Source organism: Curtobacterium flaccumfaciens (genome assembly GCF_013359815.1).
Lineage (GTDB): Bacteria > Actinomycetota > Actinomycetes > Actinomycetales > Microbacteriaceae > Curtobacterium > Curtobacterium flaccumfaciens.
In genome coordinates this window covers 1-113,034 of the sequence record NZ_JABMCF010000035.1, presented here as the reverse complement: position 1 = coordinate 113,034, position 113,034 = coordinate 1, and the positions used below count along the sequence as shown (strand labels likewise).

Sequence of the window (113,034 nt, the reverse complement as noted above, 5' to 3'; positions counted from 1 at the left end):
ACTTCTTGTCACGGAGCTCGCGACCGACCGGACCGAAGATGCGCGTACCGCGCGGGTCGCCGTCGGCCTTGAGGATCACTGCCGCGTTCTCGTCGAACTTGATGTAGGAGCCGTCCTGACGACGGGTCTCCTTCTTGGTGCGAACGATGACTGCCTTGACGACGTCACCCTTCTTCACGTTGCCGCCGGGGATGGCGTCCTTCACCGTGGCGACGATGACGTCACCGAGGCCGGCGTAGCGACGACCCGAGCCACCGAGCACGCGGATGGTCAAGATCTCCTTGGCACCCGTGTTGTCGGCGACCTTCAGGCGGGATTCCTGCTGAATCACTGCTGTCTCCTATTCCGAAGCAGGCCGAGGCCTACTTGGCCTTCTCGAGGATCTCGACCAGGCGCCAGCGCTTGGAGGCGCTGAGGGGACGGGTCTCGCTGATCACGACGAGGTCGCCGACACCAGCGGTGCCGAGCTCGTCGTGGGCCTTCACCTTGGACGTGCGACGGATGATCTTGCCGTAGAGCGCGTGCTTCACGCGGTCCTCGACCTCGACCACGATGGTCTTGTCCATCTTGTCGCTCGTCACGTACCCGCGACGCGTCTTGCGGTAGCCGCGAGTGAGGGCGGCGGAGTTCTTCTCTTCGTTCGCCATTACTTCTCCTCGGCGGTCTCGGCCTCGGTCGACTCGGCCGGCTTGTCAGCCTTCTTCGTCGTCTTCTTGGCCTTGGGGGCGGTCTCGACGGGCGCGGGAGTGGCACGGATGCCGAGCTCGCGCTCGCGGAGGACGGTGTAGATGCGGGCGATGTCGCGCTTGACGGCACGGAGACGACCGTGGCTCTCCAGCTGGCCGGTGGCCGACTGGAAGCGGAGGTTGAAGAGTTCCTCCTTGGCCTTCTTCAGCTCGTCAGCGAGACGCTCGTTCTCGAACGTGTCGAGCTCCGTCGGACGGAGCTCCTTGGAACCGATCGCCATTATGCGTCGCCCTCCTCGCGCTTGATGATGCGTGCCTTGAGGGGCAGCTTGTGGATTGCACGAGTCAACGCCTCACGGGCGATCTCCTCGCTGACGCCGGAGAGCTCGAAGAGCACCCGGCCCGGCTTCACGTTCGCGACCCACCACTCGGGCGAACCCTTACCGGAACCCATGCGGGTCTCAGCGGGCTTCTTGGTCAGCGGACGGTCCGGGTAGATGTTGATCCAGACCTTGCCACCACGCTTGATGTGACGCGTCATGGCGATACGAGCGGACTCGATCTGACGGTTGGTCACGTACGCCGGGGTGAGGGCCTGGATGCCGTAGTCGCCGAAGCTGACCTTGGTACCACCGGTGGCCTGACCCGAACGCTTCGGGTGGTGCTGCTTGCGGTGCTTGACTCGACGGGGAATAAGCATGGTTACGCCTCAACTCCTGCGCCGGCCGGCGCGTCCTGCGGGGCCTGCTGCGGACGACGGTCACCGCGGTCGCCGCCACGACGGTCGCCGCCACGGTCGCCACGCTCACCGCGCGGGCCGCCACGACGCTCCGGGCGCGACGAACGCTGGTTCGCCTGCTCGCGAGCGAGCTCCTTGTTCGTGATGTCGCCCTTGTAGATCCAGACCTTCACGCCGATGCGGCCGAACGTGGTCCGGGCCTCGTAGAAGCCGTAGTCGATGTTCGCGCGGAGGGTGTGCAGCGGCACACGGCCTTCGCGGTAGAACTCCGAACGCGACATCTCGGCGCCGCCGAGACGACCCGACACCTGGATGCGGACACCCTTGGCGCCGGCGCGCTGTGCACCCTGCAGGCCCTTGCGCATGGCGCGACGGAACGCGACACGAGCGGAGAGCTGCTCGGCGATGCCCTGCGCGACGAGCTGGGCCTCGGTCTCGGGGTTCTTGACCTCGAGGATGTTCAGCTGGATCTGCTTCTTGGTGAGCTTCTCGAGCTCACCGCGAACGCGCTCCGCTTCGGCGCCGCGGCGGCCGATGACGATGCCCGGACGAGCCGTGTGGATGTCCACGCGGACACGGTCACGGGTGCGCTCGAGCTCGATGCGTGCGACGCCGGCGCGGTCGAGGGTCTTCTTCAGGTACTCGCGCACCTTGATGTCCTCGGCCACGTAGTCGGCGTAGCGCTGACCGGCCTTCTTGCTGTCGGTGAACCAGTGCGAGACGTGGTCCGTCGTGATCCCGAGACGGAAGCCGTACGGGTTGACCTTCTGGCCCATTACTTGCTCGCCTTCTTGCTCGTCGCGGCAACCTCGGCCTCGTCGGGCGTCGCGAGGACGACCGTGATGTGGCTGGTGCGCTTGTTGATGCGGAAGGCGCGGCCCTGGGCGCGCGGCTGGAACCGCTTCAGGGTCGTGCCCTCGTCGACGAAGACGCGGCTCACGTAGAGGTCGCGCTCGTCGAGGAAGCTGTTCGTCGAGTCCGCCTTGACCCGTGCGTTCGCGATCGCCGAGGCGACCAGCTTGTACACGGGCTCCGAAGCGCCCTGGGGGGCGAACTTCAGGATGGCGAGGGCCTCGTGGGCCTGCTTGCCGCGGATCAGCTCGATGACGCGACGGGCCTTCTGAGGCGTGACGCGGATGTGTCGCACGCGTGCGATCGACTCCACCATTTCGTTCCTCCTCTGCGTCGCCGCCTCAGCGGCGACGGCCCTTCTTGTCGTCCTTCACGTGACCACGGAAGGTGCGGGTCGGCGCGAACTCGCCGAGCTTGTGACCGACCATCGACTCGGTGACGAACACCGGGATGTGCTTGCGGCCGTCGTGGACGGCGATCGTGTGCCCGAGCATGTTCGGGACGATCATCGACCGACGCGACCACGTACGGATCACGTTCTTGGTGTTGGCCTCGTTCTGCGTGACGACCTTGCGGAGCAGGTGCTCGTCGACGAAGGGGCCCTTCTTCAGACTGCGTGGCATCTTCTGAACTCCTACTTGCGCTTCTTGCCGGCGTTACGGCGACGGACGATGAGCTTGTCGCTCGGCTTGTTCGGCTTGCGCGTACGGCCCTCGGACTGGCCCCAGGGGCTGACCGGGTGACGACCACCGGACGTCTTGCCCTCACCACCACCGTGCGGGTGGTCGACCGGGTTCATGGCGACACCACGGACGGTCGGGCGGACGCCCTTCCAGCGCATGCGGCCGGCCTTGCCCCAGTTGATGTTCGACTGCTCGGCGTTGCCGACCTCGCCGATCGTGGCGCGGCAGCGTGCGTCGACGTTGCGGACCTCGCCCGACGGCAGACGGAGCTGCGCGTAGGGGCCGTCCTTGGCGACGAGACGCACCGAGGCGCCGGCGGAGCGGGCCATCTTGGCGCCGCCACCGGGGCGGAGCTCGATGGCGTGCACGACGGTACCCACGGGGATGTTGCGCAGCGGCAGGTTGTTGCCGGGCTTGATGTCGGCGCCGGGGCCCTGCTCGATGACGTCGCCCTGCTTCAGCTTGTTCGGCGCGATGATGTACCGCTTCGTGCCGTCCACGTAGTGCAGGAGCGCGATGCGCGCAGTGCGGTTGGGGTCGTACTCGATGTGAGCGACCTTGGCGTCGACGCCGTCCTTGTCGGAGCGACGGAAGTCGATCACGCGGTACTGGCGTTTGTGGCCACCACCGATGTGACGCGTGGTGATACGGCCGGAGCTGTTGCGACCACCGGTCTTCGGCAGCGGACGAAGCAGTGACTTCTCCGGAGTCGAACGGGTGATCTCAGCGAAGTCGGCGACCGACGAGCCGCGACGACCGGGGGTCGTCGGCTTGTAGTTACGAATAGCCATGATTTATCCCTCTGGTCCTCAGCCGACAGCCGTGAAGATGTCGATCGAACCGGACTTGAGCGTCACGATGGCGCGCTTGGTGTCCTTGCGCTTGCCGAGACCGAACTTGGTGCGACGGGTCTTGCCCGGGCGGTTCAGCGTGTTGATGCTCGCGACCTTGACGTCGAAGATCTTCTCGATGGCGAGCTTGATCTCGGTCTTGTTCGAGCGGGGGTCCACGATGAACGTGTACTTGCCCTGGTCGATGAGCGCGTAGCTCTTCTCCGAGACGACCGGCGAGATGATGACGTCGCGCGGGTCCTTGTTGAAGCCGCTCATGCGGTGATCTCCTTCGCGGTCTTCGACGCGATGAAGGCGTCGAGGGCGCTCTTGCTGAAGACGACGGCGTCCGAACGCAGCACGTCGTAGGCGTTGAGCTGGCCGTACGAGAGCGCGTGGACGTTCGACAGGTTGCGGATCGACTTGAGCGTCAGCTCGTCGTCCGTCTCGAGCACGACGAGCACGTTCTTGACGGGCGCGACCTTCTCGAGGAGCGTGCGGGCGGTCTTGGTCGACGGCAGTTCAGCCGCGACGAAGCCCTCCACAGCGGAGATGCGGCCACCGCGGGCGCGGTCCGAGAGCGAGCCGAGCAGAGCAGCGGCGATCATCTTCTTCGGGGTGCGCTGCGAGTAGTCGCGCGGGGTCGGTCCGTGGACGACGCCACCGCCGGTGTGCTCCGGAGCACGGACGGAACCCTGACGGGCGCGGCCGGTGCCCTTCTGCTTGAACGGCTTGCGACCGGCACCGCGGACTTCGCCACGGTTCTTGGTCTTGTGGGTGCCCTGACGCGCGGCTGCGAGCTGCGCGGTGACGACCTGGTGGATCAGCGGGACGTTGGTCTCGACGTCGAAGAGAGCTGCGGGGAGCTCGACGGTGCCGGACTTGGCACCCGATGCGTCGAGGACGTCGATCGTGGTTGCGGTCGTGGTGGCCATGATCACTTACCCTTCACGGCGGTGCGGACGAAGACGGAGCGGCCACGAGCACCGGGGACGGCGCCCTTGACGAGCAGCAGACCCTTCTCGGCGTCGACGGCGTGCACCGTGAGGTTGAGGACGGTCACGCGGTCGCCACCCATACGACCAGCCATGCGCATGCCCTTGAAGACGCGCGACGGGGTCGAGGAAGCACCGATCGAGCCGGGCTTGCGGTGGTTGCGGTGCGCACCGTGCGAGGCGCCGACGCCGTGGAAGCCGTGGCGCTTCATGACACCGGCGAAGCCCTTGCCCTTGGAGGTACCGACGACGTCGACCTTCTGGCCCGCCGTGAACGTGCCGTCCACGGTGAGCTCCTGGCCGAGCGTGTACTCAGCGGAGTCGTTGGTACGGATCTCGGTGAGGGTGCGACGCGGGGTCACGCCAGCGGCCTCGAAGTGGCCAGCGGCCGGCTTGTTGACCTTGCGCGGGTCGATGGCACCGGCGGCGATCTGGATCGCCTCGTAGCCGTCGCGCTCAGCGTTGCGGATCTGGGTGACCACGTTCGGGCCGACCTCGATCACGGTGACGGGGATGAACTTGTTGTTCTCGTCCCACACCTGGGTCATCCCGAGCTTCTTGCCGAGGAGGCCCTTGACGGTCTTGGTTGAGTTCGCCATTGGTCAGCCCCCTTACAGCTTGATCTCGATGTTGACGTCGGCCGGCAGGTCGAGTCGCATGAGCGAGTCCACGGCCTTCGGCGTCGGGTCGACGATGTCGATGACCCGCTTGTGCGTGCGCTTCTCGAAGTGCTCGCGCGAGTCCTTGTACTTGTGAGGGGAACGGATCACTGCGATCACGTTCTTCTCGGTGGGGAGCGGCACCGGGCCGACCACGGTTGCACCGGCACGGGTCACCGTGTCGACGATCTTCCGGGCCGACGTGTCGATGACCTCGTGGTCATACGACTTGAGCCGGATGCGGATCTTCTGTCCCGCCATGTGTCTCTTGTCCTCTCTGCGCCGCGCACCCTCTGGCCGCCTGACGCCGCTCGGTTCCGCATTCCTGCGGACCGTGCTGTTTTCCTGAACCAACCGGCCGCATCCACTGGGGATGACCGCTGTTCACCTGTCAATCTCGCGGGCGACCGTGGCCGTCCAGCGTGGGCAATCGACTGCCTCGCGCTCCGGGCGCAGCAGTGGTACACCGCGTCCGTCGCCTCCGGGGAGTCGTGTTCTGCTGCCTGCGGCCCAACCCAGCCCTGCTGAACAAGGGGGTTGTGCACTGCCAGAGCAGTGATCCTGTGGGCGTACACCCACGGGGAATTCGGAACCGGACAAGTCTCGCATAGCCCTGGCCCACGTGCAACCCGGGCGTGTCGCGAATTGCCGGGCGTGTCCCGCTGGCTCGCTTGCCCGGATCCACGCGGATCGGACGGCCTGGAGGCCCGGCTCGGCCCCGCAACGCGACGCACCCTCCGGACGGGGTCCGGAGGGTGCGTCGACGCGGGTCAGGAGACCGTCACTCGGCGGTCACCGGGGGCACGAACCACGGCGGGAACACGGCCACTCGTGGAGCGTGTCCACCGTGGTCGGCGAGCACGGCGCGGACGGTCTGCCGGGCCTTGTCGTTCGGCACGCCGATGACCGCGACCGACGTGAACGGCACGCTCGGTCCGGCGAGCAGCTCGAGGCCGTGCATCTCCGGGTCGGTGAAGTCGGTGCGACGGATCAGGTTCGTGCCGGCGTCGGGACCGACGGCGAACCGGACGTCGTCGGCGTCGGCGTCCTGGTCGGCGACGATCACCGAGGCTCCGAACGCGGAGACCGGCACGACGAGCACGACGTAGTCGATGGCGCGGGTTCGGCGGGCGGCGTCCGACCAGCGCTCTCCCTCGGCGCCCGTGCGGAGCTCGTCCCAGCGGGTGGCGTCGGGCGACAGCGTGAACGGCACGTGGCCGGCGATCGAGGAGCCGTCGGGCGCCTCGGCCTCGGCGCGGGCGGCGCGGGTGTCGGCGGAACTGACGTCCACGACCGGTTCGGCCTGGTCGGACGCCAGGATGGCGCCGGCACCGACGATGCCGTCGAGGTTGTCGATGTGGGTGACGTGGTGGGCGCGGAGCGCTGCGAACTCACGTGCTTCGGGCAGGTCGGCGGACGACGAACGGAGCGACGTCGGCGACCGGAGCGACGTCCCGGGCCCGGAGGCCGGCGGGTCGACGCGCAGGTTGGTGGTGATGCGGGTCCGGCGGGGTGCCGGGGTGGCTGGGATCTCCGACGCCTCGCGCTGCCGGGGTGCGCAGATGTCGCAGAGCTCGGTGGGGAATCCGTGGATGCACTCGTCGGTCACGACTGTTGTGGGTCCTTCCGTGCCGTGTGGGGGTGGTCCGGCACGTCGACCAACGCTACGTCATCCGGACGGCCCCCGGGTCATTGTCGGTAGAGCAGCGCCCGGACCTCGGCCTCGGCGGACGCCAGGCGGTTCTGATCGATGGTCTCGCCGTGGTCGTACGCGTCAAGCAACCGGGGGTCGATGTAGCTCTGTCGGCACACCGTCGGGGTGTTGCCGAGCTCGTCGCTGGCGGCCTTCACGGCGTGCGAGACGGCCTTCTTCCGCTTGGCCTGGGACGACTGCGGTCCGGTCTTCGCCAGGTCGACCGCGGCCGCGACCGTGCCGTGCAGCGTCCGGAAGTCCTTCGCGGTGAATTCGTCGCCCGCGCGTTCCTTCACGTACGCGTTGATGTCCTCGGCGGAGAGCGGCTCCCACTCCGCACCGCGACGCTCGCGGAACGAGAGCAACCGCGCGTTGGGCCCGCGACGCTTCATGCCGGCGATGACCCGCGCCAGGTCGTGGTCGTGGATCGACGACGACCACTCCTGCCCGCTCTTGCCGGGGAAGTCGAGCTCGATGTCGTCGCCCGACACGTGGGCGTGCGCGCAGAGCAGCGTGGACAGCCCCCGACTGCCGTGCTCCGTGGCGTACCGCTCGGACCCGACCCGGAGGGACCCCTGGTCGAGCATGCGGAACGCTGCGGCCAGCGCACGGCGGCGGTCCGGCTCGGGGCGACGGAGGTCCTGCGTGACACCGCGGCGGGCGACCGGCAGGGACTCCGCCAGTGCAAGCGCACGGTCGTACTTGATCCGGTCCATCCGTTCACGCCAGGACGGGTGGTACATGTACTGGCGGCGCCCCGCACCGTCCGTACCCGTGGCCAGGATGTGGCCGTTCGCGTACGGGGAGATCCAGACGTCGTCCCACGCCGGCGGGATCACGAACTCCTCGAGTCGACGGCGCTCGTCCGGATCGGTCACGGTGTTGCCGTCGGGGTCGCGGAACGAGAAACCGCGTCCGGAACGGACGCGGTGGTAGCCGCGACCGGAGGTCGCGGATCTTCGGAGGCGGGTCACGCGGTCGAGCCAACTCCGTGACGCCTGTGACGGGTCACGGGGCGGACAGGAGGCCCGTGTCGGGCGCCGCCCCGGGCCTCCTGTCCGGCGCCCTGTACGGCCCGTCAGTGGCCGCACACGACGAAGCGGGGCCGGGCCCGAAGGCCCGACCCCGCTGTCGCAAGGAACCGGAGTTACTTGATGATCTTCTCGACCGTACCGGCACCGACCGTACGACCACCCTCACGGATGGCGAAACGGAGGCCCTCTTCCATGGCGATCGGCTGGATCAGCTCGACCGTCATGGCGACGGTGTCACCGGGCATGACCATCTCGGTGCCCTCGGGCAGCGTGATGACGCCGGTGACGTCCGTGGTGCGGAAGTAGAACTGCGGGCGGTAGTTCGCGTAGAACGGGTTGTGACGCCCACCCTCGTCCTTGGTCAGGATGTACGCGTTCGCCTGGAACTCGGTGTGCGGCGTGACCGAACCCGGCTTCACGACGACCTGGCCGCGCTCCACGTCCTCGCGCTTGAGGCCACGGATGAGCAGACCGGTGTTGTCACCGGCGACCGCCTGGTCGAGCAGCTTGCGGAACATCTCGATGCCCGTGACCGTGGTCTTCTGCGTCGCGCGGATGCCGACGATCTCGACCTCGGCGTTCAGGTTGAGCGTGCCACGCTCGACGCGACCGGTGACGACCGTGCCACGACCGGTGATCGTGAAGACGTCCTCGATCGGCATCAGGAACGGCTGGTCGGTGGCGCGCACCGGGTCCGGCACGTGCTCGTCGACCTGGGCCATGAGGTCCTGGACCGACTTGACCCACTTCTCGTCGCCCTCGAGCGCCTTGAGCGCCGAGACCTGCACGACGGGGGCGTCCTCGTCGAACTGCTGCGAGCCGAGGAGCTCGCGGACCTCGAGCTCGACGAGCTCCAGGATCTCCTCGTCGTCCACCATGTCGGACTTGTTCAGTGCGACGACGATGTAGGGGACGCCGACCTGGCGGGCGAGCAGGACGTGCTCACGCGTCTGGGGCATCGGGCCGTCGGTAGCGGCGACCACGAGGATCGCGCCGTCCATCTGTGCCGCACCCGTGATCATGTTCTTCACGTAGTCGGCGTGACCGGGGGCGTCGACGTGCGCGTAGTGACGCTTCTCGGTCTGGTACTCGACGTGCGAGATGTTGATCGTGATGCCGCGCTGGCGCTCCTCGGGAGCGTTGTCGATCTGCGCGAAGTCGCGGGCCTCGTTGAGGTCCGGGTACTGGTCGTGCAGAACCTTGGTGATCGCCGCCGTGAGCGTGGTCTTGCCGTGGTCGACGTGACCGATGGTTCCGATGTTGACGTGCGGCTTGGTGCGCTCGAACTTGGCCTTGGCCACTGTGGGTCCTCCTCAGGACTCGGAAGCGTCACCCCCGGCCGGCCCTGGATGGGCTCGGGACCGTTGGTGCGCGGTGTGTGTCTGTACTTTACTTGGTGGCGAGGGGCCCGTCGCCGGGCGCCCCCGCCTGTGGAGAAGCGCTGAGCGCTACTCCCCCGCGTTCTTCGCGATGATCTCCTCGGCGACCTTGGCCGGGACCTGGCTGTAGGTCTCGAAGGTCATCGAGTAGACCGCACGACCAGAGGTCTTCGACCGCAGGTCGCCGACGTAGCCGAACATCTCGGACAGCGGCACGCTCGCGCGGACCACCTTGACGCCCGAGGCGTCCTCCATCGAGGCGATCTGGCCACGACGGGAGTTCAGGTCACCGATGACGTCGCCCATGTACTCCTCAGGAGTACGGACCTCGACGGCCATGATCGGCTCGAGGATCGCCGGACCGGCCTTGCGAGCCGCTTCCTTGTAGGCGATCGAGCCGGCGATCTTGAACGCCATCTCGGACGAGTCGACGTCGTGCGCCGCGCCGTCCTTGAGGATGGCCTTCACGCCGACCGTCGGGTAGCCCGCGAGGATGCCGACCTGCATGGCGTCCTGGATACCGGCGTCGACCGACGGGATGTACTCGCGCGGGACACGGCCACCGGAGGTCGCGTTGACGAACTCGTAGACCTTCTCGCTCGTGACCTCCATCGGCTCGAGCGCGATCTGCACCTTCGCGAACTGGCCGGAACCACCGGTCTGCTTCTTGTGGGTGTAGTCGTAGCGCTCGACGATCTTGGTGAGCGTCTCGCGGTAGGCCACCTGGGGCTTGCCGACGCTCGCCTCGACGTGGAACTCACGCTTCATGCGGTCGACGAGGATGTCGAGGTGGAGCTCGCCCATGCCCTTGATCGTCGTCTGACCGGTCTCGGCGTTGAGCTCGACGCGGAACGTCGGGTCCTCTTCGGCGAGCTTCTGGATGGCCGTGGAGAGCTTCTCCTGGTCGGCCTTCGTGTTCGGCTCGATGGCGACCTCGATGACCGGCTCCGGGAACGTCATCGACTCGAGGACGACCTGGTTGGTCGGGTCGCACAGGGTGTCACCGGTGGTGGTGTCCTTGAGGCCGATGACCGCGTAGATGTGGCCAGCGGTCACGTTGGCGACCGGGTTCTCCTTGTTGGAGTGCATCTGGAAGATCTTGCCGATGCGCTCCTTCTTGCCCTTGGTCGAGTTGATGACCTGGGCACCGGACTCGATCGAGCCGGAGTAGACGCGCACGTAGGTCAGACGACCGAAGAACGGGTGCACCGCGACCTTGAACGCGAGGGCCGAGAACGGCTCCGACGCGTCGGGCTTGCGGATGATCTCCTTCTCCTCGTCCTTGACGTCGTGGCCGATCATCGGCGGCACGTCGAGCGGGGACGGGAGGTAGTCGATGACGGCGTCGAGCATCGGCTGGACACCACGGTTCTTGAACGCGGAACCGCAGAGGACCGGGTAGAGCGTGCTGCTCACCGTGAGGGCACGGATGGCTGCCTTGATCTCGGCGACCGAGAAGTCGGTGTCGCCCTCGAGGTAGCGCTCCATGAGGACGTCGTCCGCCTCGGCCACGCGCTCGATGAGCTTCTCGCGGTACTCGGCGGCACGGTCCTGCAGGTCGGCCGGGATCTCTTCGATCTCGTACTTCGCGCCCATCGCGACGTCACCCTTGGCGTCGCCGCGCCAGGTGAGTGCACGCATCTGGACGAGGTCGACGACGCCTTCGAACGAGCTCTCGGAACCGATCGGCAGCTGGAGCACGAGCGGCTCCGCACCGAGGCGGTTCACGATGGTGTCGACGGTGTAGTAGAAGTCGGCGCCCAGCTTGTCCATCTTGTTGACGAAGCAGATGCGCGGGACGTCGTACTTGTCGGCCTGACGCCAGACGGTCTCGGACTGGGGCTCGACGCCCTCCTTGCCGTCGAAGACGGCGACCGCACCGTCGAGGACGCGGAGCGAGCGCTCCACCTCGACCGTGAAGTCCACGTGACCGGGGGTGTCGATGATGTTGATCTGGTTGTTGTCCCAGAAGCAGGTCGTCGCGGCCGACGTGATCGTGATGCCGCGCTCCTGCTCCTGCGCCATCCAGTCCATCGTGGCAGCGCCGTCGTGGACCTCACCGATCTTGTGCGTGATGCCCGTGTAGAACAGGATGCGCTCGGTCGTCGTGGTCTTGCCGGCATCGATGTGCGCCATGATGCCGATGTTGCGGACCTTGTTCAGGTCGGTGAGCACGTCCTGTGCCACAGGGTTCCTCCGGAAGAGTTGTAGGAGAGGTTGGCGGCCGTCCGGGCGCCGGGGTTCTTGACCACCGGCACCCGGACGGTGCCGGGACTACCAGCGGTAGTGGGCGAAGGCCTTGTTCGACTCGGCCATCTTGTGCGTGTCCTCGCGGCGCTTGACCGCGGCACCGAGACCGTTCGACGCGTCGAGGATCTCGTTCATGAGACGCTCGGTCATCGTCTTCTCGCGACGGGCCTTGGCGTACGAGGTGAGCCAACGGAGCGCGAGGGTGTTCGCGCGGTGCGGCTTGACCTCGACCGGGACCTGGTAGGTCGAGCCACCGACACGGCGGCTACGGACCTCGAGGGTCGGACGGACGTTGTCGAGCGCCTTCTTCAGCGTCACGACGGCGTCCTGCTGGTTCTTGGCGGAAACGCCCTCGAGTGCACCGTAGACGATGCGCTCGGCGAGGCCCTTCTTGCCGTCGAGCAGGATCTTGTTGACGAGCTGGCTGACGATCGGCGCACCGTAGACCGGGTCGGCGACGACGGGACGCTTGGGGGCGGGACCCTTGCGAGGCATCTAACTCAACCCTTCTTCGCGCCGTAGCGGCTACGAGCCTGCTTACGGTTCTTGACTGCCTGGGTGTCCAGGGCGCCACGGATGATCTTGTACCGCACACCCGGGAGGTCCTTCACACGACCGCCGCGGACGAGCACCATCGAGTGCTCCTGGAGGTTGTGGCCCTCACCGGGGATGTAGGCCGTGACCTCGGTGCCGTTCGAGAGCTTGACACGAGCGACCTTGCGCAGTGCCGAGTTCGGCTTCTTGGGGGTGGTGGTGTAGACGCGGGTGCACACACCACGCTGCTGGGGGTTCGCCTTCAGGGCGGGCGCCTTGGTCTTGGTGACCTTCGGCGTACGACCCTTGCGAACCAGCTGCTGAATAGTAGGCAACTGTTCTCCTGGTTCTTCGCTCGTGCTCTCTGGCCGGCGCGTTCCGCCGGCTTCCTCGTCCCACGCTGAGCACCGCCGGACGGCGGGTGTTCGAGTGGGGGACGGAGTGGTCCGGCTGGGCGATCCCGCTCGCCGGACTTTTCGGGCGCGCCCGAGGGCGCACACCCGGTAGAGACTACCCGCGTAACGGGACGAAATCAATCCGGGTCACCCCGGGAACCGACACCGTCATGAGCCGGTGTCGGACGACCCGTTGCCCACCGCCGAACGGAACGTGGCGCCGTCGCTCGAGAAGCCCGTGACGTACCCGCTCGCGTTCACGTTGAGCGGCCCCGCAGAGGCCGTCCCGGTGCCGGCGGCACCCGAGATGTCGGCCGTGTACTTCGCCCGGCCTGGCACCGTCGTCGTGATCAACCAGCCGTTCGTCGTCCAGCTGCCGACCCGGACCGTCGGCCGCGTCTCGAGCGTCCACTTCTGGTTCGAGTACGTGTACGCGGGGTTCTGCCCGTACGCGTAGAAACTGCAACCGGCGGGTGCGGCGTCGGTGGAGGCGATGCAGCCGTCCACCCAGTCGTCCACCGCCCGCTTGGCGGCCTGCTGCCCGGCGGTGGTCAGGGTCGTGGTCATCTGCACCGGGGTCGAGGTCGACCGCCCGAACCCACTGACGCTCGCCGATCCCCCACGGGCCGTGGTCCACTTGCCGCCGTCGAAGGCGACGTCGTACGTGCCGGGCAGCGCACGGAGGCTCACCGTGCCGTCCTTCGCGGTCTTCACGTTCCGGCCGGCGACGGTGACCGCCGCACCGGACGGCCCACGCACGGCGACGGCGACCGATCCGAGCTCGGGGGCCTGCAGCTCCCAGATCGGGAACACACCCCAGTCCGTCCCGGTCTTGTCCAGCGTGAAGGTCGCAGCGACGTCCTGACCGCCCTGGCGCAGGTACGCGCGGACCGTCGCGGTGTCGCCGTCCGTGCGCGTCGCGGCGACGCGGTAGCCCGTGACCTTGTCCGATGCCTTCGCGTAGGCGGCTTCGCCGAGCAGCACGTCGGTCTTCTCGCGTTCGATGCCCGCGTCGTCGAGGGCATCGGCCACGCGTCCGGCCGTCAGGTCGTCGAGGAACGCCCGCACCGGGCGGTCCGCCGAGTGCGAGGAGGAACCGACCGAGTACCCGACGACACCGGCCACGAGCAGCAGGACGACCGCCGTGCCGCCCGAGATGATGCCGATGAGCTGACCGCGGCGGAGCTTCCGGCGACGACGCTGCGGCACCGGTCCGGGCACCCCGGGCACCCCGGGCATCCCGGGCATCCCGGGGAATCCGGGGGCTCCTGCGCCGGGACCCGGACCGAACCCCTGGGCCGCTGCCCCGGACGTTCCGTCGGTTCCACGGATCGAGGCCACCGGCGGGACGGCACCCCAGCCGCCCTGCTGGTCCGGATCCTGCGCGTGCTGGTCGCTCATCGTTCCCCCGTTGCGTGTGCGTCGTGCCCTGCGAACACTACCGTCCGGCGGGTTCCTCGCCCGCGTTCGTCCGGTCGTGCCCGGAGCGCTCGTCGGGCTGGTCCAGACGCGCCGTCCCGGTCGCGCCCGAGCCTTCGCCGGTCCGTACCTGGTGGCGAGCCATCGTGATCCCACCGAGCACCGACAGGAGCGCCACCACGACGGACCCGACCACGAACGGCCCGAGGGCGTAGCCCGCGGGGAAGACGAGGAGCTCCGTCGCGTCCGAGCGGACGAGCGCGTAGCCCACGGCTCCGACGCCGAGCATGACCAGGTAGACCGTCGCTGCGGCCACCAGCGCGGTGACCCCGGGGTTGCCGTCGCGCACGCCGGCCGCGGTCGCGAGGAAGACCACCACCGCGCCACCGACCACCATCGCGGGCCCGAGGTACGGGGTGGCGTCGGGCTGCGAGATGACCTCGACGTCGGCGAGCAGGGCTTCGAAGCCCGTGACGGCGATCACGAGCGCGATGAAGAGGACCGACGTCATCGTCGCGATCAACCACCGGGACATGCGCCGATCGTATCGCCGACCGGCTGGTCAGCAAGCGGGTTCGGCGTGGTCCGTGTCGTCCGCGTGCTCGCGACGGTCCGCCCGGTCGGACTGCTCCTGCGCTGCGGCGACCAGGGCGAGCGCGATCGTCGCCGTGATGATCGGGACGGTCTCCGTCATGGGGGCGGGCGCGGAATCCGGCATCGTCGCGGCCGTCTCGTCCGTCGCGTCGGTCGTGTCCGTCGGGACGTCGGACTGGAGGCCCGTGGTGGCGTCCGCATCGGCGGTGCTCTCCGGCTCGTGGTCGCGCAGCGCCGGGCCGATGACCGGCAGGACCCCGGTGGTCGCGGCCGGCTCGGCGTGCAGGACCGGCGGCTCGCTGGACACGGATCCGTCGCGCTTCGCCGCGCGGCGCGCTCGGCCCATCTTCACCAGGACGACGACGGCGACGATCGCCCAGATCCCGTTGACGATGGTCGAGGGGACGGCGTGGTGCGCGGCGACGTTGATGGCCACCGCGAGGCCGCCGACGAGGTTGAACAGCTGGTAGAGCGGGCCGTTCGGGATCTTGCCGGTGGAGAACAAGATGTAACCAGCTAGAACGGTTACTGCGCCGAACCAACCCAGGAATTCCACGATTCCGACCAACACGCGCGACTCCGGGCACGACGAGGAACGGCCGGTTCGAGCCGACCGTTCGAGAGGGGATGAGCGGCCGCGATCACGGCGCCTGGTGCATCGTAATCACAACGACGGGTGTCGCGGAAGTGGGGTCGGCGTGGCGCGGCCGACCCCAGTCCGTGGGGGTCGGGTCAGCCCTTCGCAGCGGTGTCCGAGTCGGCGGTCAGGACGTACACGTAGCCACCGAACGTCCACGTCGTCGCAGCCGCCGCGGCCGGGTCGGTCGAGTCCTGCGAGATGGAGGACGACACCGTGGTGACCAGGAAGAGTCGAGCGCCGTCCTGCATGCCCCCGACGAAGGACAGGGCCTGGTCGAACGACCCGTCGACCGACACGGAGACGGGGATGGCCGAGAAGTTCGCGGCCGAGATCGCCGGGTCGGTCCCGGGCACCGTCGCGTCGCCGGTGGATGCCGCGGTCGGCTCGGGCGTCGCCTCGTCCGTCGCCTCGTCCGTCGCGGAGGCCGACGAGTCCTCGGTGCCCGCGGCAGTCGAGGCCGCGACGGGGGCGGTGTACGCCACAGCGTCGGACGTCGTGATCGCGGACACCTTCACGCCCGCCCGGGCTGCCACGCCGTCGACTGCGCCGTAGAAGGAGGACATGTTCGCACTCGACGGCACCGAGGTGGTGAGCTCCGCGAGTTCCGCCTTCATCGCCGGCAGGGACTTCGCGCGGTCCTTGAGCCGGGCGAGTTCCGCCGCCGTCGTCCGGTTCGTCGCGTCAACCGACACCTGGTCGGTACGGTCACTCGCGGCCTGTGCGAGATGTGGCTGCACGCCGAGGAAGAACCCGGCGAGTGCCACCACGACCATCGCCACGACGGCGAGGAGCATGTTGAGTCGGTTGCGGGTCATCTCACTCGCCCTTGTCCTGGTACTTGCCGTCGAAGGCGGCCTGGTCGACGTGGATCGTCATGTTCACCGTGTACGTGGCCGTCGTCGGGTCGAGCGTGACCGAGTTCGCGGTCGCGTCGACGAAGCCCTTGAGCCCCTTGACGGCATCGAGCCACGACGGAACGGACGGCAGCGTCGGGCTCTGCGCGTCGATGGTCAGGGTCGCGACACGCTGGCCCTGGAGCGGGGTGTCGGCCTGCGCGTAGGTCTCCAGCGGCGTGGCCGAGTCGATCGCGACGCCGGTGATCTCGACTCCCGCCGGGAGCGATGCCTTCAGCGAAGCGAGGTACGGCTGCCAGGCGATTTCCGTGGCCCCGCCGACCGACTGCGCGGCTTCACGCAGCGCGGTACCGGCCTCCGTGTCCCGGACCTCGCGGTAGTTCGCCTGCTGCTGCAGGAGTGACAGGGTCTCGTCCTGCGCGTGGGTCAGGTCGTCGTGGGCCTGGCTGGACAGGAGGCTGGCTCCGGCGGTCGCGATCCCGACCACGATCGCCACGAGGACCACGCCCGCCCACATCCGACGGACGACACGGCTGCTGCGTCGGTCGGCGAGGACCTCGGTGGGCAGCAGGTCGACACTGGGGCGGCCCCCGACGACGATCTCGCTGGGCGTGGTCCGACGCTGGCGCTTGACGCGCTCCGCGGTCTCGGCGGCGACTCGCAGGGCGGGGTCGGGCGCCGCTCCTCGGCGGCGACTCCGTCCAGAGCGCGAGGGCTTCGACTTGGTCGACTGGCTCATGCTGCCTTCCCTCCCGCGGCGAGTCCCCATGCCACGGCGATCGATGCGCCGTGCGCGTGCAGGTCCTCGACCCGGATGGACTTCGCGAGCGCGACGTTGGCGAACGGCGCCCCGAACCGGACGGGCGTCCGGGTGAACTCCGAGAGCGCTGCGGCGAAACCGGGGAGCGCAGCTGCAGCACCGCAGAGCAGGATCTCACCGACGGGCTCGGCAGGGTGGGTGTTGACGAAGTAGTTGACGGTGTTGCGGAGACTCGAGAGCAGTTCGCCCATCGTCTCGCGGACCGCCGCGACCGCGAGCGCGTCGTCGCCGGTCCGCGCCCGCTCCGGATCCATGCCCAGGTGGCGCTTGACGGCTTCGGCCGCTCCCTCGTCGATCGTCAGCCGACCGGCGAGGAGCCGCGTGATGTCGTCGCCACCGGTCGGCACGATGCGGACGAACTTCGGGACGCCGTCGGTGACGATGACGACGGTCGTCGTGTTGCCGCCGCACTCGACGATGGCCACGGTGCCCGACCGGTTCAACGGCGCGAGGACACGTGCCAGGGCGAACGGGATGAGGTCGACACCGACCGGCTTGAGCCCGGCGTTCTGGACCGCGCGGACGTTGGCGAGCACGGCGTCCTTCACCGCGGCGACGAGGAGACCGCTCACGGTGGGGCCGTTCTCCCCCGTCTCCTCGCTGGTCGGGTAGAAGTCGAGGATGGCGTCGCCCACGGGCACCGGGAGCATGTCCTGCACCTGGAAGGGCAACGATTCACGGATCTGCGCGATGGGGGCCTTCGGGACCGTCAGGTCGCGCGACAGCACGCGCTGGTTGCCCATGCCGAGCACGACGTCCTTCGAGCGGAAGCGCCCGAGCGACCAGAGCTGTCGAAGCGCACCCGCGACCGTGTTGGGCTCGAGCACCTCCCCCTGCTTCGTCGCGCCCGGGGGCACGGGCACCTCGGCGAACCGCAGGATCGTCGGTCTCGGCTTGTCGGCGTCCTGGACCTCGACAGCACGGATCGCGGCGGCGCCGATGTCGACGCCCACGATGCTCTTCGACATGGGTGGTCCTTCCGTGACCGTCTTCGGGTCGGTCTGGTGGGTCAGCGCGCGACGAGGCGTCAGGCGAGTCCGAGGAGGCGCAGGTAGCCGTCCCATGCGGGGGCACCGACGGCGATGCCGAGCCAGGCACCCGCGAGCATCCAGGGGCCGAACGGGATCCCGCTGCGACGGCCCGCCCGGCGCACGACCAAGAGGACGACTGCGAAGGTACCTCCGAGCAGGAACGCCGCGAAAGAACCCACTGCGAGGGGTCCCCATCCGAGGTACGCCAGCACGAGGCCGAGCACGCCGGCGAGCTTCACGTCGCCGAGCCCCATCCCGCCGGGCACCGCCAGCGCGAGCACGAGGTAGACGCCGCCGAGGACGACCAGGCCGATGAGGCCCCGGAGCGCGGCGCCCCAGTCCCCGGACGCCGCCGACGCCGCCAGCAGGAGCACGGGCAGCACGACGTAGGCCGGCAGCACGATCCGGTTCGGCAACGTGTGGGTGTCGAGGTCGATGAGCGTCAACGAGATGCTGATCGCCATCAGGTACAGGAGTGCGACGAGCAGGATCGCAGCGTGGATCGTTCCGGGGACGCCGTCCGGCGCCGCCAGCGGCGACCACGGTGCGAGGACCGAGAGCAGCGTCACCGCGACGAACAGGAGGCCCGTGGTGGCTTCGACGAGCGGGTACCGGGCCGAGATGGGCGCGCCGCAGTCGCGGCACCGGGCGCGCAGGACGAGCCAGGAGATCACGGGCACGTTGTCGCGACCTCGGATCGCGTGACCGCATCGGGGGCAGGAGCTGGCCGGCGCGACGACGGACATGCCCGCGGGCACGCGGTACACGACGACGTTCAGGAACGACCCGATCGCGAGACCGAGCACACCGACCAGCGCGGCGACGAGGGGCGCCACCGAGGCGAAGGAAGCCACGGTCACTTCCCCGTCGGGGTGCCGTCGGCGCGGAAGGCCGTGGCCGACTCGGTCTCGGTCGTCACGCCGTACGTGGTCGAGACCGGCTGCAGGAACTTGGGCGGGGCGGAGGACTTGAGTCTGCTGTCGTACGAGTACGCCTTCGCGTACCCCGTCAGCAGGCCGTTGCCGTACGAGGTGCGGACCGAGCCGCGGAACTGCTGGGCGATCGATCCGTAGATCGTGAGGATGCCGAGGTTCGACCCGTACTGGCTGTTCTGGACGTTGAACGTGCCGAGGTTGCTGGCGATGGCCGCGTCGATCTCGATGTTCTTGGTCGGCGCCGTGTTCGTCGAGTAGGAGCTGCTGCCCGTGTTGCACACCGTGTTCGACCAGCCGGAGTAGCTCGAGCAGGACACGGGGTTGTAGACGGAGACCGCCTTCTGCCCGACGAGCCCGAGCATGTCGTCGGAGGTCCGGCCGTTCTGGTAGACGATGTTTCCGGTCACGTACAGGAAGTTCTCCGCGGCGAGGGTCATCTGTCCGCCGAAGGATCCGGACACGAAGGCATCACCGCTGCGGCACCCGTAGTACCCGGCATCCCCGCGCGTTCCGGTGAACTCGCCGTTGAGCGGGTACCCCAGGCCGTTGCCGTAGTCCGAACTCGTCGAGGTCCCCGACTTGACCGTCTGCTGGCAGTAGACCGGCGAACCCGCGTTCACGGTCCCGTTGACCGTGCCGGACGGTGTGGCGCTGGACGCCCAGTAGTTCGGGTCACCGACCGTCGACGGCACGCTCTGCACGTAGACCAGGTTCGCGGGCAGCGTGGGGACGACGGCACCGGTTCCCCGGAGAGCAGCGACCGAGCCGCACAGGGCGTCGTTCCCCGGGCCCGGTGCGATGGCGCTGCCGTTGGCGTTGCCCTTGACCTGTGTGGAGATGGTCCACGGTGAGACCACGCGCATCTTGCCCCCGGCGAGGAACGTGATGGACGTCGGACCGGTGTACAGGCACCCGGGCTTCGCCACCTTCTCGGGGATGTCGGTCCGTGCCTCCTGCTTCATGTTCGCGTTGGTGCTCGGCATGGGGAGCGTCCCGACGTTCTTGATCCTCCCGCTGATGAACTTCGTGGACGAGCGGCAGGCGGAGTCGATGGTCGTCGCCTTGCTCGTGTAGAAGAAGTCGGCGGGCCCCGTGTCCTGCACGCTCGAGTTGAACGTCGCTCCGCAGGCGGTGATGACGTCGTTCGACCGGACCGGCCCGTCGAGGACGTCACCGCTGGCGAACGTGACGGCTTCACAGCTGCTGCTGGAGCTCCAGTCGTCGTCGTTGCGGTGGTTCGAGACGCAGCCGGCGTTCGTCAGGCTCGGGTCTTGGGACTCGTAGTTCGTGAAGTACAGGTAGTTGACGAAGCCGTCGCCGCGGAGGTCCACGACGATGGTCCTCGTCGTGGCACCGGCCTTCCCCGTCACGCGCAGGCGGACCTTGCCGGTCGTCGAGTAGTCGGAGTTGTCGACCTCGTACCGGTAGGACTGGTCGGTGCTCCCGACCACGTTCGCCCACGAGCCGTCCTTCGCGGTGCCGAAGGCCTTGTTCGCCGGATCTGCCGTGTACGTGCTCGTCGACGAGAACGCGGTGCGCACGCCGTACTTGACGTAGGCGTTGTCGGCTGCCAGGCGGCCCTGGTAGTCGGAGAGACCCGCGTACGCGGCCGCGATCGCCTTGTTGTAGTTCGTGTCGGTCGTCGCTTTCGTCGCACCGCTCGTCGCGGTGGCGACGACGAGGGACAGCACGATCATGAGCACCGCACCGATCCCGATGACGGCCGCGAGGGCGACCCCGCGTTCGTCGTCTCGGGCACGCAGGCCTCGGAGGATCCGGATGAGCATCATGACTCCGTGGCTGCGCCGTAGTCGAGGTTGCGCAGGTTGATGGTGGCCTGGAACGTGCTGTCGTTGACGGTCACGCCGCCCGTCGACCCCACGGTCAGCGCCACGCGGACGGACCGGATCGTGTCGTAGGTGGCATTCGCCGGCGCGGACACGGGACCGTCGTCCGCGTTGACGTACGAGAAGAGCGTGCCTGCCCGGACCACGTCGGCGAGCCACAGCGTCCGGGTGGCACCGGTGAACGTGCAGTACCCGCCGGCCGGGCAGTCGCCCCGCTGCAGCTGCATGCGCAGCCGGTTCGACACGACGTCGACCGTCACCTTGGTGAGCCCGGCCCGTGCACTCGACAGGTCGACACCCGAGTAGAACTGCACGCTCCTGCCAGTGGCGCTCACGAACGCCGGCGCACTGACCATCTTGCTCACCTGCCACCGCGAGGCCTCACGCAGGTACCGGCTGAGCTGCGTCATCGACGTGGTGCCCTGTCGGGTGCTGTCGTTGACCGAGGACACCGTGCGCTGCGCCTTCGAGATCGACACGAAGAAGCTCCCGACCAGGGTGAGCAGCAGCGACGTCACGAGCATGGCGACGAGGAGCTCCACGAGCGTGATCCCGCGTTGATCGACTCGCAGACGACGGAGGAGCGCGCGCATCAGCTGGCCGGCCTCGGGTCGACGAGGACGACGCCACCGGTGACGGCACCGTTGCTGACCATCGCGGTGTTGGTGGCGGTGAGCGCGAGCGGCGTCGTCGCCGCGCCCGCAGTGCCGCCCGTGAACAGCTTCCAGGTTCCCCACGGCAGGGCGATCGTCATGCTGTCGGACGTCGGCTTCGGGAAGCTCAGGGTCATCCCCTTCGCGCAGCCGGGATCGCCGTTCACGGCTGTGGTGGTCTTCGCGGTGATGAAGAGCGCCTTGTCCGGCTTGGCGAGCGTGATCGCGCCCATGCTGATCGGGATCGGCCCGGTCGCGTCCTTGAACTCCGTCGCCGTCCCCTTCTTGCCTGCCTTGTTGGCGGTCGTCCAGGCGCCTGGTTCCGGGCCGAGGCAGGTCGCTGCAGCGTCGGACGACACGTCAGCGGAGTACAACCCGGCCACCGCCTGGTACCCCGAGGGGAACGGGAACAGGGCCGCGCTCGTCGGGGCGGGGTCCAACACGGTCGTGCCCGACGTCCCGTTGGTGATCGACAAGGGCAGGTTCGTCGGCAGGATCGCGGACGAGGCCGGCGAGGTCACGTACTTGAACGAGTAGGTCGTCACCTTGTCGAAGGTGAAGGCGGCGGCACCGGAGCTCCCGACCGACACCGTCACCGACTGCGACGACGGACTCGGCTGTTGGGTCGAGTCGATGTACCCGGTGCGGGCGACCGACACCTTGTAGGTCCCCGGCGCGACGCCGGCCACGTAGGTGCAGCCCTCCGCGTCCGTCGCCGGGAACGTGACCCCGGCGGGGCCACCGCTCACGGTCGGCACGATCCCGGAGACGCCGATCCCGTTCGCGTTCGTCACGCCGACGAGGATCGAGCCCGTGGTGTCCGAGTTGATGTTCGTGAGTGGAGCGATGGCGCTCGACATCTCGACCTGATGGGTCCCGGACGCTGCAGCGCTGGTCTTCCACCGCACCGTGACCGTCACGGCCTTGTACGACAAGCTGCCGTCGCCCGTGCCGCAGGCGGTGGCCGCGCCGGACGACCGGGTCCACGACACCTTCCGGGTCAGGTCGAAGACCTGATTGCCGACCTGCTTGGTGGCGGTGCCGCTCTTCACGTTGAAGATGCTCGGGGTGTCCCGGAGGTCGTCGATGTCCTCCATCGCGATCGTCGATGCGACCTCGCGCGCACGGGTGTCCTTCGACAGCACCAGTGAGGCAGCGATGCCGGCGGCGATCCCGGCGGCGATCAGGGCGAAGATCGTCATCGCGACCATCACCTCGATGATCGTGAAGCCGTCCTCGTTGTCCCGTGCGGAACGCAGTCGCTCGGCGATGCGCGAGATCATGGCGTCCCTTCTGGCCGGAGTGGAAGTACATCAGGGCGGACGGTGACCCACAGGTCAACGTCCACCCTGACGGTGGTGTTACGGGGTCTTCTTCGTGAAGACGCCCGCAGCGCAGGTGCCCTCAGCCACACCCGCCGAGTCCGTGGCAGCGAACGTCTTCGAGGTGGCCTTGCTCGTGCCCTGGATGCAGAAGGCGGTCTTGTCCGCGTTGGCCGTGTAGACGAGGGTCGTGTCGCCGCCCACGGTCGTGCCCGCCTTCTTGTAGTCAGCGGTCGTGATGTCCGTCTTGTCGGCGGGGAACGTTCCGTCGCCGTTCGTCGCGATGCTCACCACGGCGGTCTTCGCGTTGGTGACGTCGGACTTGACTGCCGAGTCCTTCGCGTTGTTCTGCACGCCGATGTACACCGGGATGGCGATCGCGGCGAGGATGCCGATGATGATGACGACGACGAGGAGCTCGATGAGCGTGAAGCCCTTCTCGCCGTCCTTCAGGAGACCCTTGCGGCGAGCGTCGAGCTTGCCCATGAGAGCGAAGTACATGGTTGTTTCCATTCTGCGGGGAATGTCGGGGAAATGATTTCGGGGCTTGCTCGGCCGCCGCAGATCAGCGTATTGGGGACACATCGAGCGGCCAATCCCGAGAACGGGGGCCATGCTGGGCACAAAACACCCCCAGTGCGGGGGAGGGTCGATATCGACAATGCCCCCGCATGGGGGTGGAATGGCTAGGAAGCGTTCTGCACGACGTTGGTGATCTGGAAGATCGGCATGTAGAGCGCGATGATCATCCCGCCCACCACCACCCCCAGGAACGCGATGAGCAGCGGCTCGATCAGCGAGGTGAGGGCGTCGGTGGTCGCCTCGACTTCGGCGTCGTAGAACACCGCGATCTTCTCGAGCATGATCTCGAGGGAACCGGCGTCTTCACCGACCGCGACCATCTGTGTCACCATTGCCGGGAAAACCGATTGCGCGGCGAGCGGCACCGCGATTGATTCACCTTTCCGCACCGCCTCTGCGACATTGTCGAGCGCGCGCTTCACGACGAAGTTGTTCGACACTTCCCCGACGATCCGCAATGCCTGCAGAATGGGAACACCGGCGCCGATCATGTTCGAGAAGTTGCGAGCGAACCGAGCAATGACGATCTTCTTCTGCAGCGGGCCGAAGACCGGCAGTTTCAGGGTGATCGGATCGATGAACGCTCGGACGCGTTCGGTGTTCTTGTTCGCTCGCCACCACAGCCACGCCAGCACGACGACGATCGCGAGTGGGATCGCGACGTACCGCATGGCGTGTGACAGCGTCACGAGGATCTGCGTCGGCAGCGGGAGCGTGCCGCCGAGCGACGAGAACATGTCCTGGAAGATCGGGACGATGAAGATGAGCATGATGGCGACCGCCACCAGCGACATCACGAGCACGACCACCGGGTAGGTCATCGCCGACTTGATCGTCGAGCGGAGCTTGTGCTCCTTCTCGAAGTTCGTGGCGATGGAGTCCATGGCCTGGTCGAGGAACCCGCCGGTCTCCCCTGCACGGATCATGTTGATCATGATCGGCGGGAAGTCGACCGGGTACTTCGCGACGGCGTCGGAGAACGAGACGCCGCGCTCGACGTCGTCGCGGACCTTGCCGAGGATGTCCTTGAGCTTCTTGTTCTCGGTCTGGTCGGACAGGATCGTCAGGGTCCGCAGGAGCGAGAGCCCCGAGGTGAGCATCGTCGAGGCCTGTCGCGACATGATCGCGAGGTCCTTGAGGCCGACGCCCTTCTCGAACCCGGGGATCTTGATCTCGGTCTGGAGCCCGGTGCCGGCCTTGGCCTCGGTGATGGCGATCGGTGAGACGCCCATCCCCCGGAGGCGCTGGACGACGGCTCCCTCGGACGCGGCGTCGAGGCGGCCCTTGACGAGCTTGCCGGCGCCGTCACGCCCGCGGTAGTCGAACGCGAGTGACATCAGTAGCCTCCGGAGAACTTGTCGCCGAAGTCGATGCCGCTGGCGGCGATCGCGGCGGCCGAGGAGTCGGACGGGGACTCGACGCGCTGGACGAGCCGGTCGAAGCCCTCTTCGTCGTGCACCTTCTCCATCGCGGCCTTGCGCGAGATGGTGCCGACGTTGACCAGTTCGGCGAGGTCCTGGTCCATGGTGTGCATGCCGAGGTCACGGCCGGCCTGCATGGCGGAGGTGATCTGGTAGGTCTTGCCCTCGCGGATGAGGTTGCCGATGGCCGGGGTGATCGTCATGATCTCGGTGGCGACGACCCGGCCGACGCCGTTGGCCTTCGGGACGAGGGTCTGGCAGACGACACCCTGCAGGGTGGCGGCGAGCTGGGTGCGGATCTGCCCCTGCTGGTGCGGCGGGAAGACGTCGATGACGCGGTCGATCGTGCCGGGGGCGCTCTGCGTGTGCAGGGTGGCGAACACCAGGTGGCCGGTCTCGGCGGCGGTCAGCGCGACGGAGATGGTCTCGAGGTCCCGGAGCTCACCGATCAGGATGACGTCGGGGTCCTGCCGCAGCACGTGCTTGAGCGCCGAGGCGAAGGAGTGGGTGTCGGCGCCGACCTCGCGCTGGTTGATGATCGACCGCTTGTGGTCGTGCATGAACTCGATCGGGTCCTCGACCGTGACGATGTGGTCGGCACGGCTCTCGTTGACCAGGTCGATGAGCGCCGCGAGGGTGGTCGACTTGCCCGACCCGGTCGGGCCGGTGACGAGGACTAGTCCACGGGGCAGGCCGGCGAAGTCACCGACGTGCGCGGGGATGCCGAGCTGCTTGAGCGTCTTGATCCTGGTGGGGATGATGCGGAACGCGGCGCCCCAGTTGCCGCGCTGCTGGTAGTAGTTCACGCGGAAGCGGTACTCCGGCGACAGCGAGTACGCGAAGTCGAGTTCCTGGTCGTGGTCGAACTGCCCGGCCTGTTCGACGGACAGCAGCGTCTTGAGTGCCGCGATGACCTTGCCACGCGACCACGCGCCTCCGGGCACGGCCGGCCGGAGCGAGCCGTCGACGCGGACGGTGGGCGGGGCGTCGGCCGTGATGTGCAGGTCGGAGGCCCCCTGGTAGACGACCTGTGCGAGTGCGGTGATGAGGTCGGGGTCGGCGACCTCACGTGCGTGCCGGGCGAAGTCGATGTCACCTGCCGATGCCGCGGCGGGGGCGGGAACCGGAGTGGGTGCCGCCGGTGCGGCGTGGTGGGCGCCGCTGTAGGCGATGGCCGGCAGCTGCTGGGTCGCGGGCTCGGCGTACCCGTAGGTGGCCGTCGACGACGGCACCGCGGCAGGCGGCGTCGCCGGAGCGGTGGCGGACTGCGCCACGGGCGCAGCGACCGGACCACCCACGGGCCCGGCAACCGGGCTCGCCACGGCCGTGCCGGTGGGCGCGGGCCACACCGCCGAGTCGTCCGTCAGGTCGTAGACCTGCTCGGGCGAGGCGGCCTTGGCTGCGGCCAGACGCGCGGCACGGCGCGAGCCGACCTCGGCGCCCGGGGTGCCGGGGTGCCATCCGGCGACGGGCTCGTCGCCGGGCATGGTGATGTCGTACACGGAGTCGGTCATCTGCTCGTCCTGTTCCCCGGTCACGCGACGACGCGCAGGATCTCGTCGACGCTCGTCATGCCGAGCTTGACCTTCTCGAAGCCGTCCTGGCGGAGCGTGAGCATGCCCTGCTGCTGGGCGACGCGGCTGATCTCCGCGCTCGAGGCACGACCGACGGCGAGCCGCTCGATCTCCTCGGTCACGGTCATGACCTCGTGCAGGGCGATGCGGCCGCGGTACCCGGTGTTCGAGCAGACGGCGCAGCCGACCGGGGCGAAGAACGCCGGCATCTCGTCGCCGGGGGCCAGGAACCCGAGCGCCCGGAGCTGCTCGATCTCGTACACGGCGGGCGCCTTGCACCGGTCGCACAGCCGTCGTGCGAGGCGCTGGGCGACGACGGAGTCGAGGGCGGACCCGACCAGGAACGGCTCGATGTCCATCTCGGTCAGGCGGGTCACGGCCGACGGGGCGTCGTTGGTGTGCAGGGTCGAGAGCACGAGGTGCCCGGTCAGCGACGCCTCGATCGCGATCTGGGCGGTCTCGTGGTCGCGGATCTCACCGAGCAGCACGACGTCGGGGTCGGACCGGAGGATCGAGCGGAGCGCGGAGGCGAACGTCAGGCCGGCCTTCGGGTTGACCTGCACCTGGTTGATGCCGGCCATCCGGTACTCGACCGGGTCCTCCACCGTGATGACGTTGATCTCGGGCTTCGCCACGGCGTTGAGGGTCGTGTACAGCGTCGTCGACTTGCCCGAACCGGTGGGGCCGGTGACCAGGATCATGCCGTAGGGCTTCGAGTACGACCGCTGGTACGCCTGGAAGTTCTGCTCGAGGAGGTTGAGGTCCTTGAGGGTCAGCGAGGTGTTCGTGTTGTCGAGGATCCGCATGACGACCTTCTCGCCCCACACGGTGGGCAGCGTCGCGACGCGGAGGTCGATCTGCCGGCCGCCGTGCCGCACGGACATGCGGCCGTCCTGCGGCTTGCGACGCTCGGCGATGTCGATGTCGCTCATGATCTTCAGGCGGCTGATCACGCCGTTCTGGATGTTCTTCGGCGCCGGCGCCATCTCGTGCAGCACGCCGTCGATGCGGTACCGGATCCGGACCTCGTGCTCGCCGGGCTCGATGTGGATGTCCGACGCGTGGTCCTGGATGGCCTGCGACACGAGCAGGTTCACGAAGCGGACGATCGGGACGTCGTCGAGGGCGCCGTCGGCGATGTCGACCTGCGCCTTCGAGGTCGTCGACGCTTCTTCCTCGAGCGACGACGTCAGGTCGTTCAGCTCGTCGTCGGCGCGCAGGTACCGGTCGAGGGCAGCGACGAGGTCACGCTCCTCGACCTGCAGCGGCTTGATCGCGCGACCGGATGCCGTCCGGGCGTCGTCGATGGCGAGCACGTTCGTGGGGTTCACCATCGCGAGGATGAGCAGGTCGCCCTCGAACCCGACGCCGAGCACGCCGTGGCGCCGGCACAGGGCCGCCGGCAGGATCGACACCGCGGTGCCGTCGACGGGGTAGTCGCTCAGCGGGACGGTGCGTGAGTTGTTCGACGCGGCCCGGGCGGTGATGAACTGGGCCTCGCTCACGACGCCCTGGTCGACCAGGCCGCGGATGGCGCGCTCGTCGAGGTCCTCGTCACCCGTCATCGCATCGAGGTGCTCGATGGGCAGGGCGCCGTTCAGGATGAGGATCTCGGACAGGGTCGCCATGAGTCCCGTGCCTCCTTGGACTCGCGCACGGCGAGACGTCGTCGGGTGATGCGCCACCAGGGATGTGGCGCCCGACCACGCTACTTCTGGGGCCCTCGCCGACCGCAGTCCCAGAAAGAGGGGGCGGAGGGGGTCCGGCTGCACCCAAAACTGGGGTCCACGACCGGTTCGGCCCCGGTCCGGGGGACGCTTCGGCCGGTTCGCGGTGGTCGTCGGAGGGTGCATGTTCGCCAGCCTCCCGGACCCCGCAAAGACCGCGGAGTCCTGGCGCGCAGTCCGTGGAGAACGTCGGCGTCTCACGGGGGTGTGGAGGAACGGGGCCGCCGTCCGACGCGGGCCGGACAGCGCGGCACCGCGGAATCCCTCTCGACGTGCGCCCCCACCCGGGCACATGATGAGTCATGGACATCACGAGCGTGACCGTGGGGTTGCCCGTCAGCGACATCGAGGCGTCCTGCCTCTGGTACGGCGCGGTCTTCGAGCGCACCGAGCCGGACCTCGAGCCCGAGGACGGCGTCGCCGAGTACGAGGTCGGCGGCATCTGGATCCAGCTCTACGTCGACGAACAGGCCGAGGAGAACCCGGTCAGCGTCCGCTTCGGCGTCGACGACGTCGCCGCGCAGCACGCACGCATCGGCGCGCTCGGCATCGACATCGGCCCCGTCGAGTGCGTCGACGGGGCCGTCGACTGGTTCGACGTCCGCGACCCCGACGGCAACGTGCTGAGCCTGTTCTCGCTGGTCGACGAGACCGGACGCGGTTCCGGCCGCGACAACGGCGCGGGCCGCGCGCTCTAGCCGCGACCCCACGGCGGACGGGAGGCCCGTGGCGGCCCCGCACCGCGCCTCCAGGCCGTCACGCGGTGACGACACGACGAAGGCCCCGCCTCCTTGCGGAGACGGGGCCTTCGTGGGATCACATCAGGCTCAGTTGTACGTGCCCGGCGTGAAGTCGTCCGACGAGAAGCTGTCGAAGTCGACGAAGCTCAGGTCGGCGTCCGAGAACGACGAGTCGTCAGCGAAGATGCGGTTGGGGTACCGCTCCGCCTTCGCCTCTTCGGTCGCGTTCACGTCCACGTCACGGTACCGGCTGAGGCCCGTCCCGGCGGGGATGAGCTTACCGATGATGACGTTCTCCTTGAGGCCGACGAGGTGGTCCTGCTTGCCCTCCATGGCCGCCTGCGTGAGCACGCGGGTGGTCTCCTGGAAGGAAGCGGCGGACAGCCACGACTCGGTCGCGAGGGACGCCTTCGTGATGCCCATGACCTCCTGGCGAGCCGAGGCGGTCTTGCGACCCTCCTGCAGCGCCGCACGGTTCAGCGCGTTGTAGCGCGACCGGTCGACGAGCTCACCCGGCAGCAGGTCGGTGTCGCCGTGGTCGACGACGGTGACCTTGCGGAGCATCTGGCGGACGATGACCTCGATGTGCTTGTCGTGGATCGGCACACCCTGCGAGCCGTAGACGTCCTGCACACCGTTGACCAGGTGCTTCTGGACCTCTCGGACACCCTTGACCCGGAGGACTTCCTTCGGGTCGACGGTGCCGGCGATGAACTGCTCGCCGAGCTCGACGTGCTGGTTGTCCTCGATGAGGAGCGTCGCACGCTTGAGCACCGGGTAGATGAACGGCTCGTCGCCGTTGTCCGGCGTGAGGATGATCCGACGACCCTTGTCCGTGTCCTCGACCACGACGCGGCCGGGGGCCTCGGCGATCGGGGACGCGCCCTTGGGGGTACGCGCCTCGAAGAGCTCCGTGACACGCGGCAGACCCTGGGTGATGTCGTCGGCCGAAGCCGAACCACCCGTGTGGAAGGTACGCATCGTCAGCTGGGTACCGGGCTCACCGATGGACTGCGCGGCGATGATGCCGACTGCCTCACCGATGTCGACCAGGTTGCCGGTGGCGAGCGAACGGCCGTAGCACTTCGCGCAGACACCGACGGCCGACTCGCAGGTCAGGACCGAGCGCACCTTGATGCTCTCGACACCGGCTGCCAGCAGCTTCTCGAGGAGCACGTCACCGACGTCCTCGCGAGCCTCTGCCACGACCGTGCCCTGTGCGTCCACGGCCTCGGTGGCCAGGGTGCGGGAGTACACGGTGTTCTCGACGCGCGGGTCGCGGACGAGCTTGCCGTCGGCGTCCACGGTCGCGATCGGCAGCTCGAGGCCACGCGTCGTGCCGCAGTCGTCCTCGCGGATGATGACGTCCTGCGAGACGTCCACGAGACGACGGGTGAGGTACCCGGAGTCCGCGGTACGGAGCGCGGTGTCGGCAAGACCCTTGCGAGCACCGTGGGTGGCGATGAAGTACTCCGCCACGGTCAGGCCCTCGCGGTACGAGTTGATGATCGGGCGGGCGATGATCTCGCCCTTCGGGTTGTTCACCAGACCACGCATACCGGCGATGTTGCGGACCTGGAGCCAGTTACCACGAGCACCGGACGACACCATGCGGTTGATGGTGTTGTCGACCGGGAAGTTGTCGCGCATCTCCTGCGCGATCTCGTTCGTGGCCTCGGTCCAGATCTTGATCAGGTCGGCGCGACGCTCGGAGTCGGTGATCAGACCCTTGTCGAACTCGCCCTGCACCTTGGCGGCCTGGATCTCGTAGCCCGCGATGATCTCCTTCTTGCGAGGAGGCGTCACGACGTCCGACAGGGCGACGGTCACACCGGAGCGGGTGCCCCAGTAGAAGCCGGCGTCCTTGATCCGGTCCAGCGCAGCGGCCGTCTCGGTCTTGGAGTAGCGCTCGGCGAGGTCGTTGACGATCGCGGACAGCACACCCTTGTCGGTGACCTTCTGGACGAACGGGTAGTTCGCCGGCAGGGTCTCGTTGAAGAGCGCACGGCCCAGGGTCGTCTCGAGCAGCACGGTGTCGCCCTGCTCGTAGCCCTCGGGAGCTTCACCCTCGGCGAAGTGGACACCCGTCATGCGGATCTTCGCCATCGCGTTGAGGTGCAGCGTGTGCTGGTCGTTGGCCAGGATCGCCTCGGCGACCGAGGAGAACGCACGGCCTTCACCGACGGCGCCCTCGCGGACGGTCGTCAGGTGGTGCAGACCGATGATCATGTCCTGTGCGGGCAGGGTCACCGGACGGCCGTCGGACGGCTTCAGGATGTTGTTCGAGGCGAGCATCAGGATGCGGGCCTCGGCCTGGGCCTCGACCGACAGCGGCAGGTGCACGGCCATCTGGTCACCGTCGAAGTCCGCGTTGAACGCAGCACACACGAGCGGGTGGAGCTGGATGGCCTTGCCCTCGACGAGCTGCGGCTCGAACGCCTGGATGCCCAGACGGTGCAGCGTCGGCGCACGGTTCAGCAGCACGGGGCGCTCGCGGATGATCTCCTCGAGCACGTCCCACACCTGCGGACGCGAACGCTCGACCATGCGCTTGGCCGACTTGATGTTCTGCGCGTGCGACAGGTCGATGAGGCGCTTGATCACGAACGGCTTGAAGAGCTCGAGCGCCATCTGCTTGGGCAGACCGCACTGGTGCAGCTTCAGCTGCGGGCCGACGATGATGACCGAACGGCCCGAGTAGTCGACGCGCTTGCCGAGCAGGTTCTGGCGGAAACGACCCTGCTTGCCCTTGAGCATGTCGCTCAGGGACTTCAGGGCACGGTTGCCGGTACCCGTGACCGGACGTCCACGACGACCGTTGTCGAACAGCGCGTCAACGGCTTCCTGCAGCATGCGCTTCTCGTTGTTCACGATGATCTCGGGGGCACCGAGGTCGAGCAGGCGGCGGAGACGGTTGTTGCGGTTGATCACACGACGGTAGAGGTCGTTGAGGTCCGACGTGGCGAAACGGCCACCGTCGAGCTGCACCATCGGGCGCAGCTCCGGCGGGATGACCGGCACGACGCCGAGCACCATCGCGGCCGGCGAGTTGCCGGTGGCGAGGAAGGAGCTGACGACGCGCAGACGCTTGATCGCGCGGATCTTCTTCTGGCCCTTGCCCTCGGCGATCTGCAGACGCAGCGCCTCGGCCTCGGCGGCCAGGTCGAACGCCTCGAGCCGGAGCTTGATCGCCTCGGCGCCCATGTAGGCGTCGAAGTAGATCCCGAACCGGTCCTGGAGCTCGTGGAAGACGGCGTCCTCGGGCTTGAGGTCGCCCACCTTGAGGTTGCGGAAGTCCTCCCACACACGCTCGAGACGGGTGATGTCCTCGTCGAACGACTTGCGGACCTGGGACATCTCCTTCTCGGCGGTGTCCTTGGTGCGGCGCTTGACGTCGGCCTTCGCACCCTCTTCCTCAAGGGCTGCGAGGTCGTCCTCGAGCTTCTTGAGGCGGTCAGCGATGATCGAGTCGCGCTGGCCCTCGAGGGTCTTGATCTCGAGACGCATCTCGTTCTCGAGACCCGGCATGTCCGCGTGACGGCCCTCTTCATCGATGTCGATGATCATGTACGCCGCGAAGTAGATGACCTTCTCGAGGTCCTTCGGCGCCATGTCGAGGAGGTACCCGAGGCGCGACGGGACGCCCTTGAAGTACCAGATGTGCGTGACGGGGGCAGCGAGCTCGATGTGGCCCATGCGCTCACGACGGACCGAGGACTTGGTGACCTCGACGCCGCAGCGCTCGCAGACGATGCCCTTGAACCGGACACGCTTGTACTTGCCGCAGGCGCACTCCCAGTCGCGGGAAGGACCGAAGATCTGCTCGCCGAACAGACCGTCCTTCTCGGGCTTCAGGGTGCGGTAGTTGATGGTCTCCGGCTTCTTGACCTCGCCGTACGACCACTGACGGATGTCCTCGGCGGTCGCGAGGCCGATCCGAATGGCGTCAAAGGAAGTTGCTTCGAGCAATGTTCTTCTCTCTTGCTGATTCAGGCTTCGATGTACGGGCGGGATCAGATGTCGTCGACAGAGGACGACTCGAACCGCGAGGAGATGTTGATGCCCAGCTCCTCCGCAGCGCGGAAGACCTCGTCATCGTTGTCGCGCAGGCTGACCGCCTGGCCGTCGGCCGAGAGGACCTCGACGTTCAGGCAGAGCGACTGCATCTCCTTCATGAGGACCTTGAAGGACTCGGGGATGCCGGGTTCCTGGATGTTCTCGCCCTTGACGATCGCCTCGTAGACCTTCACGCGGCCGAGGATGTCGTCGGACTTGATCGTCAGGAGCTCCTGGAGGGCGTAGGCGGCGCCGTACGCTTCGAGCGCCCACACCTCCATCTCACCGAATCGCTGTCCACCGAACTGCGCCTTACCACCCAGCGGCTGCTGCGTGATCATCGAGTACGGACCGGTCGAACGCGCGTGGATCTTGTCGTCGACCAGGTGGTGCAGCTTGAGGATGTACATGTAGCCGACCGAGACGGGCTCCGGGAACGGCTCGCCGGAGCGGCCGTCGAAGAGCTGCGCCTTGCCGGACGAGCCGATCAGGCGCTCGCCGTCGCGGTTCGGGAGGGTCGAGTCGAGGAGGCCCTCGATCTCGCGCTCGTACGCACCGTCGAACACCGGGGTGGCGACCTTGGTGCCGGGCTCGGCGCTGTGCGCTGCCTCCGGCAGGTTCTCGGCCCAGTCCTGGATGCCCTCGACGTTCCAGCCCTGCTTGGCGAGCCACCCGAGGTGGATCTCGAGCACCTGGCCGAAGTTCATGCGGCCGGGGACGCCGAGCGGGTTGAGGACGATGTCGACGGGGGTGCCGTCGGCGAGGAACGGCATGTCCTCGACCGGGAGGATGGTCGAGATGACGCCCTTGTTGCCGTGACGACCGGCGAGCTTGTCACCCGCGGTGATCTTGCGCTTCTGGGCGATGTAGACGACCACGCGCTGGTTGACACCAGAGCCGAGTTCGTCGTCACCGTCCTGCGAGTCGAACACCTTGACGCCGATGATCGTGCCCTCTTCACCGTGGGGCACCTTGAGCGAGGTGTCGCGGACTTCGCGCGACTTCTCGTTGAAGATGGCACGGAGCAGACGCTCCTCGGCGCTCAGCTCGGTCTCGCCCTTCGGCGTGACCTTGCCGACGAGGATGTCGCCGGGGCGGACCTCGGCACCGATGCGGATGATGCCGCGCTCGTCGAGGTCGGCCAGCAGGTCCGGGCTGACGTTGGGGAGGTCACGGGTGATCTCCTCCTTGCCGAGCTTGGTGTCGCGGGCGTCGACCTCGTACTCCTCGATGTGGATCGAGGAGAGGGTGTCGTCCTTGATGAGGTTCTGCGACAGGATCATCGCGTCCTCGTAGTTGTAGCCCTCCCACGGCATGAACGCGACGAGGAGGTTCTTGCCGAGCGCGAGCTCGCCGTTCTCCGTCGCGGGACCGTCGGCGATGACCTCGCCCTGCTCCACGCGCTCGCCTGCGGAGACGATGACGCGGTGGTTGTAGCTCGTGCCCTGGTTGGAGCGGTCGAACTTGCGCAGGTAGTAGGTCTGCGTGCCGCCCTCGTCGAGCTGCAGGGTGACGGCGTCGGCCGAGACCTCGGAGACGACACCGGCCTTGTCGGCGGTGACGACGTCGCCGGCGTCGATGGCCGTGTAGCCCTCCATACCGGTACCGACGAGCGGCGACTCGGAACGGAGCAGCGGGACAGCCTGACGCTGCATGTTCGCACCCATGAGGGCGCGGTTCGCGTCGTCGTGCTCGAGGAACGGGATGAGCGACGTCGCGACCGACACCATCTGGCGCGGGGAGACGTCCATGTAGTCGACCTCGTCCTTGGCGACGAGTTCGACCTCGCCACCCTTCTTGCGGACGAGCACCTTGTCGTCGGCGAAGTGGAAGTCGTTCGTCAGCGGGGCGTTGGCCTGCGCGACGACGAAGTCGTCCTCTTCCGAAGCGGTGAGGTAGTCGATGGTCTTCGTGACCTCGCCGTTGACGACGCGACGGTACGGGGTCTCGATGAAGCCGAAGGAGTTGATCCGACCGAACGACGCGAGCGAACCGATCAGGCCGATGTTCGGGCCTTCCGGGGTCTCGATCGGGCACATGCGGCCGTAGTGCGACGGGTGGACGTCACGGACCTCGACGCCGGCACGCTCACGGGACAGACCACCCGGGCCGAGGGCCGAGAGACGACGCTTGTGCGTCAGGCCCGCGAGCGGGTTGTTCTGGTCCATGAACTGCGACAGCTGGGACGTTCCGAAGAACTCCTTGATCGCGGCGACGACCGGACGCACGTTGATGAGCGTCTGGGGGGTGATCGCCTCGATGTCCTGCGTGGTCATGCGCTCGCGGACGACGCGCTCCATGCGGGACAGACCCGTGCGGACCTGGTTCTGGATGAGCTCGCCGACGGCGCGGATGCGACGGTTGCCGAAGTGGTCGATGTCGTCCACGTCGAGGCGCAGCTGCACCGGCTCGCCGTCACGGACGCCGTCGATCGTGGTGCGCTCAGCGTGCAGCGACACCAGGTACTTGATCGTCGCGACGATGTCCTTGACGGTGAGCACCGAGTCGGACAGCGGGGCGTCCATGCCGAGCTTGCGGTTGACCTTGTAGCGGCCGACCTTCGCCAGGTCGTAGCGCTTCGGGTTGAAGTAGAAGTTGTCGAGGAGCGCACGCGCGGCCTCGGCAGCGACCTGCTCGCCGGGACGGAGCTTGCGGTAGATGTCCTTGAGCGCCTCTTCCTTCGTGAGGACGGCGTCCTTCTCGAGGGTCGACTCGATCGACGCGAAGCCCTGGAACTCGTCCATGATCTCTTCGCTCGTCAGGCCGAGGGCCTTGAGGAAGACGGTCACGGACTGCTTGCGCTTCCGGTCGATGCGCACGCCCACCTGGTCGCGCTTGTCGATCTCGAACTCGAGCCAGGCACCACGCGACGGGATGATCCGCGCCGAGTAGATGTCCTTGTCGGAGGTCTTCTCCTGCTGGCGCTCGAAGTACACGCCGGGCGAACGGACGAGCTGTGACACGACGACGCGCTCGGTGCCGTTGATGATGAACGTGCCGCGTTCGGTCATGAGCGGGAAGTCGCCCATGAAGACCGTCTGCGTCTTGATCTCACCCGTCATGTGGTTCATGAACTCGGCGTTGACGTACAGCGGAGCGGCGTAGGTCTTGCCGCGCTCCTTGCAGTCGTCGATCGAGTACTTCGGGTCTTCGAGCTCCGGCGCGGTGAACGAGAGCTGCATGGTCTCGCCGAGGTCCTCGATCGGGGAGATCTCCTCGAAGATCTCCTCGAGCCCCGAGTGCAGCGCGAGGTCGGTGCGACCCTGCTCCTGCCCTTCGGCGAGGCGGGCCTTCCAGACGTCGTTGCCGACGAGCCAGTCGAAGCTCTCCGTCTGGAGTGCGAGCAGATCAGGAACCGTGAGGGTGTCCGTGATCTTGGCGAACGAGAGTCGCGAGTGGTTGCGACCGTTCTTGGGGTTGGTGGATGCGTTGGGCGCAGCAGCCAAGGGTGTGACCTCCGGTAGGCCCCGTCGGGCCGACACTGACGAGCAGTGTGTAGGTGAGTGGATTGATCGCTCGGCGAACCCTGAGATGCAAGCCCTGCGACCACGCCGACGCGTGCCTTGACGCGGAACGTCGGTGCACGTGTGGGATGATCTCCGTGAGCGGTACCCGCCGCCATATACGGGTCCGGCTGCACCAGGGCGAGATGAGTTTCTGTCTCAGAACTCTGCGTCGACCGCAATATGACGACACGGATGCCAGGGAGCGCGAACTGTCATCATAGTTCGCTCCGTGGCGCGCTGTCCAGTCCCGGCTTGACCGGATTCGGCAGTGGCGTGTATAAGCCGCCACACGCCGCTTCCATTCCCGGGCTCAGCCGGGCCCCTGCTCAGCAGGGCCCCTGCTCAACCGAGACGCTCGCGCTCGACGCGATCCGCGCCTCCCGGCAGTCCGGCCAGCGCACGGAACGCGTCCTCCGGGCGACGTGTGCGGACGAACGTGACCCGGCCCCGGTCGTCCGTGAGCTCGATCCCGAGCCCCGGCGTGAGGATGAGCGCACGCTCGCCACGACGGATCCGCAGGCCGACACCGCCGTAGGTGGCAGCGTCCGCCTCGACCAGGCGGACGTCGGTGATCCGCCGGCGCGGGATGCGCCGCGGCGGGAGCGGACGGAAGTGCAGGGTCACGTGCCGCTCGGTGACGGTGAACCCGGCCCGGGCGAGCAGGAGCAGCGACCCGAGGGCGACGGCGAGCAGGGCCGGCACCAGCAGGGCGACCTCCGGTGCGTCCCCGGGCCAGCCGAGCACGGCGGCGGACAGCCCGCCGCCGCCGAGGAGCAGCGCCGTACCGACGACCCGCATCCAGGCGGGTGCGGTCTCGCGGTCGGCGTGGAACGGCAGGGCGGCGCGGGACGGATGGGCTGCACGGGACGGCCGGGAGGCCCGGATCACCCGGGTGGGTCGGGTCCCGGACCGGTGGGTGTCCGGGGTGGTGAGGCGTGCGGTGGGCACGCTCATGGTGTCGGCGGTCATGACGGAGGTCTCCTGCGGCGGATCAGCAGTGGTGCACTCCTCATCGGGTGCGGTGCGTTCGACGGCCAGCGCGCGCGGGTGGCCGGAGGGGTGGCGCGCAGCAGCACGCCGACGGCGCGCACGCTCGAGCGGTGGGGGCGCTCGCGGGCACGTCGTGGTCACGGTGTCCGGGCGGACGCGTGGAGTGTGGGGCACACACGCATCGACGCTCTGGCGTCGTGACGACAGGCATCAACGGTACGCAACGAGTCTTGGCGTCCGCTGGTCGTCCATGTGTACGCATTCACGTGTCCGCAGTGCGTCGCCCGGGGATGACGGGGTGCTGCGGACGGTCAGCGCAGGACGCGGGCGACGGCCTCGGCGCGGGTCCGGACCCCGAGCTTCGCGAACACCTGGTTCACGTACGACTTCACGGTGGGCACCGTCAGGAACAGCTCGGCAGCGATCTGCGGGTTCGTCCGGCCGTCCGCGATCCGCTCGAGGACGTCCACTTCGCGCGGGGTGAGGTCCGGGAACCGAGCACCGAGCGACGGACCGGGATCGGGTGACGCAGGCGCCTCGGAACCAGCAGCGACACCGGCACCTGCACCGGCACCACCGGCGAGGCGCGCCACCAGCCGCGCCCCCACGGTCGCGTCGAAGGTCGACTGCCCGGCGGCCACCGCACGCACCGCGGTCGCGATCTCCGCCCGTCCGGCGTCCTTCGTCAGGTAGCCGCGGGCTCCCGCCCGCAGCGCGGTGGTGATGGAGTCGTCGTCGGCGTAGGTCGTCAGCACCAGGACCGCGACCCCGGGGTGCTCGGCGACGATCCGCGCCGTGGCGGTCGGTCCGTCCACGCCCGGCATCCGCAGGTCCATCAGGACGACGTCGGGCACGTGCCGGTCGACGGCGTCGATCGCCTCGGCGCCGTCGGCCGCCTGCCCGACGACCTGCAGGTCGGGCACGAGCGACAGCACCGTCACCAGGCCGTCGCGGACGATGGCCTGGTCGTCGACCACGAGCACCCGGATCGTCACGAGCGGTCGTCCTCGGCGACCGGAGCCCGGACGTCGACGGGCAGGTGCATGGCGACGACGAACTCGTCGTCGGAACGCTCGGCCTCCACCGTGGCCTCGCTGCCGAGTTCCGCGAACCGCTCGCGCATCCCGAGCACCCCCTGCCCGCCGCTCGGCAACGGGTTGGCCACGACGACGTCCACGGCGTCGCCGTCCCGGATCACGGACAGGGACACGGGGCGGCCGGGAGCGTGCCTGCGGGCGTTGCTGAGGGCCTCCCGGACGACCTGGACCACGGCGGCACGGTGGGCGTCGTCGAGGACCGCGAGGGTCGCGTCTCCCTGCACGACGACCTCGCCGCCGAACGAGCGGTGCGCGTCGAGCAGGGCCGTCAGGCCCGACGCGTGGTCGGCGGACGGACTGGAGGCACGGGTCGGCTCCGGCTGGCCGGGCTGCGGTTCGTCGCGGAGCGCGTGCACCGCACGCCGTGCCTCGGCCAGGCCGTCCGCGGCCAGCGCGCGAGCCTCGCCGGCTCGGCGGGTGGCCTCGTCGACGCGGCCGGCCTCGAGCAGGGCCTCGACCGCGTCGAGCTGCAGGACCAGGCCGCCGAGCGAGTGGGCGAGGACGTCGTGGATGTCCCGGGACGCCCGCGACCGGTCGGCGAGGAGCCGTGCGCGCTGCTGCTGCCGCTCGGTCTCGCGAGCCTGCGCCGTCGTGATCCGGACCTGCCGACGACTGAAGCCGACGAGCACGCCGAGCAGCAGCCCGCCGCTCACGCCGAGGACGAACTGCACCGACGTCTGCTCGAGCGTCGCGGTGACGGCCACCACCACGACGGCGGCCAGCGCGGCGACCGCGGCCGTCCAGACCGGCAGACGCAGGTCCGCGCCGAGGATGACGAGCCCGACGATCACCGGGACCACCAGCAGCGAGTCGGTCGGCACCACGGCGAGCGATCCGGCGGCGATCATCACGCCGGCTGCGGCGACGAGGACGCGGGGCGTGCGTGCCCCTTCGCGGACGGCCCAGGCGGCGAGCGCCACGGCCCCGACGGCCCAGACCCACGCGGGGTGGTGGAGCAGGAGGCCGTTCCGCACGAACCAGAAGGCGACCACGGCGATCCCGACGGCGTTGAGTCCCCAGGAGAGCACCGAGGCGGACCGGACCCCGGCGGGGTCGGTCCGGTCCGGGTCGGTCGGCAGGCTCACCGCACCATCATGCCGCGGCGGGCGGCCGCCGACCGGTCGCCGCCGCGGGGGATGCGCTGGTCGACGACCAGGGCACGAGCGGCGCGGTTCAGGGCGAGCACGAGCAGGATCGTGCCGGTCGAGGTGAGCAGGTGCGCACCGAGGTGGCCGCCGAGGACGTCGAGCCCGACGCGGGCGGCGATCAGGACGATCCAGAGCGCGGCGCCGAGCCACCCGGTGCGGGACTGCAGGGTGCGGCCCTTGGCGTCCGGCGTCGTGACGGTGCGGAACCGGGTCATGGCCCCCATCGCCAGGCCGACGCCGACGGTGAGCAGGGCCTCGAGGCCGAGGAACACGACGTCGGTGGTGGTGACGGTCGCCGTGGTCTGTGCGAGGACGACCACGCCGACGATCGCCATCACGAGCGGTCCCCGCCAGATGCGCGCCGGGTCGAGGGACCGCCAGGTCGCCTGCCGGTACGCCAGGAAGGCGACGAGGGCGAGGCCGATGAGCACGTTCGCGAGGAGCTGGACCGACATGGTGTGCCTTTCGAGGTGGTCCGGCGGAGTGTTCCGACCGGTGACATCAGCCTCGTTCCGGGCGCTCCGCGGGCACACCAACCAGGGGTGGGGACGCGGGTGGTGATCGCGGTGGTGTTCCATTGACGGCATGGCTGATGCGTTCGACGGGTTCCGGATCGGTGCGGGGTACTCGGTGGTGGAGCCGGACCGGCACCGACCGGGGTCCTTCACCCTGGTGGTGGACGGTACCCCGCAGTCGCACGTGGACCTCGAGGACCCGACCCACCTGGCGTTCGAGTACATCCGGCGGATCGGGCACGCGATCGACCTGCTGCCGGACGGCCCGATCACGGCACTGCACCTGGGCGCCGGCGCCCTCACCCTGCCCCGCTACGTCGCGGTGACCCGTCCGGGTTCGCGGCAGCAGGTGGTCGAGCTCGAGCGCGACCTGGTCGAGCACGTGCGCGAGGCGCTGCCGTTCCCCCGCGGTGCCTCGATCCGGGTGCGGTACGGCGACGCCCGGGAGGTCCTCGGCAAGCTGCCCGCCGGACTCCGCGGCACCGTGGACCTGGCGGTGGTGGACGTCTTCGGCGGTTCGCAGATCCCCGCCCACGTGACGAGTGTCGAGTTCTACCGCGAGGTCGCCGCGTTCCTGTCGCCGACGGGCATCGTCGCGGTGAACGTGGCCGACGGCGCCGGGTTGGCCTTCGCCCGCGGGCAGGCGTCGACGCTGCAGTCGGTGCTGCCGTCGGTCGCCGCGGTCGCGGACACCGGCATGCTCAAGGGCCGGCGGTTCGGGAACATCGTGCTGCTCGGGTCGCCGACCGACCTGCCGGTGGCGGACATGCCGAGGCGGTACTCGTCCGACCCGATGCCGGCAAAGGTCGTGCACGGTGCGGAGCTCAGGGCGTTCATCGCCGGGGCGCCGATCGTCACCGACCAGACGGCGGTCGCGTCGCCGGAGCCGAACCGGAGCGTGTTCGGGGGCTGATGCCCGCGCGGCGTCGCCGGGGACGGACTTCGGACACTCGGCGGGTCCGGCTGTCAGGATGGTCTGAACGACCGCGCAGGTGCGCGACCGAGCGATGGGAACCCTGATGACGAACGACGACCGGAACGACCAGGACCGGACGGGCGACGGCCAGGCGCCGCGCTGGGGCGATGCCCCGCAGCAGCAGCCCGACGCCGAGGCCCCGCGGTACGGCGAGCGGGTGGACCCGGCGCCGACCTCGACCCCGCAGTACGGCGAGCAGTACGGGCAGGGCCAGCAGCAGTACGGGCAGCAGTCCGGACAGGGCCAGCAGCAGTACGGGCAGCCGAACGGCGAGCAGCAGTACGGCCAGCCGTCGAGCACGCCGAGCTGGAACGACCAGCAGCGCCACGACCAGCACCACGACCAGCAGCCGTACGCCGCCGCGCCCGCGCACGCCGGTGCTCCGGCCTGGCAGAGCCACGACGAGCCGAAGCCCAAGAAGAAGACCCTCGGTGTCGTGGCGTTCTTCCTCGGACTCGCCGCGCTCGTCATCGGCGTCATCGGCGGGTACGTGATGGGGTCGGCGCTCGCCAACAGCGACGCGATCAACAACCTCGTACCGAGCAGCGGTGCCACCCCGGACCAGCAGGAGCTGCAGCGTCAGCTCATGAACGACCCGGCCGTCATCTCGCAGATCGGTGTCGGTGCGGTGATCGCCGGCGTCGCCGCGGTCCTCGGGCTCTGGGCGCTCGTGCAGGGCATCATCGCCGCCGTGACCAAGCGTGGTCGCGGCTGGGGCATCTTCGCGATCATCCTGGCCGTCGTGGCCACGATCGCGACGCTGGTCACCTACGTCGGCGTGGCCGCTGCCGCCGCGGTGGCCGCCAACTCCTGATCGACCACTCGGAACGGCCCGTCGTGCTCCGGCACGGCGGGCCGTTCGCCGTCCACGGGGGCACGCGCGGACGGCCGCACCCGCGCAACCTGAGCGCGTCGCACCGACCGCTCCCGGGAGACCGCGGCTACCCTCGAACCGATGTCCCTCCCGCCCGACGACCGCCAGCAGCCCGACCTGTCCGACCGTTCCCGTGAACCGCGCCACGCGGCTCCCGTGACGGCCGGAGTCAGCCCGGGCAGCACCTTCGCGCCCATCAGCCTGCGACCCGCGGTCGACGTCGACGCCGTGCACCAGCGGCTCCGTGACCTCGGCCAGAGCCGCAGCACCGACGCCCTCGCCGAACGGGCCGAACTCCTCCGCCTGCTCGGTCGACTGGACGAGTCGCTCGTCATCGCGGAAGAGGTGTTCCGCCTCGCCATGTTCACCGGGGAGCGCCAGGACAAGGTCGCCGCGCGGATCCGTCGTGCGCACGTCCTGCACGACCTCGGGCGGCACGACCGCGCCGCCACCGAGGCCGCCATGGCCCGCGACACCGCCGCCACCGAGGAGTGGCCCGAACTCGAGGGCGCCGCAGCCGAGATCGAGGGCTGGTCGCTGTTCGAGAACGACCGCTTCGACGAGGCCCGCGCCGCCCTGTCGCGGGCGTACCAGGCCTTCCGACAGGCCGGAGCGCCGTCCGAGCGCACCGACGCGTTGCGCACCGCGGTCGAAGCCGCCATGCGGGCCTCGATCACGAACCCGGCGGAACCGTCCGACAAGCCACGGACCGCCCGCGAGGTCGCCGCCCGCCGTGCCGAGGACGAGGAACCCACCACCCGCGTCGCCGAGCCGGTGAAGCAGGTCCCGCCGATCCGCCGCCGCGTGCTCGGCGCGCCCGACGCCGCACGGACCGAGGCCGACGACATCTGGGGCCGGATCGCGGCCCGGGCAGCGAAGAAGGGCCAGGCCGACCCGCGCGCCGACCAGTGACCGCGCTCGAGACCGTCCGGCTCCGCGCCGAAGCGCTCATCGCCGAACACCTCGGTGCCGGCACGTGGGCGTTCGGCTTCGACCACGCCAAGATCCGCGCCGGGCAGTGCGACTTCGCACGGAAGCGGATCACGGTGAGCCGCCACCTGGCCACCCGGTTCTCCGACGACGACGTCGAGCAGGTCCTGCTGCACGAGGTCGCGCACGCCCTCGCCGGCGCCCGGGCGGCACACGGACCGAAGTGGAAGCGCACGGCCGCGGCGATCGGGTACACCGGCTCCCGGCTGCACGACGGGCCGATCGCCAGCGAGCTCGCCCCCTGGATCGGCACCTGCCCCGCCGGGCACGAGCACTTCCGGTACCGCACGCCCACCCGTCCCCTGGCCTGCGCCCGCTGTTCCCGGCGGTTCGACGCCCGGAACGTCATCACCTGGCGGCGCCGGACCGCGGACGACGACGCGGCCACGATGGCGTCGACTACCGCATGAGGGTCCCGACGCACGGAGGCGCGCCGGTAACCCGTTAGCCTGGGCGGATGCACACGGGGCAGCACATCCGCACGGACGCCGGTTCCTCCTGGTTCTTCGACGCCGGACGGATCGCGCTCGACTTCGCGCACACGGGTGGCTTCGCCGACGACCCCACCGGACGCCGACCGCGATCGCAGCTCGGGGAGCTGCTCGCGAGCCCGGCCGACCTGGACGAGTGGCTCAGCGAGCACACCGAGCCGATCGACGTCGGTGCCAGCGCCCGCGAGCTGCAGGACGCCCGGGCCCTGCGTGCCGCGATCGCCCGGCTCGCCGTGGCCGCCGCCCCCGCGCCGGCGAGCACCGCCGCGGAACGCACCGCCGTGGCGGCGGGCCTGCGTGCCGGGGCCGGCCGCACGCGCCCCGCGCCCGACGACATCGACACCGTCAACCTGTTCGCCGCCCTGCCGGACGTGCCCCCGAGCCTCCCGGGTGGCCGACGCCGCGCCGGAGCCAACCGGGTCCGCCTGGCGCAGGCCCTGTCGAGCGTCGCGCGCGACGCCGTCGCGCTCTTCACCGAGGTCGGCTTCGACGACGTCGAGGCCGACGGCCGGCCGACGCGGCTGAGCCGGTGCTCGGCCGAGGACTGCGGCCTGGTGTTCTACGACTCGTCGCGCGGTGGGACCCGACGCTGGTGCTCGATGCAGCGGTGCGGCAACCGGGCGAAGGTCCGGGCGCACCGCGCCCGCCGCGCCGCGGAGTGACCACGAGCTGACACCTTCCCCTCGTCGTCCGGGAGGGGGTGAGTCGCGACCAGCCACCGGCCGGGAGGCGCGTGGCCGCGCCGCCACGGGCCTCCCGTCCGCCTTCCGCGAGCGGTCAGGACACCCCGCTCACCTCCGCCGAGCGGTCACCAACCGTCGGCTGGCGGCATCCCAGCCGACCGATCACGACCACCCGAAACACGCACGCACGAGTGGCAACCGGCGAGCACCACGACACGACGAAGAAAAAGATTCGGTATGCCGAATTCTCTGGCAGGATCGGTGCATGACCGACACTGCCAGCCCCCGGCTCGACGAGCACCCATCCGGTGCCCCGCGTCGCCGCGCAGCCGGGCTCACCCTGCTCGGACCGGCCTTCGTCGCGGCCATCGCGTACGTCGACCCGGGCAACGTCGCTGCCAACCTGACCGCCGGAGCCGAGTACGGGTACCTGCTCCTCTGGGTGCTCGTGGCAGCGAACGCCAGCGCCGTGGTGGTGCAGTACCTGTCCGCCAAGCTCGGGGTGGTGACGGGCAAGTCGCTGCCCGAGCACCTCGGCCTGCGGATGCGGCGCGCCCCGCGCCTGCTGTTCTGGGGTCAGGCCGAGATCGTCGCCGCCGCGACCGACATCGCCGAGGTCATCGGCGGCGCGCTGGCGCTCTACCTGCTCTTCGGTCTGCCGCTCGTGGTCGGCGGGATCATCACCGGGCTCGTCTCGATGCTCCTGCTGACCCTGCACAGCCGCCGGGGCACGCGCCTGTTCGAGACCGTGGTGACGGCGATGCTCGCGATCCTGACGGTGGGCTTCTGTGCCGGGCTGCTGTTCGCCCGGGTGTCCCCGGCCGACCTGGTCGCCGGGCTCGTGCCGCGGTTCGAGGGCTCCGGGTCGGTGCTGCTGGCGGCCTCGATGCTCGGCGCCACCGTGATGCCGCACGCGGTGTACCTGCACTCGGCGCTCGCCCGGGACCGCCACGGGGACGTCCCCGCCGGGCCGGAGCGTCGCCGGGTGCTCGTCGCGACCCGGTGGGACGTCGGCCTCGCGCTGATCGTCGCGGGCGGGGTGAACATCGCGATGCTCGTCCTCGCGGCAGCCACCCTGCCGGGCGTCGAGGGCACCGACTCCATCCCCGGTGCGCAGCGCGCCATCGCCGAGAACGTCGGCCCGGTCGTCGGAGTGCTCTTCGCCGTGGGCCTGCTCGCGTCCGGCCTGGCCTCGACCTCGGTGGGCTGCATGGCCGGCGCGGAGATCATGCAGGGCCTGCTGCACGTGCGGATCCCGCTCGTGGCCCGGCGCGCGATCACCCTGGTGCCGGCGATCGTCCTGCTCGCGCTGAACATCGACGCGACGATGCTGCTCGTCGTCAGCCAGGTGGTGCTGAGCTTCGGGATCGCCTTCGCGATCGTGCCCCTGGTGGTCTACACGTCGCGACGGAGCGTGATGGGGACCGACGTGAACGCCGCGACCACCCGCGTGGTGGCGTGGGTGATCGCGGCGGTCATCGTGGCGCTCAACGTCGCGCTGGTCGTGCTCACCCTGACCGGCTGAGTCGCAGCCGGTCAGGGGGCGACCGGTCGTCAGTCGACGACCTGGACGTCCTTCCAGAACGCGACGTAGCCCGAGTAGTCCTTGCCGACGCGCTCGAACGACGACGGGATCGGCGTCGGGTACGACCACGCGCGGTCCTGCAGCGCCTGTCCGTCGACGTTCACCGTGAAGTACTGGGTGTCGCCCTTCCACGGGCAGTGGTACTGGGTGGGGCTCTCGGTGAAGAGCTCGGTCTTCACGCTCGACGGCGGGAAGTACCAGTTGCCCTCGATCTTGATGAGGTCCTCTTCGGGGGCCTCCGCGATCACCGTGTCGCCGACGACTGCCTTCATGGCGTTGCTCCTTCGCTCGCTGGTTCCGTGACGGGGCGAACGCTACGCGCGCTCCCCCGATTCCCGCAGGACGGGCAGGTCCGGCCCCGCGGCGAGCGCCGCGTGCACGTCGTCACGGCTCAGGACGGCGGCTCCCTCGGACGCGCTGACCAGGTGCCGCACGGCACGGCGCAGCCCCGTGTACGCCGCGCAGGCCGCAGCGGCCTCGGGTGAGGTGTGGTCGATGCCGACGTCGGTGAGCGCGTCGACGACGGCTCCGGCGGCGAGCAGGTCCTCGACGGCGAAGTCGGGTGCGTCGGCGACGTCGACGGACTCCCCCGCCGCCTCGGCCGCGTCGTCGAGGACTGCGGAGTGGTGCAGCCCGGCGGCCACGATCGCGACGACGCACCGGTCACCGCGTGCCGCCTGGAGGCCCGTCACCCGTTCCGCGACCGCCGCCGCGTTGCCGAGGTGGCCGAGCACGACCTCCGGACCCTGCGGCAGCTGGGCGGTGACGTTCCGCAGGGCGCGCCGCTGTGCTGCGGCATCGGGGGTCGGCGGCAGGGCGTCGACCCAGACGAGCAGGTGGGCGCCGTGGGCGATCCGTGCCGCACCTCCGGGACCCCACGCGAACCGGACCTGGTACTTCTCCTGGGTGCGTTCTGCCACGTCCGTCACGATAGCCGTCCGAGCGATGCTGTCCCTCTCCACAGGGTCGCTGTCCGACCGGGTTCCACCAGGGTCGGCGACCCTAGGATGCATGGTCATGGAGATCGCCCCCGTACCCACCCTGACCGGCGACCGTGTGACGCTCGAGCCCCTCGGGCAGGAGCACGCGGAAGACCTGCGGGCGGCGGTCGCGGACGGCGATCTGTGGCGCACCTGGTACACCTCGGTGCCCGCCCCGGCACAGGTCGAGGCCGAGATCGACCGGCGGCTCGCCGAGCACGAGGCCGGACGCATGGTGCCCTTCGCCGTGCGGGACCGCCCGACCGGACGGGTGGTGGGTGCGACGACCTTCATGAACATCGACCCGGGCAACCGCCACGTCGAGATCGGCAGCACGTTCCTGGCCCGGTCCGCGCAGCGCTCGGGGATCAACACCGAGTCGAAGCTGCTCATGCTGTCGCACGCGTTCGAGGCCTGGCAGTGCATCGCGGTCGAGTTCCGCACCCACTGGCACAACCTGCAGTCCCGGGCGGCCATCGCGGGCCTCGGCGCGAAGCAGGACGGCGTGCTCCGGAACCACGCGATCGGCCGTGACGGCACCCTGCGCGACACCGTGGTGTTCTCGGTGATCGCGTCGGAGTGGCCGGCCGTGCGGCTCTCACTGGCCGAGCGGCTCCGGCGGCACGACCGCGCCGAGGGGTCCCGCCGCCGGTCGGCCCGGCACGCCTGAGTCGTCCCCGCTGCGTCGTCTCGCACCGCCACGACGCACCGTCCAGCCCGCGGGCGTAGCGTCACCGCCATGCACGTCGGCCTCCGGATCGTCCTCGACGCGCCGGTCGACGCCGTGCGCGATGCCCTGCTGTCCCCCTCCGTGATGGTGGCGGTGACGAAGCCGTTCCTGGCGTACCGCTCGCGTGATCCCCGGGGGTTCCCGGAGCGCTGGGAGCCGGGGCATCCGCACCCGATCACCGCGGACGCCTTCGGACTGGTGCCGAGCGGCGACACGTACGTCGACCTCGACCTGTACGAGGTCCAGGGAGTCCCCGTGCAGCGCGACAACGGCGGCGGCACGTCCGGGTTGTTCGGGCGGATGACGATGTCGCACCGGATGGCCGTCGTCCCCGCACCGGGTGGCCGGACCCTGCTGCTCGACCGCCTGACCTACCGGATGCGACCGGCCGTCCTCGGGCTCGCCCTGTGGCCCGGCATGTGGGTCATCTGGCAGTGGCGGGCGTTCCGGATGCGCGCCCTCGCGCCCACCTGGCGGACCGACGGCGAGTGACGCGACGCGGGTCGGGCCTCCCGTCCACCGCGGAGCGGGCGTAGCCTCGACCACGTGAGCCAGACGCGCCCCCAGGAGCCGACGACCGACGACCGCGTGCGCAGCACGCTGGCGACGACGGATTGGCGGCGGATGACGTTCGACCTGTACCGCCGCGTCCGCGCCACCCCGGACCCCCAGACGGCACACGCGCTCTGGCGCGAGACCCGTGACGCGATGTTCGCGGAGCACCCCGCCTCGCCGCTGCTCGACGAGGACGCCCGCGACTTCGAGTCGCTGCCGGTGCCGGACTACGACCCGGCGTGGCGGTTCCAGGTCCGCATCGAGGCCACGGAGCCTGCCGAGTTCGACTTCGAGACCGGCACCGACGGTGTCGTCCACTTCGACCGCATCGGCCTCGTGCGGGTCCCGGGAGTCGGCACCCTCGACGTCTGGAAGCACGGCGGCTACGCGGGCGGGGTGTTCGTCCCCGTCAAGGACGCCAGCGCCGGCAAGGCCCGCGGCACCTACGGCGGCGGGCGCTACCTGCTCGACACCATCAAGGGCTCGGACCTGGGCGGCGACGACCTCGGGTCGCTCGTGCTCGACTTCAACTTCGCCTACAACCCGTCGTGCGCGTACGACCCGGCGTGGGCGTGCCCGCTCGCGCCTCCGGGCAACACCGTGCCGGTCCCGATCCCCGTCGGCGAGCAGTACGACTTCTAGGGTGGAACGCATGACAGGACTCGTCGCCCTCGACGTCGGTGGCCGCGTGCCGCCGTTCGAGCAGGTCCGATCGCAGATCGCCGCACAGATCACCGCCGGGTACCTGGTGGACGGCGAACGGCTGCCGAGCGTCCGTGGGCTGGCGGACGAGCTCGGGCTCGCCGCGGGCACCGTCGCGAAGGCCTACCAGCTGCTCGAGGAGGCCGGGCTCGTGCACACCGCGCGGGGCGCCGGTACCCGGGTGGTGCGGCCGGCAGCGGTGCCGGACGCGGTGGCCGAGGCCGCTCGTGCCCTGGCCGCCGCGGCGCGCTCGGCGGGTCTGTCGGCGGACCAGGCCGCGACCGCGTTGCGCGAGGCCTGGCCGGCGTAGCGGTCGCGGGTGGTGCGAGCGCTCAGCAGTGCTCGTACACGTACGCGTCGTCCTTCGGGGTCACCAGATCGCGGTCGCGCAGGATCGTCATGGCCGGACGGCTCTTCAGCCCGCAGACCGAACCCCACGAGCGCTCGAGGGTGTCCGAGTACTCCACATCGATGACCCGCCCGCCGTAGGCCTTCGTGTACGCGGCGCACTCCCGGTACTGCACGCACTCCTCGGCGACGACGAAGTCGAACCCGGTCTGCTTCCGGCCGGACGCCCCGAGCTGCGGCGTGTTCTTCTGTCCGACGGCCAGGCCGTGCCGGTGCCCCTTGGCGACGAGCGACTTCGCGAGCGCCAGGTTGCCGGCACGGGTGAGCCGCTTGCCGCTCCGGGTCCACGAGTCGAGGTTGTCGAACTCCACCGCGTCGAACCCGCGGTCACCGCAGCGGGCGACGGTCTTCGCGAGCACCTTCGTGATCAGGGCACGCTTGGCCGCGGTCCGGGTGTCGAGGAGCATCTCGTCCGGCCACCCCGGGTCCGAGACCGGCTTGCCCGCGCGGTCGCGGAGGATCGCCGACGGGTACGACTTCTTCCACGTGCGGGCGGCCTCGGGCTGCGTCTGGAACCCGTTGACGTAGCAGATGTTGTACTTGCCCTTCGCGGGGCGGTCGGTGCTGTCGCGCTCGACGATCGTCACGCCGGAGGGCGGGGTGTACCCGCCGCCGAGCTGGTAGTCCACGCGACCCGAGGTCGGCAGGTTGCGGTAGCTCGCGGCCGCGCTGGTCGTGGCGGCCTCGGCGCAGCCGGCCGTGCCGAGGACGGCCACCAGGGCCATCGCGGTGGTCAACAGGACGGATCGCATGCGCACCCCGGAATCCTCGCACGCGCAGGGCGAACGACCCCGCCCTCGCTGTTCCGGGGATGTGCACGCTATGCTGGTCGTACTCGAGGCGCCGATCGCCTCGTGCGTCGTACGGACGCCCCGAACTCCCGACCACCTGTCTCCGGACTCTGGTCGATGATCGAGCACCTCACGAAGGTGCCCAGGCTTCTCTGCTGCGGCGACTGCGCCAGCCACATCCGTTGGCGCGCATCCCGCCCGCGCGCTGCCTCAGAGCGCGCCCACAGCCGGACTGCTCCGGCTCGAAAGGTCACCATGACCACCGAAGACATCCGTTTCTCCGACCTCGGCGTCCCCGCGCCGATGGTCTCCGTCCTCGCCGACCAGGGCAAGGACATGGCGTTCCCCATCCAGGCGGACACCCTCCCGGACTCCCTGCAGGGCAAGGACGTCCTCGGCCGCGGCCGCACCGGCTCCGGCAAGACCATCGCCTTCGCGATCCCGCTCGTCGCCCGCCTCGCCGCCAGCGGCCGCAAGCGCCGCGCCGGCCGCCCCCGCGCCCTGGTGCTCGCACCGACGCGTGAGCTCGCGACGCAGATCGACGTCGCCCTCGCCCCGCTCGCCAAGGCCATGGGCCTCAACACCACGACCATCTTCGGTGGCGTCGGTCAGGGTCGTCAGGTCGACGCCCTGCGCGGCGGCGTCGACGTCGTGGTCGCCTGCCCGGGTCGCCTCGCCGACCTCATGCAGCAGGGTCACGTGAACCTGGGCGACATCGAGGTCACCGTCCTCGACGAGGCCGACCACATGGCCGACATGGGCTTCCTGCCCGGCGTCACCAAGATCATGCAGGCGACGCCCGAGAACGGGCAGCGACTGCTGTTCTCCGCCACGCTCGACAACGGCGTGGACAAGCTCGTCAAGAAGTTCCTGCACAACCCGGTGATGCACTCCGTCGACGAGGCGAACAGCCCCGTCGAGGCGATGACCCACCACCTGTTCGAGGTCGCCGACGCCGACGCGAAGAAGCACCTCGTGAGCGCCCTCGCCTCGGGCAACGGTCGCCGCATCCTCTTCATGCGCACGAAGCACCACGCCAAGCGCCTCGCCAAGCAGCTCAGCAGCCAGGGGATCCCGGCCGTCGACCTGCAGGGCAACCTGTCGCAGGGCGCCCGTGAGCGCAACCTCGCGAAGTTCTCCTCCGGTGAGGCCCTCGTGCTCGTCGCCACCGACGTCGCCGCCCGCGGTGTGCACGTCGACAACGTCGAGCTCGTCGTGCACGTCGACCCGCCCACCGAGCACAAGGCCTACCTGCACCGCTCTGGACGCACGGCGCGTGCCGGTTCGTCCGGTGACGTCGTCACGGTGACGATGCCCGCCGAGCGTCGCGACGTCGCGCAGATGATGCGTGCAGCCGCGATCAAGGTCACCCCGCAGCACGTCTCGGCGACCTCCCCGGCCGTCACCGCGCTCGTCGGCGAGGTCGCTCCGATCCGCCACGTGGCCGAGGAGCAGCCCACCCAGCAGCGTCAGCCCAAGCAGCGCTCGGCCGAGTCCGCCGGTGACGGCGGCGGTCGTCGCCGTGGTCGCGGCGGTCGGTCAGGAGGCGCGGCGCAGCCCGCGCGTTCCGGCTCGGCTGGCGAGTCCGCCGGTTCGGCCGGGGGCCGTCAGGGCCGTCCGGCTCGTGGCGCACGGGCCGATGGTGCCGGGCGCTCCGGTGCCGCGGCCGCCGGTTCGACCGGTGGTCGCCGCAGCGGCGGCAACCGTCGCTCGGGCAGCAGCGACGTCGTGCGCGGCGGCTCGTCGGCCGTCTGGTCGTCCGAGGGCGGCTACGCCGCGGGTCGGTCCGGCAACGAGTCGGGCGGCAACCGCCGTGGTGGCTCGCGCCGCGCCTCCCGTCCGGCCGGCGCTGCCGACCGCCACTGACCTGCGCGCTTGACCCGCGCGGTCTGACCCGCTCGGCCTGACCCCGTCGGCCTGAGCGCGTCGATGCCCGCAAGACACCGGTGTCCACGTTTCGAACCCCCGCATCCCGGGGTGTGATCCGTGAACACCGGTGTTCTGCGTCCGGGCTCGGGCGAACCTTGGCGGCGGCTGGGGGTGGGGTACTCCACCGGGCGTACGGTCTGCTTCACCGGATGCCGCGCAAGCGGCTGACGGGGAACACGTCCGCTTCTGGAAGGAGTGCCTATGGCTGGCATCGATGACATCAAGAACGCCGCTGAGAAGGCGGCAGGCAAGGTCAAGGAAGCCGTCGGGAACGCGACCGACAACGACCGCCTGAAGGCCGAAGGCCAGACCGACCAGGGCAAGGCCTCGGCGAAGCAGGGCGTCACCGACGTCAAGGACGCCGCGCACGGCGTCGCCGACAGCTTCAAGGACGACAAGCACTGAAGCCGGTTCGCAACCGCGCTGCGAAGCCCCCGGATCCGATCGGATCCGGGGGCTTCGTCGTGCGCGGGCTAGTGCAGGGCGCCGACCGATGCGAGGCCGGCGCGGAGCAGTGCGCCACGGCCGCCTTCCATCTCGTCGGCGACGGCGTCGGACGCGGCTTCCATCGGGGTCATCCACGTGAGCTCGAGGGCGTCCTGCCGGGGCTCGCACGTCCCCGTGACGGGGACGACGTACGCCAGCGAGATCGCGTGCTGCCGCTCGTCGGTGTACACCGAGGCGCCGGGCAGCGGGAAGTACTCGGCCACGGTGAACGGCGTCGGACTCGAGGGCAGCTGCGGGAACGCCATCGGCCCGAGGTCCTTCTCGAGGTGGCGGAACAGCGCGGTGCGGATCGACTCGCCGAACATCACACGGCCGGACACCAGGGTGCGGGCGATCGAACCGCTCGGGGAGACACGCAGCAGCACGCCGACCTCGGTCACGACGCCGAGGCCGTCGGTGCGGACGGGGACCGCCTCGACGTAGCAGATCGGCAGACGACGGCGGACGTTCGCGAGCTCCTCGTCGGACAGCCAGCCGGAGTCGGGATCGGGGGTGCGCAGCGAGGACATGCACCGTGTCTACCAGGGACGGCGGCGAGTTCGGCGGAAGGCGCGGGAGTTGGGGATGGTTAGCGTTGTCCACATGATCGATGCGGACCTGGTGCAGTGGACCCGAAGTACCTCGGACCGGCGGGGCACACCCCTGCTCGTGGCGATGCACGGGGTCGGGTCGAACGAGCACGACCTGCTCGGCCTCGCCCCCGCACTGCCGCCCGCGTGGACGGTCGCGTCGCTCCGGGCGCCGATGCCGTGGGGGCCCGGCTTCAGCTGGTACCCGCTCGGCACGCCCGGCTCCCCTGCGCCCGAGGCGGTGGACGCCGCGACCGCCGAGGTGCTCGACTGGATCGACTCCGTCGCCGCCGATCACCCGCGGATCGGGCTGCTCGGGTTCTCGCAGGGCGGCTCGATGGCGCTCCAGCTCCTGCGCGCCCGGCCCGCGGCGTTCGCGTTCGCGGTGTCGCTGTCGGGCTTCGTCGTGCCGGGCGTCACGGACTCCCGCGACGAGGCCGTGTCGGCCGTGCGGCCGCGGGTGTTCCTGGGGCACGGTGACCTCGACCCGGTGATCCCGCCCGAGGCCACCGCCCGGACGCAGGCGTGGGCCGCAGCGCACACCGACGTGACTGACCGCACCTACGAGGGGCTGCCGCACGCGGTGTCCGCAGCCGAGCTGTCGGACGTCGCGGCGTTCATCGACGCGTCGTAGGCGCGCTTGGTGAGCACGAATGGTCGGGTCCGAGGTGCGGACCCGACCATTCGTGCTCACGATGTGCGGACGGACTGGAGGCCCGGTGCCAGCTGGCACCGGGCCTCCTGTCCGTCAGTCGGCGAGGATCTGGAGCAGGTCCTTGCGGAGCTGGTCCACCTTGGCCGTGGCGGCCTTGGCCTGTTCCTCGGTCGCGGTGCTGCGGTACATCTGCAGGACGCCCATGGTCTTCCGCAGCGCCTCGAAGAACTCGCGCTGGGCGTCCGGGATGCCCGGGGCCCCGTCGAGTGCCGCAGCAATCTCGTCGGCCTTGGCCTCGGTCTCGGCCTTGCCGGCGTCGGTGAGCTCGAAGAGCGTCTTGCGGCCGTCGCCCGACGAGACCACGAGGTCTTCGTCGACGAGCTGCTGGAGCGTCGGGTAGACCGAGCCGGGGCTCGGCTTCCAGGCGCCGCCGGTGCGCTCGGCGATGGTCTTGATCACGGCGTACCCGTTCTGCGGGCCCTCGGCCAGCAGACCGAGGATCGCGAGGCGGACGTCACCGCGGCGACGGCGTTCGCGGCCGAAGCCGGGCCCGCCGAAACCGGGGCCGAAGCCCATGCCCGGGCCGAAGCCGGGGCCGAACCCGCGGCCACCGAAGCCGCGGCCGCCGTGGTCGTGGTCACCGCGGTCACGGCCGGGGAAGCCGGCGCCGTGGTGCTGCCGCGCGCCGCCGAAGCGGGGGCCGCGCGGGCCGAACCCGCGCTGGTCGCGGGGGGACGTGTTGCTGTTGTCGTCATACGAGGGGCGCATGAGGAGTCCTTTCGTCGTGCTGAGTCGGCTCGCGATCGGTCTGACCTGATCGTCTTCGTCGTATCGCGATGCGTTTACGATAGATCGGTAACTATCGCTCTGTCAAGGGGTACGTGCGCTCGGCCTGCTGTCGGTGGTGGCGGGCAGGATGGGACGGACCATGACGGACGTCTTCGAGCGCTTCTCCCCCGCGACCACCGAGTGGTTCCGCGGCGCCTTCGATGCACCGACACCGGCGCAGGCCGGGGCGTGGGACGCCATCTCGACCGGGCAGCACGCACTCGTGATCGCCCCGACCGGCTCCGGCAAGACCCTGGCGTCGTTCCTGTGGTCGATCGACCGGCTCATCAGCGCGACGGACCGTCCACCGGCGAAGCAGCGCACGCGCGTGCTCTACGTCTCGCCGCTCAAGGCCCTGGGCGTCGACGTCGAGCGCAACCTGCGGAGCCCGCTCGTCGGCATCACCCAGACCGCACGCCGCCTCGGCACCGAACCGCCCGACGTCACGGTCGGGGTGCGCAGCGGTGACACCCCGTCGTCCGACCGGCAGAAGCTCCTGCGCCAGCCGCCGGACATCCTCATCACCACGCCCGAGTCGCTCTACCTGATGCTCACCTCGCAGGCGCGCGAGACCCTGGTGAACGTCGACACCGTCATCGTGGACGAGGTCCACGCGGTCGCCTCGACCAAGCGCGGCGCACACCTGGCCGTGTCGCTCGAGCGCCTCGACGACCTGCTCGACAAGCCCGTGCAGCGCATCGGGCTGTCCGCGACCGTCCGCCCGCCGGAAGAGGTCGCGCGGTTCCTCGGCGGCCGTGCACCGGTGACGATCATCGCGCCGCCCGCGCAGAAGACCTTCGACCTGCGGGTCGTCGTGCCCGTCGACGACATGACCGAGCTCGGGGCGCCGCCGGTGGGTGCGGACGCGTCCGAGTCGCCGACGAACGGGTCGATCTGGCCGCACGTCGAAGAACGTGTCGTCGACCTGATCGAGGAACACCGCTCGACCATCGTGTTCGCGAACTCGCGGCGGCTGGCCGAACGACTCACGGCTCGGCTCAACGAGATCCACGAGGAACGCGTGCTCGCCGCCGCCGGTGACGGCGTGCTGGTGCCGGCGGGGGCGTCCCCGGACGACGACGGGCTCCCCGTGGCGCGGGGTCGACCACAGTCTCCGGCCCGCACCTCGGCGCACGCCGTCGCACCCCAGGGGGCCAAGCGCCCGCCGGCGCAGCTGATCGGCGGGTCCGGGCAGACGGGCGGCGGGGGCTCGGACGCCTCCGTCCCGGTGCTCGCCCGCGCACACCACGGCTCGGTGTCGAAGGACCAGCGCGCGATCATCGAGGACGACCTGAAGTCCGGTCGGCTGCGGTGCGTCGTCGCGACGAGTTCACTCGAGCTCGGCATCGACATGGGCGAGGTCGACCTGGTCGTCCAGGTCGAGGCGCCGCCCTCGGTCGCGAGCGGCCTGCAACGCGTCGGTCGTGCCGGACACCAGGTGGGCGAGATCTCCCGAGGCGTGCTGTTCCCGAAGCACCGGGCCGACCTGGTCAACAGCGCGGTCACGGTCGAGCGGATGGTCACGGGTCAGATCGAGTCGATCTCGGTGCCGGCGAACCCGCTCGACGTCCTGGCGCAGCACACCGTGGCGGCCGGGGCGATCGACACCCTCGACGTCGAGCACTGGTTCGAGCTCGTGCGGCGGAGCGCCCCGTTCAGCGGTCTGCCCCGATCGGCGTTCGAGGCGACGCTCGACCTGGTCACGGGCCGGTACCCGAGCGACGAGTTCGCCGAGCTCCGGCCACGGCTGGTCTGGGACCGCGTGCACGGCACCCTGACCGGGCGCCCCGGTGCGCAGCGACTCGCGGTGACGAGCGGCGGGACGATCCCCGACCGCGGCATGTTCGGCGTCTTCATGGTCGGCGAGAAGGCGTCCCGCGTCGGCGAGCTCGACGAGGAGATGGTCTACGAGTCGCGCGTGGGCGACGTCTTCGCCCTCGGTGCGACGAGCTGGCGGATCGAGGAGATCACCCACGACCGCGTCGTCGTGAGCCCGGCGTTCGGGCAGCCCGGACGCGTGCCGTTCTGGAAGGGCGACGGCATCGGCCGGCCCGCCGAACTCGGCCGTGCCACCGGTGCGTTCGTCCGCGAGGTCGAGGGCGCGTCGGACGACGACGCCCGCGCCCGCGTCGCCGCCGGTGGACTGGACGAGCGCGCGATCACCAACCTGCTGACCTTCCTGCGCGACCAGCGCGCGGCCACCGGTCACGTGCCGAACGACACCACGCTCGTCATCGAGCGGTTCCGCGACGAGCTCGGAGACTGGCGGCTCATCCTGCACTCGCCCTACGGCATGCAGGTGCACGCGCCGTGGGCCCTGGCCGTCGCCGCACGGCTGCGCGAACGGCACGGTATCGACGGTGACGCGATGGCGGCCGACGACGGCATCGTCGTCCGCATCCCGGAGACCGACGCCGAGCCGCCGGGTGCCGACCTGTTCGTGTTCGAGCGCGACGACCTCGAGGCCCTGGTCACCGACGAGGTCGGCGGCTCGGCACTGTTCGCCGCGCGGTTCCGTGAGTGTGCGGCGCGCGCCCTGCTGCTGCCCCGACGGAACCCCGGGCAGCGATCGCCGCTCTGGCAGCAGCGGCAGCGGGCCTCGCAGCTGCTCGAGGTCGCGCAGAAGTACCCGACGTTCCCGATCGTGCTCGAGACCGTGCGCGAGGTGCTGCAGGACGTCTACGACGTGCCCGCGCTGCTCGGGATCGCCGACGACATCGCCGGACGCCGGATCCGCCTGGTCGAGACGGAGACCGAGCAGCCGTCGCCGTTCGCCCGCTCGATCCTGTTCGGGTACGTCGCGGCCTTCATGTACGAGGGCGACACCCCGCTCGCCGAACGCCGGGCAGCGGCCCTGTCGCTCGACTCGACCCTGCTCGGCGAGCTGCTCGGACGTGCGGAGCTACGCGAGCTGCTCGACCCGGCGGTCATCACCTCGGTGGAGCGCGACCTGCAGCGGCTGTCGCCGGACCGCCGTGCCCGTGACGCCGAGGGACTCGTGGACGTGCTGCGGCTCGTCGGCGCGCTCGACCTCGACGAAGCGGTCGACCGGAGCTGGCTCGCCGACGCCGCCGACCGTCCAGCGGCCACCGCCGAACTGCGCAGCACACTCCAGGTGTTGGAGCGCGACCGCCGGGTGCTCTCGTTCTCGCACGCCGGGGCGACGCGCTGGGCCGTGATCGAGGACGCCGCCCGCCTGCGCGACGCCCTCGGGGTCCCCCTGCCGATCGGTGTGCCGACGGCGTTCGTCGAGCCCGTGGCCGACCCCCTCGGCGACCTGATCGGCCGCTACGCCCGGTCGCACGGGCCGTTCTCCGCGCAGGAGGCCGCCGGTCGCCTCGGGCTGGGCATCGCCGTCGTGCAGGACACCCTGCGCCGACTCGTCGCCGACCGCCGGGTGGTGGAGGGCGAGTTCCGACCCGACCGCCAGGGTGCCGAGTGGTGCGACGCCGAGGTCCTGCGACGGATCCGCACGAAGTCACTCGCAGCGCTGCGGCACGAGGTCGAACCGGTCTCGCCGGACACCCTCGCCCGCTTCCTGCCCGCGTGGCAGCACGTGCAGACACCGGGGACCCGCGGCGGGCTCCGTGGCGTCGACGGCGTCCTGCAGGTGATCGACCAGCTCGCCGGGGTCGCCCTGCCCGCCAGCGCCTGGGAGACCCTGGTGCTGCCGTCGCGCGTCACCGACTACTCGACGAGCATGCTCGACGAACTCACCGCCACCGGCGAGGTCCTGTGGTCCGGCGGGGGCACCCTGCCGGGCAACGACGGCTGGGTGCGCCTGCACCTGGCCGACACCGCGGCGACGACGCTCGCCGAGCCCTCCGGTGACGAGACGACCGAACTGCAGCGGGACGTGCTCGGCGCCCTGGCCGGCGGCGGCGCGTACTTCTTCCGGCAGCTCGGCCAGGCCGTGGGCAGCAGCGACGACCAGGCGCTCACCACCGCGCTGTGGGACCTGGTCTGGGCCGGGCAGATCACGAACGACACGTTCGCCCCGCTGCGCTCGATGCTCGGTGGCAAGGCGAAGAGCTCGAGTACTCCGCGTGCTCGGGCCTACCGCGGCCGACGGCGTCCGACCATGCCGACGCAGTCCGGGCCGCCGTCCGTCGGGGGTCGTTGGTCGCTCCTGCCGCTGGCCGAGTCCGACTCGACCGTGCGGGCCGCCGCGACCGCCGAACAGCTGCTCGAACGCTACGGCGTCGTCACCCGCGGTGCCGTGCAGGTCGAAGGTGTCCGCGGCGGCTTCGCCGGGGTGTACCGGGTGCTCTCGCGGTTCGAGGAGTCCGGCCGGGCTCGTCGCGGGTACTTCGTCGAGGGGCTCGGCGCGGCGCAGTTCGCCACCGGCCCGACCGTCGACCGGCTGCGGACCTACGCCCGCGAACTCGGCGACGACGAGCGCGACGATCCGGACCGGAAGCGCGAGGCGCTCACGCTCGCCGCGACCGACCCGGCGAACCCGTTCGGGGCCTCGTTGCCGTGGCCAACGGGCGACGCCGACCCCGGTCTCGTGGCCGATGACGGCGGAGCCGCCCCGCCTGAGACCGCGGTCGGCAGCGGTGCGAAGACCGCTCGGGGCCACCGGCCCGGGCGCAAGGCGGGTGCCCTCGTCACGACCGTCGACGGCAAGCTCACCGTGTACGTGGAGCGCGGTGGCAAGTCGGTGCTGACCTTCACCGACGACGCCGCCGACCTCGCTGCCGCGGCCGACTCGATCGCCGGCATCGTCCGGACCGGGCTGCGAAAGCTCTCGGTCGAGCGGGTCGACGGGGACTTCGTGCTGGAGACGCCGCTCGGCGGCGCGCTCCGGGCCGCGGGGTTCACGGCGACCCCGCAGGGGCTGCGGCTCCGTGTGTGAGGCAAGCCGCGCCTCCCGGCAGTGCGGCGACCACGTGCCGGAGGTGACCCGTGCCATCGGGACTGCGCGCGCGCACCCGTCGGAGGTGACCCGTGCCTGAAGGCGACACCGTCTACCGGGCTGCCCGCCGCCTGCACACCGCGTTGGCGGGCAAGGTCCTGACGAAGAGTGACTTCCGCGTCCCCGCGTTCGCGACCCTCGACCTGGTCGGCCGCACCGTCGACGAGGTCGTCCCCCGCGGCAAGCACCTGCTGCACCGCATCGGCGACCTGACCGTGCACTCGCACCTGAAGATGGAGGGCCGGTGGGACGTCTACGCGCCCGGTGACCGCTGGCGACGCCCTGCGCACCAGGCCCGGGCGATCCTGGACGCCGAGGGGGTCTCCACCGTCGGCTTCGCCCTCGGGGTGCTCGAGGTCGTGCCGCGCGACCAGGAGTCCGAGGTCGTCGGACACCTGGGGCCGGACCTGCTCGGCCCGGACTGGGACGCCGACCTCGCGCTCGCCAACCTGACCGAGGACCCCGAGCGCCCGGTCGGGCTGGCACTGCTCGACCAGCGGGTGCTCGCCGGGCTCGGCAACGTGTACCGGAACGAACTCTGCTTCCTGCGCGGGGTGCTGCCCACACGTCCGGTCGGGCAGGTGCCGGACCCGGCGCGGACGATCACGCTCGCCAGCCGACTGATCCTGGCCAACCGCGACCGCAGCGCCCGCGTCACGACCGGCGTCGACCGCCCCGGGCGACGGTTCTGGGTCTACGGCCGTGCCGGCAAGCCGTGTCTGCGGTGCGGGACACCGATCCGGCACGGCGAACTCGGTGACTCGGAGCTCACCCTGCGCGACACGTACTGGTGTCCGCGCTGTCAGTCTTGACGCTGACGCGCGGGGTGCAGTCGCGACGACGCGGTCGCACGGACGGCGTCGGTGACCCGCTCGAGCAGGGGTGACGCCAGGTTCCAGCGCTGCCACCACAGCGCCACGTCCGCGTGCCGGCCCGGGGCCAGCTCGACCAGGACACCGCGGTCGATCGCCTCGAGGCACTGCGCCTCGGGCAGCAGCCCCCACCCGAACCCGAGCGTGACCGCACGGGCGAAGTCGGCGGAGGTCGGGACGAAGTGGCGCGGGCCTCCGGGAGCGTGGCCGAGGACCTGACGCAGGTACCCCTGCTGCAGGTCGTCGTCGCGGTCGTAGTCGACGAGCGGGACCTCGTCGAGCCGCCGGAGCATCCGCCGCTCGGTGTCGGTGTCGCCGAGGTAGCGGGCGACGAACGCCGGGGACGCCACGGCCCGGTACCGATCGATGCCGAGCGGCACCGACGAGCAGCCCTGCACCGGATCCGCCTCGGCCGTCACGGCACCCATCACCGTGCCGGCGCGGAGCAGTTCGGCGGTGCGGTCCTGGTCCTCGCGGTGCAGGTCGAAGACCACCTCGGTGTCGGCCCGCACGAGGGCGAGGGCGTCGAGGAACCAGGTGCCGAGCGAGTCGGCGTTCACGGCCAGCGGGATCGACGGCACCACCGACGATCCACCGCCGAGGGCTCGGGAGGTCTCCTCGTCGAGCAGCCGGACCTGCCGTGCGTGCCGGAGCACGACTGCGCCGTCCGCGGTCGGGCGCACCGGGGTGGTGCGCTGGAGCAGGACCCGGCCGACCTGCTGCTCCATCGACTTGATCCGCTGCGAGACCGCCGACGGGGTGATCGCCAGCGCACGGGCCGCCGCGTCGAGCGTGCCGTGGTCGACGGCGGCGAGCAGCGTCTCGAGGTGCTCGCGCTGGAACCGGGTCATGCAGCTGAGCTTACGGCGCTGCACGAACGTGAGCTGTACTACACCGACGCCCGGCCCTAGCGTCGGATCGTGACCTCGCTCCTGCCTCTGCTCTCCGGCCTCGGCACCGGCCTCGCACTGATCGTCGCGATCGGTGTGCAGAACACGTACCTGCTCCGGCTCGCGGTCAGCGCAGGACTCCGGGTGGTGGCCGCGGCGGTCGTGGTGTGCGCGGTCTCGGATGCGCTGCTCATCGTCGCCGGGGTGCTCGGGGTCGGCGCCGTGGTCGAGCGGTTCCCCGTGGCGCTCCTGGTGATCCGGTTCGTCGGTGCCGCGTTCCTGCTCACGTACGGGGTGCTCGCGGCGCGGCGTGCGCTGCGGCCCTCGGGGGACGCGATGCGGGTCGCCGACGAGGCGGCCGACGACGGGGTCGTGGGCGACGCTGCGAGCGCGGGCGCGGGGGCGACGCGACCGGGCGCACGACGGTGGCGGCGGGGCGGACGCGCACCGCGCCTCCCGGCCAGGTGGTGACCATGCGGACGGCCGTGCTGACCATGCTCGTCTTCACGTGGGCGAACCCGCACGTCTACCTGGACACGCTGGTGTTCCTCGGGTCGGTGGCGAACCAGCAGGGTGCGGACGACCGGTGGCTCTGGACGATCGGTGCCGTCGCGGCGAGCTGCCTGTGGTTCGGGGCCCTCGGGTTCGGCGGACGCCTGCTGCGGCCGCTGTTCGAGAAGCCGCTGACCTGGCGGGTGTTCGACGGCCTGGTCGCCGTCGTGATGCTCGCGTTCGGCGCGCTCCTGCTCGTCGGCGCGTAGCGGCGGCGGCGGCGCGGCGGGCGGGCGGGCGGTGGATGCAAAACACCGGTGTCCACGCGTCGCGCCGCGGTCTGCGGGTGTGCAACGTGCGAACACCGGTGTTCAGCGGGCCAGGCCGACCCGAGGAGCCGCCCTACTGCATGCGCTGGCCGACGCGGCTGTGCCGACGGCTGTAGCCGAAGTAGATGACGAAGCCGATGGCCAGCCAGACGACGAACCGGAGCCAGGTCTCGACCTCGAGGTTCAGCATCAGCCAGAAGCACAGCACCGCCGAGATGATCGGGAGCACCGGCGACCACGGCACCCGGAAGGCCCGCGGGGCGTCGGGCCGCGACCGACGCAGCACGACGATGCCGATCGACACCAGGACGAACGCGGACAGCGTGCCGATGTTGATCATGCCCTCGAGCTTGTCGACCGCCGTGAACCCGGCCAGCAGCGCCACGACGACACCGGCGACGACCTGCACGCGCACCGGCGTCTGCGTCTTCGGGTTGGTCTTCGAGAACCAGCGGGGCAGCAGGCCGTCGCGGCTCATCGAGAAGACGATGCGGGACAGGCCGAGCAGCAGCACCATGACGACGGTGGTCAGCCCGATCAGGGAGCCGATGGCGATGATGCCGGCGGCCCACGGCAGCCCGACGATGTTGAACGCCGACGCCAGGGACGGTGTGTCCTCCTCGGCCAGGCGCTGGTACGAGACCATGCCGGTGATGACGATGCTGACGCCGACGTAGAGCAGGGTCACGATGCCGAGGCCGATGAAGATGCCGCGGGGCAGCGTCTTCTGCGGGTTCTCGGTCTCCTCGGCACTGGTGGCGACGACGTCGAACCCGATGAAGGCGAAGAACACCAGGGACGCCGCGGCGAGCAGGCCGAAGACGCCGTACTGGGCGGGCTCCGCACCGGTGAACCACGACACGAGGGACTGCGTCCAGACGCTGCCCTCGGCACCCTTGGCGGGCTCGGCCGGCGGGATGAACGGGGTGAAGTTCGCGGCCTTGACGAAGAACGCACCGGCGACGATGACGAACACGACGATCGCGACCTTGATGACCGTGATGACCGCCGACACCCGCGACGACAGGCGGGTGCCGAAGGCGAGGAGCACCGTGAAGATCCCGACGATGAGCACCGGCCCCCAGGTGAACGGGATCGGACCGAGCTGGATCGTGCTGGGCAGGTCGACGCCGAACACCTTGAACGCTTCGCTGAGGTAGATGCCCCAGTACTTCGCGATCACGGCGCTGGCCGTGAGGGTCTCGAGGATGAGGTCCCAGCCCACGATCCAGGCGAGCAGCTCACCCATCGTGGCGTAGGTGAACGTGTACGCGGAGCCGGCGACGGGGATCGTCGACGCGAACTCGGCGTAGCACATGATCGCCAGGCCGCAGGTGACGGCGGCGAGCAGGAAGGAGATGATGACGCCGGGCCCGGCGAAGTTCGCGGCGGCGTTCGCGCCGACCGAGAAGATGCCGGCGCCGACGGCGACCGCGATCCCCATCGCGGCGATGTCGAACGTCTTCAGGGAGCGTTTCAGGGACCTGCCCTGCTCCTCGGAGTCGGCCAGGGAGGCCTCGATCGACTTGATGCGGAGCTTCGTTGCCATGGGGTGGATCCCGTCATCGGCTGGCGGCGGACCTCGGAAGGGTACTGGTGTACCACTGTGTCACGCAAAGCGTCCGGCCGGACGGTGGGCCGGTCCGGTGACGGCCGGGAGGCGCGGTGGCGGTCCGGCACGCACCGCTCGGCCGGCTGACGGGCGCGTCCAGGGCCGCGGTCGCGTCAGCGGCCCGCGCGCCAGTCCGCCAGGAACCGGGCTCCGGCCTCGTCGTGGATCACGTCGACGGGCGCGGTGAGCACCGGGTACGGCGTGGCCGGCACCCCGTCGGCGGGACGGACGTCGACGTGCGCGACCTCGTGACCGTGGGCGTGCAGCCAGTCCGCCATGGCGTAGTCGCTGCGGGAGTCCCCCACGGTGCGCCAGGTGACCGGGAGCTCGCCGTCCTGCCCGAGGAGCTCGAGCGAGCGTTCGGCGCCCAGGTCCTTGCCGCTGCGGTCGGACTCGACGTCGGTCGAGATGATCGTCGGGTCGATGCGCCACTGCACGGCGCCGTCGGCATCGGGCCGGACGTCGTCGAGTCGGCGGACACCGAGCCCGCGACGCTCGAGTGCGGCCATGGCCTTCGCGTCGAACTCCGGCTGGCGGGCCAGGTAGGTGGCGTTCGGCACCTCGACGCGCTGCTCGATCGACACCATGGCGCGCTTCGTCTCGTCGAAGAACACCAGGTCGGCGTACTCGTCGCGGACCAGCTCGCGCATCTCGTCGGCGTAGTCCCGCGGCAGCGCGAGGTCCTCGGCGACGGTCAGTTCGCCCATGCCGCCGTCGTACTGCGGGCCGATCGAGCACCACACGGCGCCCTTCTCGCAGACGGCGTGGACCCGTCCACCCTCGGCGAGACCCCCAGCGAGCAGCGGACCGACGACCTCGGAGCGGATGAAGGCGTCGCTGCGGCCGGTGTTGAAGACGATCGGGATGCCCTCGGCGGCGAGCGCGACGAGGTCCGCGACGATGCTCGGGATCGCGATGGTGCGGGAGACCGGGCTGGCGATGGGCCCGTCGACGTCGAGCAGGAGACCGAGGCGGGGTGCGTTCACCCGCCCATCCTCTCGCAGTCAGCTGCTGGGCGAGGCGATCCGGCTCCGGACGCGGTCGATCAGGGCTCCGAGGGCCGCGGGAGCGGGGACGTGTCCCTGCCCGGGCACCTCGGCGTACTCCGAGCCCGGGACGGCGTCGACCACGGCGCGGGCCGCACGGCGCATCCACTCGAGTCCGTCGCCACCGGCGCCGACGAGTACCGGCACACCCACGGCGGCAGCGACCCGCTCGGGCACGGCGAGGCCGTTCAGCAGGCGGACCTCGCGGCTGAGCACGTGGGCGTCGACGACCAGGGAGCGCCAGAGCGACCCCTTGAGCCGCAGGGCCGTGATCTGGCCCATCGGGACCCCGAGCACCTGGGTCAGGAACCCGCGGACGGCCTGGGCCCGGCGGCCAGCGCCGACGTGTTCGTCGAGCAGGTCAGCGAACACGACGTCGTCGGCGTGCGGGTCGACCGAGGCGCGGTACGGCGGTTCCCACAGGACTGCGCCGTCGACGGGCAGTCCGGTGGCGAGCCCGTGCAGGACGACACCGGCGCCGACGCAGATGCCCACGGCGGTGGTCGGTGCGCCGATGCTCTCGACGACGGCGCGCAGGTCGTCGACCTCGCGCTCGATCGCCCACGACGGGGAGTCACCGCTGGCACCACGGCCACGGCGGTCGTAGGTCACCACGCGGTGGGTCGAGCCGAGCTCGGCGACCACGCGGTCGAGGTACGGGGTCCCGCGGTGGTCGAAGGCACCGCCCACGACGACGACCGCCGGCCCGTCCCCTGCCTCGGAGACGGCGATGGTGGTGCCGTCGGAGGAGACGACCGTTCGGTCGACTGGAGGGAGCATGGGGTCCTTTGCGAGCTGTCGACGGCGATGCGTCGGGCCTCGGAGGGGACCGTGCGGATTACCGGTCCTCCGAGTGTCGCAGGCATGGGAGTCCGTGTCTCCCCCCGCTTCCAGGGGCAGAACCCCGTCGCTCGACACCGTGGTGGTCGCCGTGCCATCCTGTTTGAGTACACCTGTACTCAAACGAACACCGCCACCGCCACCGCCACCGCCTCGGGGAACCATGACACTCATCGCCATCATCGCCTGCGAGATCGCCTTCTGGGTCGCGATCCTCGGCGGCCTGACCACCCGGTACCTGCTGCGACGGCCGCGCACGGGTGCGGCGATGCTCGTCGCGGCACCCGTGATCGACCTCGTGCTGCTCGCGGTCGTCACGGTCGACCTGCTCGGTGGCGGAACCGCGTCGTGGCACCACGGACTCGCGGCGATCTACATCGGCTTCTCGGTCGCGTACGGGCACCGGATGATCGCGTGGGCGGACGTCCGGTTCACGCACCGGTTCGCCGGGGGTCCCGCGCCGGAGCGTCTGAGTGGACGGCGGTACACGGCCCGGTGCTGGGGCGACGTGCTGCGGACCGGGCTCGCCGTGCTGATCGCCGGCGGGATCATCGGTGCGCTCGTGCTCGTCGTCGGCGACCCGGAGCGCACGGACGAGCTGCAGGGCACGGTCGCACTGCTCGGGGTGGTCCTGGGCATCGAACTGCTGTGGGCGATCAGTTACACGATCTGGCCGCGCCGAGTCACCACCGCAGCCGCGGACCCGGCCGGAGCGTCGAGCCAGCCGTAGGCTGACCCGGTGCCCCGCCGTGTCGACCTCGAGGAACGGGGATCCCTGGTGGCTGCGGCCTGCCTGCGGATCCTGGAGCGGGACGGCCTCAGTGCGCTGTCCGTGCGGAACGTCGCGGACGAGGCCGGCATCGCCCCGGCGTCACTCCGCCGCGTGTTCCCGACACAGCACGCCCTGCGCGAGCACTGCCTGACGATCATCGAGGAACGGGTCACCGTTCGGCTCGCCGCCCTGCGTTCGACGGGTCGTGCGCTCGCACTGGACGTCCTCGCCCAGGTGCTGCCGCTCGACGCCGAGCGCACGACCGAGATCCTGGCGCAGGTGCAGCTCGGCGTGCTCGCGCGCACCGACGACCACCTGGCCGCGAGTGCCCGACGCCTGAACGACGGGGTCAGCCAGGTGTGCACCCGGGCGCTGGAGATCCTGCGTGAGGACGGCGGCTTCGGCGACGGTCGCGACCTGACCGACGAGGTCGACCGGCTGCACGCGCTGATCGACGGGCTGGCGGTCGAGCACACGTGGGATCCGGCGGCACGTGCGCCCGAGCGGGTCCTGGCGCTCGTCGAACTGCACGTGGACAGCCTGCGCAGCGCGATCGCCTGACGCCTCAACGACCCCGGTAGACCTCGCGCCGGTGCCCGGCGCGCACGACGACGACCACGAGCCGCCCATCGTCGATCAGGTAGATCACGCGGTAGTCACCGACCCGGACACGCCATTCCGGGCTGTTGACGAGTCGACGAGCCGCGGGTGGACGTGGCTCGTCAGCCAGGATCGCGAGAACCCCTTCGACGAGTCGTCGGGCATGTGGCGGCAGTTTGCGGATGGCACGCCCCGCACTCGGCTCGAACTCGATGTCGTAGGTCATCCCAGACCGAGTTCGCGCCTGAGGTCCTCCCACTTGACGTTCTCGCCGCCGATGCGCTCGTTCTCGAGTCGGGCCTCTTCCACCGCCTTCAGGTCGTCCAGGTCCTCCGCCGCCTCGAGCAACCGGTCGAGGACGGCCGCGTCGACCACGGCCGCGACGCGCTTGTTGCGCCGGGTCAGGTAGACGGGTTCGTGCCGGGCATCATCGATGATCGACGCCAGGCGGCCACGGGCTTCGGAGATCGACACTTCGCTCACCTGTACATTCTAGAGCGTTTTGTACAACTCAGACGAGTGCCGTGGTGCCCACAGACTCCCGTTCGAGCAGGGACCGCTTGACGTCGAGCCCCCACGCGAAGCCGCCGAGCGTGCCGTCCGAGCGCAACACCCGGTGGCATGGGACGAAGAGCGCCGGGGCGTTCCGGGCGCACACGCTCGCCGCCGCCCGCACGGCGTCGGGCCGGCCCATCGCCGCCGCGAAACCGGTGTAGGTCAGGGTGCCGCCGGCGGGGATCCGGCGGAGCTGGCGCCACCCCTCGGTGAAGAGCTCCGTGCCGAACTGGCGCACGGGCACCTGCATGGCGTGCTCGACCTCGCCCGAGTAGAAGGCGTCGACCGCGTCGGCCGAGGCGACCACGCCGTCGAGCACCCGGTCGGGGCGGTGGCGGTCGGCCAGGCGGGCGAGGATCCGCTCGACGGAGTCGGTCCACCCGGACGCGAGGACCCTGCCCTCGGCGTCTTCGAGCACGGTGAACGCCCCGTCGGGGGTGTCCAGGGTCTGGATGGTTGCGTCGGTCATCGGTCGTCCTTCCGGGGGTCCTCGGGGGCACGGGCTGCACGGGCGCCGGCGGTCGCGGTCATCGCGCGGTCGATGATCGGTCGCCAGCAGTGCATCGCGAGGTAGCTCCGCCAGGGGGCCACCTGCTCCGACCATAGGGAGAGCTCGCGCGCCGTTCCGGGCAGCCCGAGTTCCTGTGCACCGTTCCGCACGGCGAGGTCGCTGTGGAGGAAGATGTCGGGGTGGTGCCGGACCCGCAGCGCGACGTAGTCGGCGGTCCACGGCCCGATGCCCTTCACCGCGAGGAGTCCGTCGCGCAGATCACCGAGGGACTGCCCACCGTCCACCACCAGGGACCCGTCGGCGAGCGCGGCGGCCACCCGCAGGATCGTGTCGACGCGGGCGGCCGGGCCGCGCAGCACCTCGTGCCCGCTTTCGGCGATCACCGCCGCCGACGGGAAGAGCAGTCCGCCGGGCCGGATGGCGTCCGGCACCGTCGCGCCGAGTGCGGCCACGAGCCGGGTCTGCGCCGTGCGCGCTGCGGCCACCGAGACCTGCTGCCCGATCAGGGTGCGGAACACGATCTCGTGCGCGTCCACCGCGCCGGGGAGCCGGAGGCCGGGCACCCGTGCGACGGGGCCGGCGAGCTCGGGCACGGCTCCGAGGACGGCGTCGACGGCGACCGGGTCGGCGTCGAGGTCGAACAGCGCACGCACCCGCGCCACGAGCGCGGGCAGGTCGGAGAGGTCGGTGACCCGCACGCGCAGGTCGATCCCGGTGCCCCGCCCGGCCACGTCGGGGACGGCGGCCGACGCGCTGAACCAGCCCGGGCCTCCAGGCAGGGCGACCAGCCGCCCGTACGACGTGACCCGACCGGTGGGGTCGGTGTCCACCTGCTCCGTGCCCGGCAGGGCGTGCAGCGCGTGCCAGTCGAGGAGGCCCTGCGCGTCGAAGGGTGCCCGGGCCGGCAGGTGCACGTGCAGTGCCCCGTCGCCGCCGCCCGTGGCACCGTCGCCTCGCCCGGACCGACGTGCGCGGAGCTCCGTCGGGGTGACGGCGAAGACCTCGCGCACGGTGTCGTTGAACTGCCGGACGCTGGCGAAGCCCGCGGCGAACGCGACGTCGGCGACGGGCAGGTCGGACGAGGTGAGCAGGGTCCGCGCGGTCTGCGCCCGGTGCGCCCGGCTGAGCGCCTTCGGCCCGGCGCCCAGCTCGGCCGTCATGATGCGGTTGAGCTGCCGCTCCGAGTACCCCACACGCGCGGCGAGCCCGGGGACGCCGTCGCGCTCGACGACACCGTCGAGGACGAGTCGCATCGCCCGGCCGGCGACGTCCTCGCGCAGGTCCCACTCGGGGCTGCCGGGAGTCGCCTCGGGCAGGCAGCGCTTGCACGCGCGGAAGCCGGCCAGGTGCGCTGCGGCGCTCGTGCGGTAGAAGGTGACGCCCGAGACCTTCGGCGTGCGGGCCGGGCAGCTGGGCCGGCAGTAGATGCCGGTGGAGTGCACGGCGGTGACGAACTGGCCGTCGAAACGCGCGTCGCGCGAGGCGACGGCGCGGTGCCGTTCGGCGTGCAGTGCGTCCGGCTGCACGTCGGTGTCCGGGGTGGTCATGGGCTCAGCCTGACATGCGCCGCCGACGTCGACTGGCGGGAATCGGACGGAGCAGCGCACGGCCGGGAGGCCCGGCTAGCGTTGGCCGGGTGACTTCCGCAGACGACGTGGCCGGTCTCGACGACCTGCCGTTCCGGACCGAGGTCGAGGTCGCGCTGCTGCTCGTCTCGCCGCGGCACCGGTACGAGGGACGCCCGGCCGACGGCGCGCTGCCGGTGGGCGCGGACGATCCGGACGAGTCACGCGACCGGATCGAACTGCGGGCCGGGCTGGGCATCGTCGGTGACCGGTACTTCGCGGCACGGGCGCACGTGCACGCCTCGGTCACGGTGATCGGCCTGGAGGGGCTCGAGGCCGTCGGCACGGCGATCGGGGCGACCGTCGACCCCGCTGCGACCCGGCGGAACGTGTTCCTGCGGGGCGCCGACGTCGAGGCGCTGCGGGGCGAGCCGTTCTCGCTCGAGAGCGTGCTTCCCGGTGGCGACGGCAGCGACGCCCTCGGTCGTGCCGTCCGGTTCCGTGGCTACCGGGCGGCGAACCCTTGCGCCTGGATGGACCACGAGGTGGCACCCGGGGCGTTCCGGGCGATGCGCGGCCGGGGCGGCGTGCGGTGCGACCCGGAGTCCGACGGTGTGCTCACCCTCGGACCCGCGGTGCTCCGCACGGCCCGCCCCGTCGCGCTCGGCTGACGCGGTCGCCGGGCGGGGCGACCGTCCTGCGCCGGCCGAGACTCGGCTCAGGCGGCGCAGTGCTCAGGCGGTGAGAGCGCTCTCGATCGCGTCGACGAACGCTGGCAGGTCGTCCGGGGTGCGGGACGTGATGAAGCCGCCGTCGACCTGGACCTCCTGGTCGACCCACTCGGCACCGGCGTTGCGCAGGTCCGTCTGCAGCGACGGGAACGAGGTGACGGTCTTGCCCGACAGCACGCCCGCCTCGACGAGGGTCCACGGGCCGTGGCAGATCGCCGCGACCGGCTTGCTCGCCTCGGCGAAGGCCTGTACGAGCGTCGCCGCGCGGGACTCCTGGCGCAGCGTGTCGGCGTTGATCGTGCCGCCGGGGATCACGAGGGCGTCGAAGTCCTTCGCGTCGACACCGGCGATGGTGGTGTCCGGCTCGAGCGTCTGCCCGGGGTCCTTGTCGCCGACCAGGGTCTGGATCGTGCCGGTCTCCTTCGCCGCCACGGTCACCGAGGCACCGCGCTCACGCAGCTGCTCGGTGGGGACGACGATCTCGTCCTGCTCCACGCCGTAGTTCGTCGTGATGACGAGGACCTTCTTGCCGTCGAGGGTTGCCATGATCCGCTCCTTCCGCGGCCCGGTCGCTCCGGCCGCACACCCGAGGGTCGTCGGGGTCGGCTGGGGAGGCCTCCAGGGGCGGCTCGGGGGTCCGGTCGGTCGGGCGGTCGGGCGGTCGCGACACCCCGCTCACGTCCGCCGGGTGGTCGCGAAGCGTCGGCTGGCGGCGGCGCAGCCGACGGTTCCTGACCACTCGGCGCAGGCCGGGCGGGGTGTCCTGACCGGCCGCCGTGGACGCGCCCACAGTCGGCCTGGAGGCACGGTGCCGGCCCGCCACGGGCCTCCAGGCCGCCACTCGGGCGGTCGCAACCCCCCGCTCACGTCCGCCGAGCGGTCCCGAAGTGTCGCCTGGCGGCGGCGCAGCCGACGGTTCCTGACCACTCGGCGCAGGCCGGGCGGGGTGTCCTGACCGACGGCAGACCGTCAGCCGGGCAGGACGGGCGCCGCGCTCAGCCGCGGATACGGAAGGCCCCGCCGTCGCGCTCGACGGTCAGGCCGTCGTACCCGTGCACTCGGTGCAGGCCGGCCGTCACCGGGTGCTCGAGGGGCCCGACGACGACCGTGGTCGCGCCGGAGGCGATGGCGGACTCCAGCCCGGCCGGGGCGTCCTCGAACGCCACGCAGTCGGTCGCGTCGACGCCGAGCAGGGCAGCTCCGCGCAGGTAGCCGTCGGGGTGGGGCTTGCCGTGCTCGACGTCCTCCGAGGGCACGAAGGCCTCGGGCACGGCGAACCCTGCGGCGGCCATCCGGCCCGCGGCGAGGTCACGCGGGGCACTCGTCACGAGGGCCACCGGGACGCCGAGTTCGACGAGCCGCTGCACGAAGGCGACGGCGCCGGGGATCTCGAGGATGCCCTCGGTGCTCGCGGTCTCCTCGGCGACGAGTTCCGCCGCGATCCGCTGCTGCTCGGCCAGGGGCAGGTCGGGGAGGAAGCGCCGCAGGGTGTCGATCGCCTGCCGTCCGTGCGAGAACGCGAGGATCTCGTCAGGGTCGATGCCGTTCGCGTGGCCGAACCGGGTCCAGGTCGCCTCGACCACCGCGGTCGAGTCGACGAGGGTCCCGTCCATGTCGAAGAGGACCCCGGACGCCACGATGTCGATCACGCGCCCGACCCTAGCCCACGGGCCCGACCGTCCCGCGGTCCGCGCGCGAGCGGTGTCAGCGCGCCCGCGGTCCGCGGTCGAGCGGTGTCAGCGCGCCCGGACGTACCGGGTGAGCAGCACGCCGCCCGCGCCGAGCAGCACGTGCGCCGGTCGCATCCGCCGGAGCTCCGGCGACGACCCGCGGGCGATGCGCGGCCCTTCCCCGCCCTCGAGCGACGGGTCGATCGTCAGGGTGAGCTCGTCGACGGCCTCCGCGGCGATGAGCGCCCCGAGGAACGACGGCCCTCCCTCGCAGTGGATCATCCCGAGGCCACGGTCGGCCAGCACGCCTCGGATCCGCCCGGCGTCGACCGAGTCCGGCTCGTCGTCCGCGCTGCAGGGCACGACGTCGGCGACCTCGGCGAGCGCCTGGGCCTTCGACGACGCGGCCGCCGTCGCCGACGTCAGGACGATCGGGCGCACCGGCGCCTCGGTGAACACCCGAGACCCCGGGTCGAGCGACAGCGAGCCGGTGACGATCGCGAACACGGGGTGGTCCGGCTTGCCGTGCGCCCGACGCCAGGCGGCGGCGGCGTCGTGCAGGACCATCGGCCCGTAGCCCTCGTCACGGACGGTGCCGGCGGCGACGAGCACGACGTCGGCCACCCGCCGGAGCAGGTCGAAGACGCGCAGGTCGTCGTCGCCGCCGAGCGACCCGGACACCCCGGCGGCCGAGGCCGAACCGTCCAGCGTCGCGACGAAGTTCACCCGGAGCCAGGGGGCCCCGGCGTCGGCGGTGTAGAGGTCGAGCAGGTCGTCGTCGGACAGGTCCGCGATCGACGGGGGCAGGACGTTCACGTGTTGTGCCTCGATTCCACGGGGGTGCGCCATCCGAGCGTGGCCTCGACCATGCGCATCGCGTCGACGCTCTCGGCGACGTCGTGCATCCGGACGATCCGGGCGCCGAGCATCGCGCTCACGGTCGCGACGGCGAGCGATCCGGAGAGTCGTTCCCCGCGGGGGCGTCCGAGCGACTCCCCGACGAAGTCCTTGTTCGACACCGCGGCGAGGACCGGGTAGCCGAGCGCGACGACCTCGGGCAGCCGACGGGTGAGCTCGAGGGTGTGCACGGTGTTCTTGTGCAGGTCGTGGCCCGGGTCGACGATGATCCGCGATTCGGGGATGCCCGCGGCGAGCGCCCGGTCGACCCGTTCGCGCAGGAACGCGACGACCTCGCTCGCGATGTCGCCGTACTGCGGCGGCGCGGGCAGCGGACGACGGGGTTCCGCGAGCGAGTGCGTGATGACGACGGTGGCCTCGGAGTCGGCGACCACGGCGGCCATCCGCGGGTCGGACAGGCCGGTGGTGTCGTTGACGACGGTCGCCCCGGCTGCGATCGCCGCTGCGGCGACCTCCGGGCGGAAGGTGTCGACGCTGATGACGACGTCGGACTGCTGGGCAAGCTGCTCGACGACGGGCACGACGCGGTCGATCTCGTCGGAGGCGGGCAGTTCCGGACCGGGGGCGAACTTCACGCCGCCGATGTCGACCCAGTCGGCGCCCTGCTCGGCGGCACGGATCGAGGCAGCGACGGCCTGGTCGAGCTCGAAGGTGGCGCCGCGGTCGTGGAACGAGTCGGGGGTGCGGTTCACGATCGCCATCACGGCGATGCGGTGGTCGAAGTCGATGGCGCGGCGGCCGAACGTCCGGACCGGGTGGCGCAGGTCCGGCACGACCCAGCCGGGGCCGGCCGTGCCGTCGGGGAGGCCCGTCATGCGTCCGACCCGGCACGCTCGTCGTGCCCGGCCTCGGTCCCACGCCCCGCACCGATGAGCGCAATCGCCTCGGCCCGTCCCGCGGCGTCGGCCAGCGAACCGGTCGCCGCCACCGTCACCGTCGTCGAACCGGTCTGGCGCTCCCCACGCGTCGTGACGCACTGGTGCTGCGCGTCGAGGACCACCAGGACGCCCTCGGCACCGAGCCCCTCGGCGATGGTCGCGGCGACCTGTTCGCCGAGCCGCTCCTGCAGCTGCGGACGGGAGGCCACCGCGTCGAGCACCCGTGCCAGCGTGCCGAGCCCGATGAGCCGGTCACCGGGCGCGTACGCCAGGTGCGCGACCCCGAGGAACGGCAGCAGGTGGTGTTCGCAGACGGAACGGAACTTGACGTCCCGGACGATCACGAGCCGACCGCGTTCGCCGTCCTCGGCGTGCACGGTGCCGTCGCGGGCGATGGCGACCGCGTCGGTGCCGATCCCGGAGAAGAACTCGGCGTACGAGTCGGCGACCCGGGCGGGGGTGCGGGTGAGTTCCGGGCGGTCGGGATCCTCGCCGATGGCGAGCAGCAGCTCGCGGACGGCGGCCTCCACACGGGCGCGGTCCATGGGTGACGTCACCAGCTCATCCAACACCAGCCCTGGCCGGAGAACGCGGGCAGACGCCCAGCGCGAGGTGCGCGAACCGCGTGGAACGGGCCTCCCGGCCGTCACAACCTGTGAGACCGGTGTGACACGCCCGAAACCCAGCGTCCTTTAAACTCTCGTGGTGAGCGCCCCGCAGACCGACACCACGCCCCGGAACCGCTTCGCGACCGGCCTCGATCGATTCTTCTCCATCACGCAACGCGGATCGTCGATCCCCCGCGAGGTCCGCGGTGGCCTCGTCTCGTTCGTGACGATGGCGTACATCGTCATCCTGAACCCCCTCATCCTCGGCGGGTTCAGCGCCGACCAGGCCGCCAAGGACGTCAGCGGCGGATGGCTCGAGAACGCTCAGGTGGCCGCGGCGACCGGCCTCGTCGCCGGCGTCATGACCATCGCGATGGGCATCATCGCGAACCTGCCGTTCGGCATCGCCGCGGGGCTCGGGATCAACTCGTTCCTCGCCGTCAGCGTCGTGCACCAGGTCACCTGGGCCGAGGCGATGGGCCTGGTCGTCATCAACGGTGTGATCATCGTGATCCTCGCGTTGACCGGCATCCGGACGATGATCTTCACCGCCGTCCCGGCCCAGCTCAAGGCCGCGATCACGGTCGGCATCGGCCTGTTCATCGCCTTCATCGGGCTCGTCGACTCCGGCTTCGTGCGGTCCTCCGGGCTCGCCTCGCCGCCGCTGCAGCTCGGCGAGGACGGCTCCGTCGGGGCCCTGCCGACCATCGTGTTCCTGATCGGCCTGATCATCATCGGCACGCTCATGGCCCGCCGGGTCAAGGGTGCGCTGCTCATCGGCATCGTCGCGACCACCATCATCGCGATCATCCTGCAGGCGATCTTCCAGGTGCCGACCTCGGTCGACTCGAAGACCGGCTGGAACCTCAACGCCCCCGGCCTGCCGAGCGCACTGTTCGCCGTGCCGGACCTGTCGCTCGTCGGCCACGCCGACGTCTTCGGTGCCTTCACCCGCATCGGCCCGCTCGCCGCGTCGATGCTCGTCTTCACCCTCGTCTTCACCAACTTCTTCGACGCCATGGGCACCATGACCGGTCTGGCCAAGGCCGCCGGTGTCGCGAAGCCCGACGGCACGTTCCCCCGCCTGAAGTCGGCGCTCGTCGTCGAGGGCGTCGGTGCGATCGCCGGCGGTGGCGCGTCGGTGTCGTCGAACACGGTCTTCATCGACTCGGCCTCCGGCATCGGCGAGGGCGCCCGCACGGGCATGGCCTCGGTCGTCACCGGCCTGCTGTTCCTGGCGTCGATGTTCCTCACGCCGCTCACCCAGGTCGTCCCGCTCGAGGTCGCCGCCGCCGGGCTCGTCGTCGTCGGTGCGCTCATGGTCGCGCAGGTCGCGGACATCTCGTGGTCGGACTTCGGCTCGGCCCTGCCGGCGTTCCTGACGATCGTCGTCATGCCGCTGACCTACTCGATCGCGAACGGCATCGGCGCCGGCTTCATCAGCTGGGTGCTCATCAAGCTGCTGTCCGGCCGTGGCCGCGAGGTCTCGTGGCTGCTCTACGTCGTGGCCGCGGGCTTCCTGCTGTACTTCGCGCGCGGGCCGCTGGAGGCGCTGCTCGGCGTCGGCTGAAGCTTTCTGCTGGGCCCGGCTGATCCGGGCCTGGCGCACGACGCCGTCGTGTCATCGAGACGCCGCCGAATCCGGCGGCGTCTCGACGTTTCCAGGGCGTCTTCCGCAGGACGCCGGCGTCTTCCGCAGGCTCGCGTCGGCGGCGTCGGCGGCGTCGGCCTGGAGGCCCGTGCTCAGTCCGGCAGGTCGCTCGGCGTCGCCTCGTGGTGGCGCTGGTCCTGGGTGCGACGGTCTTCCTTCATGCCCGCCTCGAACAGGTGGCGGCGGCCCTGCACGAGCTCGTCGCGCGCGGTGCGCTCGAGCTCCTTGGCGAGGGCGTAGTAGCCGTCGTCGTAGTCCTCGACGACCTGGAACGTCCAGCGGCCCGCGATGACGTTGCGGCCCACGAGTTCGGTGCCGATGCGCTCGGCGAGTTCGGTGTGCCCGGCCTTCCGCAGCTGCTCGACCGCCTCACCGAGGTTCAGGTCAGCGGTGCCGGTCAGGCGGTGGAACCCGTAGAGCAGGCCACGGGCGTGCTCGATGACCTCGACCGCGGCGGACAGGCTGCCGAGTGCCTCGACCGTGGCCTCGGACACCCCCTCGGGAACCTGGTGCTGCGCGTCGGGGCCCTGTGCGTCGTTCGTCATGGGTCCCGTCTACACGAGGGCTGCCGAGGCCGAGCGCAGTCACTTCGTCTGGTTGGGGTGGTGCGACTGCGTTCCGCTGCACCGCCACCACGTCGCGCCACCCCTGTTCCGCGCCACGTGTCCCGAAGACGATCGTGTACTCCGTCGAACGGATCGGCCGGGGGACCCCGCCGCGCCGGCCCGCCACCGCGTCAGGGCTTCTCGACGCGGATCGGTTCGGCGAGGATCTCCGGCTCTCCGGTGTCCCAGCCCGCGGCGATCGCCTCGGCACTGTTGCGCCACGCCTGCATCTCGAGCAGGAGCCTGCGCGGCTGCCGGAGCGAGAACGAGCCACGGGCGACGTCGACGATCTCCCGGGCGAAGCGCTGCTGGTCTGCGGCGCTGAGGAGCTTGATCCACGGGTACGGGATCGCCAGCCGATCGTGGAGCGGCAGTTGCTCGTTGAGCGTCACCGCGGCGATGAGCTGCGCCGCGATGTCCAGGACCGCGTCGTCGTCGTCGGACCGTTCCTTCGTGGTGAGGACGAGGGGCTTCCCGTCTCGACGGGTGACCTCGAGTGGGGCTTCCTCGGCGGCAGCGAACACCTGCTTGGCGTGGCGGGAGAGGTCAGAGGACTGCACCGACCGTCGGGATCGGGGCGGAGCGACAAGCGTCATGGATCGAGCCTATTCAGAACGTGTTCTGAACGCAATGGCCGGTTGCTCCGTCAGTGGTTGCCGCCTACCATTCGAACACACGTTCGAACGAGGAGACCCGATGATGATCACCGACACGGCCGCCACGGTGTGGTGGGTCGAGGGCACGCCGACCCGGCTGGTGTGGGCCGGACGGCGCTGGCGGGTGAGCGACACCCCCACCCGGCTGACCGTGACGCGCGCCGAGCTGCCCACCGCGATCACCCATGCGCCCGAGCGCACCGTGGGCTGGCGCTTCCAGGCGACCAGCGACGACGACGGTGAGGCCCTGGTGGTCGACATCGTTCCCCAGGGTGCCGGCTGGGGCGTGGCCCGGACGTGGACGTGAGCGGCCCGGACCGCTACCGTCCGGACATGGACAGGTGGGTGGCGCTGCTGCGCGGCGTCAACGTGAACGGCATCACGATCCGGAGCGCCGAGCTCGCGGAGCTCTTCCGAGGGCTCGGGTTCGACGACGTCCGCACCGTGCTCGCCTCGGGCAACGTCGTGTTCTCCGCCGACGTGCCCGCCGAGCAGCTGAAGACGTCGATCGAGCGGGGGTTGCGCGACCGGTTCGGCTACGACGCCTGGATCGTGCTCGTCCGGCACGACGCCCTCGCGGCCGTGGTCGACGGGTTCCCCTTCGCGCGTGCCGACGAACGGCACGACTACGTCGTGTTCGGGTCCGACGACGGTGCGCTCGACGCGTTGGTCGCGGACCTCGAACTCGACGAGTCGGTCGAGCAGGTCACCCGCGGGGACGGCGTCGTCTACTGGTCGTGTCCGAAGGGGTCGAGTACCGACACGATGTTCGCCAAGCGGGCCGCCGCCGCCCGCTTCAAGCGCACGACGACGACCCGCAACACGAACACCCTGCGGAAGCTCCTGTGACGCTCGGCACGCTGCACCACGTCGAGCTCCGCACCGCCGACCTCGACACCGCCGCCGGGGCGTGGGGCTGGCTGCTCGGCGAACTCGGCTACGAGCCGTTCCAGCGCTGGGAGCACGGCCGGAGCTGGCGGCTCGGCCCGTTGTACGTCGTCCTCGAATCGGCACCGCTGGACGGCGATCACGACCGCCGCCGACCGGGGCTCAGCCACCTGGCGTTCCACGCCGGTACTGCCGAGACGGTGGAGCGGCTCTGGGCCGAGGCTCCCGATCACGGCTGGACCCACCTGTACGAGGACCGGCACCCGTTCGCCGGTGGCCCGGAGCACCACGCGGCCTTCCTCGAGGACGCCGAGCGGTTCAAGGTCGAGCTCGTCGCCAGCTGACGGTGCCGCCGGGGCCGGGACGGCTCAGGCTTGCGGCGGCTGCCCGTTGCTCGCCATGGTGCCGCCGTCCACCGGCAGGACCGCACCCGTGATGAACGAGGCCGCGTCGCTGGCCAGGAACAGGATCGCCTCGGCGACCTCGGCAGAGCGACCCCCGCGGCCGAGGGCGATGCGCTCGGTGAACTTCGACTGCAGGGCCTCGTCCTCCGCCTGCTCCTGGGTCAGGTCGGTCCAGATGAGCCCCGGAGCGACGGCGTTGACGCGGACGCCGAACTGCCCGTTGTCGAGCGCGGCGGCCTTGGTGAAGTTCGTCACGCCACCCTTCGCCGCGTTGTAGGGGCTCATCCGCCAGTCGGCGTCCTCACCGGAGACCGACGAGGTGTTGACGATCGACCCCTTCGTCTCGCGCAGGAACGGCAGGGCCGCCCGGGTGCCGTAGAACACACCGGACAGGTCGGTCTCGATGACCCGGCGCCACTCGGCCGTGCTGATGTCGGTGATGTCGCCGGAGCTGAAGGTCCCGGCGTTGTTCACCAGGACGTCGAGCCGGTCGAAGCGGTCGATCGCCGCCGAAACGACGGTCTCCCAGTCCTCCGGGCTCGCCACGTCGGCGTGCAGGGCGACGACCCGGTGCGTCGGCAGGGAGTCGCCCACCGCGCGGACCTTCTCCTCGACGCTGTCGGTCAGCACGACCGAAGCGCCCTCGTCGATGAACGCCCGCACCGTCGCCTCACCGATGCCGGACCCCGCGCCCGTGACGATCGCGACCTTGCCCTCGAACCGGTTGCCCATGATGTCTCCTCTCGTTGCACGAACCGTGCCCGGGGAGACGCCATCGACCCGAGGGGCACGGCAGACCACGGTGCCCCGGACCGACTGGACGCGTTCGGAGGCGCCGGGAACGCCCGGGAACACACGTCGCCCCGGCCCCGCGAGGCGGAACCGGGGCGACGTGCGACTGCAGCGCAGCGCAGGAACTGGCGTCAGCCGGTCGAGTCGTCGAGGTCGAAGTCGCGCTCCAGGGAGATCGTCGGGATCGACGCGGTGATGACCGAGCCGTCCGCCCGCAGCGTGCCCTGGATGTCGCTCGTGGTCGGGGCATGCCCGGACATGCGCGGCCCGTGGTGCGGCAGCGGCACCACGGTGGGCTCCCCCGCCTCGATGTCCCACTGCTGGTTGTGCACCCACACCGTGAAGCCCGAACCGGTCTCGACCGTGAGCGTCATGGCTTCCTGCTCGAGGTCGACCCGGACCCGCGATCCGCGCACCGTCAGACGGTAGGACAGACGGTCCCAGTGCTTCGGCAGCCGCGGGTTGAAGCTCATCCGCCCGCCGTGGTCGCGCATGCCACCGAAGCCGTTGACGAGCGCACCCCAGATGCCACCGGTCGACGCGATGTGCACGCCGTCCGAGGTGTTGCCGTGCAGGTCCGCCAGGTCGACGTAGAGCGCGGTCTGGAAGTACTGGTCGGCGAGGTCGTGGTACCCGACCTCGGCCGCCATGATCGACTGCACGACCGCGGACAGCGTCGAGTCGCCGGTGGTGAGTGCGTCGTAGTAGTCGAAGTCGCGACGCTTCTCGGCCGCGGTGAACTCGTGCCCCTGCAGGAACAGCGCGAGCACGACGTCGGCCTGCTTGAGCACCTGGAACCGGTAGATCACCAGCGGGTGGTAGTGGAGCAGCAGCGGGCGCTTGGACTCAGGGGTGTTCTCGAGGTCCCAGAGTTCCTTGTCGAGGAACTGGGCGTCCTGCGGGTGGATGCCGCGGTGCGGGTCGAAGGGGATCTCCATCGACTCCGCGGCGTGCTCCCACTCGACGAGCTCGTCCGGCTGCAGACCGGTCCGGCGCACCATGCGGTCGTACTCTTCGGCGTCGTCGGCGGCGAGCTCGCGGCAGGCGTTGACGGCGAACCACAGGTTCGCCCGCGCCATGACGTTCGTGTAGAGGTTGTCGTCGACGACGGTCGTGTACTCGTCCGGTCCGGTGACGCCGTCGATGTGGAACTTCTTGTCACCGTTCGACCGCCAGAACCCGAGGTCGGCCCAGAGCCGCGCGGTCTCGACGAGCACGTCGATGGCGCCGCGCTTCAGGAACTCGCGGTCGCCCGAGGCCCGCACGTACTGCATGAGCGCATGCGAGATGTCGGCGTCGATGTGGTACTGCGCGGTGCCGGCGGCGTAGTACGCGCTGGACTCTTCACCGTTGATCGTCCGCCACGGGAACAGGGCGCCGCGCTGGTTCAGCTCGCGCGCCCGCGCCCGTGCCGCGTCGAGCATGTTGTAGCGGAAGCGCAGGGCGTTCCGCGCGACGATCGGCGCCGTGTACGACAGGAACGGCAGGACGTAGATCTCCATGTCCCAGAAGTAGTGGCCGCCGTAGCCGGAGCCGGTGACGCCCTTCGCGGCGATGCCGTGGCCGTCGGTGCGGGCGGTGGCCTGCGCGAGCTGGAAGAGGTTCCAGCGGACGGCCTGCTGGATCGCGGGCTGACCGGCGATCTCGACGTCGCTGCGGGCCCAGTAGTCGTCGAGCCAGTCGCGCTGCTTCGCGAAGGTCTCGTCGACGTTCTCGGCGTGCGCGCGGTCGAGCGTGCGGTCGCACCGGTCGGCGAGCTCGCGCACGGGCACCCCGCGGGAGGTGTGGTAGACCACGTGCTTCACGAGCCGGATGGGCTGCCCCGCGCGGGCCTGCACCCGGTAGACGTGCTTCGCCAGGTCGTCCTCGATCGACGACGACTCGTCCCAGCTGTTCTCGGTCTCGATGTGGTGCTCGACGCCGACGCAGATCGTCATGCCGGAGCTGGACGCCTGGTACCCGAGGACCGAACGGCCGCCGGTGCTGCGCTTGAGCTTCGGCACGAGCACCCGCTCGGTGAACGACTCGGCCTTGCGGGGGTCGAAGGCGTTCGCCGCGGCCCGCATGCCGGCGTGGTACTCGTCCTGCACGTCCTGGCGGTTGAGGATCTGGCTCGACAGCAGGATCGAGGCGTCCGCGTCGAGCACCGTGACCTCGTAGTCGATGACGGCGAGGTGCCGGTCGGTGAACGACACGAGTCGACGTGCCCGGATGAGCACCCGCTTACCGGATGGCGTCGACCACTCGGTCTCGCGGAACAGGTACCCGCCGCGGAACTCCAGCCGACGGGTGTGCCGGAGGATGTCGGCCTCGGCCAGCACGAGCGGCTCGTCGTCGACGTAGAGGCGGATGACCTTGGCGTCCGGCGCGTTGATGATCGTCTGCCCGGTCTTCGCGAAGCCGAAGGCGTCTTCCGCGTGCCGGATCGGCCAGGTCTCGTGGAACCCGTTGATGTACGTGCCGTACTGCACGCCGCCACGGCCTTCGTCGAGGTTGCCGCGCAGGCCGAGGTACCCGTTGCCGACGGCGAAGTTCGTCTCAGCGACGCCCTGCTCGTCGGGGGTGTACTCGGTCTCGACGAGGGCCCACTCGTCGATCGGGTAGCGGACGCGGTCGAGGGGGTCCGAGGTGATGGGGTTCATGCTGCTCCGTGGGAAGGGAGGGAGATGGGTACGTCGGTGCGGCCGGCAGCCAGGGAGCGTCCGGCCGGGTGGCCTACGTCGTGCTGGTGGCCGGTGCGGGCAGCTGGTCGATGAGTTCGTCGAGGTCGGACACGACGACGTCGGCACCGTGCTCGCGCAGGGCATCCGCCCCGGCGCCGCGGTCGACACCGACGACGAGACCGAACGATCCGTTGCGGCCGGCTTCGACCCCGCTGGTGGCGTCCTCGACCACGACGCACTCGGCGGCAGTGAGTCCGAACCGGGTCGCTGCGTCGAGGTAGGTGTCGGGAGCGGGCTTGCCGGTCAGGCCGTCCTGGCGCGCGACGAGCCCGTCGACGACGACGGGGAACCGGTCGAGGATGCCCGCCGTCCGGAGCACCGACGTGGCGTTCGCCGAGCTGGAGACGACCGCGACGGACATGCCTGCGGCGATCGCGGCGGTCAGGAACCGGAGCGAGCCCGGGTAGGGCTCGACGCCGTGCTCGTCGAGCTCGGCGGTGAACTCCGCGTTCTTCCGGTTGCCGAGCCCGCACACCGTGTCGGTGTCGGGCGCGTCGTCGGGGGTGCCCTGCGGCAGGTCGATGCCGCGCGACTCGAGCAACGAGCGCACGCCGTCGTAGCGGGGCTTGCCGTCGATGGAGGTGAAGTAGTCCTGCTCGGTGTACGGCGCGACCCCGTGTGCTTCGAGGTACGGCGTGAACAGTCGGCTCCACGCACGCATGTGGACGTCGGCGGTCGGGGTGAGCACGCCGTCGAGGTCGAACAGGAGCGCTCGCTGGTCACTGAGTCGCGCGGGCGTGCGCTGGTCCTGCGTCGTCATCTGCGGTCCTCCGGGGACTGGTGGTGGACGAATGGCTCGCGACGAGTCTAGGACCGCTCCAGTCCGGACGTTCGGACGCGCCGCACCATGTGGAGAGAGTTCACCGGGCGCTCCGCTGTGCAGGGAGGACCCCCGCCACGGTGCACCTGTGAGGCCTCTGAGACATGCCCCGGCACGCTGACCCGGACGAAAGGCACCACCATGACCAGCGACACCACGGCCGCACCCCACGACGGCACGCAGTCGAAGCTCCGCCAGGCGATCACCGGCCCGCTGCTGTTCCTCTTCATCCTCGGCGACGTGCTCGGCGCCGGCATCTACGCCCTGATGGGGACGCTGGCCAAGGACGTCGGCGGTGCACTCTGGGCGCCGCTGGTGCTCGCGCTCCTGCTGGCCCTGCTCACCGCGGGCTCCTACGCCGAACTCGTGACGAAGTACCCGAAGGCCGGCGGTGCCGCGGTCTTCGCCGAACGGGCCTACAAGGCGCCGATCGTCTCGTTCCTGGTCGGGTTCAGCATGCTCGCCGCCGGCGTCACGAGCGCCGCCGGCCTGTCGCTCGCCTTCGCCGGCGACTACCTCGGCACGTTCGTCGACCTGCCGCCCGTGCCCACCGCGATCGTCTTCCTCGCCCTGATCGCCTGCCTGAACGCCCGCGGCATCTCCGACTCGCTCAAGAGCAACGTCGTGATGACGATCATCGAGGTCTCCGGCCTCGTCATCGTGATCGTCGTCGTGGCCGTGATGCTCGGCGGTGGCGGCGGTGACGTCTCCCGGATCGGCGCGTTCCCGTCCGAGGCGAACCCGGCCCTGGCGACCCTGAGCGCCGCGATCGTCGCCTACTACTCGTTCGTCGGTTTCGAGACGTCCGCCAACATCGCGGAGGAGGTCCGCGACCCCCGCCGCGTCTACCCGAAGGCCCTGTTCGGCGCCCTCGCCACGGCCGGCGTCGTCTACGTCCTCGTCGCCCTCGCCAGTGCGATCGCGCTGCCCGCTTCGGAGCTGTCCGAGTCCAGCGGCCCGCTGCTCGCGGTCGTCTCCGCCACCGGCGTCCCGATCCCCGACTGGGTCTTCAGCCTCATCGCCCTGGTCGCCGTCGCGAACGGCGCACTGCTCACGATGATCATGTCGAGCCGCGTGACCTACGGCATGGCCGAGCAGCGGCTCCTGCCCGCCCTGCTCGCGAAGGTCCTGCCGAACCGGAAGACCCCGTGGACCGCCATCGTCGCCACCACGGTCGTCGCGATGCTCCTGACCCTGGTGGGCGACGTGGGCGTGCTGGCCGAGACCGTCGTGCTCCTGCTGCTCTTCGTGTTCATCAGCACGAACGTCGCCGTCCTGGTGCTCCGCCGCGACCACGTCGAGCACGACCACTTCAAGGTCTGGACGTTCGTCCCGGTGCTCGGGGTGCTGTCGTGCATCCTGCTGCTGACGCAGCAGAGCGGTCAGGTCTGGCTCTACGCCGCGATCCTGCTCGCCGTCGGCGTGGTCCTGTACTTCGTCGCCCGGTTCACCGGGCGCCGTTCCGGACGCGACCACGAGGCGGGCGTGATCCACTGACGTCACGCACCACGGGCCTCCAGGCAGACCGTCTGGAGACCCGTGGTGCGTCCGCCGGTCCGCCCGAGTGGTCAGCGCAGGTCGCGCACCCAGGCCTCGATCGCGTCCGAGATCTGCTGGCGGGCATCAGCACGGCTGATGGTCGCCGTGCGGTCGCCCGGCTGGTCGCCGTAGGCACCGAAGTCGGCGTGGTTCGAGCCCTGGATCTCGGTCATGGTGGCGGTCGACGGCAGCTTGTCCCGCGCGGCGTCGACCTTGGCCGGTGTGGACAGGCCGTCACGCGAACCGGAGACGCTCAGCACGTCGATGTACGACCGGCTGATGTCGTTCGCGCAGTAGCTGCCGAGCAGCAGCAGGCCGTCGGCGTCCTGGGCGAGCTGGCACGCGCGGACCCCACCCAGGGAGTGCCCACCGACCCCCCAGCGTGTGACCGAGGGGGCGTGAGCCTCGAACGTCGCGAGCGGCCGGGTGTCGAAGAACGCGAGGTTCAGCGTCGGCTTCGTGATGACCACCGTCGTGCCGTTGGCGACCACCTGCCGGAACGTGGCCATGTAGGCGTACGGATCGACCTTCGCGCCGGGGATGAAGACGATCCCGACCCCGTCGGCCTGGCCGGTCGGGGTCATCACCACCGAGTCACCGGCGTCCCGGACCGCGATCCGGTCGTCGCGCCAGACCTGCAGGGCGGCGCTACGGGTGCCCTGCATCACGATGTGCGCCCAGACGAGGAACACCACCGCGATCAGCACGACGACGGCGACGATCCAGGTGGTCCAGCGCAGCGCTCGGTTCATGTGGCCACCGTACGGCGCATCCGAGCCGGCGGCGTTCGCTTCGTGAGCAGGAATGGTCGGGTGCGACGTGCACACCCGACCATTCCTGCTCACGATGTCGCCCGCAACGGGCGACCGAGACGCGCTACTTGATGGCGGCGCGGATCTCGGCTGCTGCTGCGCCGACGTCCGAGGCGCTGTAGATCGCGCTGCCGGCGACGGCGATGCGGGCACCGGCCTCCTGCACCGAGGCGACCGAGGACGCGTTCACGCCGCCCGCGATCGAGAACGGGACGCCCGAGTCCTTGCCGGCGTCGAGCAGGGTCGAGAACGTGAAGCCCTCTTCCGCCTGCTCGTCGAGCCCGGCGTGGACCTCGACGAACTCGGCGCCGAGCGCGACGACCTCGCGGGCACGGGCGGCCTTGTCGGAGACGCCGATCAGGTCGACGACGATGCCCTTGCCGTGCTTCTTGGCGGCCTTGACGGCACCGACGATCGTCGAGTCGCCGGCGACACCGAGGACGGTGACCAGGTCGGCACCGGCCGAGAAGGCGATGTCGGCCTCGAGCTCACCGGCGTCCATGGTCTTGAGGTCGGCGAACACGATCTTGTCGGGGTGTGCTTCCTTGATCGCGGTGACGGCGGACAGGCCGGCGCTCTTGATCAGGGGCGTGCCGAGCTCGAGGACGTCGACGTGCGGCGCGGCCGCGGCGGCGAGCTCGAGGGCGGCTTCGGTGGTCAGGGTGTCCATGGCGAACTGGAGCTGCATGGGTGTGCCTTTCATTCGAGGTTGGCGTGACGGGGCCAGAGGTCGTCGGCGGACTGCCCGCCTCGGGTCCACAGGGCGTGGAACACGGCGTCGCCCACCAGGGCGACCGCCTGTTCGAAGAGGCCACCGGCGTACTGGGCCGAGGCGGTGCCGGAGCGGTCGGTCTTCGTCGCGGCGGGCAGCACGATCGTGACGTCCGCCAGCTCGGAGAGCGGGGAGTCGTCGGTGGTCGAGAGTGCCACGACGGATGCGCCGACCTCGTGCGCGGTGCGCGCGGCCTGCACGATGCCGGTGGTCGTACCGGAGCCGCTCGCGACGAGGAGCAGGTCACCCTGACGGATCGCCGGGGTGGTGACCTCGCCGACGACGTGGGCGTCGAGCCCCAGGTGCATGAGGCGCATCGCGGTCATGCGGAGGGCGAGGCCGGAGCGCCCGGCGCCGTGGACGAACACCCGGTCGGCGCCCTCGATCAGGTCGAGTGCGCGCTGAGCCGGGGCGTCGTCGAGGCGGGCTGCCAGGTCGCCGACCTCGCGGACGACCAGGTCGAGCGCTGCGGAGACGGTGGTTGCTGCCATGCCCTCGATCCTTCCGTCGCGCGCCTCGGCACGCCGCTACCCGCCCCGGCAGGGACCCCATCCCATCGGGTGGGCCCGTCCGCTCGGGTGGGACGGGTATGGTCGCGTCCATGGACGCATCGGTCGACACCCTGGAGGCCCGGGGCGGCTCCGCCATCCGGCTCGCGGCCGCCGAGCACGCCCGGACCGTCGCCGAGCAGGCGGACCGGCACGCGCTCACCCTGGAGTCCGTCCTCGCCGTGCTCCGGTCGTCGCGGGTCACCGACGCGGCCGCCAGGGCCGAGGCCGTCGAGATCGCCTCGGCCGCCCTCGTCGACCTGCGCACCGTGACCGATCAGCAGCGGAGCACCCTGCTCGAACCCGTCACCGGCGCGTTCTCGCGGTTGCGCGCCGACCTGCGACCGCTCGTGCGCTTCGGGGACCTCGACGTGCAGTTCGTCGAACCGCCGGCCACCGGCCGTGCGCTCCCCGGTGACGTCGCCCACGCGGCCCGGGCGATCGTGCGGACCGCGGTGCTCGCTCTGGTCGACGACGGTGCGGCGAAGCGGGTGCGCATCCAGTGGGACTGTGACGGCCGGAACCTGCTCATGCAGCTCCGCGACGACGGCTCCGGCACGCTCGACGTGCAGGACGACGCCATGCGACCGATCGCGGAGCGGGTCGTCACGCTCGACGGGCGGGTGCAGGTCGCGAGCACGCCGGGGTGGGGATCGGTGCTCGACATCTCACTGCCGCTCGACCCGCGGCCGACCGAGGTGGACGCGGTCGACGACGGCGACCTGACCCCGCGGGAGCGCGACGTCCTGCGGCTCGTGGCGACCGGTGTCGGCAACCGGGAGATCGCCGAGGGACTCGGCATCAGCGTCAACACCGTGAAGTACCACGTGGCGAACCTGCTCCGGAAGCACGGTGCCCGGACCCGGGCGGAGCTCGCGGCGTTCAGCTCCCGGGCGTGAAGCGACGGGACCGCGACGAGGCATCCCGACGAGACCGCGACAACGGGTACCGACGGTCGAGCGCGGGCTCGACGACGGTCGCCATCAGGAACTGCGAGAGCATCCGCCCACCCGCCCAGTAGATGGGGATGACGAAGATCGCGGCGCCCGGCCAGATGCGCGAGCCGATCAGTGCCAGGGAGCCGAGCGTCACGACGATGCCGACGCCGGAGTACAGGTACTGCCAACCGCGCGAAGCAGCGTCGCGCTGCGCCTGCTCCCGCTCGGCGCGCTCGTCGAGCCCGCGCACCCCGGGGTCGAGCGACGCCGGCTCCTCGGTGGCGAACAGGTCGCGCACGGGGACCTCGAGGGCCGTGGCCACCGCGGACAGCGACTCGAGGCTCGCGTCGTTGCCGCTCTCCATCCGTTGCACCGTCCGCACGGCGATGCCGCTCGTCTCGGCCAGTCGTTCCTGGGTCCAGCCCCGCAGTCGTCGGAGTTCACCGATCCGCATCTCGTTCATGTCCTGAACAGTAGGGAACCGCGGAACGGCGCACCACGACAGGGACCCGCCACCGACACGACAGCTTCCCGCCAGTCCCCCGACAGCGGCGCTCGCCTACGCTCCGGGGGCGAAGCGGTAGCCCATTCCGGACTCCGTCACCAGGTAGCGCGGGTGCGCGGGGTCGGGCTCGAGCTTCCGCCGCAGCTGGGCCATGTAGAGGCGCAGGTACCCGGAGTCGTTGCCGTGCGTCGGCCCCCAGACCTCGGTCAACAGCATCTCGCGGGTCATCAGGCGGTCGGGGTTCGTGACCAGGACCTCGAGCAGGCGCCACTCGGTGGGCGTCAGGCGGATCGCGGGACCCTCGGCCGGGGTGACCTGCTTCGCGACGAGGTCCACGAGCAGCGGTCCGATCGCGATCGTCGGGGTCTCCTCGGACGCCACCACCCGGCGCCGTCCGAGTGCCCGCAGCCGGGCGAGGAGCTCGTCCATCTGGAACGGCTTCGTCACGTAGTCGTCGGCACCGGCGTCGAGCGCGTCGACCTTGTCGGACGAGTCGGTCCGGCCGGAGAGCACGAGGACCGGCACCTGCGACCAGGCCCGGACGCCCTCGAGCACCCCGATCCCGTCGAGCCGGGGCATGCCGAGGTCGAGCAGCACCAGGTCGGGGCGCTCGGTGATGACGGCGTCGATCGCCTCGCGCCCGTCCCGAGCCGTGACGACGTCGTACCCGCGCGCCGAGAGCGTCACCGAGAGCGCGCGGACGAGCTGCGCGTCGTCGTCAGCGATCAGGACCTTCATCGGATCTCCACTCCCACGTGCCCGGCGATCGGCAGCCGCACCACGACGGTGAGCCCACCGCCCGGGGTGTCGTCGACCTCGATCGTGCCGCCCATGCCCTCGGTGAACCCGCGCGCCAGGGCCAGCCCGAGCCCGAGGCCGGTCTCGTTGTCGGTGTCACCGAGTCGCTGGAACGGCTGGAACACCTCGTCGCGGCGGTCCGCGGGGATGCCGGGGCCGTGGTCGGCCACACGGAGTTCCACCCCGCCGGCGAAGGCACTGGCGGCGACCCGGACGTGGGTGCCGTCCGGGGCGTACCGGGCGGCGTTGGCGAGCAGGTTCACGACGACGCGCTGCAGCAGGACCGGGTCGGCGAGCACCGGCGGCAGGTCCGCGGGCAGGTCGAGGTCGACGTCGTCCGGGCCGAGCTCCAGCTCGTCGAGGGCGGGGGCGACCACCGTCTCGAGCGCGATCGCCGCCGGGGTGACCGCGAGGACACCGGCCTGGACCCGGCTGACGTCCAACAGGTCTGCCAACAGCACCGCCAGCTGACCGAGGCTCTCGTCGGCGGTCGCGAGCAGCGCCTCCCGGTCGGCCCCGGACAGGTCGATGTCGGACGCACGCAGCGTCTGCACGGCGGCGGAGGCCGCTGCGATGGGGCGGCGCACGTCGTGGCCGACGGCCGCGAGCAGCGCGCTCCGGACCCGGTCGGCGGCGGCGATGCGCTCGGCGCCGACGGCGGTGCGGGTGAGCTCGCGGTGCTCGACGGCGGCGTCGAGCTGCTGCTCGACGACCCGCAGCAGTCGGCGCTGGGTCGGGTCGTCGGGCGCACCGGCGAACTCGAGCACGGCACCGGACGCCAGCGTCGTCGACGCGTCCGGCGTCGCACCGAACTCGCCGGAGGTCGCGGGCACCTCGTCACCCTGGCGGATCCGGACGCCGGCGAAGCCGAAGGCCTCACGGGTGCGGTCGAGCAGTGCCTGCAGGGCGTCGTCGCCGCGGAGCACGCTGCCGGCGATGCCCATCAGGAGCCCGGACTCGGCCGAGGCCCGACGGGCAGCGCGCGACCGCCGCGCGGACCGGTCGACCACGAAGCTGACCAGCACCGCACTGATCACGTACATGACCAGGGCGAACAGATGCCACGGCTGCTGGACGGTGACCATGTAGAGGGGTTGCACGAAGAAGTAGTCGAGGCTCAGTCCGGACAGCACGGCCGTGAACACCGCCGGCCACATCCCGCCCACGAGCGCCACGACGAGGACGAGCAGCTGGTACGCCAGCACGTCCACCGTGATGGCGTCCGGATCGCTGCCGATCGACAGCACCCACGTGAGCAGCGGCCCGACCAGGACCGACAGGACGAACGCGGCGACCACCCGGCCGCGCGACAGGCTGCCGCCGAGCTTCGGCAGGGTGATCCCGCCGCCGGCGCGCTCGTGCGTGACGACGTGCACGTCGATGTCGCCGGACTCGCGGATCACGGTGTTGCCGATCCCCGGACCGGTCATGGCGGCCGCGAGCCGGCTGCGGCGGCTGACCCCGATCACGATCTGGGTGGCGTCGATCGACCGCGCGAACCGCACCAGCGTGCTCGGCACGTCGTCACCGACGACCTGGTGGTACGTCCCACCGAGCTGCTCGAGCAGGGTCCGCTGCTTGCCGAGCGCACCGGGGTGCCGGACGCGCAGGCCGTCGTTCGTCGTCACGTGCACGGCGGCGAGTTCCCCACCGGCGCTGCGGGCGGCGATGCGGGCGCCGCGGCGCAGCAGGGTCTCGCCCTCGGGGCCGCCGGTCAGGGCGACGAGCACGCGCTCCCGGGTCTCCCACCGGTGCTCGATGCCGTGCTCGGCGCGGTAGGCCTTGAGCGCGTCGTCGACCTCGTCGGCCAGCCAGAGCAGGGCGATCTCGCGCAGTGCGGTGAGGTTGCCGAGGCGGAAGTAGTTCGACAGCGCGGCGTCGATCCGTGCCGCCGGGTACACGAGCCCGTCGGAGAGCCGTTCGCGCAGCGCTGCCGGGGCCAGGTCGACGACCTCGATCTGGTCGGCCGCGCGCACCACGGCGTCGGGAACGGTCTCGCGCTGCACGGTGCCGGTGATCTCGCGGACCACGTCGCCGAGGGACTGCATGTGCTGCACGTTGACGGTCGAGATGACGTCGATGCCGGCGTCCCGCAGTGCCTCCACGTCCTGCCAGCGCTTCTCGTTCGGGCTCCCCGGGGCGTTCGTGTGCGCGAGTTCGTCGACCAGCGCGACCTCGGGCGCCCGGGCGATGACGGCGTCGAGGTCGAGGTCGTCCAGGTCGACACCGCGGTGCGAGACGGTGCGCCGTGGCACGACCTCGAGCCCGTTCACCAGTGCCGCGGTGGCGGCGCGCTCGTGCGTCTCGACGACGGCGACGACCACGTCGCGACCCTCGTCGAGCAGCCGACGCCCCTCTTCGAGCATCGTGTAGGTCTTGCCGACACCGGGCGCCGCACCGAGCAGGACCCGCAGCTTCCCGCGCTTCACGTGCTCATCCTCTCGCGTGCGGGGGTCGGTCTCCGCAAAACACCGGTGTTCACCTGTCGCACCGCGGTCTGCGGGTGTTCGACGCGCGAGCACCGGTGTCTTGCGGAGGGGCCACCCACGGTCAGGAGGACTTCGCCAGCGCCAGGTTCAGCGACAACACGTTCACGACGGGCTCGCCGAGGAACCCGAGCTGCCGCGACTCGGTGTGCTCGGCCACGAGCGCCCGCACGTCAGCAACCGACAGGCCTCGCGCCGAGGCCACCCGCGCGACCTGCTGCGACGCGTACTCCGGGCTGATGTCCGGGTCGAGCCCCGAACCCGACGCCGTGACCGCGTCCACCGGCACCTGCGCGGCGGAGACCCCGTCGGCCTTCGCCAGCGCCGCACGACGCTCCTCGACGGCCTTGAGCAGGTCGGCGTTGTTCGGCCCGAGGTTCGAGCCGGAGGACGCCCCCGCGTCGTAGCCCTCCCCGGCGGCGGACGGCCGCGACTGGAACCAGCGGTCGGCCTGCTTGCCGGTGAACGACTGCCCGATCAACGAGGAACCGACGACCTTGCCGGACGAGTCCGTGACCATCGAACCGTTGGCCTGGTCGTGGAACGCCGCCTGGCCGACTCCCCAGACGGCGAGCGGGTAGCCGACGCCCAGGACGACGGTGGCGACGAGGGTGAGGCGGATGGCCACACCGGCGGAACGGAAGGTGGAACGTGCAGATGCCATGACTAGAACCCCGGGATGAGACCGACCACGAGGTCGATCAGTTTGATGCCGATGAAGGGGACGACCACGCCGCCCAGCCCGTAGACGAGCAGGTTGCGGCCGAGGATCGACGACGCTGCGGCCGCGCGGTACTTGACGCCACGCAGGGACAGCGGGATGAGCGCCACGATGACGAGCGCGTTGAAGATGACAGCCGACAGGATCGCGGACGACGGGCTGTGCAGCCCCATGATGTTGAGCGCCGCGAGCCCGGGGAACGCCGCCTGGAACATCGCCGGGATGATCGCGAAGTACTTCGCGACGTCGTTGGCGATGGAGAAGGTGGTCAGCGCGCCGCGGGTGATGAGCAGCTGCTTGCCGATGCGGACGACGTCGATGAGCTTGGTCGGGTCGGAGTCGAGGTCGACCATGTTGCCCGCCTCCTTCGCCGCCGTCGTGCCGGTGTTCATCGCGACGCCGACGTCCGCCTGGGCCAGGGCCGGGGCGTCGTTGGTGCCGTCACCGGTCATGGCGACGAGGTTGCCGCCCTCCTGCTCGCGCTTGATGTAGGCGAGCTTGTCCTCCGGGGTGGCCTCGGCGAGGAAGTCGTCGACGCCGGCCTCGTGGGCGATGGCGGCCGCGGTGCGGGGGTTGTCCCCGGTGATCATCACCGTGCGGATGCCCATCGACCGGAGCTCGGCGAACCGCGACGCCATGCCGTCCTTGACGACGTCCTTCAGGTGCACGACACCGAGCAGCGTGACCGCGCCCGTTGACGAGCGGCGACCGACGACGAGCGGGGTGCCGCCCTGGTCGGAGATCTCCGCGACGGTCGCGTCGATGGCCGAAACCACACCGGCTTCGGTGGTGTCCGCCCAGGCGAGCACTGCCGCAGCGGCGCCCTTCCGGATCTGTGAGCCGTCGGGCAGGTCGAGACCGGACATGCGCGTCTGCGCCGTGAACGGCACCTCGACAGCGCCGTCTGGCAGGCCCACGGCGGCGCCGTCCTCGCGCGCCAGGTCGACGATCGAGCGCCCCTCAGGGGTCGAGTCCGCAGCGCTCGACAGGGCTGCCGCTTCCATCAGCGAAGCCTCGCTCACGCCCGGCACCGGCACCACACGGGATGCCCGACGGTTGCCGTAGGTGATCGTCCCGGTCTTGTCGAGCAGCAGCGTCGTGATGTCACCGGCGGCCTCGACCGCGCGGCCCGACATCGCCAGCACGTTGTGCTGCACGAGCCGGTCCATGCCGGCGATGCCGATCGCGGAGAGCAGGGCCCCGATGGTGGTCGGGATGAGGCAGACGAGCAGGGCGATGAGCACCGGCACGCTGACCGTCGCGCCGACGAGTCCCGCGATGGGCTGCATCGTCAGGCAGACGATCACGAAAACGATCGACAACGAGGCGAGCAGGATGTTCAGCGCGATCTCGTTCGGCGTCTTCTGCCGTGCCGCGCCCTCGACCAGGCGGATCATCCGGTCGATGAAGGTCTCGCCCGGCGTCGAGGTGATGCGCACGACGATCCGGTCCGACAGCACCCGGGTGCCGCCGGTGACGGCACTGCGGTCACCGCCGGACTCGCGGATGACCGGTGCGGACTCACCCGTGACGGCCGACTCGTCGACCGACGCGATGCCGTCGATGACGTCGCCGTCGCCCGGGATGACCTCGCCGGCGACGACCACGACCACGTCGCCCTTGGCCAGGTCGACGGACGCGACCTCCTCGGTCTCGTTGCCGGTCGCGGCCGCGTCGGTCGTCGCGTACCCGAGCACCCGACGGGCGCTCGTGGTCGAGCGGGTCTTCCGCAGGGTGTCGGCCTGCGCCTTGCCACGGCCCTCCGCCACCGACTCCGCCAGGTTGGCGAAGACGACGGTGAGCCAGAGCCACACGGCGATCGCGATGGTGAACGCGGACGGCTCGACGACGGCGGCCACCGTCGTCAGCGCCGCGCCGACCTCGACGATGAACATGACGGGGTTCCGCCACATGAGTCGCGGATCGAGTTTCCGCAGGGCGCCCGGGAGGCCCGCCACCAGTTGGCGGGGTCCGAATGCGGACGAGCGGGTGGCCGGTTCCACGGCGGTGCGCGGTTCCGACTCCGTGGTCACGGGGGTGGTCATGACAGTCCTTCTGCGAGCGGACCCAGTGCGAGCACCGGGAAGTAGGTGAGTGCGGTGACGATGACGGCGACGCCGCCGAGCAGCCCGATGAACAGCGGGCGGTGGGTGGGCAGCGTGCCGGCGGTCTCCGGCACCCGGTCCTGCGCGGCGAGGGACCCGGCGAGCGCCAGGACGAACACCATCGGCACGAAGCGGCCGAGCAGCATCACGACGCCGAGCGAGGAGTTCATCCACGTGGTGTTCGCGGTGAGCCCGCCGAAGGCCGAGCCGTTGTTGTTCGCACCCGAGGTGAAGGCGTAGAGCAGCTCGGACAACCCGTGGTTGCCGGGGTTGAAGATCGACGTCCCGAGCACCTGTTCGCGGACCCCGGGGATCACGAGCGAGAGCCCGGTGGCCAGGAGCACGAGCGTCGGCGTGACGAGGATGTACAGCGCCGCGAAGGTCATCTCCTTGGCGCGGATCTTCTTGCCGAGGTACTCCGGGGTGCGACCGACGAGCAGGCCGCCGATGAACACCGTGATGACGGCGAGCACGAGCATCCCGTACAGGCCGGATCCGACGCCGCCGGGGGTGACCTCGCCGAGCATCATGTTGACGAGCGCCATCATCCCGCCGATCGGGGTGTAGCTGTCGTGCATCGCGTTGACGGCACCGGTGGACGTCGAGGTGGTCGCGGTCGAGAAGAGCGTCGAACCGAGGATGCCGAAGCGGCTCTCCTTGCCCTCCATCGCGGCCCCGGCAGCGTGTGTGGCGACACCGCCGCCGCCGAGTTCGGCGATCGACATGACCGACAGCGACACGAGGAAGATCGCGCCCATCACGGCGAGGATCGCGTACCCCTGGCGGTCGTCGCCGACCAGCCGCCCGAACGTGCGCGGGAGCGAGAACGGGATGACGAGCATCAGGAAGATCTCGACGAGGTTCGTCCACGCCTGCGGGTTCTCGAACGGGTGCGCCGAGTTGGCGTTGAAGTAGCCGCCGCCGTTCGTGCCGAGTTCCTTGATCGCCTCCTGCGAGGCGACGAACCCGTCCGGGATGTGCTGCGTGCCGCCGATGAGCGTGGTGACGTCGGTGCCGCTCCCCCACGACTGGACGACCCCGCCGGCGACGAGGACGATCGCGAAGACGAACGCCCCGGGCAGCAGCAGTCGGCCGAGACCGCGGACGATGTCCACCCACACGTTGCCGAGCGTGCCCGACTTGCGACGGGCGAACCCGCGCACCAGGGCCACGGCGACCGAGAGACCGACGGCCGCGGACAGGAAGTTCTGCACCGCCAGGCCGGCCATCTGCACCGTGTAGCCGAGGGTGGCCTCGGGCGAGTAGGACTGCCAGTTCGTGTTCGCGACGAACGACGCCGCGGTGTTGAACGCGAGCGAGGGTCCGACGGCGGGCAGCCCGAGGTCGCCGGGCAGGACGACCTGGATGCGCTGCAGCAGGTAGACGAGCAGGAGCCCGGCGACGCTGAAGAGCAGCACGCCGCGCAGGTACACGGGCCACGACTGCTCGGCGTCCGGGTCGACCCCGATCAGCCGGTAGACCCCGCGCTCGACCCGGTTGTGGCGGACGGGCGTGAAGACCTTCGCCATCCAGTCACCGAGCGGGCGGTACGCGACGACGAGCAGCAGGACGAGCGTGGCGACCTGGGCGATGCCCGCCCAGACGTCCGCGGCGCCCACTAGAAACGCTCCGGACGCACGAGCGCCCAGACGAGGTACACGACTGCGGCGATGCCGAGGACGGCGGCCGCGATGGTGATGCCGATCACAGCCGTTCCACCCCCTTGGCGATCAGTGCCACCACGCCGAACACGGCGAGGACACCGGCGACGACGAACACGTCGAACACGAGGGACTCCAGAAGCTCTGCGGTGTCCGCGCCGGGTGACGCGGACCGGCACCACTTGTGGTGCCGAACCGATGCTGGATCCTGCGCCGCGCCTCCAGGCCGCTCCTAACGGATCCCTGACGCCGCCCTGGCGGACGCATGCACGCTCCTAACGCGCGTGACCGAGGCGGCTCAGTCGGCCGCGGTCGCGAGTCGGGTCGACAGGTCGCGGACTGCGCCACGCAGCGCCTCCGGCCCCTCGACCCGGATCGGCACGGCCAGCCCGGCGATGACTCCGGCGAGGCCGTCCCACGACCACGATCCGAGGGTGACGCGGGCCCGGTCGTCCTCGGCCTGCTCGACCACGGCGTCCTCGGGCAGGTACGGCGCGATCCGCCGCGCATCGTCCGCCGTCGTGGTCACCGAACCGGTGCACGGCCACACGTCGTCGACCGCCGACCCCTTGAACCGCGCGGACACGAACGCGGCCGCATCGCCACCGGGGATCGGTCGCGGCGTGAAGGGGACGCGGGTGCGCATCCGGGGCGTGATCCGGTCGATGCGGTGCGTGCGCCAGTCGTCACGGTCGGCATCCCAGTCGAGCAGGTACCAACGACCGTTCCGGGCGACGACGGCGTGCGGTTCCACCCGGTGCGGGGTCTCGTCCTCGCCGTACCGGAAGCGGAAGACCTCCTGCAGGTGGACGGCCTCGCTCACCGCCACCAGGACCTCCGGGTCGGTGGTGGTCCGGCTCGTCGCGGTCACGGCCTGCACCGCGTCGACCCGGGACCGCAGCCGCGCGGGCATCACCTGCCGGACGGTCGCCAAGGCACGGGCCGCCGACTCGGCGACGTCCGCCCCCGATGCCGGTGCCACGGCGAGCGCCAGGGCGATCGCCACCGCCTGGTCGTCGTCGAAGAGCAGCGGGGGCAGGTCGGAGCCGGCCTCGAGCCGGTAGCCGCCGGCCGGTCCGCGGAGCGCCTCCACCCGGTACCCGAGCCCGCGGAGCCGGTCAACGTCGCGGCGGACGGTGCGCGGACTGACGTCGAGCCGACCGGCGAGCTCGTCGCCCGGCCAGTCGCGGTGCACCTGGAGCAGGGAGAGCAGCGCGAGCATCCGTGCGGAGGGTCCGGCCATGGCGTCCATCTTCGTCCGAGAAGCGGACATGATCTGACCGCATTGCCCGACATCCTCGTCCCATGAGCATCGAAACGACAACCCACCTCAACTTCGACGGCGACGCCCGCGCGGCGCTCGACTTCTACGCATCGGTCTTCGGCGGCGATGTCACCGCCGCCACCTACGGCCAGATGGGCGCCCTGGACGACCCGGGCTGGGCGGACCGCATCGTCTTCGGGCAGGTCTCCACGCCCGCCGGCTTCCGTGTCATGGCCTTCGACGTCTGGCCCGGGCAGCCCTACGACCAGGGATCGAACGCCTTCTACGTGTTCGTGCACGGCGACGACACGGCCGAGATCGAGCGGTACTGGACGGCACTGTCCGAGGGCGCCGAGGTCCGGCAGCCCCTGGAACCCTCGGCCTGGGCACCGTTGGCCGGGCAGCTGCGTGACCGCTTCGGGGTGGTCTGGCAGCTCGACGTCGCCCCCGCTGGCGACTAGTCCGTCCTGAGGGCCGCGGTCAGCGCGTCGGCGTCCACGTCGACACGGTGACCGCGGCCGTCACCGTTGCCGGCTCGAACTCCGTGTCCGCCGCGACGTGGTGGTGGCTCGGCCCCATGTGCACGACGTCGTGGACGTGCTCCGCCGACAGCTCCATGGACCACGTCAGGTCTTCGGAGGACCGCAGCGCGAACGACGGTGTCAGGGAGTCGTGCAGCCGGCGCTCCTTCTCCGGGTCCACGCTGATCGTCGCCTCGGCGAGCTCCGCCAGGTGGCCGGTCCGCGGGGTCACCACCGCGAGCACGCCGTCGACATGCAGGACGCGGGCGTACTCGGTCTGGTTGCGGGGCGCGAAGACGTCGAGCAGGACGGCGGCAGCGCCGTCGACGACCGGGAGGCGCTCGGTCACGTCCCCGACGACGGCCCCCGCGCGCTCGTGGGCGCGTGCCGCACGCCGGATCGCGACGGCCGACAGGTCGAGCGCGACCCCGAGCCTCCCGTCCGCCGCGCGCAGCGCATGCGCCAGGTAGGTCCCCGGGCCGGAACCGACGTCGAGCACGATGCCGGGCGCGGTGGCGTCCGCGACGATCGCGGCGAGCGCCCGCTCGACCGGCGCGTAGTGGCCGCGCCCCAGGAACCGCAGCCGCGCGTCCACCATCTCCGGGGTGTCCGCGGTGAGTGCGCGCCGCTTCGCGGGCAGGAGCGTCAGGTGGCTCTGCTTCGCCTCGTCGAACCGGTGACCGTTCGGGCAGCCGACCTGGCCACCGTCGACGCGGCCGAGGGGCTCGGCGCACACGGGGCAGGCGAGCATCGGCAGCAGGTCGTCACGCACCGGCCCAGCGTACGGGCCTCGGTACCCTGACCGGATGTCGCTGCAGCAGCTCTTCGGCCTCGACGGCCGCACCGCACTCGTGACGGGAGGCAGCTCCGGCATCGGCCGAGCGATCGCCACCGCACTCGCCGACGCGGGTGCCCACGTCCTCATCGCCGCCCGGACGTCCGCGACCATCGACACCACCGTCGCCGGCATCCGCCAGGCGGGCCGCTCGGCTGACGGCATCGTCGCGGACCTCTCCTCCCGCGCTGGCGCACACGCACTCGCGGACGCCGCCGGGGACGTCGACGTGCTGGTGAACTCCGCCGGGATCAACCTGCGGCCGCCGATGCCCGAACTCGACGAGGCCACCTGGGACGCCACGATGGCCGTCAACCTCGACGCGCCGTTCGTGCTCGGGCAGCGGCTCGCACCCGGCATGGCGGCCCGTGGGTACGGGCGGATCGTGTCGATCAGTTCGCAGCAGGCCCACCGCCCCTTCGCCGCCAGCGGCGCGTACGGGGTCTCCAAGGCGGGCCTGGAGGCGTTGGCCCGGTCCCAGGCAGAGGCCTGGTCCGCGCAGGGGGTCACCTCCAACGTCCTCGTCCCCGGTTTCGTGCGCACCCCGCTCAACGAGCGACTCGGGTCCGACCCGGCGACGGTGGCGGCCCTCGCCGCGCGGACGCTGGTCGGCCGGAACGGGCTGGCGTCGGACTTCGCCGCGGCGGCGGTGTTCCTCGCTGGACCCGGGTCGGCCTACGTCACCGGGCAGTCCATCGCGGTGGACGGCGGGTTCTCCGTCCACTGAGCTCCAGGGACGCCAACGACTGGCGCGGCGCCCTAGGCGAATGCGCGCCGAAGGGCGTCAGTCAAACGGCTCTCCCAGGCAGCGTCCCCTACCGAGAGCGCTGAAATACCTGAAAGGTTCGCCGGGAGATTTTTCACCTGCCCTTCGGATTGCACTATCGGCAGTATGGGCTGGACATCTCGCCCGAGTGGCCTGATCCTTTGCGTGATTTCGAACAGTTCTCGCTGCAGATAGGAAGACTGAGCAAGCGGCCCGGAGGGAACAATGAAGATCGCCGCTCCGCTACTCCGGATTGCTCGCTCCAATGAGGCTTCGATGTTTTCACCTGGCAACACTTGTTCGACGTCCAGCCATGGGCTATACCCGGCCGACCGCACGGTCGCCGCGATTGATTCCGCAACTTGTCGATCTTCGTGTGCATACGCAATGAATACCTGCTTCCGCAACTTCCGATCCGAAACGCTTTCGCGGAGTATGCCGATGACAACGCCGGTAACTGCGGCGAATACAGAGACAAGAGCGGGGATGTACTCACTAGTCGCCCCGTCAGGGCCGAGTCGAAAAACCGCTGTGAGCACGACGAGGACAACCAGCGCGCTGAACAGAGCGAGCGCGATCAGCAACAACCATCTCCGCGCACTTGATCGTTCCGACCAGAACTTCATGACACCTCCTGCACGAACAAAACAAAAGCAGCGAAGAGACTTACTCCCAATGCGTTGCCCACAACGCCGAGTGCAACTATTTGTTTGATCCGTTGCACGGAGGACTCCCAGGATTGATGCAGCGCAAGAACGAGCATCATAACAAGGAGGGTTACGATAGCGAGCGTGGTATTCGCTTGAATGCGTTGCGCAAAGCCAAGCCCGACGGTGCTGCCCGTCAGATCTTTAGCCAAGGAATAGTACTCAAGGAGACAGGCCCCTAGCGTCGTCCAGCACAGCTCAAGCCCTAAGTAAAAATCGGCTCGCCTCCAGCCGCCTTGTCCTCTTACGATCTTCCGAGGAATTACGATTCCCGCCATCAGCACGATGGGCAGGCCTATCGCGACAACCCAAACGTCGACGACCAATTTCACCCTCATTTCTGGCATGAATCGAGGCAGCCGAACCATGCGGGACTTGGTCCGTAATTTAGCAGAGAGGTGGCCAACATAGTCCGCTCTGGGGTTTGGCCTTGAGGTACTGGCAGGGCCTGCCTGTGCCGGGGACCGGCTGGCAGGATCGACGGCGTGAAGACACTGGAGTTGCCACAGACAGACCTCACCGCCTCTGACGTCGTCGTCGGACTGATGCGGATCAACGACATGAGCGACGAGGACATCCGTTCGCTCTACAGCGCCTCGCGCGATGCGGGCGTGAACATGTTCGACCACGCAGCGGTCTACGGCGAGTGGCACGGCTGCGAGGAGCGGTTCGGCGCCGCCGTCACGCTGACGCCCGCGGAACGCGCCGAGATCGTGCTGCAGACCAAGGTCGGCATCCGGCCGACGCCGAAGGGCGCGTACTTCGACTTCTCGTACGAGCACATCCTCGAGTCCGTGCACGAGTCGCTCGAGGCACTGCAGACCGAGTACGTCGACGTCCTGCTGCTGCACCGCCCCGACGCCCTGGTCGAGCCGGAAGAGGTCGCGAAGGCATTCGACGAGCTGCACGCCGCCGGCAAGGTGCACCACTTCGGCGTCTCGAACCACACCCCCGGCCAGGTCGACCTGCTCAAGAAGCACGTCCGCCAGCCGCTCGCGTTCAACCAAGTGCAGCTGAGCATCACCCACGCCAACGTCATCTCGCAGGGCCTGACCGCGAACATGGGCGGCCTCGAGCAGTCGGCGGACCGCGACAACGACATCCTCAACTACTCGCGCATCAACGACATCACGCTGCAGGCCTGGTCGCCGTTCCAGAAGGGCTTCTTCGACGGCGTCTTCCTGGGCGACCGTGAGCAGTACGCCGAGCTGAACGACGTGCTCGAGGAGGTCGCCGCCGCACACGGTGTCACCCCGACCGGCATCGCGGTCGCGTGGATCACCCGCCACCCCGCGCACTTCCAGGTCGTCCTCGGCACCACGAACCCGCAGCGCGTGCGGGACTCGGCAGCCGGCTCGGACGTCGAGCTGTCGCGCGAGGAGTGGTACCGGATCTTCACCGCGGCCGGACACACCGTTCCCTGAACCGGGACCGCCCCGCCGGGTCGGGCAGGGTGGGGTCGTGCTCCACGACCTCGCCCTGCCCGTCCGCCTGACCACCCGCTCCGGCGAACTGACGCTGCGGAACGCGGTGGACGAGGACCTCGATGCGCTCATGGCGCTGTTGTCCGACGACCCGATCAGCGCCGCACGGGGTGACGTCGCCGCGCCGGAGGACCGTCCGCAGTACGCCGAGGCACTCCGGTCGATCGTGGACGACCCGGCGAACGCGCTGCTCGTCGCCGAGGACGCCGACGGGCGGCTCGTCGGGACGCTGCAACTCACCCGGATCCCCGGGATGGCTCGTCGTGGTGCCACCCGGCTGCTCGTCGAGGCGGTGCGGGTCAGCAGTGCGCTGCGCTCCGGCGGCATCGGGAGTGCGCTGATGCGCTGGGTGACCGACGCCGCGGCGCCGGCCCTCGGGACCCCGCTCGTGCAGCTCACCTCGGACGCTGCACGGACCGATGCGCACCGGTTCTACGAGCGCCTCGGCTTCACCGGCTCGCACGTCGGGTTCAAGTACCGGGTCCCCGACCCTTCCGCCATCCCGCCTGATATGTCACACTGAGACCAGTCGCCCCATCGAGGTGGGTGCGGAAGTGATCCCCGGGAGATCCTGCGGTATAGCGGGGCCCGGGGATTCGCGCATTCACCGGCGGTGTTCATGGACGCTCAGCACATCGTCCAGCTGCTCGAGGTACGTCGTTTCGCCTCGCCGAGCCAGCGCGACCACGCCGCACACCGCGTCCGCCGCCCAGAGAAGTGGCTCGCGGCCACCCGGCAGGTGCTTGAACGCCAACCCGTGAACCAACTTGCGTGATCGCAAGGCGTCGAGGTGCGCACGATCGTTCCGGTCCGAGGGCCCGCGAGATTCGAGGACGACTCGATCGACACCGCCCGCGCGGAGTTCCAAGATCAGGTGCTCACGCCGTCGGTACCATTCCGGAATACTACCGGTCGGATGGGACCGCGCTGCCGCTGCAGCCGGGCGCGCGCTAGTCGTCGGAGTCGGCGCCAGCAGACCTCGGCATCGGGACGTTCACGTCGACCGGGGACACCCCGGCGGGGTCGGCGGAGGCACCACCCACGACGTCGAACGAGATCCCCAGCATCGCCGGGTCCTCGTCGAGTTCGAGCCCGTCCTGACGGACCTGGTCCTCGGGGATTGCACGGCCACCGGACGGATCCCACGAGTTCGCGATCGACATGCGGACGAGCATGCCCGAGCCGCTTGGCAATCACCCAAGAAACCCCGGAGGACCCCCGGAACGGTCAGAGGTCGTCCGGGTGCAGCCGATCGCCGGCGTGCGGACGCCGGAACACCGGGCCGCCGCCGGCTTCGTCCTCGTCGTGATGGCTGACGGGCGAGACGCTCGGGTCGGCGGAGTCGTCGCCGACGTCGGCGCCGCGGTCCTCCTCCATCTCGAGCTCGGACTCGTCACTGCCGTCCACGGGGATGGACCGGCCCTGCTGTTCGGGATCGAACGGTGCGCTCATCGACATGGGGCGAGCATGCTCCCGCTCGGTGAACGCAGGGTCAACGCTGTCCGTCGGCCGCGATGAGCTCGAGCTGCGTCAGCGTCAGGTCGGTGCCGGCGGTGAACGTGAACGACGAACCACCGCCGAGGATGCGGAACACCCGGGTCTGGCCGGCCCACGAGAACTCGGCGCCGTCGACCGCGGTGACGGCGTCGTCGAGGCCGACCTGCCACGAGTAGGACCCCGGCGATGCCACCGTCACGGTGTACAACGAGGCGGCGGGGCACGACACGTCGAAGGACACGGACTCCCCCGCGGCGAGCGCCGTGACGGAGCGGCCGGTGTCGTCGGTGAGCGCCGAGGCTCCGACGGGCAGGACGTCCACCGGGGCGTCCCGGTACCCGTGCACGTCGGAGGCCGAGACGGGGCGGGTGTCCGACGCCCAGCCCTGCGGCTCGTCGGACAGGGTGAACTCGATCCGCGACGCGGCCACGACCACGCTGTGCGGGATGGTGACCGAGGTCCAGGGCGCGCCGTCGACCGTCACCGACGCGACGTACGCGCCTGCGGAGCTGGCGGCGATCTCGATGACGGTGGGCGATCCTCCCGGCTGTCGCAGCACCGTCCTGCGGACCGACGGCGGCACGAGCACGTAGGTACCGGTCGACGGGGCCAGCGGGTACAGGCCGATGGTCGCGAAGACGTACCAGGCGCTCATCTCGCCGTTGTCCTCGTCGCCGGGGTAGCCCTGACCGAGGTCGGACCCGACGAACAGGCGCTCGAGCGATTCGCGGACGATGCGGTGCGCGTCGTCGTGGCGTCCGGTGAACATCGGGAAGAAGGGGATGTGGTGCGCGGGCTGGTTCGACAGCCCGAGCATGCCCATCCGGACGTCGCGGGCCTCGGTCATCTCGTGGATCGGGAAGCCGTACGAGCCGGACCGCGCCAGCGCACCGGTCTCGGGGGTGGCGAAGAACGCGTCGAGAGCGGCATCGAACCGCTCCGGCCCGCCGTGCAGGTCGACGATGCCGGCGCCGTCGTGCGGCGCCGTGAACGCGGTGCCCCACGCGTTCGTCTCCGTGTAGTCGTCGCCCCAGTCGCGCGGGTCGAACTCGGTGCCGACCCGCCACGAGCCGTCCGGGTCGCGGCCGATGAAGAACCCGCGCTCGGAGTCGAAGACGTGCCGGTACTGCAGCGACCGGCGGGCGAACCACTCGGCCTCGGCTTCGTAGCGGGACAGGTCGGCGGGCGTCCGCGCCCGTGACGCGAGCAGGCCCGCCATGACGGCCAGACCCCAGTCGTTGATGGCCGCGTCCAGGGTCCACGACATCCCCTCGTGGGTCGCCGTGTCGACGTGGCCGCGGAAGGCGCCCGGGAGGCTCCCCTTGCGTCCGACGCGCTCGTCACGCGGCGGGACGGTCGCGTTCCGCACCGCGCTCCGGTACGCCTCGGCCAGGTCGAAGCCACGCACGCCCTTCAGCGCGAGGTCGGCGAAGACGGTGTCGCTCGTGGTTCCGGTCATGCAGTCCTCGGCGCCGGGGGCACTCCAGCGGGGCGTCCACCCGCCGTCGTGGTGGTGCTCGACGAAGCCCTGCGCGAGCTCGCCCGCGGTCTCGGGGGTCAGGAGTCCGAGGAGCGGCCAGGCCGTGCGGTAGGTGTCCCAGAAGCCGTTCGTGGTGGTGAACGGACCCTCGACGACCTCCGGCCCGGGCTCGTCGCGGATCGGGTCCGCCAGCACGGCGCCGTACGGGGAGCGGTGCCGCGGGGTGCCGGTCAGGGCGGTCTCCCCGGCGCGGTTCGGGTAGAGGAACAGCCGGTACAGGCCGGAGTACAGGCTCGTCAGCTGGTCGGGGGTCGCGCCGTCGAAGGACAGCGTCGCGAGCTTCTCGGTCCACAGTGCCTCGGCACGGGAGCACATGGCGTCGAACGAGCCGGCGTCGTCGAGGTTCGCGCGGGCGTCCTCGATCGAGACGGTCGAGATGCCGAGCAGGACGTCGACCGGGCCGTCCGTGCCGCTGGCCTCTCCCACGGACAGCCAGCCGCGCAGCTCGTGCTCGCCGATCGTCGTGTGGTCGGCGGTGACCCCCGCGACCCGCAGGTGCACGTGGTGCGGCGGGGTGCCCGGTCGGTCGTCCAGGAGCGCCTCGACCACGGCGGTGCCGTCGGTGATCGTCACGGAGACGTCGGACACCCGGCCGTGGTGGTCGAGCACGACGCTGCGGGTGCCGGTGAACCGGAACCCGAGGGCGAACTCCCCCGCGGTCAGCTCGGCCGTCACACCGTGCTCGAGGGCGACCCGGTAGCGGTGCGGGCCGTCCTGCTCGTCCTCGTGGTCGAACCCGAGCGCGCGGGCGGACCGGTCGACATCGGGGGTGTCGAGTGGCGAGGGCATCACCTGGAACACCCCGCGGTCGCCCATCCACGGCGACGGGATGTGACTCGTCGCGAAGGCCTGGATCGCCGGGCGGAGTCGCCCCTGGTCGTCGAGCCGGTCGTGCTCCTGGTACGCGTACGGCCAGCGGTTGCTCGAGGCGTCCGTCATCGGCAGGCCGAACACCCCACCGTGCGGGACGCCGACGAGCGGGGCGTTGTTGCCGCGGGAGAACCGGGAGGACGCCTGGGTGCCACGGGTCGTCCGGACGTGGCCGAGCGGAGTCGTCGGGGCCGGACGCGCGGGACCGATCCGGACGGCGTCGAGCCAGCCGCGCAGTGCGGGACGCTCGCCGTCGGTGGCCGCAGCCGACGTGTCGGAGCCGAGTCGGGCCTCCAGGCGGTCGACGACCAGCCCCGCGAACGGCGTGAGGTCGACCGCGCGACGGTTCCACTGGTCCACCCACTGCTTGCGGGCCGCGTCCTGCGCGTCCGGGGTGACCGCGTCGCCGTACTGGTCGCGGACCGCGGCGTGGTCACGCAGCCGCGAGCCGTCGGTGAAGACGACGTCGACGGCGAAGGCCGTGGCGTCCCAGAAGTGCGGCAGGTCTGCTTCCGTCGGTTCCGACGCCCCCTCGGGCAGTGTCCGTTCGGGGAACCAGACCCAGGAGAGCTCGTCGCCGGTGGTGATGGTGCGTCCGGTGAAACCGGGGACGATCCCCTCGGCCACGGACGCTCCCGCTGGTCGTTCGACGAGCCAGGCCTCTGCCGAACCGAAGCCGACACCGTTCCGAGCGGCCACGGCCGTCGTCGGGCCACCGCTCCGTTGCAGTTCTCGCACGGGGCGAGCCTATTGCTCCAGGGACTGGACGAAAACCCGGCGTGTCAGTCCTTGTTCTGTCCCGGGGCGCTGCCGGACTTGCCGGGGGCGGTGTCCGACGTGGTGTCGACCGCGCCCGTGTCAGCCGCGCCCGTGTCGGCCGCGCCCGTACCGTCCTGCGGCTCCTGCACCGGGTTCGAGGCCGGAGTGCTCGGCTCCGGACCGACGGGCGGGTCCTGCGTGGGCTGCTCCGGCTCGGTCGGTTCGCTCGGCTGCTCGCTCGGTTCCTCGGCGGGCTGCGACGGCTGCTGCTGCTCCTGCGAGGGCTGCTGCTCGGCGGGTTCGCTCGGCTGCTGTTCCTCGCCCGGGTCCTCGGACGGCTGCTGCTCGGTCGGCGCGGTCGACGTGGTGTCCGTCGGGGCCGGAGTGCCGTCGTCGTCGCCGTTCAGGGCGAACACCGCGACCCCGATGCCGATCAGCACCAGGACGATCACGATGATCGCGGCCATGAGCGGTCCGCGCTTCTTCTTCTCCGGCTGGTCGTCCGGCCGGTCCCGGACCGGGCGGGGCGGGACCGGCGGCGGGGTCGGCCCGCTCGGGCCCGATGCGCCGCGGCCGTTCGCCTGGGCGCCGAGGACGGTCGTCGAGACGTCGTCGGCGGCGTTCGGACGCTGGGTGTCGAGGACTCGGGTGGCGTCGTCGCCCGGACCCGCGCCGCCGTTCGGCAGTTCGCTCGCCGGCATCGCCTGCGTCCGGTCGTCGGCGTTCGCCGCAGCGGCGGCACCGGCGCCAGCCGCACCGGCGGCCGCGGACGTCACCGCACCGGGTGTGCCGGGCAGCAGCTGCGTGGCGTTCGTCGGCTCGTCGCGGCCCAGCGCTCGCAGGCGCTCGGCGGCCTCGGCTGCCGTCGGTCGCTCCACCGGGTCCTGCGCGGTCATCACGTGCAGCAGGGTGCGCCAGGCCGTGGGCAGCTGCCGGTCGATCTCGGGCGAACGGGTCAGCCGGGCCGTGGCCGACTCGACCGCGCTGCCCGGGAACGGCTGGCGGCCGGTCATGCACTCGAGCAGAACGAGCCCGAGCGAGTAGACGTCGGCCTTGCCGGTGATCTCCTTCGCCAGGACCTGCTCCGGGGCCAGGTACGCGGCCGTCCCCATGACGGTCCCCGTCCCCGTCACCCGGGAGGCGTCACGGAGCAGGGCGATCCCGAAGTCGGCGAGCTTGACGTGCCGGCCGTCGCTCTCGAGCAGGACGTTCGCGGGCTTCACGTCACGGTGGACGATCCCCTGCGCGTGCACGGCGGCCAGGCCGTCGGCGACCTGGGCACCCAGGCGGGCAGCGGTCGCGGGGTCGAGCGGGCCCTCGCGCAGACGGGTCGCCAGGTCACTGCCCGGCACGAGTTCCATGACGAGGTACGAATCGCCGTCGACGTCGTCGAGCGCGGCGTCGTAGAGCGTGACGAGCTCGGGGGCGCGCAGCGTCGCGAGGGTCTGGATCTCCGCCTCGGCGCGGGCGCGCTCACCGCGGTCGACGGGGCCGATGCGGAACACCTTGACCGCGACCTCGCGACCGAGTTGCTCGTCGACCGCCCGGTACACGGACGCCATGCCACCGTGTCCGAGCGTGCCCGTGACGCGGTACCTGCCGCCGAAGACCCGTTCTTCCATGCCCGGCAACCTACCGGTCGCGGCTGACGGCGCTCTGCCGTTCGCGGGCGGCGCGGCGGCGCCCGGCGACTTCGTGAGCAGAAGATGTCGGGTGCGGGCGAGCGACCCGACGTCTTCTGCTCACGAAGTGATGCGGTCGACGTCCGGCGCAGGCTCGGCACCGTGGTGGAGCGCCGTCAGGTACAACCGGTGCGCCGTGATCACGAGGGCGAGCCAGGCGAGGCCGAGCGCCCACGCCGCCAGCACGTCGGTCAGCCAGTGGTGCCCGAGGAACACCCGCGACGCCCCGACCGACAGCACGAACAGGGTGCCCACGACGATCGTCCACACCCGGGTGACGACGCGCGACTGCCGCAGGAGCAGGAGGTACACGATCGTGCCCACGATCACCGTGGAGTTGAGCGTGTGCCCCGACGGGAACGACGGCGACGTCTCGTACGGCGGTACCGCGTCGGACAGCGGCGGACGGGCGCGACCGATCAGGTCCTTGCCCGCGATCGTCATGAGCAGCGAGCCGCCACTCGCCGCGACGAGCAGCACCAGTGGCGTCCACGCACGGCGCTGGATCGTGAAGCCGACCAGGAACCCGAGCGCGACGATCGGCATCCCGATCGTGCCCGCGACGTCGGTCCACCAGGTGACGAGCGTGTCCGCCGTGGGTGATCGGAGTGTGAGCGCCCAGTCCAGGACGGGGCGGTCGAGCACCGCGACGTCGTCGGCTTCCCGCACGGCGTCGTAGACCTCGGAGGCGATCCACGTGGCGAGGACGGCGACACCGAGACCCACGGCGAGGGTCAGCAGCAGGACGGGCATGGCGCCGAAGCGCTTGCCGAGCGCGGTCCACACGCTGGCGACACCGCGGCCGGCACGGGAGCGCCAACGGGTCAGGTCGACTTCGCCGACGGTGCGGTCGGCGGCGTCCCCGTGTTCGGTGTGCATCCGTCCACCCTGCCCGAAGCCGCCGGGAGCCGTCCCGGCCGCCTCAGTCCTTCGCCTCCGAGTACGCCCCCACCACCCCGACCGACAGCGGGAACGTCACCGGGAAGTCCTGGAACAACAGCCGTCCGGCATCGACCGCGGCCTCCCGGATCTGCTGCGCCACCCACTCGGCGTGCTCCGCCGGGGCGTGCACCACGATCTCGTCGTGCACGAAGAACACCAGGTGCGGCCCGTCCGTCACGGCTCCGGGGAAGCGCGCGATCAGCCGCGAGCGCAGGGAACCCATCCACGCGAGCGCCCACTCCGCCGCGGTCCCCTGCACCACGAAGTTCCGGGTGAACCGCCCCCAGCTCCGGGCGCGGGACTCGACCGCACGCTGCATCGCCGGGGTCCCCTCGACCGTGTACGCCTGGTTCCGGGCCTCGAACCACGAGTCCTCGGGCACCGGTGACGTCCGCCCGAGCAGCGTCGTGACGGGTTCGCCGCGCTCCCCCGCACGGGCCGCCCGTTCCACCATGTCGAGCGCCTGTGGGAACGCCCGGACCAGGCGCGGCACGAGCCGACCGCCCTCGCCCTGGGTCGCCCCGTACATCGCACCGAGCATCGCCACCTTGGCCTGCTGCCGGGTCTCCACAGCACCCGAGGCCACCACGCCGTCGTACAGGTCGCGCCCGTCACCGGCCGCGGCCATCGCCCGGTCGCCGGACATCGCGGCGAGCACCCGGGGCTCCAGCTGTGCGGCGTCCGCGACGACGAGCTTCCACCCGGGATCGGCGATGACGGCCCCGCGGATGCCCTTCGGCAACTGCATCGCTCCCCCGCCGTCGGCCGCCCAGCGACCGGTGACGACACCGCCGACGACGTACTTCGGGTGGAACCGTCCGTCGCGGATCCAGTCGTCGAGCCAGGTCCAGCCGTTGGCGGTGAGCAGTCGCGCCAGGCGCTTGTACTCGAGCAGCGGCTCGATGACGGGGTGCTCGATCTCCTGCAGCTCCCACTTCCGCGTGCTCGTGACCATCAGGCCTGCCCGGCGCAACGACTTCAGGACGTCGGCGGGCGAGTCCGGGTTGAGACCGGGGTCGTCGAGGCGCTCGCGCACGACGGCGGCGATCTCCTCGAGGCGTCGCGGCCGCACCCCGTAGGGCACGCGCGGCCCGAGGGCGTCCTCGAGCAGCCGCTCGTGCACGTCGGCACGCCACGGCAGCCCGGCGTGCAGCATCTCGGCCGCCACGAGCGCACCGGCCGACTCCGCGGTGAGCAGCAGGCGGAGCGCGCCGGGAGCGCTCGCCCCCGCCACCGCGGCGAGCTGGGAGCGGAACTCCGCCACCGGATCGACCTCGTCGTCGGGCGCCGCGGCGGTGAACAGGGCGTCGTCGAAGAGCTGGGCCTGCGTCGGCCGGACCACGCGGGCTTCCGCGACCGGGGCGTCCAGGGCATCTGCCGGGGCGGCGGCGAGCACGGATCCCCGTGCCGCCAGCGCGGCCCGCAGGACACGACGACCGAGGCGCAGGTCGACGCAGCGACCGACCCGACCGCCCGCAGCGAGCACGGCCGGGTACCAGCGCGCGGTGTCGTCCCACACCCAGCGCACGCCCGGTGCGTCGTGGGCCGCGACGAAGGCCGGGAGGCCCGGCTCGTCCAGGCGGATCGGCTCGCCCCCGGCGGTCCCCGCGTCGGTCAGGGGCGTCGCGAGGACGCCGCCGTCGACGCGGCGGAGGACGAGGTGCACGACACGATCATGCCGTGCCCCACCGACCCCGGTGGACCAGGGCCGGAGCGGGTGTCACTCGCCGGGTCGGACCGCCGCGGTGTCGGCGACGTCGATGCGGACGTCGCCGTCCTCGGCACGGGAGACCTCGACCCGCGGATCGGCGTCGTGCTCGTCGGATCCGGACATGCGGCGGAACGTGTCCTGTCGGCGTTCCTCGAACGTCATGTCGACGCCGTCGTCGAGGTGGTCGTGGTCGGGCTTCGTCATGCCGTGCACGGTACGCGGCCGCAGCTGCGGGCGGTCACGCGACCGGCGCCGTGCCGGTCCGCTCGGTCCAGTGCCCACCGCTCGCCCACCGGTCGAGCACGGCCGCGCGCAACCGACCGGACGGCGCCGCGGACCGTGCGGTCGCCAGCGGCACCCCGAAGACGAACTTCGCGACGCTGGCGTCCCCCTCGGTCGCGTCGTGCTCCCCCGGCGGGACGAGACGGAAGCGCCGGGCGAAGCGCACGAGGTTGGCATCGGGGCCGAGCGCGGCCGGCAGGCCCGGATCGAGCATCCAGGAGCGGCACTGCCACCGGTCCGCAGCGAGCTGCGGCGCGAGGCCGCGCAGGACCTCGGGTGCGCGGGCGAACGAGCGGTCGCAGGCCACCGGGTCGAGCGGCCCGGTCTCCGGCACGTGCACGCCCCAGGCCGGCGTGCCGTCCGCCAGGTGGTCGCCGAGTTCGAACTGGAGGCGCCCCACGGCCACCACGCGCCCGGTCACCACGGCGACGAGCCACTCCACCCCGGTGCCGTGCAGTCCGTAGCGCGCGAGCTTGCGGTCGACGTCGGCGACGGATGCCTCGGCGAGCGCGCGCGGGAGCCCACGCTCCGCGAGCGCGTCGGCGCTGTCCGGCACCGCGGCGCGGAGCGCCGCGACCAGCAGCGCGTCCCGCTCCGCGGGCCGGGCGTCGGCGACGGTGGCGACCAGTGCGGCCGCCACCGTCGCGGAGTCGTCCGGTGACCCCACGGCGGCGGCGAGGACCGCGACGGACGCGGGGCGGGCCTCCAGGCCGGGGGTCGCGGTGGTCACTTCAGACCGGACGACGCGAGCCCGTCCATCACCCGACGCTGCAGCACGACGAACATGATGAGCACCGGCGCCATCGCCATCAGGCTGGCGGCCATCAGCACCGGGTAGTCGATCGTGCGGTCACTCGACAGCGTCGCGAGGCCGGCGGCGAGCGGCATGTCCTCGGCGCGGGTGGAGACCACGAGCGGCCAGAGCAGCTCGTTCCACGACCACAGCACGGTCGTGATCGCGAGCACGCTGATCGAGGGACGGGCCAGGGGCAGCATGATCCGCCAGAACGTCTGGAACGGGTTCGCGCCGTCCATCCGCGCTGCCTCTTCGAGCTCGGGCGGCATGTTCAGGAACGCGGTCCGCATCAGGAACGTGCCGAAGGCGCTGAACAGCCCGGGTGCGACGATCCCCATCAGGGTGTCGAGCCAGCCGAGCCCCTGCACGATCTGGTACTGCGAGATCAGGTAGACCTGCGAGGGCACGAGCAGGATCGACAGCACGATCGCGAGCAGTGCCGCCCGGCCGCGGAACCGCATCCGGGCGAAGGCGTACCCGGCGAGCGTGCACAGGACGATCTGCGCGATCGTGCGGATGATCGTGACGTACACCGACGTGCCGAGCTGGCTGAGGAACGGCAGGCGTTCGAAGACCTGCGCGTAGTTCTGCCACTGCAGCTCCCCCGGCCAGAAGACCGGCGTGACGGACTGCACCTGCGCGTTCGTGGAGAGCGACATGATGATCTGCCACAGGAACGGGAAGGCCATCGCGAACCCGCCGATGCCGAGCACGACGTGGATCCACCAGTGGCTGCCGCCGCGACGGCCGGGCCGGCGTGCGGTCCGTGGCGGTGTGACGGTGGCGGTCATCCCTGGACCCACTTCCGTTGGACGCGGAACTGCACGAGCGTGACGATGCCGATGAGCAGGAAGATCACCATCGCGATCGCGGCCGCGAAGCCCTTGTCGTTGTCGATGAACCCGGCGCTGTAGAAGTAGAAGACGAGCGACATCGTCTTCGGGATCACCGGGTTGGTGCTGCCGAGGATCGCGTACAGCAGGTCGAACAGCTGGAAGCTCGAGATCGTCGTGACGATCACCACGAAGAAGATGCTCGGGCTGAGCAACGGCACGGTCACCGACCGGAACTGCCGCCACCGGCTCGCGCCGTCGAGCTCCGCGGCCTCGTAGAGCTCCGGCGGGATGTCCTTGAGCCCGGCGCCGAGGATGATCATCGAGAACCCGAGGGACGACCAGAGGCCGACCAGGCTCACCGCGATCAGCGCGAAGCCGGGGGTCGAGATCCAGTACGGTCCGTCGATCCCGAAGTTCCCGAGGAACCAGTTCACGATGCCGTAGTCGCCGTTGTACATGATGCGCCAGACCAGGGCGATCGCCGCGGGCATGGCGACGTACGGCAGGAAGAAGAGCACCCGGTAGAACTGCGCGAACCGCAGCCCCGGGGTGTTCAGCAGGCTGGCGAGCCACACCGCGATCGGGATCCCGGCGAGGACGATCACGGTGTAGATCACCGTGTTGAGCAGCGACTGGTACAGCTGCGGGTCACCGACGAGCCGGACGTAGTTGGCGACGCCGGTGAACGTGGCGCCCCCGAAGACGCCCCAGCTGGTGAACGAGTACCAGAACGTCTGGATGATCGGCCAGATGTAGAAGGTGCCGACGCCGACGAGCAACGGGAGCACGAAGAGCCACGGCCACCAGCCGTCGGTCCGTCGTGGCGCTCGGCCGCCGTTGGCTCGCGGAGCGGGGGCG

At 70.7% G+C, this 113,034-nt stretch carries 115 protein-coding genes and 1 pseudogene (1 of these 116 only partly in view); 31 read left to right on the top strand and 85 right to left on the bottom strand.

The genetic code is table 11. From position 1 onward, the window contains the following. The 32 genes from rplN to HP445_RS06510 form a co-directional block, all read right to left on the bottom strand. Positions 1-331 carry the 5' portion of a 50S ribosomal protein L14 gene (gene rplN / locus HP445_RS06665; protein ID WP_017885523.1) on the bottom strand. The gene continues 38 nt to the left of window position 1, outside the view, so the window shows 331 of its 369 coding nt (coding positions 1-331); it begins with the start codon at positions 329-331; the stop codon falls past the left edge of the window. Positions 332-362: 31 nt separating this feature from the next. After that, on the bottom strand, positions 363-647 hold the full coding sequence (gene rpsQ, locus HP445_RS06660; protein WP_017885524.1) for a 30S ribosomal protein S17: 285 nt from the start codon (positions 645-647) through the stop codon (positions 363-365). Beyond that, complete coding sequence (gene rpmC, locus HP445_RS18895; RefSeq protein ID WP_017885525.1) at positions 647-967, bottom strand: 50S ribosomal protein L29; 321 nt, start codon at positions 965-967, stop codon at positions 647-649. Before rpmC ends, rpsQ begins: the two co-directional genes overlap by 1 nt. After that, a complete protein-coding gene (rplP, locus tag HP445_RS06650) occupies positions 967-1,386 on the bottom strand; it encodes a 50S ribosomal protein L16 (RefSeq protein ID WP_017885526.1) in 420 nt (139 codons plus the stop codon). Before rplP ends, rpmC begins: the two co-directional genes overlap by 1 nt. A 2-nt stretch (positions 1,387-1,388) precedes the next feature. Further along, positions 1,389-2,201 carry a 30S ribosomal protein S3 gene (rpsC, locus tag HP445_RS06645; RefSeq protein ID WP_017885527.1) on the bottom strand — a complete coding sequence of 271 codons (813 nt, stop codon included), beginning with the start codon at positions 2,199-2,201 and terminating at the stop codon, positions 1,389-1,391. Then, the gene (gene rplV, locus HP445_RS06640; protein ID WP_035809257.1) at positions 2,201-2,593 is read right to left on the bottom strand and encodes a 50S ribosomal protein L22; all 393 of its coding nucleotides are present in this window, start codon (positions 2,591-2,593) and stop codon (positions 2,201-2,203) included. Before rplV ends, rpsC begins: the two co-directional genes overlap by 1 nt. Positions 2,594-2,618: 25 nt before the next feature. After that, entirely contained in the window at positions 2,619-2,900 is a 282-nt protein-coding gene (gene rpsS, locus HP445_RS06635; protein ID WP_017885529.1) for a 30S ribosomal protein S19, read from the bottom strand. A gap of 11 nt (positions 2,901-2,911) precedes the next feature. After that, positions 2,912-3,751: a 50S ribosomal protein L2 gene (gene rplB, locus HP445_RS06630; protein ID WP_027466728.1), complete on the bottom strand. Its 840-nt coding sequence runs from the start codon at positions 3,749-3,751 to the stop codon at positions 2,912-2,914. A gap of 18 nt (positions 3,752-3,769) precedes the next feature. Further along, the gene (gene rplW / locus HP445_RS06625; protein WP_027466729.1) at positions 3,770-4,069 is read right to left on the bottom strand and encodes a 50S ribosomal protein L23; all 300 of its coding nucleotides are present in this window, start codon (positions 4,067-4,069) and stop codon (positions 3,770-3,772) included. Next, entirely contained in the window at positions 4,066-4,725 is a 660-nt protein-coding gene (gene rplD, locus HP445_RS06620; protein ID WP_027466730.1) for a 50S ribosomal protein L4, read from the bottom strand. The genes rplW and rplD overlap by 4 nt, the downstream gene beginning before the upstream one ends. A gap of 2 nt (positions 4,726-4,727) precedes the next feature. Further along, positions 4,728-5,384, bottom strand: coding sequence for a 50S ribosomal protein L3 (gene rplC / locus HP445_RS06615; RefSeq protein ID WP_027466731.1), 657 nt, complete (start codon positions 5,382-5,384; stop codon positions 4,728-4,730). Between the two features lie 12 nt (positions 5,385-5,396). Then, positions 5,397-5,705, bottom strand: a complete 309-nt coding sequence (rpsJ, locus tag HP445_RS06610) for a 30S ribosomal protein S10 (RefSeq protein ID WP_017885534.1) — start codon at positions 5,703-5,705, stop codon at positions 5,397-5,399. Positions 5,706-6,225: 520 nt separating this feature from the next. Beyond that, positions 6,226-7,053, bottom strand: a complete 828-nt coding sequence (locus HP445_RS18560; RefSeq protein ID WP_084741336.1) for a DarT ssDNA thymidine ADP-ribosyltransferase family protein — start codon at positions 7,051-7,053, stop codon at positions 6,226-6,228. A gap of 80 nt (positions 7,054-7,133) precedes the next feature. Beyond that, positions 7,134-8,111: a DNA topoisomerase IB gene (locus HP445_RS06600; protein ID WP_128780456.1), complete on the bottom strand. Its 978-nt coding sequence runs from the start codon at positions 8,109-8,111 to the stop codon at positions 7,134-7,136. A gap of 173 nt (positions 8,112-8,284) precedes the next feature. Further along, positions 8,285-9,472 (bottom strand): elongation factor Tu, encoded by a 1,188-nt coding sequence (gene tuf / locus HP445_RS06595; protein WP_027466734.1) that lies wholly within the window; start codon positions 9,470-9,472, stop codon positions 8,285-8,287. 147 nt (positions 9,473-9,619) lie between these two features. Continuing rightward, a complete protein-coding gene (gene fusA, locus HP445_RS06590) occupies positions 9,620-11,737 on the bottom strand; it encodes an elongation factor G (RefSeq protein ID WP_027466735.1) in 2,118 nt (705 codons plus the stop codon). Between the two features lie 87 nt (positions 11,738-11,824). After that, positions 11,825-12,295, bottom strand: a complete 471-nt coding sequence (gene rpsG / locus HP445_RS06585; protein WP_017885539.1) for a 30S ribosomal protein S7 — start codon at positions 12,293-12,295, stop codon at positions 11,825-11,827. A 5-nt stretch (positions 12,296-12,300) separates the two neighbouring features. Then, entirely contained in the window at positions 12,301-12,669 is a 369-nt protein-coding gene (gene rpsL, locus HP445_RS06580) for a 30S ribosomal protein S12 (RefSeq protein WP_017885540.1), read from the bottom strand. Between the two features lie 228 nt (positions 12,670-12,897). Next, entirely contained in the window at positions 12,898-14,130 is a 1,233-nt protein-coding gene (locus tag HP445_RS06575) for a hypothetical protein (RefSeq protein WP_164941158.1), read from the bottom strand. A 37-nt stretch (positions 14,131-14,167) separates the two neighbouring features. Continuing rightward, positions 14,168-14,683, bottom strand: coding sequence for a DUF6121 family protein (locus tag HP445_RS06570; RefSeq protein ID WP_128780455.1), 516 nt, complete (start codon positions 14,681-14,683; stop codon positions 14,168-14,170). 27 nt (positions 14,684-14,710) lie between these two features. Next, positions 14,711-15,298 (bottom strand): CBU_0592 family membrane protein, encoded by a 588-nt coding sequence (locus HP445_RS06565; RefSeq protein ID WP_411913884.1) that lies wholly within the window; start codon positions 15,296-15,298, stop codon positions 14,711-14,713. Between the two features lie 176 nt (positions 15,299-15,474). Then, positions 15,475-16,197, bottom strand: coding sequence for a hypothetical protein (locus HP445_RS06560; RefSeq protein WP_128780453.1), 723 nt, complete (start codon positions 16,195-16,197; stop codon positions 15,475-15,477). A 1-nt stretch (position 16,198) separates the two neighbouring features. Further along, entirely contained in the window at positions 16,199-16,975 is a 777-nt protein-coding gene (locus tag HP445_RS06555; protein WP_111094816.1) for a hypothetical protein, read from the bottom strand. Continuing rightward, positions 16,972-18,024, bottom strand: coding sequence for a type IV pilus assembly protein PilM (pilM, locus tag HP445_RS06550; RefSeq protein WP_128780452.1), 1,053 nt, complete (start codon positions 18,022-18,024; stop codon positions 16,972-16,974). The genes HP445_RS06555 and pilM overlap by 4 nt, the downstream gene beginning before the upstream one ends. A 59-nt stretch (positions 18,025-18,083) precedes the next feature. Continuing rightward, on the bottom strand, positions 18,084-18,947 hold the full coding sequence (locus HP445_RS06545) for a prepilin peptidase (RefSeq protein ID WP_372496371.1): 864 nt from the start codon (positions 18,945-18,947) through the stop codon (positions 18,084-18,086). Further along, positions 18,944-20,812: a hypothetical protein gene (locus tag HP445_RS06540; RefSeq protein WP_111038483.1), complete on the bottom strand. Its 1,869-nt coding sequence runs from the start codon at positions 20,810-20,812 to the stop codon at positions 18,944-18,946. The genes HP445_RS06545 and HP445_RS06540 overlap by 4 nt, the downstream gene beginning before the upstream one ends. Continuing rightward, entirely contained in the window at positions 20,809-21,462 is a 654-nt protein-coding gene (locus tag HP445_RS06535) for a PilW family protein (protein WP_128780450.1), read from the bottom strand. The genes HP445_RS06540 and HP445_RS06535 overlap by 4 nt, the downstream gene beginning before the upstream one ends. Further along, the gene (locus tag HP445_RS06530; protein WP_128780449.1) at positions 21,462-22,805 is read right to left on the bottom strand and encodes a prepilin-type N-terminal cleavage/methylation domain-containing protein; all 1,344 of its coding nucleotides are present in this window, start codon (positions 22,803-22,805) and stop codon (positions 21,462-21,464) included. Before HP445_RS06530 ends, HP445_RS06535 begins: the two co-directional genes overlap by 1 nt. 78 nt (positions 22,806-22,883) lie before the next feature. After that, complete coding sequence (locus HP445_RS18890) at positions 22,884-23,345, bottom strand: type II secretion system protein (protein WP_111032235.1); 462 nt, start codon at positions 23,343-23,345, stop codon at positions 22,884-22,886. Positions 23,346-23,530: 185 nt separating this feature from the next. Continuing rightward, positions 23,531-24,763 carry a type II secretion system F family protein gene (locus tag HP445_RS06520; protein WP_111023277.1) on the bottom strand — a complete coding sequence of 411 codons (1,233 nt, stop codon included), beginning with the start codon at positions 24,761-24,763 and terminating at the stop codon, positions 23,531-23,533. Next, a complete protein-coding gene (locus HP445_RS06515) occupies positions 24,763-26,385 on the bottom strand; it encodes a type IV pilus twitching motility protein PilT (protein WP_276340543.1) in 1,623 nt (540 codons plus the stop codon). The genes HP445_RS06520 and HP445_RS06515 overlap by 1 nt, the downstream gene beginning before the upstream one ends. Then, positions 26,382-28,049, bottom strand: coding sequence for a GspE/PulE family protein (locus tag HP445_RS06510; RefSeq protein WP_027466747.1), 1,668 nt, complete (start codon positions 28,047-28,049; stop codon positions 26,382-26,384). The genes HP445_RS06515 and HP445_RS06510 overlap by 4 nt, the downstream gene beginning before the upstream one ends. Before the next feature lie 401 nt (positions 28,050-28,450). Here HP445_RS06510 and HP445_RS06505 point away from each other — a divergent pair, with 401 nt between their 5' ends. Next, the gene (locus HP445_RS06505; protein ID WP_071245506.1) at positions 28,451-28,846 is read left to right on the top strand and encodes a VOC family protein; all 396 of its coding nucleotides are present in this window, start codon (positions 28,451-28,453) and stop codon (positions 28,844-28,846) included. A gap of 129 nt (positions 28,847-28,975) precedes the next feature. Here HP445_RS06505 and rpoC read toward each other — a convergent pair whose 3' ends face one another. From rpoC to HP445_RS06475, 6 genes are all read right to left on the bottom strand, one after another. Beyond that, positions 28,976-32,857, bottom strand: coding sequence for a DNA-directed RNA polymerase subunit beta' (gene rpoC, locus HP445_RS06500; RefSeq protein WP_110863230.1), 3,882 nt, complete (start codon positions 32,855-32,857; stop codon positions 28,976-28,978). Positions 32,858-32,901: 44 nt separating this feature from the next. Next, positions 32,902-36,390: a DNA-directed RNA polymerase subunit beta gene (rpoB, locus tag HP445_RS06495; protein ID WP_071406174.1), complete on the bottom strand. Its 3,489-nt coding sequence runs from the start codon at positions 36,388-36,390 to the stop codon at positions 32,902-32,904. A 402-nt stretch (positions 36,391-36,792) separates the two neighbouring features. Then, positions 36,793-37,419 carry a hypothetical protein gene (locus HP445_RS06490; protein ID WP_128780448.1) on the bottom strand — a complete coding sequence of 209 codons (627 nt, stop codon included), beginning with the start codon at positions 37,417-37,419 and terminating at the stop codon, positions 36,793-36,795. A gap of 332 nt (positions 37,420-37,751) precedes the next feature. Further along, complete coding sequence (locus tag HP445_RS06485; protein ID WP_128780447.1) at positions 37,752-38,435, bottom strand: response regulator transcription factor; 684 nt, start codon at positions 38,433-38,435, stop codon at positions 37,752-37,754. Continuing rightward, positions 38,432-39,622 (bottom strand): sensor histidine kinase, encoded by a 1,191-nt coding sequence (locus HP445_RS06480; protein WP_128780446.1) that lies wholly within the window; start codon positions 39,620-39,622, stop codon positions 38,432-38,434. The genes HP445_RS06485 and HP445_RS06480 overlap by 4 nt, the downstream gene beginning before the upstream one ends. Then, complete coding sequence (locus HP445_RS06475; protein ID WP_110863234.1) at positions 39,619-40,140, bottom strand: hypothetical protein; 522 nt, start codon at positions 40,138-40,140, stop codon at positions 39,619-39,621. Before HP445_RS06475 ends, HP445_RS06480 begins: the two co-directional genes overlap by 4 nt. Positions 40,141-40,270: 130 nt before the next feature. Here HP445_RS06475 and HP445_RS06470 point away from each other — a divergent pair, with 130 nt between their 5' ends. From HP445_RS06470 to HP445_RS06445, 6 genes are all read left to right on the top strand, one after another. Continuing rightward, positions 40,271-41,113 (top strand): spermidine synthase, encoded by an 843-nt coding sequence (locus HP445_RS06470; RefSeq protein ID WP_128780445.1) that lies wholly within the window; start codon positions 40,271-40,273, stop codon positions 41,111-41,113. A gap of 106 nt (positions 41,114-41,219) precedes the next feature. Continuing rightward, a complete protein-coding gene (locus HP445_RS06465) occupies positions 41,220-41,990 on the top strand; it encodes a DUF308 domain-containing protein (protein WP_128780444.1) in 771 nt (256 codons plus the stop codon). Between the two features lie 141 nt (positions 41,991-42,131). Continuing rightward, positions 42,132-42,962 (top strand): hypothetical protein, encoded by an 831-nt coding sequence (locus HP445_RS06460; RefSeq protein ID WP_128780443.1) that lies wholly within the window; start codon positions 42,132-42,134, stop codon positions 42,960-42,962. Beyond that, positions 42,959-43,450, top strand: coding sequence for a SprT-like domain-containing protein (locus tag HP445_RS06455; protein WP_128780442.1), 492 nt, complete (start codon positions 42,959-42,961; stop codon positions 43,448-43,450). Before HP445_RS06460 ends, HP445_RS06455 begins: the two co-directional genes overlap by 4 nt. Positions 43,451-43,497: 47 nt before the next feature. Next, the gene (locus HP445_RS06450) at positions 43,498-44,193 is read left to right on the top strand and encodes a CGNR zinc finger domain-containing protein (RefSeq protein ID WP_027466753.1); all 696 of its coding nucleotides are present in this window, start codon (positions 43,498-43,500) and stop codon (positions 44,191-44,193) included. A gap of 286 nt (positions 44,194-44,479) precedes the next feature. Continuing rightward, positions 44,480-45,739 (top strand): Nramp family divalent metal transporter, encoded by a 1,260-nt coding sequence (locus HP445_RS06445; protein ID WP_111028954.1) that lies wholly within the window; start codon positions 44,480-44,482, stop codon positions 45,737-45,739. A 29-nt stretch (positions 45,740-45,768) separates the two neighbouring features. Here the strand turns inward: HP445_RS06445 and HP445_RS06440 are convergent. Beyond that, a pseudogene (locus tag HP445_RS06440) lies at positions 45,769-46,077 on the bottom strand (DUF427 domain-containing protein); the annotation flags it as partial. A gap of 36 nt (positions 46,078-46,113) precedes the next feature. Continuing rightward, positions 46,114-46,719 (bottom strand): hypothetical protein, encoded by a 606-nt coding sequence (locus HP445_RS06435; protein WP_217499759.1) that lies wholly within the window; start codon positions 46,717-46,719, stop codon positions 46,114-46,116. 91 nt (positions 46,720-46,810) lie between these two features. On the opposite strand from HP445_RS06435, the gene HP445_RS06430 reads away from it, so the two are divergent. The 4 genes from HP445_RS06430 to HP445_RS06415 all read left to right on the top strand — a co-directional run bounded on the left by HP445_RS06430 (position 46,811) and on the right by HP445_RS06415 (position 49,076). Further along, the gene (locus HP445_RS06430; protein WP_071406184.1) at positions 46,811-47,449 is read left to right on the top strand and encodes a GNAT family N-acetyltransferase; all 639 of its coding nucleotides are present in this window, start codon (positions 46,811-46,813) and stop codon (positions 47,447-47,449) included. Between the two features lie 69 nt (positions 47,450-47,518). Beyond that, positions 47,519-48,001, top strand: coding sequence for a hypothetical protein (locus HP445_RS06425; protein ID WP_128780441.1), 483 nt, complete (start codon positions 47,519-47,521; stop codon positions 47,999-48,001). A gap of 132 nt (positions 48,002-48,133) precedes the next feature. Then, a complete protein-coding gene (locus HP445_RS06420) occupies positions 48,134-48,706 on the top strand; it encodes a DUF1684 domain-containing protein (protein WP_128780627.1) in 573 nt (190 codons plus the stop codon). A gap of 10 nt (positions 48,707-48,716) precedes the next feature. After that, the gene (locus HP445_RS06415; protein ID WP_035809483.1) at positions 48,717-49,076 is read left to right on the top strand and encodes a GntR family transcriptional regulator; all 360 of its coding nucleotides are present in this window, start codon (positions 48,717-48,719) and stop codon (positions 49,074-49,076) included. 22 nt (positions 49,077-49,098) lie between these two features. On the opposite strand, the gene HP445_RS06410 is transcribed toward HP445_RS06415, so the two are convergent. Beyond that, the gene (locus HP445_RS06410) at positions 49,099-49,926 is read right to left on the bottom strand and encodes an endo alpha-1,4 polygalactosaminidase (protein ID WP_217499777.1); all 828 of its coding nucleotides are present in this window, start codon (positions 49,924-49,926) and stop codon (positions 49,099-49,101) included. Between the two features lie 294 nt (positions 49,927-50,220). Between HP445_RS06410 and HP445_RS06405 the strand changes: the two genes are divergently transcribed. Both HP445_RS06405 and HP445_RS06400 read left to right on the top strand, forming a co-directional pair. Further along, entirely contained in the window at positions 50,221-51,831 is a 1,611-nt protein-coding gene (locus HP445_RS06405) for a DEAD/DEAH box helicase (protein WP_128780439.1), read from the top strand. Between the two features lie 264 nt (positions 51,832-52,095). Then, positions 52,096-52,299 carry a CsbD family protein gene (locus HP445_RS06400; protein ID WP_111023260.1) on the top strand — a complete coding sequence of 68 codons (204 nt, stop codon included), beginning with the start codon at positions 52,096-52,098 and terminating at the stop codon, positions 52,297-52,299. 68 nt (positions 52,300-52,367) lie between these two features. Here the strand turns inward: HP445_RS06400 and HP445_RS06395 are convergent, their stop codons facing one another. Continuing rightward, positions 52,368-52,910 carry an NUDIX hydrolase family protein gene (locus HP445_RS06395; RefSeq protein ID WP_071406188.1) on the bottom strand — a complete coding sequence of 181 codons (543 nt, stop codon included), beginning with the start codon at positions 52,908-52,910 and terminating at the stop codon, positions 52,368-52,370. Positions 52,911-52,983: 73 nt separating this feature from the next. On the opposite strand from HP445_RS06395, the gene HP445_RS06390 reads away from it, so the two are divergent. Further along, positions 52,984-53,604 (top strand): alpha/beta hydrolase, encoded by a 621-nt coding sequence (locus tag HP445_RS06390; RefSeq protein WP_241660398.1) that lies wholly within the window; start codon positions 52,984-52,986, stop codon positions 53,602-53,604. Between the two features lie 114 nt (positions 53,605-53,718). On the opposite strand, the gene HP445_RS06385 is transcribed toward HP445_RS06390, so the two are convergent. Next, complete coding sequence (locus tag HP445_RS06385) at positions 53,719-54,393, bottom strand: PadR family transcriptional regulator (protein WP_111038468.1); 675 nt, start codon at positions 54,391-54,393, stop codon at positions 53,719-53,721. Positions 54,394-54,553: 160 nt separating this feature from the next. Between HP445_RS06385 and HP445_RS06380 the strand changes: the two genes are divergently transcribed. Together HP445_RS06380 and HP445_RS06375 are read left to right on the top strand one after the other, a co-directional pair. Next, complete coding sequence (locus tag HP445_RS06380; RefSeq protein ID WP_128780437.1) at positions 54,554-59,311, top strand: Lhr family ATP-dependent helicase; 4,758 nt, start codon at positions 54,554-54,556, stop codon at positions 59,309-59,311. A 92-nt stretch (positions 59,312-59,403) separates the two neighbouring features. Further along, positions 59,404-60,183: an Fpg/Nei family DNA glycosylase gene (locus HP445_RS06375; protein ID WP_111028945.1), complete on the top strand. Its 780-nt coding sequence runs from the start codon at positions 59,404-59,406 to the stop codon at positions 60,181-60,183. On the opposite strand, the gene HP445_RS06370 is transcribed toward HP445_RS06375, so the two are convergent. Beyond that, entirely contained in the window at positions 60,174-61,094 is a 921-nt protein-coding gene (locus tag HP445_RS06370; protein WP_111094796.1) for a LysR family transcriptional regulator ArgP, read from the bottom strand. The two genes, HP445_RS06375 and HP445_RS06370, sit on opposite strands and share 10 nt — an antisense overlap. A gap of 69 nt (positions 61,095-61,163) precedes the next feature. Here HP445_RS06370 and HP445_RS18550 point away from each other — a divergent pair, with 69 nt between their 5' ends. Continuing rightward, positions 61,164-61,604, top strand: coding sequence for a LysE family transporter (locus tag HP445_RS18550; RefSeq protein WP_308201612.1), 441 nt, complete (start codon positions 61,164-61,166; stop codon positions 61,602-61,604). 2 nt (positions 61,605-61,606) lie between these two features. Next, the gene (locus HP445_RS18545) at positions 61,607-61,894 is read left to right on the top strand and encodes a LysE/ArgO family amino acid transporter (protein WP_128780435.1); all 288 of its coding nucleotides are present in this window, start codon (positions 61,607-61,609) and stop codon (positions 61,892-61,894) included. A gap of 133 nt (positions 61,895-62,027) precedes the next feature. Here the strand turns inward: HP445_RS18545 and HP445_RS06360 are convergent, their stop codons facing one another. From HP445_RS06360 to HP445_RS06350, 3 genes are all read right to left on the bottom strand, one after another. After that, complete coding sequence (locus tag HP445_RS06360) at positions 62,028-63,503, bottom strand: APC family permease (protein ID WP_110863247.1); 1,476 nt, start codon at positions 63,501-63,503, stop codon at positions 62,028-62,030. 176 nt (positions 63,504-63,679) lie between these two features. Beyond that, the gene (locus HP445_RS06355; protein WP_128780434.1) at positions 63,680-64,552 is read right to left on the bottom strand and encodes an HAD family hydrolase; all 873 of its coding nucleotides are present in this window, start codon (positions 64,550-64,552) and stop codon (positions 63,680-63,682) included. An 18-nt stretch (positions 64,553-64,570) separates the two neighbouring features. Continuing rightward, positions 64,571-65,392 carry an alpha/beta fold hydrolase gene (locus HP445_RS06350; RefSeq protein ID WP_128780433.1) on the bottom strand — a complete coding sequence of 274 codons (822 nt, stop codon included), beginning with the start codon at positions 65,390-65,392 and terminating at the stop codon, positions 64,571-64,573. A gap of 223 nt (positions 65,393-65,615) precedes the next feature. On the opposite strand from HP445_RS06350, the gene HP445_RS06345 reads away from it, so the two are divergent. Together HP445_RS06345 and HP445_RS06340 are read left to right on the top strand one after the other, a co-directional pair. Beyond that, entirely contained in the window at positions 65,616-66,182 is a 567-nt protein-coding gene (locus HP445_RS06345) for a hypothetical protein (RefSeq protein ID WP_128780432.1), read from the top strand. A 9-nt stretch (positions 66,183-66,191) separates the two neighbouring features. Continuing rightward, positions 66,192-66,785, top strand: a complete 594-nt coding sequence (locus tag HP445_RS06340; protein ID WP_128780431.1) for a TetR/AcrR family transcriptional regulator — start codon at positions 66,192-66,194, stop codon at positions 66,783-66,785. Between the two features lie 4 nt (positions 66,786-66,789). On the opposite strand, the gene HP445_RS06335 is transcribed toward HP445_RS06340, so the two are convergent. Genes HP445_RS06335 through HP445_RS06320 form a run of 4 tightly spaced genes read right to left on the bottom strand, consistent with a single transcriptional unit; the run spans position 66,790 to position 69,437 of the window. Then, positions 66,790-67,050: a type II toxin-antitoxin system RelE family toxin gene (locus HP445_RS06335; RefSeq protein WP_071250103.1), complete on the bottom strand. Its 261-nt coding sequence runs from the start codon at positions 67,048-67,050 to the stop codon at positions 66,790-66,792. Continuing rightward, positions 67,047-67,307 carry a type II toxin-antitoxin system prevent-host-death family antitoxin gene (locus HP445_RS06330; protein ID WP_071250100.1) on the bottom strand — a complete coding sequence of 87 codons (261 nt, stop codon included), beginning with the start codon at positions 67,305-67,307 and terminating at the stop codon, positions 67,047-67,049. The genes HP445_RS06335 and HP445_RS06330 overlap by 4 nt, the downstream gene beginning before the upstream one ends. 28 nt (positions 67,308-67,335) lie before the next feature. Continuing rightward, complete coding sequence (locus tag HP445_RS06325) at positions 67,336-67,848, bottom strand: methylated-DNA--[protein]-cysteine S-methyltransferase (protein ID WP_111028941.1); 513 nt, start codon at positions 67,846-67,848, stop codon at positions 67,336-67,338. Then, positions 67,845-69,437 carry an AlkA N-terminal domain-containing protein gene (locus tag HP445_RS06320; RefSeq protein ID WP_128780430.1) on the bottom strand — a complete coding sequence of 531 codons (1,593 nt, stop codon included), beginning with the start codon at positions 69,435-69,437 and terminating at the stop codon, positions 67,845-67,847. Before HP445_RS06320 ends, HP445_RS06325 begins: the two co-directional genes overlap by 4 nt. An 89-nt stretch (positions 69,438-69,526) precedes the next feature. Here HP445_RS06320 and HP445_RS06315 point away from each other — a divergent pair, with 89 nt between their 5' ends. After that, positions 69,527-70,126 carry a molybdenum cofactor biosysynthesis protein gene (locus HP445_RS06315; RefSeq protein WP_241660397.1) on the top strand — a complete coding sequence of 200 codons (600 nt, stop codon included), beginning with the start codon at positions 69,527-69,529 and terminating at the stop codon, positions 70,124-70,126. Positions 70,127-70,189: 63 nt separating this feature from the next. Here HP445_RS06315 and HP445_RS06310 read toward each other — a convergent pair whose 3' ends face one another. The 5 genes from HP445_RS06310 to folE form a co-directional block, all read right to left on the bottom strand. Then, on the bottom strand, positions 70,190-70,732 hold the full coding sequence (locus HP445_RS06310; protein ID WP_027466778.1) for a type 1 glutamine amidotransferase domain-containing protein: 543 nt from the start codon (positions 70,730-70,732) through the stop codon (positions 70,190-70,192). Positions 70,733-71,181: 449 nt separating this feature from the next. Next, positions 71,182-71,835 (bottom strand): HAD-IA family hydrolase, encoded by a 654-nt coding sequence (locus tag HP445_RS06305; protein WP_128780429.1) that lies wholly within the window; start codon positions 71,833-71,835, stop codon positions 71,182-71,184. Between the two features lie 87 nt (positions 71,836-71,922). After that, on the bottom strand, positions 71,923-72,672 hold the full coding sequence (locus HP445_RS06300) for a pyrimidine reductase family protein (RefSeq protein ID WP_241660396.1): 750 nt from the start codon (positions 72,670-72,672) through the stop codon (positions 71,923-71,925). Next, positions 72,669-73,589 (bottom strand): dihydropteroate synthase, encoded by a 921-nt coding sequence (folP, locus tag HP445_RS06295; protein ID WP_128780427.1) that lies wholly within the window; start codon positions 73,587-73,589, stop codon positions 72,669-72,671. Before folP ends, HP445_RS06300 begins: the two co-directional genes overlap by 4 nt. Continuing rightward, a complete protein-coding gene (folE, locus tag HP445_RS06290) occupies positions 73,586-74,197 on the bottom strand; it encodes a GTP cyclohydrolase I (protein ID WP_128780625.1) in 612 nt (203 codons plus the stop codon). Before folE ends, folP begins: the two co-directional genes overlap by 4 nt. A gap of 157 nt (positions 74,198-74,354) precedes the next feature. Between folE and HP445_RS06285 the strand changes: the two genes are divergently transcribed. After that, a complete protein-coding gene (locus HP445_RS06285; protein ID WP_027466783.1) occupies positions 74,355-75,830 on the top strand; it encodes an NCS2 family permease in 1,476 nt (491 codons plus the stop codon). 173 nt (positions 75,831-76,003) lie between these two features. On the opposite strand, the gene HP445_RS06280 is transcribed toward HP445_RS06285, so the two are convergent. Together HP445_RS06280 and HP445_RS06275 are read right to left on the bottom strand one after the other, a co-directional pair. Further along, on the bottom strand, positions 76,004-76,456 hold the full coding sequence (locus HP445_RS06280) for a hypothetical protein (protein WP_128780426.1): 453 nt from the start codon (positions 76,454-76,456) through the stop codon (positions 76,004-76,006). A 191-nt stretch (positions 76,457-76,647) separates the two neighbouring features. After that, complete coding sequence (locus HP445_RS06275; RefSeq protein ID WP_027466785.1) at positions 76,648-77,112, bottom strand: hypothetical protein; 465 nt, start codon at positions 77,110-77,112, stop codon at positions 76,648-76,650. A gap of 100 nt (positions 77,113-77,212) precedes the next feature. Here HP445_RS06275 and HP445_RS06270 point away from each other — a divergent pair, with 100 nt between their 5' ends. From HP445_RS06270 to HP445_RS06260, 3 genes are read left to right on the top strand one after another with little or no spacing between them, the layout of a single operon-like run. After that, positions 77,213-77,479, top strand: coding sequence for a hypothetical protein (locus HP445_RS06270; protein WP_071406208.1), 267 nt, complete (start codon positions 77,213-77,215; stop codon positions 77,477-77,479). 26 nt (positions 77,480-77,505) lie between these two features. Next, a complete protein-coding gene (locus HP445_RS06265) occupies positions 77,506-78,021 on the top strand; it encodes a DUF1697 domain-containing protein (protein WP_175330791.1) in 516 nt (171 codons plus the stop codon). Continuing rightward, positions 78,018-78,404, top strand: a complete 387-nt coding sequence (locus HP445_RS06260; RefSeq protein WP_175330790.1) for a VOC family protein — start codon at positions 78,018-78,020, stop codon at positions 78,402-78,404. The genes HP445_RS06265 and HP445_RS06260 overlap by 4 nt, the downstream gene beginning before the upstream one ends. Before the next feature lie 24 nt (positions 78,405-78,428). On the opposite strand, the gene budC is transcribed toward HP445_RS06260, so the two are convergent. The 3 genes from budC to HP445_RS06245 form a co-directional block, all read right to left on the bottom strand. Next, on the bottom strand, positions 78,429-79,196 hold the full coding sequence (budC, locus tag HP445_RS06255) for a meso-2,3-butanediol dehydrogenase (RefSeq protein ID WP_111099607.1): 768 nt from the start codon (positions 79,194-79,196) through the stop codon (positions 78,429-78,431). A gap of 191 nt (positions 79,197-79,387) precedes the next feature. Further along, entirely contained in the window at positions 79,388-81,898 is a 2,511-nt protein-coding gene (locus HP445_RS06250) for a glycoside hydrolase family 65 protein (protein WP_071406211.1), read from the bottom strand. Between the two features lie 73 nt (positions 81,899-81,971). After that, positions 81,972-82,739 carry an HAD family hydrolase gene (locus HP445_RS06245; RefSeq protein WP_071406212.1) on the bottom strand — a complete coding sequence of 256 codons (768 nt, stop codon included), beginning with the start codon at positions 82,737-82,739 and terminating at the stop codon, positions 81,972-81,974. 201 nt (positions 82,740-82,940) lie between these two features. On the opposite strand from HP445_RS06245, the gene HP445_RS06240 reads away from it, so the two are divergent. After that, positions 82,941-84,296: an APC family permease gene (locus tag HP445_RS06240; RefSeq protein ID WP_111087707.1), complete on the top strand. Its 1,356-nt coding sequence runs from the start codon at positions 82,941-82,943 to the stop codon at positions 84,294-84,296. 71 nt (positions 84,297-84,367) lie between these two features. Here the strand turns inward: HP445_RS06240 and HP445_RS06235 are convergent, their stop codons facing one another. From HP445_RS06235 to hxlB, 3 genes are all read right to left on the bottom strand, one after another. Continuing rightward, positions 84,368-85,090, bottom strand: a complete 723-nt coding sequence (locus HP445_RS06235) for an alpha/beta hydrolase (protein WP_111023339.1) — start codon at positions 85,088-85,090, stop codon at positions 84,368-84,370. 124 nt (positions 85,091-85,214) lie between these two features. After that, complete coding sequence (gene hxlA / locus HP445_RS06230; RefSeq protein WP_071406215.1) at positions 85,215-85,838, bottom strand: 3-hexulose-6-phosphate synthase; 624 nt, start codon at positions 85,836-85,838, stop codon at positions 85,215-85,217. 11 nt (positions 85,839-85,849) lie between these two features. Beyond that, positions 85,850-86,413, bottom strand: a complete 564-nt coding sequence (gene hxlB, locus HP445_RS06225; RefSeq protein WP_056072118.1) for a 6-phospho-3-hexuloisomerase — start codon at positions 86,411-86,413, stop codon at positions 85,850-85,852. Between the two features lie 110 nt (positions 86,414-86,523). Here hxlB and HP445_RS06220 point away from each other — a divergent pair, with 110 nt between their 5' ends. Continuing rightward, positions 86,524-87,369 (top strand): helix-turn-helix transcriptional regulator, encoded by an 846-nt coding sequence (locus HP445_RS06220; RefSeq protein ID WP_017887946.1) that lies wholly within the window; start codon positions 86,524-86,526, stop codon positions 87,367-87,369. On the opposite strand, the gene HP445_RS06215 is transcribed toward HP445_RS06220, so the two are convergent. From HP445_RS06215 to HP445_RS06180, 8 genes are all read right to left on the bottom strand, one after another. Continuing rightward, positions 87,353-87,871 carry a helix-turn-helix domain-containing protein gene (locus tag HP445_RS06215; protein ID WP_128780425.1) on the bottom strand — a complete coding sequence of 173 codons (519 nt, stop codon included), beginning with the start codon at positions 87,869-87,871 and terminating at the stop codon, positions 87,353-87,355. The genes HP445_RS06220 and HP445_RS06215 overlap by 17 nt on opposite strands. 96 nt (positions 87,872-87,967) lie before the next feature. After that, on the bottom strand, positions 87,968-88,651 hold the full coding sequence (locus HP445_RS06210) for a response regulator (RefSeq protein WP_027466795.1): 684 nt from the start codon (positions 88,649-88,651) through the stop codon (positions 87,968-87,970). After that, positions 88,648-91,140, bottom strand: coding sequence for an ATP-binding protein (locus tag HP445_RS06205; RefSeq protein ID WP_128780424.1), 2,493 nt, complete (start codon positions 91,138-91,140; stop codon positions 88,648-88,650). Before HP445_RS06205 ends, HP445_RS06210 begins: the two co-directional genes overlap by 4 nt. A gap of 121 nt (positions 91,141-91,261) precedes the next feature. Next, positions 91,262-91,861, bottom strand: coding sequence for a K(+)-transporting ATPase subunit C (gene kdpC / locus HP445_RS06200; RefSeq protein ID WP_128780423.1), 600 nt, complete (start codon positions 91,859-91,861; stop codon positions 91,262-91,264). 2 nt (positions 91,862-91,863) lie between these two features. Then, the gene (kdpB, locus tag HP445_RS06195; RefSeq protein WP_128780422.1) at positions 91,864-93,963 is read right to left on the bottom strand and encodes a potassium-transporting ATPase subunit KdpB; all 2,100 of its coding nucleotides are present in this window, start codon (positions 93,961-93,963) and stop codon (positions 91,864-91,866) included. Continuing rightward, complete coding sequence (gene kdpA, locus HP445_RS06190; protein WP_128780421.1) at positions 93,960-95,642, bottom strand: potassium-transporting ATPase subunit KdpA; 1,683 nt, start codon at positions 95,640-95,642, stop codon at positions 93,960-93,962. The genes kdpB and kdpA overlap by 4 nt, the downstream gene beginning before the upstream one ends. Further along, positions 95,642-95,731: a potassium-transporting ATPase subunit F gene (locus HP445_RS18885; protein WP_017887940.1), complete on the bottom strand. Its 90-nt coding sequence runs from the start codon at positions 95,729-95,731 to the stop codon at positions 95,642-95,644. Before HP445_RS18885 ends, kdpA begins: the two co-directional genes overlap by 1 nt. A gap of 251 nt (positions 95,732-95,982) precedes the next feature. Beyond that, positions 95,983-96,927 carry a helix-turn-helix transcriptional regulator gene (locus HP445_RS06180; RefSeq protein WP_128780420.1) on the bottom strand — a complete coding sequence of 315 codons (945 nt, stop codon included), beginning with the start codon at positions 96,925-96,927 and terminating at the stop codon, positions 95,983-95,985. A 62-nt stretch (positions 96,928-96,989) separates the two neighbouring features. Here HP445_RS06180 and HP445_RS06175 point away from each other — a divergent pair, with 62 nt between their 5' ends. Next, on the top strand, positions 96,990-97,409 hold the full coding sequence (locus HP445_RS06175) for a VOC family protein (RefSeq protein ID WP_128780419.1): 420 nt from the start codon (positions 96,990-96,992) through the stop codon (positions 97,407-97,409). A gap of 19 nt (positions 97,410-97,428) precedes the next feature. On the opposite strand, the gene HP445_RS06170 is transcribed toward HP445_RS06175, so the two are convergent. Next, entirely contained in the window at positions 97,429-98,241 is an 813-nt protein-coding gene (locus HP445_RS06170) for a putative RNA methyltransferase (protein ID WP_128780418.1), read from the bottom strand. Positions 98,242-98,275: 34 nt separating this feature from the next. Here HP445_RS06170 and HP445_RS06165 point away from each other — a divergent pair, with 34 nt between their 5' ends. After that, positions 98,276-99,031 (top strand): SDR family NAD(P)-dependent oxidoreductase, encoded by a 756-nt coding sequence (locus HP445_RS06165; protein WP_128780417.1) that lies wholly within the window; start codon positions 98,276-98,278, stop codon positions 99,029-99,031. A 32-nt stretch (positions 99,032-99,063) separates the two neighbouring features. On the opposite strand, the gene HP445_RS06160 is transcribed toward HP445_RS06165, so the two are convergent. Both HP445_RS06160 and HP445_RS06155 read right to left on the bottom strand, forming a co-directional pair. Beyond that, on the bottom strand, positions 99,064-99,696 hold the full coding sequence (locus tag HP445_RS06160; RefSeq protein WP_128780416.1) for a toll/interleukin-1 receptor domain-containing protein: 633 nt from the start codon (positions 99,694-99,696) through the stop codon (positions 99,064-99,066). Beyond that, positions 99,693-100,109 carry a hypothetical protein gene (locus HP445_RS06155; RefSeq protein WP_128780415.1) on the bottom strand — a complete coding sequence of 139 codons (417 nt, stop codon included), beginning with the start codon at positions 100,107-100,109 and terminating at the stop codon, positions 99,693-99,695. Before HP445_RS06155 ends, HP445_RS06160 begins: the two co-directional genes overlap by 4 nt. A gap of 153 nt (positions 100,110-100,262) precedes the next feature. On the opposite strand from HP445_RS06155, the gene HP445_RS06150 reads away from it, so the two are divergent. Further along, positions 100,263-101,201 carry an aldo/keto reductase gene (locus tag HP445_RS06150; protein ID WP_128780414.1) on the top strand — a complete coding sequence of 313 codons (939 nt, stop codon included), beginning with the start codon at positions 100,263-100,265 and terminating at the stop codon, positions 101,199-101,201. 37 nt (positions 101,202-101,238) lie between these two features. After that, complete coding sequence (locus HP445_RS06145; protein ID WP_128780413.1) at positions 101,239-101,784, top strand: GNAT family N-acetyltransferase; 546 nt, start codon at positions 101,239-101,241, stop codon at positions 101,782-101,784. 427 nt (positions 101,785-102,211) lie between these two features. Here the strand turns inward: HP445_RS06145 and HP445_RS06140 are convergent, their stop codons facing one another. The 10 genes from HP445_RS06140 to HP445_RS06095 form a co-directional block, all read right to left on the bottom strand. Then, positions 102,212-102,424 (bottom strand): hypothetical protein, encoded by a 213-nt coding sequence (locus HP445_RS06140; RefSeq protein WP_128780412.1) that lies wholly within the window; start codon positions 102,422-102,424, stop codon positions 102,212-102,214. A gap of 64 nt (positions 102,425-102,488) precedes the next feature. Further along, a complete protein-coding gene (locus HP445_RS06135; protein ID WP_111087695.1) occupies positions 102,489-102,719 on the bottom strand; it encodes a hypothetical protein in 231 nt (76 codons plus the stop codon). A gap of 34 nt (positions 102,720-102,753) precedes the next feature. Beyond that, the gene (locus HP445_RS06130; protein ID WP_241660394.1) at positions 102,754-105,906 is read right to left on the bottom strand and encodes a GH92 family glycosyl hydrolase; all 3,153 of its coding nucleotides are present in this window, start codon (positions 105,904-105,906) and stop codon (positions 102,754-102,756) included. Between the two features lie 44 nt (positions 105,907-105,950). Next, positions 105,951-107,549 carry a serine/threonine-protein kinase gene (locus tag HP445_RS06125; protein ID WP_128780411.1) on the bottom strand — a complete coding sequence of 533 codons (1,599 nt, stop codon included), beginning with the start codon at positions 107,547-107,549 and terminating at the stop codon, positions 105,951-105,953. Between the two features lie 120 nt (positions 107,550-107,669). Next, entirely contained in the window at positions 107,670-108,488 is an 819-nt protein-coding gene (locus HP445_RS06120; protein ID WP_128780410.1) for a phosphatase PAP2 family protein, read from the bottom strand. Positions 108,489-108,531: 43 nt separating this feature from the next. After that, a complete protein-coding gene (locus HP445_RS06115; protein WP_128780409.1) occupies positions 108,532-110,217 on the bottom strand; it encodes a bifunctional 3'-5' exonuclease/DNA polymerase in 1,686 nt (561 codons plus the stop codon). Between the two features lie 54 nt (positions 110,218-110,271). Then, positions 110,272-110,466: a hypothetical protein gene (locus HP445_RS06110; RefSeq protein ID WP_017887924.1), complete on the bottom strand. Its 195-nt coding sequence runs from the start codon at positions 110,464-110,466 to the stop codon at positions 110,272-110,274. Positions 110,467-110,500: 34 nt separating this feature from the next. Further along, positions 110,501-111,274 carry a hypothetical protein gene (locus HP445_RS19130; protein WP_128780408.1) on the bottom strand — a complete coding sequence of 258 codons (774 nt, stop codon included), beginning with the start codon at positions 111,272-111,274 and terminating at the stop codon, positions 110,501-110,503. Continuing rightward, positions 111,271-112,131 (bottom strand): carbohydrate ABC transporter permease, encoded by an 861-nt coding sequence (locus tag HP445_RS06100; RefSeq protein WP_181433258.1) that lies wholly within the window; start codon positions 112,129-112,131, stop codon positions 111,271-111,273. The genes HP445_RS19130 and HP445_RS06100 overlap by 4 nt, the downstream gene beginning before the upstream one ends. Next, on the bottom strand, positions 112,128-113,034 hold a 907-nt coding region (locus HP445_RS06095; protein ID WP_217499758.1), incomplete at its 5' end, for a carbohydrate ABC transporter permease. The genes HP445_RS06100 and HP445_RS06095, both read right to left, overlap by 4 nt.

Coding starts and splice junctions, on each gene's coding strand:
- rpsC (WP_017885527.1), bottom strand. CDS start 2,201: ATGGGCCAGAAGGTCAACCCGTACGGCTTCCGTCTCGGGATCACGACG.
- HP445_RS06410 (WP_217499777.1), bottom strand. CDS start 49,926: ATGCGATCCGTCCTGTTGACCACCGCGATGGCCCTGGTGGCCGTCCTC.
- HP445_RS06345 (WP_128780432.1), top strand. CDS start 65,616: ATGACACTCATCGCCATCATCGCCTGCGAGATCGCCTTCTGGGTCGCG.
- HP445_RS06360 (WP_110863247.1), bottom strand. CDS start 63,503: ATGGCAACGAAGCTCCGCATCAAGTCGATCGAGGCCTCCCTGGCCGAC.
- HP445_RS06570 (WP_128780455.1), bottom strand. CDS start 14,683: ATGTCCCGGTGGTTGATCGCGACGATGACGTCGGTCCTCTTCATCGCG.
- kdpB (WP_128780422.1), bottom strand. CDS start 93,963: ATGACCACCCCCGTGACCACGGAGTCGGAACCGCGCACCGCCGTGGAA.
- HP445_RS06140 (WP_128780412.1), bottom strand. CDS start 102,424: ATGTCGATCGCGAACTCGTGGGATCCGTCCGGTGGCCGTGCAATCCCC.
- rpsQ (WP_017885524.1), bottom strand. CDS start 647: ATGGCGAACGAAGAGAAGAACTCCGCCGCCCTCACTCGCGGCTACCGC.
- HP445_RS06490 (WP_128780448.1), bottom strand. CDS start 37,419: ATGACCGCCGACACCATGAGCGTGCCCACCGCACGCCTCACCACCCCG.
- HP445_RS06460 (WP_128780443.1), top strand. CDS start 42,132: ATGTCCCTCCCGCCCGACGACCGCCAGCAGCCCGACCTGTCCGACCGT.
- HP445_RS06415 (WP_035809483.1), top strand. CDS start 48,717: ATGACAGGACTCGTCGCCCTCGACGTCGGTGGCCGCGTGCCGCCGTTC.
- HP445_RS06385 (WP_111038468.1), bottom strand. CDS start 54,393: ATGCGCCCCTCGTATGACGACAACAGCAACACGTCCCCCCGCGACCAG.
- rplW (WP_027466729.1), bottom strand. CDS start 4,069: ATGAGCGGCTTCAACAAGGACCCGCGCGACGTCATCATCTCGCCGGTC.
- hxlB (WP_056072118.1), bottom strand. CDS start 86,413: ATGGCAGCAACCACCGTCTCCGCAGCGCTCGACCTGGTCGTCCGCGAG.
- HP445_RS06180 (WP_128780420.1), bottom strand. CDS start 96,927: ATGGCCGGACCCTCCGCACGGATGCTCGCGCTGCTCTCCCTGCTCCAG.
- HP445_RS06555 (WP_111094816.1), bottom strand. CDS start 16,975: ATGAGCCAGTCGACCAAGTCGAAGCCCTCGCGCTCTGGACGGAGTCGC.
- HP445_RS06450 (WP_027466753.1), top strand. CDS start 43,498: ATGCACACGGGGCAGCACATCCGCACGGACGCCGGTTCCTCCTGGTTC.
- HP445_RS06370 (WP_111094796.1), bottom strand. CDS start 61,094: ATGACCCGGTTCCAGCGCGAGCACCTCGAGACGCTGCTCGCCGCCGTC.
- HP445_RS06560 (WP_128780453.1), bottom strand. CDS start 16,197: ATGACCCGCAACCGACTCAACATGCTCCTCGCCGTCGTGGCGATGGTC.
- rplP (WP_017885526.1), bottom strand. CDS start 1,386: ATGCTTATTCCCCGTCGAGTCAAGCACCGCAAGCAGCACCACCCGAAG.
- HP445_RS06240 (WP_111087707.1), top strand. CDS start 82,941: ATGACCAGCGACACCACGGCCGCACCCCACGACGGCACGCAGTCGAAG.
- HP445_RS06575 (WP_164941158.1), bottom strand. CDS start 14,130: ATGAGCGACCAGCACGCGCAGGATCCGGACCAGCAGGGCGGCTGGGGT.
- rpsS (WP_017885529.1), bottom strand. CDS start 2,900: ATGCCACGCAGTCTGAAGAAGGGCCCCTTCGTCGACGAGCACCTGCTC.
- HP445_RS06210 (WP_027466795.1), bottom strand. CDS start 88,651: ATGAAGGTCCTGATCGCTGACGACGACGCGCAGCTCGTCCGCGCGCTC.
- HP445_RS06395 (WP_071406188.1), bottom strand. CDS start 52,910: ATGTCCTCGCTGCGCACCCCCGATCCCGACTCCGGCTGGCTGTCCGAC.
- HP445_RS06520 (WP_111023277.1), bottom strand. CDS start 24,763: ATGTCACTCGCGTTCGACTACCGCGGGCGTGACGGCGCCGGCAAGCTC.
- HP445_RS06535 (WP_128780450.1), bottom strand. CDS start 21,462: ATGCGCGCGCTCCTCCGTCGTCTGCGAGTCGATCAACGCGGGATCACG.
- HP445_RS06220 (WP_017887946.1), top strand. CDS start 86,524: ATGGACGCATCGGTCGACACCCTGGAGGCCCGGGGCGGCTCCGCCATC.
- HP445_RS06175 (WP_128780419.1), top strand. CDS start 96,990: ATGAGCATCGAAACGACAACCCACCTCAACTTCGACGGCGACGCCCGC.
- HP445_RS06215 (WP_128780425.1), bottom strand. CDS start 87,871: ATGAACGAGATGCGGATCGGTGAACTCCGACGACTGCGGGGCTGGACC.
- hxlA (WP_071406215.1), bottom strand. CDS start 85,838: ATGCAGCTCCAGTTCGCCATGGACACCCTGACCACCGAAGCCGCCCTC.
- HP445_RS18890 (WP_111032235.1), bottom strand. CDS start 23,345: ATGTACTTCGCTCTCATGGGCAAGCTCGACGCTCGCCGCAAGGGTCTC.
- HP445_RS06465 (WP_128780444.1), top strand. CDS start 41,220: ATGACGAACGACGACCGGAACGACCAGGACCGGACGGGCGACGGCCAG.
- HP445_RS06245 (WP_071406212.1), bottom strand. CDS start 82,739: ATGACGACGCAGGACCAGCGCACGCCCGCGCGACTCAGTGACCAGCGA.
- HP445_RS06505 (WP_071245506.1), top strand. CDS start 28,451: ATGGACATCACGAGCGTGACCGTGGGGTTGCCCGTCAGCGACATCGAG.
- rplV (WP_035809257.1), bottom strand. CDS start 2,593: ATGGTGGAGTCGATCGCACGCGTGCGACACATCCGCGTCACGCCTCAG.
- HP445_RS06405 (WP_128780439.1), top strand. CDS start 50,221: ATGACCACCGAAGACATCCGTTTCTCCGACCTCGGCGTCCCCGCGCCG.
- HP445_RS06100 (WP_181433258.1), bottom strand. CDS start 112,131: ATGACCGCCACCGTCACACCGCCACGGACCGCACGCCGGCCCGGCCGT.
- HP445_RS06310 (WP_027466778.1), bottom strand. CDS start 70,732: ATGGCAACCCTCGACGGCAAGAAGGTCCTCGTCATCACGACGAACTAC.
- rpsG (WP_017885539.1), bottom strand. CDS start 12,295: ATGCCTCGCAAGGGTCCCGCCCCCAAGCGTCCCGTCGTCGCCGACCCG.
- rplD (WP_027466730.1), bottom strand. CDS start 4,725: ATGGCCACCACGACCGCAACCACGATCGACGTCCTCGACGCATCGGGT.
- budC (WP_111099607.1), bottom strand. CDS start 79,196: ATGGGCAACCGGTTCGAGGGCAAGGTCGCGATCGTCACGGGCGCGGGG.
- rplB (WP_027466728.1), bottom strand. CDS start 3,751: ATGGCTATTCGTAACTACAAGCCGACGACCCCCGGTCGTCGCGGCTCG.
- HP445_RS06510 (WP_027466747.1), bottom strand. CDS start 28,049: ATGGCGACCCTGTCCGAGATCCTCATCCTGAACGGCGCCCTGCCCATC.
- HP445_RS06320 (WP_128780430.1), bottom strand. CDS start 69,437: ATGACCACCCCGGACACCGACGTGCAGCCGGACGCACTGCACGCCGAA.
- HP445_RS06425 (WP_128780441.1), top strand. CDS start 47,519: ATGCACGTCGGCCTCCGGATCGTCCTCGACGCGCCGGTCGACGCCGTG.
- rpsJ (WP_017885534.1), bottom strand. CDS start 5,705: ATGGCGGGACAGAAGATCCGCATCCGGCTCAAGTCGTATGACCACGAG.
- kdpC (WP_128780423.1), bottom strand. CDS start 91,861: ATGGCATCTGCACGTTCCACCTTCCGTTCCGCCGGTGTGGCCATCCGC.
- HP445_RS06250 (WP_071406211.1), bottom strand. CDS start 81,898: ATGAACCCCATCACCTCGGACCCCCTCGACCGCGTCCGCTACCCGATC.
- HP445_RS06160 (WP_128780416.1), bottom strand. CDS start 99,696: ATGAAGTTCTGGTCGGAACGATCAAGTGCGCGGAGATGGTTGTTGCTG.
- rpmC (WP_017885525.1), bottom strand. CDS start 967: ATGGCGATCGGTTCCAAGGAGCTCCGTCCGACGGAGCTCGACACGTTC.
- HP445_RS06380 (WP_128780437.1), top strand. CDS start 54,554: ATGACGGACGTCTTCGAGCGCTTCTCCCCCGCGACCACCGAGTGGTTC.
- HP445_RS06400 (WP_111023260.1), top strand. CDS start 52,096: ATGGCTGGCATCGATGACATCAAGAACGCCGCTGAGAAGGCGGCAGGC.
- rplC (WP_027466731.1), bottom strand. CDS start 5,384: ATGGCGAACTCAACCAAGACCGTCAAGGGCCTCCTCGGCAAGAAGCTC.
- HP445_RS06235 (WP_111023339.1), bottom strand. CDS start 85,090: ATGAACCGAGCGCTGCGCTGGACCACCTGGATCGTCGCCGTCGTCGTG.
- HP445_RS06325 (WP_111028941.1), bottom strand. CDS start 67,848: ATGACCGACGCAACCATCCAGACCCTGGACACCCCCGACGGGGCGTTC.
- HP445_RS06540 (WP_111038483.1), bottom strand. CDS start 20,812: ATGATGCTCATCCGGATCCTCCGAGGCCTGCGTGCCCGAGACGACGAA.
- HP445_RS06165 (WP_128780417.1), top strand. CDS start 98,276: ATGTCGCTGCAGCAGCTCTTCGGCCTCGACGGCCGCACCGCACTCGTG.
- HP445_RS06110 (WP_017887924.1), bottom strand. CDS start 110,466: ATGACGAAGCCCGACCACGACCACCTCGACGACGGCGTCGACATGACG.
- HP445_RS06350 (WP_128780433.1), bottom strand. CDS start 65,392: ATGCTCCCTCCAGTCGACCGAACGGTCGTCTCCTCCGACGGCACCACC.
- HP445_RS06270 (WP_071406208.1), top strand. CDS start 77,213: ATGATGATCACCGACACGGCCGCCACGGTGTGGTGGGTCGAGGGCACG.
- folE (WP_128780625.1), bottom strand. CDS start 74,197: ATGGACCGCGCCCGTGTGGAGGCCGCCGTCCGCGAGCTGCTGCTCGCC.
- HP445_RS06420 (WP_128780627.1), top strand. CDS start 48,134: ATGACGTTCGACCTGTACCGCCGCGTCCGCGCCACCCCGGACCCCCAG.
- HP445_RS06135 (WP_111087695.1), bottom strand. CDS start 102,719: ATGTCGATGAGCGCACCGTTCGATCCCGAACAGCAGGGCCGGTCCATC.
- HP445_RS06430 (WP_071406184.1), top strand. CDS start 46,811: ATGGTCATGGAGATCGCCCCCGTACCCACCCTGACCGGCGACCGTGTG.
- HP445_RS06120 (WP_128780410.1), bottom strand. CDS start 108,488: ATGCACACCGAACACGGGGACGCCGCCGACCGCACCGTCGGCGAAGTC.
- HP445_RS06335 (WP_071250103.1), bottom strand. CDS start 67,050: ATGACCTACGACATCGAGTTCGAGCCGAGTGCGGGGCGTGCCATCCGC.
- HP445_RS06530 (WP_128780449.1), bottom strand. CDS start 22,805: ATGATCTCGCGCATCGCCGAGCGACTGCGTTCCGCACGGGACAACGAG.
- HP445_RS06125 (WP_128780411.1), bottom strand. CDS start 107,549: ATGGAAGAACGGGTCTTCGGCGGCAGGTACCGCGTCACGGGCACGCTC.
- HP445_RS06265 (WP_175330791.1), top strand. CDS start 77,506: ATGGACAGGTGGGTGGCGCTGCTGCGCGGCGTCAACGTGAACGGCATC.
- folP (WP_128780427.1), bottom strand. CDS start 73,589: ATGACGGGCCTCCCCGACGGCACGGCCGGCCCCGGCTGGGTCGTGCCG.
- HP445_RS06390 (WP_241660398.1), top strand. CDS start 52,984: ATGATCGATGCGGACCTGGTGCAGTGGACCCGAAGTACCTCGGACCGG.
- HP445_RS18545 (WP_128780435.1), top strand. CDS start 61,607: ATGCGGACGGCCGTGCTGACCATGCTCGTCTTCACGTGGGCGAACCCG.
- HP445_RS06275 (WP_027466785.1), bottom strand. CDS start 77,112: ATGACGCTTGTCGCTCCGCCCCGATCCCGACGGTCGGTGCAGTCCTCT.
- HP445_RS06475 (WP_110863234.1), bottom strand. CDS start 40,140: ATGTCGGTCCAGCTCCTCGCGAACGTGCTCATCGGCCTCGCCCTCGTC.
- pilM (WP_128780452.1), bottom strand. CDS start 18,024: ATGTCGAAGAGCATCGTGGGCGTCGACATCGGCGCCGCCGCGATCCGT.
- HP445_RS06470 (WP_128780445.1), top strand. CDS start 40,271: ATGGCTGATGCGTTCGACGGGTTCCGGATCGGTGCGGGGTACTCGGTG.
- HP445_RS06445 (WP_111028954.1), top strand. CDS start 44,480: ATGACCGACACTGCCAGCCCCCGGCTCGACGAGCACCCATCCGGTGCC.
- HP445_RS06280 (WP_128780426.1), bottom strand. CDS start 76,456: ATGACGAACGACGCACAGGGCCCCGACGCGCAGCACCAGGTTCCCGAG.